115 protein-coding genes, 5 tRNA genes, 1 other RNA gene and 1 pseudogene (2 of these 122 only partly in view) are annotated in these 111,371 nt (G+C 69.1%); 84 read left to right on the top strand and 38 right to left on the bottom strand.

From position 1 onward, the window contains the following. A protein-coding gene (locus PP359_RS03685; protein ID WP_112931300.1) for a polyprenyl synthetase family protein crosses the window boundary here: on the bottom strand, window positions 1-314 show its beginning. Its footprint begins 763 nt before the window's first position; only the first 314 of its 1,077 coding nucleotides appear in the window; it begins with the start codon at window positions 312-314; its stop codon lies off the left edge, out of view. Further along, entirely contained in the window at window positions 311-859 is a 549-nt protein-coding gene (idi, locus tag PP359_RS03680) for an isopentenyl-diphosphate Delta-isomerase (RefSeq protein WP_112931301.1), read from the bottom strand. The genes PP359_RS03685 and idi overlap by 4 nt, the downstream gene beginning before the upstream one ends. A 73-nt stretch (window positions 860-932) precedes the next feature. Between idi and PP359_RS03675 the strand changes: the two genes are divergently transcribed. Next, window positions 933-1,400, top strand: a complete 468-nt coding sequence (locus PP359_RS03675) for a MarR family winged helix-turn-helix transcriptional regulator (protein WP_036318202.1) — start codon at window positions 933-935, stop codon at window positions 1,398-1,400. Between the two features lie 81 nt (window positions 1,401-1,481). On the opposite strand, the gene PP359_RS03670 is transcribed toward PP359_RS03675, so the two are convergent. Next, window positions 1,482-1,558 (bottom strand) — tRNA-Met (locus tag PP359_RS03670). A 179-nt stretch (window positions 1,559-1,737) separates the two neighbouring features. On the opposite strand from PP359_RS03670, the gene PP359_RS03665 reads away from it, so the two are divergent. Then, window positions 1,738-2,541, top strand: a complete 804-nt coding sequence (locus tag PP359_RS03665; RefSeq protein WP_112931302.1) for a carbon-nitrogen hydrolase family protein — start codon at window positions 1,738-1,740, stop codon at window positions 2,539-2,541. On the opposite strand, the gene PP359_RS03660 is transcribed toward PP359_RS03665, so the two are convergent. After that, window positions 2,522-3,739, bottom strand: a complete 1,218-nt coding sequence (locus PP359_RS03660; protein ID WP_294982044.1) for an aminotransferase class I/II-fold pyridoxal phosphate-dependent enzyme — start codon at window positions 3,737-3,739, stop codon at window positions 2,522-2,524. The two genes, PP359_RS03665 and PP359_RS03660, sit on opposite strands and share 20 nt — an antisense overlap. A gap of 100 nt (window positions 3,740-3,839) precedes the next feature. Here PP359_RS03660 and PP359_RS03655 point away from each other — a divergent pair, with 100 nt between their 5' ends. Continuing rightward, window positions 3,840-5,420: a trypsin-like peptidase domain-containing protein gene (locus PP359_RS03655; RefSeq protein ID WP_036318198.1), complete on the top strand. Its 1,581-nt coding sequence runs from the start codon at window positions 3,840-3,842 to the stop codon at window positions 5,418-5,420. Between the two features lie 96 nt (window positions 5,421-5,516). On the opposite strand, the gene PP359_RS03650 is transcribed toward PP359_RS03655, so the two are convergent. From PP359_RS03650 to PP359_RS03640, 3 genes are read right to left on the bottom strand one after another with little or no spacing between them, the layout of a single operon-like run. Next, entirely contained in the window at window positions 5,517-6,806 is a 1,290-nt protein-coding gene (locus tag PP359_RS03650) for a maltokinase N-terminal cap-like domain-containing protein (protein ID WP_294982042.1), read from the bottom strand. A 21-nt stretch (window positions 6,807-6,827) separates the two neighbouring features. Further along, entirely contained in the window at window positions 6,828-7,067 is a 240-nt protein-coding gene (locus PP359_RS03645; RefSeq protein ID WP_051039532.1) for a hypothetical protein, read from the bottom strand. Window positions 7,068-7,115: 48 nt separating this feature from the next. Further along, complete coding sequence (locus PP359_RS03640) at window positions 7,116-8,048, bottom strand: hypothetical protein (protein WP_294982040.1); 933 nt, start codon at window positions 8,046-8,048, stop codon at window positions 7,116-7,118. A 102-nt stretch (window positions 8,049-8,150) separates the two neighbouring features. Between PP359_RS03640 and PP359_RS03635 the strand changes: the two genes are divergently transcribed. Genes PP359_RS03635 through PP359_RS03625 form a run of 3 tightly spaced genes read left to right on the top strand, consistent with a single transcriptional unit; the run spans window position 8,151 to window position 11,427 of the window. Further along, complete coding sequence (locus PP359_RS03635) at window positions 8,151-9,572, top strand: ABC transporter ATP-binding protein (protein ID WP_036318204.1); 1,422 nt, start codon at window positions 8,151-8,153, stop codon at window positions 9,570-9,572. Next, window positions 9,548-11,101 carry a hypothetical protein gene (locus tag PP359_RS03630; RefSeq protein ID WP_112931306.1) on the top strand — a complete coding sequence of 518 codons (1,554 nt, stop codon included), beginning with the start codon at window positions 9,548-9,550 and terminating at the stop codon, window positions 11,099-11,101. Before PP359_RS03635 ends, PP359_RS03630 begins: the two co-directional genes overlap by 25 nt. A 53-nt stretch (window positions 11,102-11,154) precedes the next feature. After that, a complete protein-coding gene (locus tag PP359_RS03625) occupies window positions 11,155-11,427 on the top strand; it encodes a DUF3039 domain-containing protein (protein ID WP_005055043.1) in 273 nt (90 codons plus the stop codon). A gap of 10 nt (window positions 11,428-11,437) precedes the next feature. Here PP359_RS03625 and PP359_RS03620 read toward each other — a convergent pair whose 3' ends face one another. Then, on the bottom strand, window positions 11,438-12,772 hold the full coding sequence (locus PP359_RS03620) for a nicotinate phosphoribosyltransferase (protein ID WP_294944765.1): 1,335 nt from the start codon (window positions 12,770-12,772) through the stop codon (window positions 11,438-11,440). A gap of 66 nt (window positions 12,773-12,838) precedes the next feature. Here PP359_RS03620 and murI point away from each other — a divergent pair, with 66 nt between their 5' ends. The 5 genes from murI (at window position 12,839) to PP359_RS03595 (ending at window position 16,894) form a co-directional block, all read left to right on the top strand. Further along, complete coding sequence (gene murI / locus PP359_RS03615; RefSeq protein ID WP_039415710.1) at window positions 12,839-13,675, top strand: glutamate racemase; 837 nt, start codon at window positions 12,839-12,841, stop codon at window positions 13,673-13,675. Continuing rightward, entirely contained in the window at window positions 13,672-14,409 is a 738-nt protein-coding gene (gene rph / locus PP359_RS03610; RefSeq protein WP_112931308.1) for a ribonuclease PH, read from the top strand. The genes murI and rph overlap by 4 nt, the downstream gene beginning before the upstream one ends. Continuing rightward, window positions 14,406-15,050, top strand: coding sequence for an RdgB/HAM1 family non-canonical purine NTP pyrophosphatase (gene rdgB / locus PP359_RS03605; RefSeq protein ID WP_112931309.1), 645 nt, complete (start codon window positions 14,406-14,408; stop codon window positions 15,048-15,050). The genes rph and rdgB overlap by 4 nt, the downstream gene beginning before the upstream one ends. A 66-nt stretch (window positions 15,051-15,116) precedes the next feature. Beyond that, on the top strand, window positions 15,117-16,034 hold the full coding sequence (locus PP359_RS03600) for a cation diffusion facilitator family transporter (protein ID WP_112931310.1): 918 nt from the start codon (window positions 15,117-15,119) through the stop codon (window positions 16,032-16,034). Window positions 16,035-16,090: 56 nt separating this feature from the next. Then, window positions 16,091-16,894 (top strand): spermidine/putrescine ABC transporter permease, encoded by an 804-nt coding sequence (locus tag PP359_RS03595; protein WP_239498578.1) that lies wholly within the window; start codon window positions 16,091-16,093, stop codon window positions 16,892-16,894. Between the two features lie 3 nt (window positions 16,895-16,897). Here PP359_RS03595 and PP359_RS03590 read toward each other — a convergent pair whose 3' ends face one another. After that, the gene (locus PP359_RS03590) at window positions 16,898-19,330 is read right to left on the bottom strand and encodes an ATP-dependent DNA ligase (protein ID WP_499249913.1); all 2,433 of its coding nucleotides are present in this window, start codon (window positions 19,328-19,330) and stop codon (window positions 16,898-16,900) included. A 59-nt stretch (window positions 19,331-19,389) separates the two neighbouring features. On the opposite strand from PP359_RS03590, the gene ku reads away from it, so the two are divergent. Continuing rightward, complete coding sequence (gene ku / locus PP359_RS03585) at window positions 19,390-20,238, top strand: non-homologous end joining protein Ku (RefSeq protein ID WP_499249912.1); 849 nt, start codon at window positions 19,390-19,392, stop codon at window positions 20,236-20,238. Between the two features lies 1 nt (window position 20,239). Here ku and PP359_RS03580 read toward each other — a convergent pair whose 3' ends face one another. Continuing rightward, window positions 20,240-20,965 carry a DedA family protein gene (locus PP359_RS03580; protein ID WP_135949070.1) on the bottom strand — a complete coding sequence of 242 codons (726 nt, stop codon included), beginning with the start codon at window positions 20,963-20,965 and terminating at the stop codon, window positions 20,240-20,242. 159 nt (window positions 20,966-21,124) lie between these two features. On the opposite strand from PP359_RS03580, the gene PP359_RS03575 reads away from it, so the two are divergent. Further along, window positions 21,125-21,316: an Arc family DNA-binding protein gene (locus PP359_RS03575; protein ID WP_005055065.1), complete on the top strand. Its 192-nt coding sequence runs from the start codon at window positions 21,125-21,127 to the stop codon at window positions 21,314-21,316. Next, window positions 21,313-22,005 (top strand): hypothetical protein, encoded by a 693-nt coding sequence (locus PP359_RS03570; protein WP_135949071.1) that lies wholly within the window; start codon window positions 21,313-21,315, stop codon window positions 22,003-22,005. The genes PP359_RS03575 and PP359_RS03570 overlap by 4 nt, the downstream gene beginning before the upstream one ends. Window positions 22,006-22,040: 35 nt before the next feature. Here the strand turns inward: PP359_RS03570 and PP359_RS03565 are convergent. Then, window positions 22,041-22,122: transfer RNA gene (locus PP359_RS03565), tRNA-Leu, on the bottom strand. Between the two features lie 12 nt (window positions 22,123-22,134). Next, window positions 22,135-22,962 carry a formate/nitrite transporter family protein gene (locus PP359_RS03560; RefSeq protein WP_135949072.1) on the bottom strand — a complete coding sequence of 276 codons (828 nt, stop codon included), beginning with the start codon at window positions 22,960-22,962 and terminating at the stop codon, window positions 22,135-22,137. A 170-nt stretch (window positions 22,963-23,132) separates the two neighbouring features. Here PP359_RS03560 and PP359_RS03555 point away from each other — a divergent pair, with 170 nt between their 5' ends. Both PP359_RS03555 and PP359_RS03550 read left to right on the top strand, forming a co-directional pair. Continuing rightward, window positions 23,133-23,354 (top strand): hypothetical protein, encoded by a 222-nt coding sequence (locus tag PP359_RS03555; RefSeq protein WP_061683635.1) that lies wholly within the window; start codon window positions 23,133-23,135, stop codon window positions 23,352-23,354. 43 nt (window positions 23,355-23,397) lie between these two features. Continuing rightward, window positions 23,398-23,826 (top strand): SRPBCC family protein, encoded by a 429-nt coding sequence (locus PP359_RS03550; protein ID WP_244295625.1) that lies wholly within the window; start codon window positions 23,398-23,400, stop codon window positions 23,824-23,826. Here the strand turns inward: PP359_RS03550 and PP359_RS03545 are convergent. Beyond that, window positions 23,823-24,062, bottom strand: a complete 240-nt coding sequence (locus PP359_RS03545) for a transposase (protein ID WP_167487139.1) — start codon at window positions 24,060-24,062, stop codon at window positions 23,823-23,825. The genes PP359_RS03550 and PP359_RS03545 overlap by 4 nt on opposite strands. Between PP359_RS03545 and PP359_RS03540 the strand changes: the two genes are divergently transcribed. The 7 genes from PP359_RS03540 to PP359_RS03510 all read left to right on the top strand — a co-directional run bounded on the left by PP359_RS03540 (window position 24,049) and on the right by PP359_RS03510 (window position 28,816). Further along, complete coding sequence (locus PP359_RS03540; protein WP_499249911.1) at window positions 24,049-25,239, top strand: TadA family conjugal transfer-associated ATPase; 1,191 nt, start codon at window positions 24,049-24,051, stop codon at window positions 25,237-25,239. The genes PP359_RS03545 and PP359_RS03540 overlap by 14 nt on opposite strands. Beyond that, window positions 25,236-26,093 (top strand): type II secretion system F family protein, encoded by an 858-nt coding sequence (locus PP359_RS03535; RefSeq protein WP_499249910.1) that lies wholly within the window; start codon window positions 25,236-25,238, stop codon window positions 26,091-26,093. Before PP359_RS03540 ends, PP359_RS03535 begins: the two co-directional genes overlap by 4 nt. Further along, complete coding sequence (locus PP359_RS03530; RefSeq protein ID WP_499249909.1) at window positions 26,090-27,016, top strand: type II secretion system F family protein; 927 nt, start codon at window positions 26,090-26,092, stop codon at window positions 27,014-27,016. Before PP359_RS03535 ends, PP359_RS03530 begins: the two co-directional genes overlap by 4 nt. Before the next feature lie 334 nt (window positions 27,017-27,350). Next, a complete protein-coding gene (locus PP359_RS03525) occupies window positions 27,351-27,530 on the top strand; it encodes a hypothetical protein (RefSeq protein WP_039415682.1) in 180 nt (59 codons plus the stop codon). A gap of 14 nt (window positions 27,531-27,544) precedes the next feature. Then, a complete protein-coding gene (locus tag PP359_RS03520) occupies window positions 27,545-27,934 on the top strand; it encodes a TadE/TadG family type IV pilus assembly protein (RefSeq protein WP_135949077.1) in 390 nt (129 codons plus the stop codon). A gap of 22 nt (window positions 27,935-27,956) precedes the next feature. Further along, a complete protein-coding gene (locus PP359_RS03515; protein ID WP_499249908.1) occupies window positions 27,957-28,394 on the top strand; it encodes a hypothetical protein in 438 nt (145 codons plus the stop codon). Then, window positions 28,391-28,816 (top strand): pilus assembly protein TadG-related protein, encoded by a 426-nt coding sequence (locus PP359_RS03510; protein WP_499249907.1) that lies wholly within the window; start codon window positions 28,391-28,393, stop codon window positions 28,814-28,816. Before PP359_RS03515 ends, PP359_RS03510 begins: the two co-directional genes overlap by 4 nt. Before the next feature lie 41 nt (window positions 28,817-28,857). On the opposite strand, the pseudogene PP359_RS03505 reads toward PP359_RS03510, so the two are convergent. Then, window positions 28,858-29,469, bottom strand: a pseudogene (locus tag PP359_RS03505) (DUF6226 family protein); the annotation flags it as partial. 35 nt (window positions 29,470-29,504) lie between these two features. Next, window positions 29,505-30,803 carry an MFS transporter gene (locus PP359_RS03500; RefSeq protein WP_499249906.1) on the bottom strand — a complete coding sequence of 433 codons (1,299 nt, stop codon included), beginning with the start codon at window positions 30,801-30,803 and terminating at the stop codon, window positions 29,505-29,507. Window positions 30,804-30,828: 25 nt separating this feature from the next. Between PP359_RS03500 and prfB the strand changes: the two genes are divergently transcribed. Further along, the gene (gene prfB / locus PP359_RS03495; RefSeq protein ID WP_499249905.1) at window positions 30,829-31,941 is read left to right on the top strand and encodes a peptide chain release factor 2; all 1,113 of its coding nucleotides are present in this window, start codon (window positions 30,829-30,831) and stop codon (window positions 31,939-31,941) included. Here the strand turns inward: prfB and PP359_RS03490 are convergent, their stop codons facing one another. Then, window positions 31,942-32,232: an alpha/beta fold hydrolase gene (locus tag PP359_RS03490; protein ID WP_499249904.1), complete on the bottom strand. Its 291-nt coding sequence runs from the start codon at window positions 32,230-32,232 to the stop codon at window positions 31,942-31,944. A 77-nt stretch (window positions 32,233-32,309) separates the two neighbouring features. Here PP359_RS03490 and ftsE point away from each other — a divergent pair, with 77 nt between their 5' ends. From ftsE to smpB, 3 genes are all read left to right on the top strand, one after another. Then, window positions 32,310-33,425: a cell division ATP-binding protein FtsE gene (ftsE, locus tag PP359_RS03485; RefSeq protein WP_499249903.1), complete on the top strand. Its 1,116-nt coding sequence runs from the start codon at window positions 32,310-32,312 to the stop codon at window positions 33,423-33,425. Beyond that, window positions 33,422-34,336 (top strand): permease-like cell division protein FtsX, encoded by a 915-nt coding sequence (gene ftsX, locus PP359_RS03480; RefSeq protein WP_039415663.1) that lies wholly within the window; start codon window positions 33,422-33,424, stop codon window positions 34,334-34,336. The genes ftsE and ftsX overlap by 4 nt, the downstream gene beginning before the upstream one ends. Before the next feature lie 80 nt (window positions 34,337-34,416). After that, window positions 34,417-34,893 (top strand): SsrA-binding protein SmpB, encoded by a 477-nt coding sequence (smpB, locus tag PP359_RS03475; protein WP_039415660.1) that lies wholly within the window; start codon window positions 34,417-34,419, stop codon window positions 34,891-34,893. 124 nt (window positions 34,894-35,017) lie between these two features. On the opposite strand, the gene PP359_RS03470 is transcribed toward smpB, so the two are convergent. Next, window positions 35,018-35,683, bottom strand: coding sequence for an SIMPL domain-containing protein (locus tag PP359_RS03470; RefSeq protein WP_499249902.1), 666 nt, complete (start codon window positions 35,681-35,683; stop codon window positions 35,018-35,020). Between the two features lie 100 nt (window positions 35,684-35,783). On the opposite strand from PP359_RS03470, the gene ssrA reads away from it, so the two are divergent. After that, window positions 35,784-36,153: a transfer-messenger RNA gene (gene ssrA / locus PP359_RS03465) on the top strand. A gap of 68 nt (window positions 36,154-36,221) precedes the next feature. Here the strand turns inward: ssrA and PP359_RS03460 are convergent. The 3 genes from PP359_RS03460 to PP359_RS03450 all read right to left on the bottom strand — a co-directional run bounded on the left by PP359_RS03460 (window position 36,222) and on the right by PP359_RS03450 (window position 39,136). Next, window positions 36,222-37,472 carry a tyrosine-protein phosphatase gene (locus PP359_RS03460; RefSeq protein ID WP_499249901.1) on the bottom strand — a complete coding sequence of 417 codons (1,251 nt, stop codon included), beginning with the start codon at window positions 37,470-37,472 and terminating at the stop codon, window positions 36,222-36,224. Window positions 37,473-37,681: 209 nt separating this feature from the next. Continuing rightward, complete coding sequence (locus PP359_RS03455; RefSeq protein WP_112931329.1) at window positions 37,682-38,278, bottom strand: nitrate ABC transporter substrate-binding protein; 597 nt, start codon at window positions 38,276-38,278, stop codon at window positions 37,682-37,684. 18 nt (window positions 38,279-38,296) lie between these two features. Further along, a complete protein-coding gene (locus tag PP359_RS03450; RefSeq protein WP_499249900.1) occupies window positions 38,297-39,136 on the bottom strand; it encodes an inositol monophosphatase family protein in 840 nt (279 codons plus the stop codon). A 115-nt stretch (window positions 39,137-39,251) separates the two neighbouring features. Here PP359_RS03450 and PP359_RS03445 point away from each other — a divergent pair. Beyond that, window positions 39,252-39,327 (top strand) — tRNA-Lys (locus PP359_RS03445). Window positions 39,328-39,411: 84 nt separating this feature from the next. Here PP359_RS03445 and PP359_RS03440 read toward each other — a convergent pair. Both PP359_RS03440 and PP359_RS03435 read right to left on the bottom strand, forming a co-directional pair. Then, complete coding sequence (locus tag PP359_RS03440) at window positions 39,412-40,647, bottom strand: MFS transporter (protein WP_036318182.1); 1,236 nt, start codon at window positions 40,645-40,647, stop codon at window positions 39,412-39,414. Beyond that, window positions 40,644-41,075, bottom strand: coding sequence for a MarR family winged helix-turn-helix transcriptional regulator (locus PP359_RS03435; RefSeq protein ID WP_036318181.1), 432 nt, complete (start codon window positions 41,073-41,075; stop codon window positions 40,644-40,646). Before PP359_RS03435 ends, PP359_RS03440 begins: the two co-directional genes overlap by 4 nt. A gap of 152 nt (window positions 41,076-41,227) precedes the next feature. Here PP359_RS03435 and PP359_RS03430 point away from each other — a divergent pair, with 152 nt between their 5' ends. The 9 genes from PP359_RS03430 to PP359_RS03390 are packed head-to-tail and all read left to right on the top strand — an operon-like array spanning window position 41,228 to window position 49,908. Further along, complete coding sequence (locus PP359_RS03430; protein ID WP_112931332.1) at window positions 41,228-42,436, top strand: substrate-binding domain-containing protein; 1,209 nt, start codon at window positions 41,228-41,230, stop codon at window positions 42,434-42,436. A gap of 36 nt (window positions 42,437-42,472) precedes the next feature. Further along, window positions 42,473-43,261 carry an ABC transporter ATP-binding protein gene (locus PP359_RS03425; protein WP_036318846.1) on the top strand — a complete coding sequence of 263 codons (789 nt, stop codon included), beginning with the start codon at window positions 42,473-42,475 and terminating at the stop codon, window positions 43,259-43,261. Further along, window positions 43,258-43,968: an ABC transporter ATP-binding protein gene (locus tag PP359_RS03420; protein WP_036318848.1), complete on the top strand. Its 711-nt coding sequence runs from the start codon at window positions 43,258-43,260 to the stop codon at window positions 43,966-43,968. The genes PP359_RS03425 and PP359_RS03420 overlap by 4 nt, the downstream gene beginning before the upstream one ends. After that, entirely contained in the window at window positions 43,965-44,840 is an 876-nt protein-coding gene (locus tag PP359_RS03415; protein WP_135949090.1) for a branched-chain amino acid ABC transporter permease, read from the top strand. The genes PP359_RS03420 and PP359_RS03415 overlap by 4 nt, the downstream gene beginning before the upstream one ends. Further along, on the top strand, window positions 44,837-45,991 hold the full coding sequence (locus tag PP359_RS03410) for a branched-chain amino acid ABC transporter permease (RefSeq protein WP_295779090.1): 1,155 nt from the start codon (window positions 44,837-44,839) through the stop codon (window positions 45,989-45,991). The genes PP359_RS03415 and PP359_RS03410 overlap by 4 nt, the downstream gene beginning before the upstream one ends. A gap of 22 nt (window positions 45,992-46,013) precedes the next feature. Further along, window positions 46,014-47,588: a class I adenylate-forming enzyme family protein gene (locus PP359_RS03405; protein ID WP_295817034.1), complete on the top strand. Its 1,575-nt coding sequence runs from the start codon at window positions 46,014-46,016 to the stop codon at window positions 47,586-47,588. After that, entirely contained in the window at window positions 47,575-48,252 is a 678-nt protein-coding gene (locus tag PP359_RS03400; RefSeq protein ID WP_112931338.1) for a TetR/AcrR family transcriptional regulator, read from the top strand. The genes PP359_RS03405 and PP359_RS03400 overlap by 14 nt, the downstream gene beginning before the upstream one ends. Continuing rightward, window positions 48,245-48,997: a 3-hydroxybutyrate dehydrogenase gene (locus PP359_RS03395; RefSeq protein WP_135949093.1), complete on the top strand. Its 753-nt coding sequence runs from the start codon at window positions 48,245-48,247 to the stop codon at window positions 48,995-48,997. The genes PP359_RS03400 and PP359_RS03395 overlap by 8 nt, the downstream gene beginning before the upstream one ends. After that, window positions 48,994-49,908, top strand: coding sequence for an alpha/beta fold hydrolase (locus PP359_RS03390; protein ID WP_499249899.1), 915 nt, complete (start codon window positions 48,994-48,996; stop codon window positions 49,906-49,908). The genes PP359_RS03395 and PP359_RS03390 overlap by 4 nt, the downstream gene beginning before the upstream one ends. Window positions 49,909-49,920: 12 nt before the next feature. Here PP359_RS03390 and PP359_RS03385 read toward each other — a convergent pair whose 3' ends face one another. Continuing rightward, complete coding sequence (locus PP359_RS03385; RefSeq protein WP_295817028.1) at window positions 49,921-50,709, bottom strand: IclR family transcriptional regulator; 789 nt, start codon at window positions 50,707-50,709, stop codon at window positions 49,921-49,923. A 110-nt stretch (window positions 50,710-50,819) separates the two neighbouring features. Here PP359_RS03385 and PP359_RS03380 point away from each other — a divergent pair, with 110 nt between their 5' ends. From PP359_RS03380 to PP359_RS03370, 3 genes are read left to right on the top strand one after another with little or no spacing between them, the layout of a single operon-like run. Beyond that, the gene (locus tag PP359_RS03380) at window positions 50,820-51,617 is read left to right on the top strand and encodes a CoA transferase subunit A (protein WP_499250808.1); all 798 of its coding nucleotides are present in this window, start codon (window positions 50,820-50,822) and stop codon (window positions 51,615-51,617) included. A gap of 1 nt (window position 51,618) precedes the next feature. Further along, window positions 51,619-52,272, top strand: a complete 654-nt coding sequence (locus tag PP359_RS03375; protein WP_204359856.1) for a CoA transferase subunit B — start codon at window positions 51,619-51,621, stop codon at window positions 52,270-52,272. After that, complete coding sequence (locus PP359_RS03370; protein WP_112931342.1) at window positions 52,269-53,453, top strand: acetyl-CoA C-acyltransferase; 1,185 nt, start codon at window positions 52,269-52,271, stop codon at window positions 53,451-53,453. Before PP359_RS03375 ends, PP359_RS03370 begins: the two co-directional genes overlap by 4 nt. A gap of 28 nt (window positions 53,454-53,481) precedes the next feature. On the opposite strand, the gene PP359_RS03365 is transcribed toward PP359_RS03370, so the two are convergent. After that, window positions 53,482-54,108: a TetR/AcrR family transcriptional regulator gene (locus PP359_RS03365; protein WP_499249898.1), complete on the bottom strand. Its 627-nt coding sequence runs from the start codon at window positions 54,106-54,108 to the stop codon at window positions 53,482-53,484. 82 nt (window positions 54,109-54,190) lie between these two features. Here PP359_RS03365 and PP359_RS03360 point away from each other — a divergent pair, with 82 nt between their 5' ends. Further along, window positions 54,191-55,702 (top strand): MFS transporter, encoded by a 1,512-nt coding sequence (locus PP359_RS03360; protein ID WP_499249897.1) that lies wholly within the window; start codon window positions 54,191-54,193, stop codon window positions 55,700-55,702. A 68-nt stretch (window positions 55,703-55,770) separates the two neighbouring features. Continuing rightward, window positions 55,771-56,211: a GNAT family N-acetyltransferase gene (locus PP359_RS03355; RefSeq protein ID WP_499249896.1), complete on the top strand. Its 441-nt coding sequence runs from the start codon at window positions 55,771-55,773 to the stop codon at window positions 56,209-56,211. Between the two features lie 23 nt (window positions 56,212-56,234). On the opposite strand, the gene PP359_RS03350 is transcribed toward PP359_RS03355, so the two are convergent. Further along, complete coding sequence (locus PP359_RS03350) at window positions 56,235-56,489, bottom strand: hypothetical protein (RefSeq protein ID WP_112931346.1); 255 nt, start codon at window positions 56,487-56,489, stop codon at window positions 56,235-56,237. Between the two features lie 43 nt (window positions 56,490-56,532). Between PP359_RS03350 and otsA the strand changes: the two genes are divergently transcribed. The 10 genes from otsA (at window position 56,533) to serA (ending at window position 67,310) form a co-directional block, all read left to right on the top strand. Next, the gene (gene otsA / locus PP359_RS03345; RefSeq protein WP_499249895.1) at window positions 56,533-57,951 is read left to right on the top strand and encodes an alpha,alpha-trehalose-phosphate synthase (UDP-forming); all 1,419 of its coding nucleotides are present in this window, start codon (window positions 56,533-56,535) and stop codon (window positions 57,949-57,951) included. Next, window positions 57,948-58,727, top strand: a complete 780-nt coding sequence (gene otsB / locus PP359_RS03340) for a trehalose-phosphatase (RefSeq protein WP_499249894.1) — start codon at window positions 57,948-57,950, stop codon at window positions 58,725-58,727. Before otsA ends, otsB begins: the two co-directional genes overlap by 4 nt. A gap of 9 nt (window positions 58,728-58,736) precedes the next feature. Continuing rightward, window positions 58,737-60,443: a dihydroxy-acid dehydratase gene (gene ilvD / locus PP359_RS03335; RefSeq protein ID WP_112931348.1), complete on the top strand. Its 1,707-nt coding sequence runs from the start codon at window positions 58,737-58,739 to the stop codon at window positions 60,441-60,443. A gap of 59 nt (window positions 60,444-60,502) precedes the next feature. Then, complete coding sequence (locus PP359_RS03330; RefSeq protein ID WP_476151580.1) at window positions 60,503-62,302, top strand: acetolactate synthase large subunit; 1,800 nt, start codon at window positions 60,503-60,505, stop codon at window positions 62,300-62,302. 1 nt (window position 62,303) lies between these two features. Beyond that, complete coding sequence (ilvN, locus tag PP359_RS03325) at window positions 62,304-62,813, top strand: acetolactate synthase small subunit (RefSeq protein WP_036290481.1); 510 nt, start codon at window positions 62,304-62,306, stop codon at window positions 62,811-62,813. A 71-nt stretch (window positions 62,814-62,884) separates the two neighbouring features. Continuing rightward, on the top strand, window positions 62,885-63,910 hold the full coding sequence (gene ilvC / locus PP359_RS03320; protein ID WP_039415608.1) for a ketol-acid reductoisomerase: 1,026 nt from the start codon (window positions 62,885-62,887) through the stop codon (window positions 63,908-63,910). Between the two features lie 103 nt (window positions 63,911-64,013). Continuing rightward, window positions 64,014-64,739: a copper homeostasis protein CutC gene (locus PP359_RS03315; protein WP_036318367.1), complete on the top strand. Its 726-nt coding sequence runs from the start codon at window positions 64,014-64,016 to the stop codon at window positions 64,737-64,739. Beyond that, a complete protein-coding gene (locus PP359_RS03310) occupies window positions 64,736-65,251 on the top strand; it encodes a hypothetical protein (RefSeq protein ID WP_036318366.1) in 516 nt (171 codons plus the stop codon). Before PP359_RS03315 ends, PP359_RS03310 begins: the two co-directional genes overlap by 4 nt. Next, window positions 65,248-65,601: a hypothetical protein gene (locus PP359_RS03305; protein WP_036318365.1), complete on the top strand. Its 354-nt coding sequence runs from the start codon at window positions 65,248-65,250 to the stop codon at window positions 65,599-65,601. Before PP359_RS03310 ends, PP359_RS03305 begins: the two co-directional genes overlap by 4 nt. A gap of 104 nt (window positions 65,602-65,705) precedes the next feature. Next, window positions 65,706-67,310 (top strand): phosphoglycerate dehydrogenase, encoded by a 1,605-nt coding sequence (serA, locus tag PP359_RS03300; protein ID WP_499249893.1) that lies wholly within the window; start codon window positions 65,706-65,708, stop codon window positions 67,308-67,310. A 138-nt stretch (window positions 67,311-67,448) separates the two neighbouring features. Here serA and PP359_RS03295 read toward each other — a convergent pair whose 3' ends face one another. Beyond that, window positions 67,449-67,991, bottom strand: a complete 543-nt coding sequence (locus PP359_RS03295) for a TetR/AcrR family transcriptional regulator (protein ID WP_347417252.1) — start codon at window positions 67,989-67,991, stop codon at window positions 67,449-67,451. Between the two features lie 64 nt (window positions 67,992-68,055). Between PP359_RS03295 and PP359_RS03290 the strand changes: the two genes are divergently transcribed. From PP359_RS03290 to PP359_RS03270, 5 genes are all read left to right on the top strand, one after another. After that, the gene (locus PP359_RS03290) at window positions 68,056-69,606 is read left to right on the top strand and encodes an MFS transporter (protein ID WP_499249892.1); all 1,551 of its coding nucleotides are present in this window, start codon (window positions 68,056-68,058) and stop codon (window positions 69,604-69,606) included. A gap of 69 nt (window positions 69,607-69,675) precedes the next feature. Beyond that, window positions 69,676-70,728 carry a 3-isopropylmalate dehydrogenase gene (locus PP359_RS03285; protein ID WP_036318361.1) on the top strand — a complete coding sequence of 351 codons (1,053 nt, stop codon included), beginning with the start codon at window positions 69,676-69,678 and terminating at the stop codon, window positions 70,726-70,728. Window positions 70,729-70,777: 49 nt separating this feature from the next. Then, window positions 70,778-71,908, top strand: a complete 1,131-nt coding sequence (locus tag PP359_RS03280; protein ID WP_036318360.1) for a branched-chain amino acid aminotransferase — start codon at window positions 70,778-70,780, stop codon at window positions 71,906-71,908. Continuing rightward, window positions 71,905-72,672, top strand: a complete 768-nt coding sequence (locus PP359_RS03275) for a fumarylacetoacetate hydrolase family protein (protein WP_039415594.1) — start codon at window positions 71,905-71,907, stop codon at window positions 72,670-72,672. Before PP359_RS03280 ends, PP359_RS03275 begins: the two co-directional genes overlap by 4 nt. Next, window positions 72,669-73,904 carry an MFS transporter gene (locus PP359_RS03270; RefSeq protein ID WP_499249891.1) on the top strand — a complete coding sequence of 412 codons (1,236 nt, stop codon included), beginning with the start codon at window positions 72,669-72,671 and terminating at the stop codon, window positions 73,902-73,904. The genes PP359_RS03275 and PP359_RS03270 overlap by 4 nt, the downstream gene beginning before the upstream one ends. A 19-nt stretch (window positions 73,905-73,923) precedes the next feature. Here PP359_RS03270 and PP359_RS03265 read toward each other — a convergent pair whose 3' ends face one another. Beyond that, window positions 73,924-74,976 (bottom strand): aminotransferase class V-fold PLP-dependent enzyme, encoded by a 1,053-nt coding sequence (locus tag PP359_RS03265; RefSeq protein WP_499249890.1) that lies wholly within the window; start codon window positions 74,974-74,976, stop codon window positions 73,924-73,926. 78 nt (window positions 74,977-75,054) lie between these two features. Between PP359_RS03265 and PP359_RS03260 the strand changes: the two genes are divergently transcribed. Both PP359_RS03260 and gltX read left to right on the top strand, forming a co-directional pair. Continuing rightward, window positions 75,055-75,987, top strand: coding sequence for a LysR family transcriptional regulator (locus PP359_RS03260; RefSeq protein ID WP_499249889.1), 933 nt, complete (start codon window positions 75,055-75,057; stop codon window positions 75,985-75,987). A 94-nt stretch (window positions 75,988-76,081) separates the two neighbouring features. After that, on the top strand, window positions 76,082-77,596 hold the full coding sequence (gene gltX / locus PP359_RS03255; protein ID WP_499249888.1) for a glutamate--tRNA ligase: 1,515 nt from the start codon (window positions 76,082-76,084) through the stop codon (window positions 77,594-77,596). 18 nt (window positions 77,597-77,614) lie between these two features. Here the strand turns inward: gltX and PP359_RS03250 are convergent, their stop codons facing one another. Together PP359_RS03250 and PP359_RS03245 are read right to left on the bottom strand one after the other, a co-directional pair. Next, a complete protein-coding gene (locus PP359_RS03250; RefSeq protein ID WP_347417256.1) occupies window positions 77,615-79,714 on the bottom strand; it encodes an ArnT family glycosyltransferase in 2,100 nt (699 codons plus the stop codon). A 71-nt stretch (window positions 79,715-79,785) separates the two neighbouring features. Continuing rightward, complete coding sequence (locus PP359_RS03245) at window positions 79,786-80,310, bottom strand: hypothetical protein (protein WP_347417257.1); 525 nt, start codon at window positions 80,308-80,310, stop codon at window positions 79,786-79,788. 114 nt (window positions 80,311-80,424) lie between these two features. On the opposite strand from PP359_RS03245, the gene PP359_RS03240 reads away from it, so the two are divergent. From PP359_RS03240 to PP359_RS03215, 6 genes are all read left to right on the top strand, one after another. After that, window positions 80,425-80,496, top strand: a tRNA-Gln gene (locus tag PP359_RS03240). 122 nt (window positions 80,497-80,618) lie between these two features. Further along, window positions 80,619-81,233 carry a TetR/AcrR family transcriptional regulator gene (locus PP359_RS03235; RefSeq protein WP_347417258.1) on the top strand — a complete coding sequence of 205 codons (615 nt, stop codon included), beginning with the start codon at window positions 80,619-80,621 and terminating at the stop codon, window positions 81,231-81,233. Continuing rightward, a complete protein-coding gene (locus PP359_RS03230) occupies window positions 81,226-81,867 on the top strand; it encodes a zinc ribbon domain-containing protein (protein ID WP_039415578.1) in 642 nt (213 codons plus the stop codon). The genes PP359_RS03235 and PP359_RS03230 overlap by 8 nt, the downstream gene beginning before the upstream one ends. Window positions 81,868-81,906: 39 nt before the next feature. Further along, entirely contained in the window at window positions 81,907-82,134 is a 228-nt protein-coding gene (locus PP359_RS03225; protein ID WP_036318229.1) for a hypothetical protein, read from the top strand. Between the two features lie 41 nt (window positions 82,135-82,175). Then, window positions 82,176-83,189, top strand: a complete 1,014-nt coding sequence (locus PP359_RS03220; RefSeq protein ID WP_433718246.1) for an aldo/keto reductase — start codon at window positions 82,176-82,178, stop codon at window positions 83,187-83,189. 74 nt (window positions 83,190-83,263) lie between these two features. Then, window positions 83,264-85,201, top strand: coding sequence for an ArnT family glycosyltransferase (locus PP359_RS03215; protein WP_499250807.1), 1,938 nt, complete (start codon window positions 83,264-83,266; stop codon window positions 85,199-85,201). On the opposite strand, the gene PP359_RS03210 is transcribed toward PP359_RS03215, so the two are convergent. The 3 genes from PP359_RS03210 to PP359_RS03200 form a co-directional block, all read right to left on the bottom strand. Next, complete coding sequence (locus tag PP359_RS03210) at window positions 85,186-85,899, bottom strand: hypothetical protein (RefSeq protein ID WP_499249887.1); 714 nt, start codon at window positions 85,897-85,899, stop codon at window positions 85,186-85,188. The two genes, PP359_RS03215 and PP359_RS03210, sit on opposite strands and share 16 nt — an antisense overlap. Before the next feature lie 70 nt (window positions 85,900-85,969). Further along, window positions 85,970-87,505 (bottom strand): bifunctional phosphatase PAP2/diacylglycerol kinase family protein, encoded by a 1,536-nt coding sequence (locus PP359_RS03205; protein ID WP_039415869.1) that lies wholly within the window; start codon window positions 87,503-87,505, stop codon window positions 85,970-85,972. 11 nt (window positions 87,506-87,516) lie between these two features. Beyond that, a complete protein-coding gene (locus PP359_RS03200) occupies window positions 87,517-89,556 on the bottom strand; it encodes a DUF262 domain-containing protein (protein ID WP_499249886.1) in 2,040 nt (679 codons plus the stop codon). 135 nt (window positions 89,557-89,691) lie between these two features. Between PP359_RS03200 and PP359_RS03195 the strand changes: the two genes are divergently transcribed. The 5 genes from PP359_RS03195 (at window position 89,692) to PP359_RS03175 (ending at window position 94,725) form a co-directional block, all read left to right on the top strand. Then, window positions 89,692-90,465, top strand: coding sequence for a hypothetical protein (locus PP359_RS03195; protein ID WP_039415559.1), 774 nt, complete (start codon window positions 89,692-89,694; stop codon window positions 90,463-90,465). A gap of 144 nt (window positions 90,466-90,609) precedes the next feature. Next, complete coding sequence (locus PP359_RS03190) at window positions 90,610-91,392, top strand: DeoR/GlpR family DNA-binding transcription regulator (RefSeq protein ID WP_294944111.1); 783 nt, start codon at window positions 90,610-90,612, stop codon at window positions 91,390-91,392. Continuing rightward, on the top strand, window positions 91,389-92,336 hold the full coding sequence (locus PP359_RS03185) for a 1-phosphofructokinase family hexose kinase (protein ID WP_039415868.1): 948 nt from the start codon (window positions 91,389-91,391) through the stop codon (window positions 92,334-92,336). The genes PP359_RS03190 and PP359_RS03185 overlap by 4 nt, the downstream gene beginning before the upstream one ends. Before the next feature lie 38 nt (window positions 92,337-92,374). Next, entirely contained in the window at window positions 92,375-94,411 is a 2,037-nt protein-coding gene (locus PP359_RS03180; RefSeq protein ID WP_112931372.1) for a PTS fructose transporter subunit IIABC, read from the top strand. A 41-nt stretch (window positions 94,412-94,452) separates the two neighbouring features. Next, entirely contained in the window at window positions 94,453-94,725 is a 273-nt protein-coding gene (locus tag PP359_RS03175) for an HPr family phosphocarrier protein (RefSeq protein WP_036318222.1), read from the top strand. 71 nt (window positions 94,726-94,796) lie between these two features. On the opposite strand, the gene PP359_RS03170 is transcribed toward PP359_RS03175, so the two are convergent. Next, a complete protein-coding gene (locus PP359_RS03170) occupies window positions 94,797-95,435 on the bottom strand; it encodes an MBL fold metallo-hydrolase (protein ID WP_292681382.1) in 639 nt (212 codons plus the stop codon). Window positions 95,436-95,555: 120 nt separating this feature from the next. Here PP359_RS03170 and PP359_RS03165 point away from each other — a divergent pair. After that, a tRNA-Glu gene (locus tag PP359_RS03165) sits at window positions 95,556-95,631 on the top strand. 63 nt (window positions 95,632-95,694) lie between these two features. On the opposite strand, the gene PP359_RS03160 is transcribed toward PP359_RS03165, so the two are convergent. Together PP359_RS03160 and PP359_RS03155 are read right to left on the bottom strand one after the other, a co-directional pair. After that, on the bottom strand, window positions 95,695-96,807 hold the full coding sequence (locus PP359_RS03160; protein ID WP_294982082.1) for a DUF4349 domain-containing protein: 1,113 nt from the start codon (window positions 96,805-96,807) through the stop codon (window positions 95,695-95,697). After that, window positions 96,804-97,367, bottom strand: coding sequence for an RNA polymerase sigma factor (locus PP359_RS03155; RefSeq protein ID WP_347417261.1), 564 nt, complete (start codon window positions 97,365-97,367; stop codon window positions 96,804-96,806). Before PP359_RS03155 ends, PP359_RS03160 begins: the two co-directional genes overlap by 4 nt. A 221-nt stretch (window positions 97,368-97,588) precedes the next feature. Between PP359_RS03155 and PP359_RS03150 the strand changes: the two genes are divergently transcribed. From PP359_RS03150 to PP359_RS03120, 7 genes are all read left to right on the top strand, one after another. Continuing rightward, entirely contained in the window at window positions 97,589-98,587 is a 999-nt protein-coding gene (locus tag PP359_RS03150; protein ID WP_294944121.1) for a TerC family protein, read from the top strand. A 150-nt stretch (window positions 98,588-98,737) separates the two neighbouring features. Continuing rightward, window positions 98,738-100,183, top strand: a complete 1,446-nt coding sequence (leuC, locus tag PP359_RS03145; protein WP_039415531.1) for a 3-isopropylmalate dehydratase large subunit — start codon at window positions 98,738-98,740, stop codon at window positions 100,181-100,183. A 1-nt stretch (window position 100,184) separates the two neighbouring features. Beyond that, a complete protein-coding gene (gene leuD / locus PP359_RS03140; RefSeq protein ID WP_039415529.1) occupies window positions 100,185-100,781 on the top strand; it encodes a 3-isopropylmalate dehydratase small subunit in 597 nt (198 codons plus the stop codon). Between the two features lie 78 nt (window positions 100,782-100,859). Continuing rightward, window positions 100,860-102,218, top strand: coding sequence for a UDP-N-acetylglucosamine 1-carboxyvinyltransferase (gene murA, locus PP359_RS03135; RefSeq protein WP_499249885.1), 1,359 nt, complete (start codon window positions 100,860-100,862; stop codon window positions 102,216-102,218). Next, complete coding sequence (locus tag PP359_RS03130; protein ID WP_039415523.1) at window positions 102,215-103,003, top strand: lysophospholipid acyltransferase family protein; 789 nt, start codon at window positions 102,215-102,217, stop codon at window positions 103,001-103,003. The genes murA and PP359_RS03130 overlap by 4 nt, the downstream gene beginning before the upstream one ends. Beyond that, window positions 102,993-104,129: an NAD(P)H-dependent glycerol-3-phosphate dehydrogenase gene (locus PP359_RS03125; protein WP_112931379.1), complete on the top strand. Its 1,137-nt coding sequence runs from the start codon at window positions 102,993-102,995 to the stop codon at window positions 104,127-104,129. Before PP359_RS03130 ends, PP359_RS03125 begins: the two co-directional genes overlap by 11 nt. Continuing rightward, window positions 104,029-105,111 carry a D-alanine--D-alanine ligase family protein gene (locus tag PP359_RS03120; RefSeq protein ID WP_294944127.1) on the top strand — a complete coding sequence of 361 codons (1,083 nt, stop codon included), beginning with the start codon at window positions 104,029-104,031 and terminating at the stop codon, window positions 105,109-105,111. The genes PP359_RS03125 and PP359_RS03120 overlap by 101 nt, the downstream gene beginning before the upstream one ends. A gap of 18 nt (window positions 105,112-105,129) precedes the next feature. Here the strand turns inward: PP359_RS03120 and PP359_RS03115 are convergent, their stop codons facing one another. Then, window positions 105,130-105,609: a DUF3515 family protein gene (locus PP359_RS03115; protein WP_036318211.1), complete on the bottom strand. Its 480-nt coding sequence runs from the start codon at window positions 105,607-105,609 to the stop codon at window positions 105,130-105,132. 22 nt (window positions 105,610-105,631) lie between these two features. Between PP359_RS03115 and thiL the strand changes: the two genes are divergently transcribed. Further along, a complete protein-coding gene (gene thiL / locus PP359_RS03110; protein ID WP_499249884.1) occupies window positions 105,632-106,615 on the top strand; it encodes a thiamine-phosphate kinase in 984 nt (327 codons plus the stop codon). Between the two features lie 52 nt (window positions 106,616-106,667). Here the strand turns inward: thiL and rsmD are convergent, their stop codons facing one another. After that, window positions 106,668-107,228 carry a 16S rRNA (guanine(966)-N(2))-methyltransferase RsmD gene (rsmD, locus tag PP359_RS03105; RefSeq protein WP_499249883.1) on the bottom strand — a complete coding sequence of 187 codons (561 nt, stop codon included), beginning with the start codon at window positions 107,226-107,228 and terminating at the stop codon, window positions 106,668-106,670. 9 nt (window positions 107,229-107,237) lie between these two features. Then, window positions 107,238-107,831: a 1-acyl-sn-glycerol-3-phosphate acyltransferase gene (locus tag PP359_RS03100; protein ID WP_135949123.1), complete on the bottom strand. Its 594-nt coding sequence runs from the start codon at window positions 107,829-107,831 to the stop codon at window positions 107,238-107,240. Between the two features lie 93 nt (window positions 107,832-107,924). Between PP359_RS03100 and PP359_RS03095 the strand changes: the two genes are divergently transcribed. From PP359_RS03095 to rpmF, 4 genes are all read left to right on the top strand, one after another. Next, the gene (locus PP359_RS03095) at window positions 107,925-110,102 is read left to right on the top strand and encodes an ATP-dependent DNA helicase RecG (RefSeq protein ID WP_499249882.1); all 2,178 of its coding nucleotides are present in this window, start codon (window positions 107,925-107,927) and stop codon (window positions 110,100-110,102) included. 34 nt (window positions 110,103-110,136) lie between these two features. Beyond that, a complete protein-coding gene (gene coaD, locus PP359_RS03090) occupies window positions 110,137-110,634 on the top strand; it encodes a pantetheine-phosphate adenylyltransferase (protein WP_036285302.1) in 498 nt (165 codons plus the stop codon). Window positions 110,635-110,740: 106 nt separating this feature from the next. After that, the gene (locus PP359_RS03085) at window positions 110,741-111,235 is read left to right on the top strand and encodes a YceD family protein (protein ID WP_239640009.1); all 495 of its coding nucleotides are present in this window, start codon (window positions 110,741-110,743) and stop codon (window positions 111,233-111,235) included. 2 nt (window positions 111,236-111,237) lie between these two features. Then, window positions 111,238-111,371, top strand: the 5' portion of a protein-coding gene (gene rpmF, locus PP359_RS03080; protein WP_005050211.1) for a 50S ribosomal protein L32. Its footprint extends 76 nt past the window's final position; 134 of the gene's 210 nt are visible here — the first part of the coding sequence; it begins with the start codon at window positions 111,238-111,240; its stop codon lies off the right edge, out of view.

Below are 111,371 nucleotides of genomic sequence, written 5' to 3'. Positions count from 1 at the left end.
CGCTCCAGATCGCGATCGATGAGGTCGTCGTGCACGACGAAGGCGGTGTGCAGCAGTTCGAGGGCGGCGGCGACGTCCCAGACGGCCGCACCCGCCGTGTGGAGCGCGTCGGTCGATCCGCCGAATGCGCGATAGGCCGCGACGACCAGTGCCGGCCTCAGGCGTTTCCCGTCGGCGGCTGCCGCGGTCGTCGCGGCTGCAAGCGCACGGGCGCCATCGCCGAGGGGCGCGGCCCGCCGTTCGAGCCGCTCGAGGGCGCCATCGATCGCCGCGTCGATCCTTTGCCGCGCGTCGTCGTCGAGCAGCGTGATCACGAGGCTCTCCGAACGGTCGCTTCCTCGAAGACGCCGAGCTGTTCGGCCTGAAGCACCAGCCATGGGCTGAAGGCCCAGGGGGTCGCTCTCAACGAGACGGCCAGATCGGCCGGATCGACCCAGCGGGCCTCGGCGACCTCGAGGGGATTCAGCCGCGGCTCGTCGTCGACGATGGCGGTGTAGACCGGGCAGATCTCGTGCTCGACGATGCCGCTCGCGTCGACGGCGCGATAGCGGAAGAGCGGCAGCGCGAGCTGCACGTCGCGCAGTGTGAGACCGAGTTCTTGTTCCGCCCGGCGATGGACGGCGTCGATCACCGCCTCCGCGGGCCGGGGGTGGCCGCAGAACGAGTTGCTCCACACTCCCGGCCAGGTCTTCTTGTCGAGCGCTCGCCGGGTGACGAGGGTTTCGCCGCGCGAGTTGTACACGTGGCAGGAAAATGCCAGATGAAGGGCGGTATCGGTGCCGTGGACGCTCGCCTTCGGCGCCGTCCCGATCTCGTCCCCGTCGTCATCGAGCAGGACCACGTATTCTGTCGGGGACACGATCTTCTCCTTATTGCTAGTTTAGCTAGCGATTTTAAGGGATACTACCTTTCGAGTGAGGGGGGTGTCCAGCGTGACAGACCGGTGGATCCCAACGACGGAGCGCGACCAGCTCGTGCGCGAGGCGCTCGTCGCCGTGCGCTCCTTCAGCGATTCTATGGACCGCATGCACGGCGTGCTCCGCAGCGACATGGATATGAACGGCTCGGATTTGGCGGCCCTGCGCATGCTGATCGTCCGCGAGCAGCGAGGTGAGTGGGTGTCTCCGCACGAGATCGCACGACACCTCGCCATCTCCACCGCCTCGACGACGAAGCTTCTCGATCGCCTCGCCGAGCGGGGACACATCGAACGCCGTCCTCACCCGGCCGATCGGCGCGCCCGCATCGTCGTGCTCACCGACCGCGCCCGGAGCGAGTTCTATCGCCATCTCGGCGCGCGCATGGCGAAGATGCGCGATGTCATGGATGCCTACAGCGATGACGAGCTGCGTGCGATCGCCCGTTTCCTCGATGACATGGACGAGGCGATGGTCGACTGAATTCCGCCGCAGACGTAGAAACGAAGAAGGCGTCCCGATCGGGACGCCTTCTTCGTTGACCGGATGACACATCCGACCGATTGGTTGCGGGGACAGGATTTGAACCTGCGACCTCTGGGTTATGAGCCCAGCGAGCTACCGAGCTGCTCCACCCCGCGGCACAAGGAATAGCCTAACACGGGTTTTGCCCACCGGTGCACACCCGCCCGACGAGCCGGCGGTCGTTGCTCCGGGCACGGTGGTTCGGGAGGATGGGACGACCGCGTCACGCACACGCCCATCGCGACGGGATCGATATCGGGGCGCCCCAGTGATCACTCCCGAGAGGACACAACCGATGAGAACGGATGCCGTCGGCATCGCCGTCGCACAGTTCGCGCCCACGGCGGACAAGGCCGACAATCTGCGCGTCATCGACGAGCTGGCCGGTGTGGCCGCGGATCGCGGGGCCGAGGTCGTGCTCTTCCCCGAATACTCGAGCTACTTCGTCGACCCGTTCGATGCGACGCTCGCCGCCAACGCGGAGCACCTGGACGGGGCATTCGTCGCGGGACTGACGGCGATCGCTTCGCGTCGCGGTGTCGTGGTTGTCGCGGGGATGGTCGAACACGGTGCGACCCCGCGCGTGCGCAACACCGTTGTCGCCGTGGACGCGACCGGACTTCAGGCGGTGTCACGCAAGCTTCATCTCTACGACGCGTTCGGGCAGCGAGAGTCCGACTGGGTCGAGCCGGCGCCTGTCAACGCTCCGGAAACCTTCGAGGTGGGAGGGCTGACCATGGCGCTGATGACCTGCTACGACCTTCGCTTTCCGGAGGTGGGGCGCGTGCTCGCCGACGCGGGCGCTCACGTGATCCTGGTAGCGGCGGAGTGGGTCAGAGGGCCGCTCAAGGAACAGCACTGGCGAACGCTTCTGCATGCGCGTGCCATCGAGAACACCCTCTACGTGGCAGGCGCCGATCATCCGCCCCCGCTCGGCGTCGGCGCCTCGATCGTCGTCGATCCTCAGGGCGTGGAGATCGCCGGGGTGGGAACCGCGACCGACGTGGCCGTCGGTTTTGCGTATGCCGGGGCCATCGACCGTGTCCGACGCGTCAACCCGGCGCTGCAGTTGCGGCGGTTCAGGGTCGAGCCGCGCTGATCAGCGCCAGTCGGCGGCTTGCCTCGGCGATGACGTCCGTCCGTTTGCAGGCAGCGAAGCGCACCAGCGTGGCATAGTCGGAGCGGTGTTCGGGAGCGACGAATGCCGTGAGCGGAATTGCCACGACACCGGCGCGTGCCGGCAGTTCGCGGCAGAAGTGTGCCGCGTCAGTTCCGGGTTCCATCAGTGCCGCGGCATCCGCCACCGTGAAGTAGGAGCCGGCCGGCGTCGACACCGTGAACCCCGCGGCACGCAGTCCCTCGGCGAGTCGGTCGCGTTTCCGCCCCAGTGTGGCCGCGATCTGGGTGAAGACGGCGTCGGGAAGTCCGAGACCGACGGCGACGGCGTCCTGGAACGGCGTCGTACTGACGTAGGTGAGGAACTGCTTGACCGCCAGGACGGCGTCGATCAGGTCGGCGGGACCGGTGATCCACCCGATCTTCCATCCCGTGGTGGAGAACGTCTTGCCCGCTGAGGAGATCGACAGGGTGCGCTCTGCGGCTGCGGGATCTGTCGCGATCGGAACATGGGCGCCGTCGAAGACGAGGTGTTCGTAGACCTCGTCCGTGACGATGAGAGCGTCGTGATGCTCTGCCAGCCGGACGATCTCGGCGCGCACGTCCGCGGAGAAGACGGCGCCGGTCGGATTGTGTGGATCGTTCACCAGAATGATCCGCGTGCGGTCGGTCACGGCGGCCGCAAGGAGGTCGAGGTCGGGCTGGAAGTCGGGCCATCGCAGCGGCACGGTGACCAGTCGCGCGCCGGTCAGCGCCACGATGGCCGCGTACGCGTCGTAGTAGGGCTCGAAGACGACGACCTCGTCCGCAGGAGAATCGATCAGCGCCAGCAATGTGGCGGCCAGCGCCTCGGTCGCTCCCGCGGTCGTCACGACCTCGCGGTCGGGATCAACGGTGAGCCCGTAGAAGCGCGCCTGATGCGCGGCGATCGCTTGGAGCAGGGCGGGGACGCCGCGACCAGGCGCGTACTGATTGCGTCCGTTCGCGATGGCCGCGCGGGCCGCCTCCAGAACCACGGCGGGGCCGTCCTCGTCGGGGAAACCCTGGCCGAGGTTGATCGCCCCCGATTGTGCGGCCAGCGCACTCATCTCCGTGAAGATCGTCGGGGCGGCGACTCCCGATGCGGACAGTAGTCCCGCGCCCTGTGCCGTGCGGCGCCACGTGCCCGGAATCTCTCGCATCGCGCTCAGGCTACATGCATAGGCTGGGCGAGGTGCGGGCATAAGCAACACACAGAATCGCGCGACATCCTGGTCAGGTCTTGGGAAGAAGGAAGCACACATGAGCGAGAACACCCCCACCAACAGCGAACCGCAGGATGGCGCCGCGCAGGGCATCGATGCCGCGCAGCAGCGTGAGACCGCGCCGGAGCGTCCGCCGCTGCCCGAGCAGTCGGCCACGCACGCGGCTCAGAATTCGCCGGCAGGCGCCGCGACCTCCGCGCCCGCCGGTACGCCGGAGCCGGGCACCGGCTACGCCGCGCAGGCGCCGTACACGGCCCCGACCCCGCCGACGGCTCACACGCCGAGCCCGCAGGCGCCCCACGCGTCCTACCCGGCCCCGTCGTACGGCAGCCCGGCCTTCGGTACCTCGGCGTTCGGCACTCAGGCCACGGCCGTCTACCCGGCTGCGACGACCGCAACGGAGCACGCGCCGTCGGCGAAGCTCGGTGCGGGCAAGATCGTCGGCATCATGGTCGCGGCGGCGCTCGTCGGTGGCGCGGCCGGAATCGGGGGAGCCGCGGCGGGCGCGTCGTTCTTCCCGCAGTCGCAGACCGTGGTCAGCGGAGCACCCTCCACGGTGACGGTGAACAACACGGCCTCGGTGAATCAGACGACGGCGATCGCCGCGAAGGTCGTCCCGAGCGTGGTCACGATCTCGGCGACCGCGGGCTCTTCGGGCGGCACCGGGTCCGGGGTGGTTCTCACCTCCGACGGCTACGTCGTGACGAACACACATGTCGTGACGCTCGACGGTCAGACCGCTGACGCGAAGCTGTCGGTCACCGCATCGGACGGCAAGGTGTACGCGGCGACCATCGTCGGCACCGACCCGACCTACGACCTCGCGGTGATCAAGCTCACTGATGCATCGGGGCTGACTCCGATCGAGTTCGGCGACTCGTCCAAGCTCAACGTCGGCGACGCGACGGTCGCCGTCGGAGCTCCGTTGGGCCTGTCGAACACGGTGACCACGGGGATCGTCAGCGCTCTCAACCGCTCGATCCAGATCGCCTCGTCGGCCGCGCCGAAGGGTGACTCACAGGATCAGACCCCCCAGCAGGGTGACGGCAACGGCTCGCCGTTCCAGTTCGACTTCGGCCAGGGGCAACAGCAGTCGACCGCGCAGAGCTCCATCTCCATCGCCGTGATCCAGACGGATGCCGCCATCAACCCCGGCAACTCCGGTGGTGCGCTCGTCGACGGCGAGGGCAAGCTGATCGGCATCAACGTCGCCATCGCCTCTGCTGGCGGCTCGAGCTCCAGCGGTCAGTCCGGGTCGATCGGTGTGGGCTTCTCGATCGAGTCCGACATCGTCAAGCGCATCACCGACGATCTGATCAAGAACGGCACCGCCACGCATGGTCTGCTGGGTGCAGGTGTCCGTGACGCCGCCACCCAGGAGGGCGCCACGACCGCCGGAGCCTACATCGCGGACGTGACTTCGGGCGGTGCCGCTGCTGCGGCGGGTCTGAAGAAGGGCGACGTCGTGACGTCGTTCAACGGAGTGCCGATCACCAATGCCACCGACCTGACGGCACAGGTGCGGGCGCTCGCTGCGGGATCGAAGGCGACGATCGTCTACGACCGCGGAGGGAAGACGAGTTCCGCCGAGGTCACGCTCGGCCAGCTCCAGCAGTAGCGTCGCTCCCCGCCCGCCGCAGCCGGGCGCCACCGAAGGCCACCGTGCGAGTTCCTCTCACGGTGGCCTTCGTCGTCGCGCGAGAGGGGAGCGGAGTCAGTCTGCGAGCAGACGCTCGATCGCCGAGAGCGGGATCGCGAGCCAGGCGGGCCGATGCCTGGCCTCGTAGATGGCCTCGTAGACCGCTTTGTCGAGTTCGAGCGCGTTGAGCAGGAGCTGGGCGGTCGCGCCTCCGGTGTCGGAGTATCCGTCGAGAAAGGCGGTACGTGCCGAGCGGGCCCAGGCGTCGGCGGCCTCGTCGACAGCGCCGTCGTGCTGCTGGGGCGCGCGCTGCAGTCGCAGCGATCCCGCGACGTAGTCGAACGAGCGCAGCATGCCGGCGATGTCGCGCAACGCGAGATCCGGTGCGCGTCGCTCGGCGATCGGTCGCATCGGTTCTCCCTCGAAGTCGAGCAGCATCCAGCCCCGCGTCGGCGAATGCAGAACCTGGCCGAGGTGGTAGTCGCCATGCACTCGCTGCAGGGCGGGCCAGGAGGAGGCCTCGGCGGCGGCGTAGATCCGGTCGATTGCCGCCGCGTGGGCGGCGAGCGCAGGCACTTCCACCGCCGCGATGGCACGTCGTCGCCGCCACGCCGCGCTGATGGCGCGCCGGGCGACCCCGTCCGCGCGCGGGGTGGGGAACAGGCGGGCGAGATCTCGATGGACCGCGGCGGTGACCTGACCGAGGGAGGCGGCTTCGGCGGTGAAGTCGGTGTTGACGGCCGCCGCGGCAAGAGCCACCCGCCAGGCGTCATCGACGTCGGGCAGGAACTCCTGCGCGAATGCCAGCGATCCCCGCTCTGAACCGCCGCCCGGCGCCATCGTCCAGCGGCCGTCGAGATGGCCCACGACGGGGGGAACGTGGCGGCTGCCGGCGGCTGCGAGGGCGGACTGGAGTTCGATGTCCGGGTTGATGCCCGGATGCAGGCGGCGGAACACCTTGCAGATCGTCGGCGCGGCGTCGCGTGGACGGTAGATGATCGAGGTGTTCGACTGCTCGCCGACCAGCACCTGCGACGGACCGTCCAGATCGCTGCGACCCAGTTCGGCGAGCAACGCCGAGGCGAAGGCGTGATCGTGCGGTCCGTCGATCAACGCACGACCCTCGTGGACCGCGATCGTCCACGGCTCCGTGACATCGGCGGGACGGGTCACGAGCGGAACCTGATAGACGATGGCGTCCTCGTCGTCGCCGTCGGCGACGATCAGGACCTGAACGGCCGCATCCGGGTCGCCGGTCGTCAGCTCGCGTTCGTCGAGAATCCGCAGGCGGGGTGAGCGTCCGGTCGGCGAGTACCACCGCTGCTGCGGCATCCACACAGCCAGGTGCCCCAGCGTCGTCTGCATGCGTCGAGGTTAGTCAGGGGGTCACGGGCTGTCGAGGTCGCCGGTCTGATCGTTGCCGTCGCGGTCGGCCTCGGTCGAGGACGATGACGTCGTGAGAAAGGTCTCGAGCGGAACCGAGATCGCGACGCCAGCAGCGCCGAACACACCGAGATCGTCGATCGGCGGCGGCAGCACTTCTGCCGGCTGCGGCTGTTCCCGCGGGTCTGCGGGCAGCCCGCCCCACTCGGACGGATCCTCGGGCCGACTCTGGAAGATACCCATGCGCCCATTGTGCGCGATGCGGCTGCGACGAGCGCTCGCCGCGCGGGATCACCCGGGTTCGCGGTCCCCGTCATCCGGTGTGAGGGGCCGACCGGACTTGCGCGCGCCGCGGCGCGGAACGAGACCGGCGACGGCCGTCACGGCCGATCGCCCGCGGTCGCCGATGGTGCTGCCGGTGCGCCGGACGAAGCCGAACGCGGTGCTCTCGAGACGTGTCGCGCCCGGCCGTGGCTCGAGCTCGGCGGGGTACTGCAGCGGCGCTCCTCCGAAAGCGCGCCGGGATCCGACCACGACGCGTCGCCCGAGCAGGTGATTGCCGGTGCCGCCCACGGCGGCACCGATACCGAAGGGGAGAGCCTTGCCGATGACGGATGCGCCGCCCTTGGCGGCGAACTGGCGGATGAAGGCCGACTTCAGCCTGTCCACGAGAGGACCCACGGCGGCGCGAGGCAGCGACTTCGTGATCAGTTCGCCCCAATACGTGGGGCGGGGCGTCCCCGTCCCGGCGAGCTGTCGACCGAGCTGCGCGACGAGATCGACACCCTCCTTGCCGAGCATGAGCGTCAGCACAAGGGCGCGCGCCCGGTCGGGGTTCTCGACACGGATGCCATGCAGCTCCGCCAACGACTGCGCGAACAGCGCGGTCGCTTCGAGGAAGCCCACCGTCTCGACACCGGACAGGGCCAGGGTCATGCCGGTGCCGATGCCGGGGACCACCGCGGTGGCTCCCACGGCCGCGCCGCCGGTGGTCACGGCCGCCAGGTAGCGGCGTTCGAGCATCCGCACGATGTCGCTGGTCGCTGCCTCGGGGTGGCGCAGGCGGATGCTGCGCAGGTGCGCGATGACGGCGGGGCGCTGCACCTGAAGAACCCGGTCCAGGGCACGGATGGTCCGAGGGTGCTCGGAGGACCCTTCCGGCGGCAGGCCTCCGGCCCACGGCGCGTCATCGGGGAGCGAATGGATGCGGGGGATCTGGACCATGTCGGCACGATCCTATGGACGGCCCCTGGAGAGCGGCTGAGCGTTGACGCGCGGGTGTGGACGATCGGGGCGATCGTCGGACCGGCTTGCTAGGTTTGACGGGTGAGCGCCCCCCATCCGACCCCCGCGGAAGACGACGGCGTGCACGATCTGCCGCCGCTGCCGTCGGTGCCCGCTGCCGAGGCGGCAGCTCAGCTCGATCGCCGCGAGGACGAACCGGCGGCGGCGCCCGCGGTGCCCCGACCGCGTCGTCCCGCGGCACAGCGCGGCGCCCCGCGCGTACCGCGGCCACGCAAGCCCAAGGCCACGCTCCCGCCGCCCCCCGACGTGCCGCCGGAGGTGGCTGCCGCACGATTCGAGGCGGCCCCGCCGCCACCGCCGTCGTCCATCGACGCGGGAGCCGAGATCTCGGAGAGTCCCGACCTCGAACCGGCGCTGCCGGAGGCCACCGCTGAGGGTGAGCGAGAGCCTGAGGTCGAGGTCGAGGTCGAGGTCGAGCCGGAGGCCGTGATCGAGGTCGAGCCCGAGGTCGTGATCGAGGTTGAGCCCGAGGCAGAGGCCGAGCCCGTGATCGAGCCCGATCAGACCGTTGCGGACGACGCCCAGGTCGCGCCCAAGGGTGCCCTCGAGGTCGAATCCGTCGCGGACGACGTTCCCGACCCGGACGCGGCGGCATCCGCGCTCGCGGAGATGCTGGCGGCGACGGGACCCGCCTCGACGGCCGATACCGATGAGTCCGTCGACGACGCCGGCGCGAACGTGCAGATCGAAGCGGTGCGTCTGAGCGGGGTCACGAAGACATTCGGCGCGACCGTCGCGGTCGACGCGATCGATCTGCGAATCCCGGCCGGCACTTTCTACGGGATCGTGGGCCCCAACGGTGCGGGCAAGACGACGACGCTCTCGATGATCGCGGGTCTGCTCCGCCCCGACAGCGGTGAGATCCGCATCGCGGGTGTCGACCTGGCATCCGCGCCTCGTCAGGCGAAACAGAAGATGGGCATCCTGCCCGACCGCCTGCGCACTTTCGACCGGCTGACCGGCAGGCAGCTGCTGCACTACTACGGAGTACTGCGCGGACTGCGCTCGGCCGTCGTGGAGAGTCGTACGGCGGAACTCGCGCGGGCGTTCGATCTCACCGACGCCCTGTCGCGGCCCGTGTCGGATTACTCGGCCGGTATGACGAAGAAGATCATGCTCGCCGGAGCCATGATCCATTCACCCCGCGTGCTCGTCCTGGATGAGCCGTTCGAGTCGGTCGACCCGGTCTCGTCGGCGGTCGTCCTCGACATCCTGTCCGCCTACGTCGCGCACGGCGGCACGGTCGTGCTGTCCAGTCACGGAATGGAGCTCGTCGAGCGTGTCTGCTCCGGACTCGCGGTGATCGTCGGGGGTCGTGTGCTCGCCGAGGGGACCGTCGATGAGGTGAGGGGAGAACTCACTCTCGAGCAGCGCTTCATCGAGCTGTCCGGCGGCATCAGCGACGCGGAGGGGCTCGAGTGGTTGCACACGTTCTCCGACTGAGGCTCGACCTCCTCGTCGGCGCCCTGCGCGCGGACCGACGCCAGATCGCGCGCACACTCGTGGGTGTCGCCGTGGTCGCGCTCGTCGTGGGCGCCGTGTGTGTCGCCGCATGGCGGCTGCGCTCGTCATCGGAGGACGCGGCATTCGCGGTGACGATGGTCGCGGCATCCGCTCTCACCCTCGGATTCTTCGTCACGGCCCTGGTGGGGGGCGTGGACGATCAGCTCGACCCGCGGCGATTCTCCGTCGTCGGAGCGTCGCCTCGCGCGACGGCCGGAGCGACGCTGCTGGCGAGCATGATCAGTGTGCCGGCGATCGCCCTGATTGTCGTCGCGGTGGCGTTGAGCGCGCTGTGGGCTGATCGTGGCGCTGCGGCGTGGGTGTGCATCGTCTCCGCCGTCCTCGGCGTGCTCACGTGCCTGCTGCTCGCGAAGATCGGCCTGGCCCTCGCGGGCATGGTGCGCGATCATCGCTCCAGAGAGCTGACGGGGGTGTTCCTCATCGCCCTGATCGTGGTCGTCGTTCCTGTCGTGGTCTTCCTCGCATCCCTGCAGTGGACCGACGGCGTACCGTCCGCTCTGGTCGCGGCCGTCGACCTTCTGGCGCTCACTCCTCTGGGCGCGCCATGGGCGCTGCCCGAACGCGCACTCAGCGGTGGCGCAGCGGGCCCGGCCGTTGTCGCGGCGCTGTCGGTCGCGGTGCTCGCGGCACTGTGGTTCTGGCTCGTCGACCGGTTGATGACGACCACCGAGCGCCCGGGGGTCGCGCGTCAGAAGCGCGGGCTGGGGTGGTTCGATCTGACGGGCGGCACAGCGGCCGGTGGCATTGCGGCACGCAGCATCGTCTATTGGTTCCGTGATCCGCGTTATCTGGTCAACATCATCATCGTGCCGATCGCGGCGGCCCTGACGATCATCCCGCTCGTGCTGGTCGGCGTGCCGATCGAGCTCGCGGTGCTGCTTCCGGCCCCACTGATCGCGCTCTTCTTGGGCTGGTTGCCGCACAACGACCTCGCCTACGACTCGACGGCTCTCTGGATGCACATCGCGGGCGCTGTGCGCGGCGCGGCGGATCGGGCCGGACGTCTCGTGCCGATCACGGTCGTCGGCGCGGTCCTGCTGGCGGTGGCCGTGCCGGTGACGATCTCCCTGCACGGACGTTGGGCGATGCTCCCGGCGATGGCGGGCGTATGCGCCAGCCTGTTCCTGGGCGGGCTGGGGTTGTCCTCCCTCACCTCTGTCATCGCTCCCTACGCCGTCTCCCGACCCGGCGACAGCCCGTTCCAGCAGCCGCAGCGCACCGGCGGTGGACTCTCGCAGGCGGTGGTGATGTTCGGGGCGATGCTCCTGAGCGTTCCGACGCTGTGGTGCGCCTGGCTTGCGTTGACGGCGGACGAGAGCTGGGCGTGGATCGCGCTGTGGGCAGGTGCGGGGTCGGGCGCGGTGGTGCTGCTGATCGGGATCTTCGCCGGCGGAGCCGTGTTCGATCGCACCGGCGAGCGTCTCATGGAGTTCGCCGAGTCGACGTGACCCTGGGGACGAACCCGTCCACGGGTGCCTCGCCGCCGATAGAATCGGTCACCATGAGCCCCCTCGACAGTCCCGATGCACCCGGTGACGGCGGCGTCGCCACCCTTGATCGTGAGCTCGAAGAGCTTCTGCGCGAGGAGAACATCGAGCCCGGTGACCACGAGCGGTTCTCGCACTACGTCAAGAAGGACAAGATCCTCGAGTCCGCCCTCACGGGCAAACCGGTGCGTGCGCTGTGCGGCAAGAAGTGGACTCCCGGCCGTGACCCGGAGAAGTTCCCGGTGTGCCCCACGTGCAAGGAGATCTACGAGTCGCTCATGAGCTGAGCGGTCCCGCTCACGCGTCGATGTAGACGGTGGGCAGCGCCGGGTCGGACCTGCTCAGGGCGAGCCCCGTCACAGGGAGTTCCTCGCGAACGATCCCGTGATGCTCCCGCGCGCGCGCAACACCGCCCGCCCCCTCGAAGGCGGGGTCGGGCTCGCCCGCCTCGACCAGCGAGACCTGCAGGGCGCGGGCGTCGGGATGGTCCGCCGCCGTCTGGATCTCGTCGAATCCGTCGGAGACGGCGATGAGCTCGCTGGTTGCCGTGCCCCGGGAGAGGGTGCGGAACGCGGCCTTGCGACCGCCCTTGGACCCCTTGTCGGTGGAGGTCTTGGCCACCGCGACCCAACCACCCGCGGCATCCTGCCGAGCGACGAGTTTGTAGACCATCCCTGCCGTCGGCGCGCCGGAACCGGTCACCACGGATGTCCCGACGCCGTAAGCATCGACAGGGGATGCCGCGAGCGCTGCGAGGGCGAACTCGTCGAGGTCGCTCGTCACGGTGATGCGCGTTCCGGTCGCGCCGAGCTCGTCCAGCTGCGCGCGCACCTCCGCGGCGACGGTGGGCAGGTCGCCGGAGTCGATGCGCACCCCGCCGAGGCCGGTGCCGGCGACGCGAATCGCGGTCTCGACGCCGCGGCGGATGTCGTAGGTGTCGATGAGCAGCGTCGTGTCGGTGCCGTGTGCCGCGATCTGGCTGCGGAAGGCGTCCTCTTCGCTGTCGTGCAGCAGAGTCCACGCGTGGGCGGCGGTTCCCATCGTCGGGATGCCCCACTCCCGCCCTGCCTGCAGGTTGCTCGTCGCACCGAACCCGGCGATGTAGGCGGCGCGCGCGGCCGCGACGGCGGAACGCTCTCCGGCGCGGCGGGAGCCCATCTCGGCGAGGGGACGGTCCCCGGCGGCGATACTCATACGTGCGGCGGCGTTGGCCACCGCGGAGTCGTGGTTGAGGATGCTGAGGGCCAGCGTCTCGAGCACGACCGCTTCGGCGAAGGAGCCCTCGACGGTGAGTACCGGCGATCCCGGAAAGTACAGCTCGCCTTCGCGGTAGCCGCGGATGCTCCCGGTGAAACGGTAGTTCTCGAGGTAGCGCAGGGTCTCGGCTCCGACGACGCGGTTGTCGCGGAGGTAGCGCAGCTCGTCGTCGCCGAAGCGGAACGCCCGCAGCTCCTGCAACAGCCGTCCGGTGCCGGCGACGACGCCGAAGCGGCGCGCTCCCGGGAGGCGCCGTCCGAACAGCTCGAACACGCAGCGGCGGGCCGCTGTCCCGTCCCGCAGGGCCGCATCGATCATGGTCAGCTCGTAGCGATCGGTGAGGAGGGCGGACGACGGGGCCTCGGCGCGGGTCATGCCGTCACTCTAGCGATGGCGCTGGTGACGTCGCCGTCAGCGCAGCGGCGGGTAGGGTGGAGAACCGTGAATGACGCACCGATCGGGATCTTCGACTCCGGTGTGGGTGGACTCACGGTGGCGCGCGCGGTCTCGCAGTTGCTGCCGCGCGAGTCGGTGCTGTACATCGGCGACACCGCGCATTCGCCCTACGGCCCCAAGCCGATCGCGGATGTCCGCCGCTACAGCCTCGAGGTGCTCGACACCCTCGTGGATCAGGGCGTGAAGATGCTGGTGATCGCCTGCAACACGGCATCCGCGGCGGTGCTGCGCGACGCGCGGGAGCGCTACGACGTGCCTGTCGTCGAAGTGATCGGGCCGGCCGTTCGCACAGCGATCTCCACCACGCGCAACCGCCGTGTGGGCGTCATCGGCACGGTCGGCACGATCGGCTCAGGCGTCTACCAGGACATGCTCGGCGTCAACGAGGATCTGTCGGTGTTCACGCAGGCGTGCCCGCGGTTCGTCGAGTTCGTCGAGGCGGGTGTGACCGGGTCGGCGGAAGTGCTCACCGTCGCCGAGGAGTACCTCGCGCCGCTGCGCCATGCCGGTGTGGACACCCTCGTGCTGGGGTGCACGCACTACCCGTTCCTGGAGGGTGCGATCAGCTATGTCATGGGCTCGGACGTCTCGCTCGTCTCGAGCGACTCCGAGACGGCCAAGGACGTCTACCGCCAACTCGTCTCACGTGATCTTCTGGCGGGGCCGGATGCCGTCGCCACCCATGTCTACGAAGCGACCGGCGACTCCGCCGACGACTTCCTCCGTCTCGCCGATCGGCTGATGGGCCGTGGCGTGTCCAGCGTGCGCCTGGTGCAGACCGGCGCCATCGACCTCCCGCACCCCTGGAAGGGGACCCCATGACCGATTCCACCACCCGCGCCGACGGCCGCACTCCCGACCAGCTGCGCCCCGTCACGATCGAACGCGGCTGGTCCGCGCACGCCGAAGGCTCGGCGCTGATCTCCTTCGGCGGCACGAAGGTGCTGTGCACGGCATCCTTCACCGGCGGCGTGCCGCGCTGGCTCACCGGCAAGGGCAAGGGGTGGGTGACCGCGGAGTACGCGATGCTGCCGCGTGCGACGAACTCACGCAACGACCGGGAAGCCGTCAAGGGCAAGATCGGCGGACGCACCCACGAGATCTCCCGCCTGATCGGGCGCGCGCTGCGCGCCGTCGTCGACACCAAGGCGCTGGGCGAGAACACGATCGTCATCGACTGCGACGTGCTGCAGGCCGATGGCGGCACCCGCACCGCCGCCATCACGGGCGCCTACGTCGCCCTCGCCGACGCGATCGAGTGGGGGCGGGCCAAGGGGCTGGTCGGCAAGAATGCCAAGGTGCTGCTCGACTCGGTCGCGGCGGTGTCGGTGGGCATCATCGACGGCGAGCCCATGCTCGACCTCGCCTACGTCGAAGACGTGCGCGCCGAGACGGACATGAACGTCGTGGTCACCGGGCGCGGCCTGTTCGTCGAGGTGCAGGGGACGGCGGAAGGTGCGCCCTTCGACAAGCGCGAACTCGATGCTCTGCTCGAACTCGGCGTGGCGGGATGCGCCGATCTGCGCGACGCGCAGATCGAGGTGCTCGCGTCGTGACCGGTGTTGCGAACTCCTCCGCGGCGGGCGACGGCGTCCGCCGCATCGTGCTGGCGACCCACAATCCGCACAAGGTGGAGGAGTTCGGTGCCATCGTCGCGCGCGTGCGCCCCGATCTCGAGGTGATCGGTTATGACGGCCCCGAGCCCGTCGAGGACGGCGTGACCTTCGCGGCGAACGCCCTCATCAAGGCGCGAGCCGCCGCGGCGCACACCGGGTTGCCGGCGCTCGCGGACGACTCCGGCGTGTGCGTGGACGTGCTCGGCGGTGCCCCCGGTGTGTTCTCCGCGTACTGGGCCGGGCACCGTAAGGACGCGCGGGCCAACCTGGAACTGTTGCTCGATCAGCTCTCCGACATCGCCGACCCGCATCGCACCGCTCAGTTCGTCTCGACCATCGCTCTGGTCGTTCCGGGGCCAGGCGGTGTCGTCCGTGAGGAAACGGTGGAAGGCGTCTGGCCGGGAAGACTCGCGACCGCTCCGTCGGGTACGGGCGGGTTCGGCTACGACCCGATCTTCCTGCCCGACGACCAGGGCGGGCGATCGGCCGCTGACCTGTCGCCGGCGGAGAAGAACGCCGCGTCGCACCGGGCTCGCGCCTTCGTCGCGCTGGCTCCGCTGCTGAGCACGCTGGAGCGATAACCGCTTTCATTCCCGACTAGGCGAAAGCTGCCGCGTGAAGGCTGAGCGCGGCCTAGCCTCGTTCCTATGCACGATCACGCACCGACCGGCATCCGTGGCGCGAGCAATCGCCGCCTGCTCACGATCTCGCTCTGTCTCACCGCAACCGTCATGCTGGTGCAGGTCATCGGCGCCCTCCTGACCGGGTCGCTCGCGTTGCTGGCCGACGCGGCGCACATGTTCACGGACTCGTCCGCACTCGTGGTCGCACTGATCGCCTCGACCGTGGCCGCGCGTCCTGCGAACGACCGCAACACCTACGGCTACCAGCGCGCGGAGGTGTTCGGCGCGCTGGTCAACGCGGTGATCCTGATCGCGCTGATGGTGTGGATCGCCGTCGAGGCGGTGCAGCGACTGCTCGCTCCGTCGGAGGTCGAGGTGGCCGGAGCGCTGATGCTGCTCGTCGCCGCCGTCGGCCTCGTTGCCAACGCCGTGTCGATGTACCTTCTCAGCGCCGCGCAGCGCCGCAGCATCAACGTGCGCGGCGCGTACATCGAGGTGCTCGGAGATCTCATCGGCTCGGCGCTGGTGATCGTCGCCGCCGTCGTCATCTGGACGACGGGATGGATGCCGGCCGACGCGCTGGCGTCGCTGCTCATCGCGGTGATGATCCTGCCACGCGCGATCGGACTGCTGCGCGAGGTGTTCTCGGTGCTGGGGGAGCGCGCGCCGCGGGGGACCGAGGTCGCGGAGATCCGCGATCACATCCTCGGCGAGGACGGCGTCGTCGACGTGCACGACGTGCACGTGTGGCAGCTCACCCGCGGCGCTCCGGTCTTCACCGCGCACGTCGTCGTCAGCGACGATCTGCTTGCCGGGGGATCGGCGGGAACGGGCGCGTTGCTGTCCCGTCTGCAGGGGTGCCTGTCCCGACACTTCGACGTGGAGCACTCGACCTTCCAGTTCGAGCCCGCCGGTCATCGGGAGCACGAGGCGCACGTCTGACACGCGGAACGGCTGCCAGCGACGCATCGCGTCGACGATATGTCACGATGCAGAGCATGGATGCCGCCACACGCGAGGAGTTCGCGACGCTGCGCCGACGCGCGTACGGGCCGGATGCCGACATCGACGACGACCCGGCGGCGCTCGCGCGGCTTCGCGAACTCGAGCAGCGTCAGGACCGCGGTTTTGCCGCCGAGCAGTCGGCACGGATGGCGGAGGCCGAGCGCCCGGCCGAACCGCCGGTGCCGCGACCGGAGAGCGCCGTGCCGGAGACGCCTGCGCCCGCCGGGGACGCGGCCGCTGTCGGCGTTGCTGAGCCGCACGGGGCGGGGCAGCACTATCTCTCGTCGCCGACCCCTCCGCCGATCGGCCGTGCGCTGCTCATCGGGTGGGCTGCGTCGATCGTGGTCGTCGCGATCGTCGTGGGCGCGCTCGTGTTCGCACTGGCGTCCCTGCGACCGGTGTCGGCGGTCACCGGTGCCCGTCAGGTCGCGAGCCTGGACCAGCCGACGGCGGACGTGCCGATGGTGCTGCCGTGGGCGCGCAACGGCGACCGGGGCACCACCTACAGCTTCGCTGGTCTGCTCATCGTCGTGTCCTCCGGCGAGAACCGCGGTTTCGAGGGGGAGTGCGTCACCGTGCTCCAAGACGCGCCGGACGTCGCGGGCTCCCAGATCGGCAATAGCGCGTGCAGCGCGAGCCCCTTTCACCCGGCGGTGTCCATCCACGTCGACCGCGGCAGCTCGGAAGAACTGACGGCAGCCTTCCCCGTCGGCACGGTGCTTCAGTTTGAGTGGGACGGCACCGCCGTAGCTGTCTTCGCCGCGGACCCGCCTGCGCCGACCAGTGCGCCGGCGTGAGGGCTACTCCTCGCGGCGAACGTCCATCGGCTGCTTGTCGGCGCGGAGTCCTCGCCACCGTGCGTGACGGAGCGTGCCGTTGGGCGTGAACTCGGCGTACTGGACCTCGCCGACGAGTTCCGGGCGCAGCCAGAGGGCGTCGGAGGCGTCTGCGGCGGGCACGCCGACGAACGGGTTGGTGTCGGCGCGCAACGGCCGCATCCGCTCCTCGAGTCGGGCGAGCTCGCGGTCGGTGAACCCCGAGCCCACGCGGCCGACATAGCGCAGGCCCCCGGCATCCGGGATGCCGAGCAGCAACGATCCGATGCCGCCGCGTCGTTCGCCCTTTCCGGGGCGGATGCCGCCGATCACGACCTCCTGCGTCGCCGTCAGCTTGACCTTGAGCCATCGTTCGGAGCGGATGCCGCGTCGATATGGCGACTGCGGATCCTTCACGACGACACCTTCCAACCGCAGGTCGGCGGCAGCCGTCAACGCGTCGGCGATGTCATCGGTGACGGGCGGCACGACGAGCGGTGATGCGGCGTCTGCCGTCACCGACTCGAGCAGTTCTCGTCTTTCGCGGAGGGGTCGCTCTGCGATGTCGTCGTCGCCGATGCACAGCAGGTCGAAGACGAAGTAGTGCACGGGTGTGGCGGTGGCTTCGCGGGCGATGTCGCGGGCGCCCGTGAGATGCATCCGCGACTGCAGTCGCGTGAAGCTCGGGTGCCCGGCGGCATCGAGCGCGACGATCTCGCCGTCGAACACGGCGGGCAGCGCGCCGAGCCCGAGGTCTGCGGCGGTGAGCTCGGGATAGCGCTCCGTGATGTCGACGCCGCTGCGTGCACGCAGCCGCATCCGCTCGCCATCCCATGTTGCGACGGCCCGGATGCCGTCCCACTTGAACTCGACCCACGGGAGGCCGCCCCAGCGTCGGGCCGCGGAGGTGGCCAGCGCGGGTGTCGACGACACGGCGAGCATCGGCGCCGCGCTGTCGCTAGACGAGCGAGACGGCATGCGGTGACCGGCGCCGGCAGCGGCCACGGCGGACGTCGCCGCATCCTTCCCCGCCGGCTTCGTGCGGTGCAGTAGCCACTGCGACTTCTCGCCGGCGCCCGACGTGCGGATCAGGGCGAGGCGCACGCGTCCGAGCGGTCCGCCGGGACGGCCCGTGAGGGTCGCGATGACCTCGTCATCCCGCCACTTCTCCACGGTGAAGGTGCCGGAATCCCACACGGTCATGGCACCCGCCCCGTACTCGCCGGCGGGAATCTCGCCGGCGAACGTCAGGTACTCGATCGGGTGCGGTTCGGTCATCACCGCCAGGTGGTTGCGGTCGGGAGAATCGGGGATGCCGCGAGGCACCGCCCAGCTCACGAGCACGCCGTCGCGCTCGAGCCTGAGGTCCCAATGCAGCCGCGACGCGTGGTGCTCCTGAATCACGAACCGCCATGTTTGCGTCGAGCCGCCATGATTCGGCGCGTCAGAACGTGGCGGCTCGGCGGAAGAATGGCGGCTCGGCGGGAAGGGCTCGGGCGTGGCGGAGGGGGTGCGCTTGGCCACGTACGCGGCGAGCGGATCGGGGGCGGCGGGGGCGAGGGGGGCGAGCAGGTCGCCGTCGGCGGCGGCGCGGGTGAGCACCTCGTCGATCAGCAGGTGGCGCAACTCGGGGTCGTCGAGCTCGGCCCAGTTGCGCGGAGCCGCGACGGTCGGTCGGGCGCGCCCGCGGAGCGAATACGGGGCGATGGTGGTCTTCGCCGCGTTGTTCTGCGACCAGTCGACGAACACCTTGCCGGGACGGGCGGCCTTACTCATCGCGCTCACGACGAGATCGGGATCGTCCGCTTCCAGGGCGCGTGCCAGTTCGCGGGCGAACACCGAGATCTCGTCGCTGGATCGAGTCGTGTCCAGCGCGGCATACAGGTGAATACCCTTGGATCCGCTCGTCACCGGCGACGGCTCCATGCCCATGTCCGACAGGATGCCGCGGGCCCGTCGTGCCACCTCCGCGCATTCGGCGAGCCCGACGCCGGGGCCCGGGTCGAGGTCGAGCACGAGGCGGTCGGGGTATCCGCGCCCGCCGTGGTCGAAGCGCCACTGCGGCGTGTGGAGTTCGAGGCTCGCGACCTGCGCGAGGTAGACGAGTCCGGCGACGTCGGCGACCAGCGGGTAGTCCTTCGCTCCGCCGGAATGGTCGATCGGGTGTCGCGGCATCCAATCGGGCGCGCCGGCTTCGAGGTCTTTCGCGAAGAAGGGCGCCTCGCCGGTGCCTTCCGGCCAGCGCAGCCTGGTGACCGGCCTGCCGGCAAGGTGCGGCAGCATCACGGGAGCGATGCGCGAGTAGTAGTCGATCACCTCCGCCTTCGTGGTGCCCGTGTCGGGATAGAGCACTTTGTCGAGGTTGCTCAGACGCAGGCGACGCCCGCCGACGTCGACCACCTGCGCTGACTGTGCCATGGCGCCAGGCTAGCGTCCAGCCCCTGGCGTCGGCCGCCGCGAGCCGGTTGGATGGCCCCATGAGAGCGATCTGGAAGGGCGCGTTGACGTTCGGCCTCGTCAACGTGCCGGTGAAGGTGTACTCGGCGATCGAGGACCACGACGTGCCGCTGCACCAGGTGCACGCGGCCGACGGCGGGCGCATCCGGTATCAGCGCATCTGCGAGCTCGACGGCGAGGTCGTGCCCTACGCCGACATCGACAAGGCATACGACGACGGCGAGCGCACCGTGGTGCTCACGGCGGAGGACCTCGCCGCACTGCCGTCAGAGCGCAGCCGCGAGATCGAGGTGGTCGAGTTCGTCCCCAGCGACCAGATCGATCTGCTGACGCTCGACCGGCCGTACTATCTCGAGCCCGACTCGTCGTCGCCCAAGGCGTACGTGCTGCTGCGCAAGACCCTGGAACGCACCGATCGGACGGCCGTCGTGCGTTTCTCACTGCGGCAGAAGACGAGACTGGCCGCCCTGCGCGTGCGCGGCGATGTGCTCGTCCTGCAGACGCTGCTGTGGGCCGACGAAGTACGCGAGGCGACCTTTGCCGCTCTCGACGAGCCGGTGAAGATCTCCGACAAGGAACTGGAGCTGTCGGCATCCCTCGTGGAGAGCTTCTCGGCCGACTTCGATCCCGACCAGTTCGTCGACGAATACCAGCAGGAGCTGCGCACCCTCATCGACGCCAAGCTGGAGAAGGGCGATGCCCTCGACACGTCCGAGACCTTCGGCGAGAAGGGTGAGAAGGATGCCGGCGGCGAGGTCATCGACCTGATGGCGGCGCTGAAGGCCAGCGTGGAGCGCAGCCGCGCGGCGCGGGCCGAGAAAGAGAAGGTGGCCTCGCCCGAGAAGGACAAGGCCACCAAAGCATCCTGAGTCAGGCCGCGGGCGTGCCGTCTTCGAGGGGCTCGACCGTCTCGGCCGGCGTGCCGGACTGCTGCTCGTGCTTCACCTTGCGGCGCTCGGAGAAGTAGTGCCAGACGGTCACCAGTGCGGTGCCGCCGACAGCCGCGAGCAGGATGAGGTCGATGTAGTGCTCGACGAAGGTGGCCACCGGCGGGATGAAGCCGATCAGGTACCCGAACATCGTCAGGCCGAAGCCCCAGAGGATGGCGCCGATCAGGTTGTACAGCGAGTACTTGCGCCACGGCATGTGACCGACACCGGCGGCCACCGGGGCGAAGGTGCGGACGATCGGCACGAAGCGGGCGAGGATGACCGTGAGGCCGCCGTACCGCTCGAAGAACGCGTTGGTGCGCTCCACGTTCTTGCGGCTGAACAAGCCGGATTCCTTGCGCTCGAAGACGGCGGGTCCGCCCTTGTGCCCGATGAAATACCCGACCTCACCGCCGATGAACGCCGCGAGGCCGATGAGCAATGCCACCCACCACACGCTGATGCCGAAGATGCCGTGCGGCGTGGTCGCCGTCGAGTGCGACAGCAGGCCCGAGATCACGAGGAGTGTGTCACCCGGAAGGAGGAAGCCGACCAGCAGACCGGTCTCGGCGAAGACGATGAAGCACACCACCAGCAGAGCCCACGGGCCCGCGTTCTGGATGATGGCTGCGGGGTCGAGCCAGGGGATGAGGGCGAGAGCGTGCACAGACTTCCCGTCGGTAGATCGGCGGTGGAGGGCCCGCTCCGAGAGGTGAGCGGTCGCGGTCAGTCTACCGGGGCGGTTCCCGAGTGATTGCGGTGAATCGGCTGATCAATCCAGGCGCGGATCGTTGAGCGGTAGCGGCTAGATTGCTAGCATGCTGTCATGCCCCTCGACCCCATCGCCGGTCGCGCCGACAAGGCGCAGTTCAACGTCTACTTGCCACGTGCGCTCATCACGCAGGTCAAACACCGGGCAATCGATGAAGGGCTGAGCCTCAGCAGCTTCGTCGAGCGGGTGCTACAGGCCTCTCTCGACACTCCATCCTCGACCCGTCAGAAGGAGGATCTCTCATGATCGTCACTCGTCCCGTGCAGTACACCTCCGACGTTGCCGGATACCGGCGCCTGTTCGCGGCGCTGGGGCTGGTCGCTCTCGTGGAGGAGGCGGACTGGTCGGTCTACGCAGCGGGAGACGGGCGCGTCGCGCTGCACCGCGTGGAGCCGGGTGACCCGCTGGACGGCCTCGCCGCGTTGGGTTTCGAGTCCGACGACCTGGATGCCGCGGCCAACGCCTTCGGTGATGCGGCCCGGCGCTTCGTCGCGGACAACGGCGCATCGGGCGTCGCGATCGCCGGCGAGCTCGAGCTCGTGGTGCTCGAGCTCGCCCCGGGGGAGCGGCACGGAACGCAGGGCTTGCGCGCGCTCGGCCTGTGGGTGAGTGCGCATGTGGATGCCGCGGCATCCGTGCTGGAGCGTCTGGGACTGCGCGCCGAGGTGCGCAGCGACAGCGGCCGGTGGGTGCAGCTCGTGGCGGATGCCGGGCTTGCGGCCGTGCACGACGGCGATGTACCTGCGGCGCAGGTGTCGTTCGAGTACGAGGGTGATGTGGACGAGCTGGCCGCGCGGGTGCGCGCGGAGGGAGTGGACGCGCACGTCGTGGACGAGTCGTATGGGCGGACGCTTCTGATCCCGCGACCGGACGGCGGCGAGCCGATCTGGATCAATGAACGCCAGAGCGACCTTTACGGCTACACCGCGCTCTGATCGGGCGTCGGTGCGCCCCTCCGTCCATGCTTCTGTGCGGAAGGTGGGACTTGAACCCACACGCCCGAAGGCACAGGAACCTAAATCCTGCGTGTCTGCCGATTTCACCACTCCCGCGCAGGAGTCAGTCTATCCGGCGGCGTCGGCCGTCTCGGGGGCGTGGGTGTCGGTGAGGGCCGCAACGCGGGGGCGACCGCCGACGATCCAGTAGCCGAGTCCGACGACGATGCCGCCGCCGACGAGGTTGCCGAGCCCCACCCAGAGCATGTTGTTCGCGAACAGGGCCCAGGTGAAGTGGGGGTCGCCACTGAACAGGCCGATGCCGTAGGTGGTCATGTTCGCGACGACGTGCTCGAAGCCGGAACTGATGAAGGCGAGGATCGCGGCGAAGATCAGCAGGATCTTGGCGACGTCGGAGCGCACGCGCGCGCACATCCAGATCGCGAGGCACACGAGCACGTTGCAGAGGATGCCGCGGACGAACAGCTGCAGCGGACCCTCCTCGGCCTTGGCAGCGAGCATGTCGGCGATCATCTTGCCGGCGGGTGCGTTGGAATGCAGGACACCGGACGCGACGATGAGGGCGGCGAAGACGAGGGCGCCGACGAGGTTGGCGACGAAGGTGGCCGCCATGGTGCCGATCGCGCGCCACCACCCGACTGCGCCCATCAGGGCGCCCTGGGGGAGGATCATCATCGCGCTGGTGAGAAGGTCGGCGCCAGCGAAGACGACGAGGGTCAGGGCGACGCCGAACACGAGGCCGGCGACAAGTTTTGCGAGGCCGTCGCCCGCGGCGATGAGTGGTCCGGCGGTGGCGACCATCAGCACGACGCCGATGCCGATGTAGGCGCCGGCGAGCATGCCGGACACGGCGAAGCGGCCGGGTGAGCGCAGTCCCTCGGCCTTGTGGACCGCGGCATCCGCCTGCACCTGCAGGGTCTCGGGAATCGTGAGCACGACGGCAGTCTACGAAGAGTGGTCGGACCACAATGGGCGGTTGGGCTGTGGAAAATCGAGCACTGAGATGTGAACGGGTAGGTTCGCAACGGAGCATGCAGCGCCTCTCGCGCCGACAGCAGTGCACCTTCCTCGTGTGTCGACCAGCCAGCCCAGGGAGATGAGTATCGATGATGATGCAGGACAAGCATGAGGGCCGGCCTGGCTGGTTCGCCACCATCGCGCGGCCCGGCCCGCACCTCTTCGCCACAGCCCTCACGTTCGGAATGATCGTGATGGGCGTGGGGCTGAGCATCGCGGTTCCGGATGCCGCTCCCGCCGTCACCGTCGGCATCGCTATGCCTGCGTTGGCGTGGTGGTCCTGGATGATGCGCGCTTCCCGGTCGAGCTAGGGCGTGTTGCTAAAGGCCTCGATTGGATCGATAGCTTGGCTGTATGCCTCGTGATTCGGTGACGGTGGCGGCGGACCTTGATGCGTCCGTCGAGGTTGTCTGGCGACTCCTGACGGCTGGACGAGGTGCATGGTGGCCTGAGATGCGCTTCGAGGCGGCCGTTGGCTCGCCGCTCGTCGAGACCTGGGTCGAGGAAGGCCGTCAGGTATGCGCGACGGGGAGCGTCACGCGCTGTGACGAGCCGCATGTGCTCGGATTCAGTTGGACCGAACAGGGCTGGGAGCACCCTCTCGACGTCGTGATCGAGCTGGTAGCGCACGGGCAGGCAACCTCGGTCACCCTCACCGAGTCAGGATTCTGCCGTGCTCGAACTCCGCACTCGTTGCCTGCGGAACACGAAGAGGGGTGGCGATACCACTTGGCGCGATTGAAGCGGATGAGCGAGGGTGAAGCAGTCGACTTCGATGCTTAGAGAACGCCGGTGGTGAGCCAGTGGAGTGTCGCGGCGAGGCAGAGGCCGGCGTGGTAGTCGCGGGCGGTCTTGTCTGAGCGCATCGCGATCCCGCGCCACTGCTTGAGCTCGTTGAAGCACCGCTCAACGACGTTGCTGCCGCGGCAGAGAGCTGTCGCCGGACAGGCGTCGGGCTGTGGATATCTCTCACCGGCGGTGCGCCGACGATGCCACGATGCCGAGGTGAGCCCCTCCACGTACACGCCCGACGCGCCGCTCGTGTCGGCGGGGGCCTCGGCGAGTGTTGTGCAGGCGATCGCGGAACGTGTGCGCGACCGGCTTCGTGAGGAACAGGCCGATCCGCTCCGCCACCCCGATCGCGCCCACCAGGCGGCCGTGGCGGAGGTGCGCCGTCACAACGACTTCGCCCTCGCTCGGGGTCTCGAGTTCGTCGACGACGAGGCCGCCGCCGTCCGCGACGTGCTCGCCCGGGTGACGGGCTACGGCCCGTTGCAGGCGCTGCTGGACGACCCCGAGGTCGAGGAGATCTGGATCAACGGTCCTGGCGCGGTCTTCGCGGCGCGCGCGGGGCGCAGCGAACGCGTTCTGATGAGCATCAGCGATGAAGCGGTACGCGATCTCGTCGAGAAGATGCTGCACGCCACCGGGCGGCGAGTCGATCTCAGCCAACCGTTCGTGGACGCGTCGCTTCCGGACGGAAGCCGACTTCACGTCGTCATCCCCGACATCACGCGCTCACACCTCGCCGTCAACATCCGCAAGTTCCTGCCCGCGCGGCGGACGCTGGACGACCTCGTCGGAGCCGGGGCGTTGCCCGCGCAGGTCGCCGACATGCTGCGCGACGCCATGGTGGAGGGGCGAAACGTCCTGGTGTCCGGAGCCACGCACGCGGGCAAGACGACGATGCTGGCGGCCCTCATCGGCGCCTGCCGACCAGAGCAGAGGATCATCACGGTCGAGGAGACCTTCGAACTCGCCGTCACCGCCCCCGACGTCGTCGCTCTGCAGGGGCGCCAGCCGAGTCTGGAGGGGACGGGCGCGGTGAGTCTGCGTCGCCTCGTGAAGGAGGCGCTGCGCATGCGCCCCGATCGCCTGATCGTCGGGGAGGTCCGTGACGCGGAGGCGCTCGATCTCCTCCTCGCCCTGCACACCGGCGTTCCCGGCGCGGCGACGATCCATGCCAACAGCGCCGACGATGCGCTATCGCGGCTCGCCACTCTGCCGTTGCTGGCCGGACGGAACATCGACGCCGCCTTCGTCCAGCCTGCGATTGCGACCGGCGTCCACCTTGTCGTGCATTGCCGTCGCGGGCCGAGCGGCGAACGGTTCATCGAGGAAGTGATCGAGACGACCGGACGCATTTATGAGGGCGTCATCGACACCCGCGTGGTCTACCGACGGGGCCGCTCATGACGGTCGTCTGGGGTGCGGCGCTTGCGGCCGGCATTCTTCTCGTCCTGTCACCCTGGCTGTGGCCGGTGCGCGAGCGGGACGAGTCACCGCGCCGAGACGGACGTGTGTCGCGGATGCTCGATGAGGCCGGCTTCGCACACGCCTCCACCATGCGTCCGGTGTTGATCGCCGTCGTCCTCTGCGCACTGTTCTGCGCCATCAGCTGGCTGGTGACCGGACTCGGCGCGGTGGCGGTGGTCGCGGCGCTGGCCGGGGCGGCAGCGCCGTTCGCCTGGCTCCGCGGGCGTGCGCGGCGGCTTCGGAGGTCGCGCCGCGCGTTGTGGTCCGACGTGTGCGACCTCTTGATCTCCTCCGCCCGTGCGGGTGTGTCGCTTCCGGATGCCGTGGCGGCTCTCGCGACGAGTGGTCCGCCTCCGCTGCGAGCTGCGTTCGAGCGCTTCCGCTTCGACATGGCGGCGTCCGGACACTTCGACTCCAGCGCGCTGCGCCTCAAGGCAGCCCTCGCCGATCCGGTGGCCGACCGCATCATCGAGACTCTCCGGATGGCGCGGCAGGTCGGCGGAACCGAGCTGACCGCCGTGCTCCGCGCGCTCTCGGCATCCGTGCGTGCCGACGCCACCCTTCGCGCCGAGGTGGAGGCGAGACAGTCCTGGGTGCGCGGAGCGGCGATCGTCGGGGTCGTGGCGCCGTGGATCGTTCTCGGCCTGCTGGCACTTCGCCCCGAGGGTGCCAGCGCCTACGCGAGCCCTGCCGGCGTCGCGGTGATCCTCGTCGGCGCGGTCGTCTCAGTCGGCGCGTACCGACTCACGATTCGCATCGGCCGCTTGCCGGAAGCACGGCGGTGGTTCGCATGAGCGTTCTGAGCCTCGCTGCATCCGCCGTCGTCCTCGGTGTCGCGCTCGGCACGGGATTGCTGTTGGTCGTCGGGCGACTCCCGCGCTGGGCGGCGCCCTCGCTCTCGCGTCGCGTCGCGCCGTATCTGCGCGACATCGCCGATCCGCGCGGCATCACTCCGCTCCCGCCCGCGGCGGTGACGTCGTCGTGGCGGCTTCTGCGGGACCGCCTGGCCTCCTCCTGGGTGGCACTCGGAGGAGGAGGAAGTGTCGCGCGTCGCCTGCGTCAGGCGGGGTGGCGTCAGGATGTCGTGACCTTTCGTGCCAGGCAGCTCGGATGGGCTGTGGGTGGGCTCGGAGCGGGTGGACTTCTCGTCGTCGCACTGACCCTTCTGGGGCGTGGCGGGCCGACGCTCGCCGTGCTGCCTCCGCTGTTCGCCGCGGCCGGAGTTCTCGGCTGCGACTACCGCCTGACGAGAGCGGCGCGCCAGCGGATCGCGCGCGTCGAGGAGGAGCTTCCGACCGTGCTGGAGTTCCTTTCGCTGTGCCTGGCTGCCGGGGAAGGTTTTCGTGACGCGCTGCGTCGCGTGGGCGAGGTCGGCTCCGGCGTTCTGACCGGTGAGCTCCGTGCGGCAGTGCTCGCGAGCGGCACCGGCTCGAGCCTGCCGGATGCGCTGCTCTCGGTGTCGAAGAGCCTCGACGTTCCGGCACTCGCGCGAGCAATTGAGCATCTGGTGGCGGCGATGGACCGTGGAGCGCCCCTCGCGCACGTTCTGCAAGAGCAGGCCGTCGATGCGCGAGAGGACGCTAAACGGGGGCTGTTGGAACTGGCGGGGCGCAAGGAGATCTTGATGCTTCTGCCGCTCGTGTTCTTGATCCTGCCGCTTTCGGTTCTCTTCGCGATCTTCCCCGGCATCGTCATGCTGCGGCTCGGCGTCGGTTGATGTCGGCGGAACTCGTCGGACATCCTCGACCACAGATCCGACGGATGTCGTGCAGCGCCGCCGAAAGTCATAAGCGGAGCCGTAGCGGCCTCTGCGGCACCTATCGGCCCGTGCAACATTCCACGGTGCCGTTCACGCACCGCGAGGCGTGCACGTCCGTAGCCCCGGGCGGCACGCTCAGCATTCAACGGCGTTCCCACTCTGACGGCGCGGTGGAGCTGGACCTACTGCTGAGCCGTATCGGCCGTCGCCGCGAGGAGCGATGGATCATTCCTCGTTCCCATTGCTGTGGATAACTCCCGCGTGAGAGGGCGCATCCGAGCACACTCGACGCATGGACAGTTCACAGCGATCCGCTCTCCGCGAGTTCGTCGACGACGAAACGGGTGACGTTCCGGGCTGGGTGCTCGTCACATTGATGACCGCCGGACTCGTCGTCGCGATCTGGACTCTCGCCGGCCCCGCGTTGGCTGCGCTGTTCGAGCAGGCGCTGAGCCGCGTCTCCGGTCTCTGATCCCGGGAGCCGGCGTGGAGAGCCTCCGCCACGATCAGCGCGGCTCGAGCACCGTTGAGTTCGTGCTCGTCGGAACGCTTCTGACTCTCTTGACCCTCGGTGTGCTGCAGCTGGCGCTCGCCGTGTACATCCGCAACGTCGTCCACGATGCGGCGGTGGAGGGCGCCTACTTCGGCGCGCTCGCCGACACGGATGCCGACGCTGGCGCCGCCCGCACGGCCCAACTGATCGCGACGGCGGTGGGTGACGGCATCGGCGCGCGGGTGAGTGCGTCGGACACCGACACGGCGCGCGGACCGGAAGTGGAGGTCCGCGTGGTGGCGACGCTCCCGCTGGTGGGACTGCTCGGAGTGCCCTCCGGAATGGAGGTGAGCGCCCGTGCCCCGCGTGAGAGTTTCGACTGACCCACCGCGAGCGATTCGGGGTGTGACGCTCAGAGACGACAGCGGCTCGGCATCCCTGGAGTTCATCACCGTCGGGCTCATCCTGCTCGTGCCCCTCGTCTACCTCATCGTCGCGCTCGGCAGCATCCAATCCCAGGCGCTGGGGGCCGAAACAGCTGCACGGCAGCTCGCTCGCACGATCGCCTCGTCGTCCGACCTCGCGACGGCCGACGCCCGCACCCAGCGCGTCGTCGATGCCATCGTCGCCGAATACGGCATCGACCGCTCAACCCTCGACATTCGCGTGCAGTGCGACACGTCCGGTCCGTGCCCCGCGGCCGGTGCGATGCTCTCGGTCACCGTGACGGCAGAGGTGCCGTTGCCGCTCGTCCCGCCGGTGCTCGGTCTCGACCAGGCGGCGCGCGTGCCGGTCACCGCGACCGGGGTGCAGAAGGTCTCCCGCTATTGGGTCGAGCCGTGAGGGCGTTCGCGTCGCGACGTCACGATGACGACGACGGCAGCGTGCTGATCCTGGCACTCGGCTACTTCGTCATCGCGGTCGTGCTGGTACTCGTCTGTGTCGACGCGACGAGTCTCTACCTCACACAGAAGCGCCTGGATGCTGCCGCCGATGCGGCCGCGCTCGCCGGGGCGGACGGCTTCACCCTCACGGTCGACGCTTCGGGCCCGGCGGCACAGTTGACGGATGCCGGTGTCTACGATCAGGCCGAGGAGCTGCTCGCGGCCACCCAGACGGCCGAGCTGGTCGCGGCATCCACCCCCGACGGCGTCTCGGCACGCGTCACGGTCGCGACGACCTGGCGCCCGCCCGTGCTGACGCTGTTCGTCCCGGACGGCTGGCCGCTGGAGTCCACCGCGACCAGCCGTACCACGTTGCGATAAGAGCTACTCTGCCCCTGCGTGCCGTGGCCCCGCCACCCGGACGGCAGACTCCGCAGAATGGGCTCCGCCGCCGCAAGGCGTTCCGCAGGCACGGCGACCGTGTTCGACGAGCCTCCCGACGAGCCGGTCGGGTATCGCACCTGGTACCACGCTGCCGCTTCTGCGTCGCGCCGCCCGACGCTTTCGCTGTAGTTGCCGCTGACGACGGCGAAGACATGCTCCTCGAGCTCGTCGGCCTCGCGCTGCCATGAGGTGTCGCACGCGTCGCAACCGCACAACGGGAAGGGGAAGTCGTGCAGCAGGCCCGCGTGCAGGAGCAGGCCCGGGAAAGCCGTGAACACGAACGTCAGCCCAGCGCAGTCCGGCTCGCGCGGGCGCACCCTGACGGCCCGCGGCACCTCCCAGCTCGGTGGCGCGAGAAGGTCGGCGACGACATGTGGGCCGTCGTCGATCTCCACGTCGTACGTGAGCCGCAGGTGACCGATGAGCGCCGCCGCGACCGTGTGCAGCGGCGCGTAGCGTTCCGGATGCACGGTGACCGAGTACGCCTCGGTCGGCGGAGAGCCCTCCCACCGGTTTCCGTAATCGATGACCTGCCCGGCGGCGTCGACGAACACCTGCGGTGCGATCGACGGACGGGTGTACTGGCTCATCCCGTCATCCTGCCGCAGCCGTGATCGGCGCGCACTCACCGCGTGCGCGGCACGAACCTCGGCACCCAGCGGATGAACCCGGCCGCCCCCGCGAGGCCGATCACGCCGATGACGCCGGTGGCGACCGAGAGGGAGACCACCGCGGCGACGGCAGAGACGAGCAGGGGAGCGATCGCACCCCCGGCATCCGTCAGCGTCCGCCACGACCCGAGGAAGGCCGCCGGGTCGTCCTGCGGCGCGACGTCGGCGCCGAGCGTGAGCAGGATGCCGCTGGAAAGACCATTGCCGACGCCCAGAACCGCCGCGAACAGGGCGAACCACATCGCCGCCTGCGACAGGTCGTGCGTGAACGCGAGCGCGAGGAAACCCGACCCCATCAGCACCATCGCGGGAAGCGCGGCCCAGAGGCGGCCGAAGCGGTCCATCACCTGGCCGCTCGCGTAGAAGAGGGCGAAGTCGATCGCGCCGGAGATGCCGACGACGAGCGCGATCGTCTGCGCGTCGAGCCCGATCGACACGCCCCACAGCGGAAGTACCACCTGACGCGCCGACCGCACCGCCGAGAGGGATGCCGCCGCCAGCCCCAACCGCGACAGCACGCCGCGGAAGCGCCACATCGTGCGGAAGACGCCCACGCGTTCGGGCACGGGGATCGACCCGGTGACAGGCTCACCGGTGTCTTCGGCGAGCCTCGAGTCGCCGGAGGAGCGCGTGACGCGGGGGACCGGCACGGCGTCCTCCGGATCGGGACCGAACACGAGCAGTGCGATCGTGGCGAGCAGGCACACGCCGAAGAACCAGACCGTCGAGTGCTCATCGCCGAAGATCGCGATGAGGGCGGCGGCGAGGAAGGGCCCGACGAACATGCCGAGGCGGAACGTGCCGCCCAGCAGCGACAGCGCCCGCGCCCGGTAAGCGATCGGCACCCGCGTCGTCATGAACGAGTGCCGCGCCAGACCGAACGCGGCCGCGCAGAATCCGATGAGGAACACCGCGGCGGCCAGCACCGGCAGGCTCGGTGCGAACAGCATCCCGGCCACGCCGCCGAGTGCGAGCACCCCGCCGATGATCATCGTCATCCGCTCGCCGATGCGGCTCACGGCCCAGCCCGCCGGAATGTTGCCGCACAGCTGCCCGACAACGAGAGCCGAGGCCACGAGCGCCGCGGTCGGAACGTCGGCACCCAACTGCGCCGCGATCACCGGGAAGAGCGGAACCACCGCGCCCTCGCCGAGGGCGAAGAGCACGGTCGGACCGTAGATCATGGGCGCCAGGCGCCAGAGCATCGGTCCCATGCCGGGCGCGGACGCGGGATCGGGCATGCGGGAGCTCACCCGATCCACGTTAGTCTGGAGTGTCATGCTTGATTTCGATCCCTCCGCCGACATCCAGGCCCTGCGTTCCACCTTCTCCGACATCCAGGCGGTGGTCGACGTCGACGGTCTGCGCGCGGAGATCGCGCGCCTGTCCGACGAAGCCGGAGCCCCCGACCTCTGGGACGACGTCGAGAAGGCGCAGAAGGTCACCAGCGCCCTCAGTCACCGTCAGGCCGACCTCAAGCGCGTCACCGACGTCGAGCAGCGCCTCGACGACCTCGACGTTCTCGTCGAGCTGGCCCACGAGATGGACGACGAAGACACGGCTGCCGAGGCGCGCCGCGAGATCGCCGCGCTGCAGGACGTCATCGGCCAGCTCGAGGTGCAGACCCTCCTTGACGGCGAGTACGACGACCGCCCCGCGGTCGTCACCATTCGCTCCGGCGCGGGCGGCGACGACGCCACCGACTTCGCCGAGATGCTCCTGCGCATGTACCTGCGCTGGGCGGAACGGCACAAGTACTCCGTCAAGGTCATGGACACCTCCTACGCGGAGGGCGCGGGCATCAAGTCGGCCACGTTCGAGGTCGACGCCCCCTATGCCTACGGCACGCTGTCGGTCGAAGCCGGCACGCATCGACTGGCGCGCATCAGCCCGTTCGGCGGCGCCGACAAGCGCCAGACGTCGTTCGCGGCGGTCGAGGTCATTCCGGCGCTGGAAGAGGCCGTCGAGGTCGAGGTGCCCGAGAGCGACATCCGCGTCGACGTGTTCCGCTCGTCGGGTCCCGGTGGTCAGTCGGTCAACACGACTGACTCCGCCGTGCGCATCACCCACCTGCCGACGGGCCTCGTCGTCTCGATGCAGAACGAGAAGAGCCAGATCCAGAACCGCGCCGCCGCCATGCGCGTGCTCCAGACGCGCCTCCTCCTGCTCAAGCGCGAGGAAGAAGCGGCGAAGAAGAAGGAGCTCGCCGGTACCATCACGGCCAGCTGGGGCGACCAGATGCGCTCGTACTTCCTCTACGGTCAGCAGCTCGTGAAAGACCTCCGCACCGGCTACGAGGTCGGCAACCCCGCCGTCGTCTTCGATGGCGACCTCGACGGCCTCATCGCCGCCGGCATCCGGTGGCGCAAGCGCAAGGACGACGACGACTGATCAGTCGCGGCCCAGCCATCTCGTGATGGCGTCGCGGAACCCGGTGGGCTGTTCGACCCAGGGGTAGTGCCCGCAGGCGGCGAGCCAGACGAGCGCGAGCCGAGTGCCGGCCGAGTGCGCCAGCACGGAGGCCGCGGGCAGGTGGAGCGCGTCGAGCAGAGGGACGACGTCGTCGGCATCCGTCCACCATCCGCGTGACAGGCCGCCGCTGCGGGTCGTGCCGCGTGGGTGCAGCACGACGACGCGCGCGCTCTCGCCGATGCCGGCGATCGAGCATGCGCACCCGGCCACGCTATCGGGAGTGCAGTCGACACGCGGCGAGTGTCGCACCCGGCATCCGCAGAGGGGCGACGTAGGCTCATCGAGTCATGATCCGGTTCGAGCACGTCACCAAGAAGTACCGAGGGACCAGCAAGCCGGCGCTGAGCGACGTCGACTTCGAGGTGCAGCGCGGGGAGTTCGTCTTCCTCGTGGGCGCCTCCGGCTCGGGAAAGTCCTCCTGTCTGCGCCTGATCCTGCGGGAGGACGGTCCCAGCGAGGGGCGCGTCGTCGTGCTCGGTCGCGACCTCAAGACCCTCTCGACACGCAAGGTTCCGTACTTCCGTCGGCACATCGGGTCGGTCTTCCAGGACTTCCGGCTGCTGCCCAACAAGACGGTGTTCCAGAACGTCGCCTTCACGCTGCAGGTCATCGGCGCATCCCGCGCCTTCATCCAGCAGGCCGTGCCCGAAGCGCTCGCTCTCGTCGGCTTGGACGGAAAGCAGAAGCGCCTGCCGCACGAGCTGTCGGGTGGCGAGCAGCAGCGCGTCGCGATCGCGCGGGCGATCGTCAACCGGCCGCAGATCCTGCTCGCCGACGAGCCCACCGGAAACCTCGACCCGGCGACCTCCATCGACATCATGCAGCTGCTCGCCCGCATCAACGCCGGTGGCACGACGGTGGTCATGGCCACCCACGAGGCCGGCTTCGTCGATCAGATGAAGCGCCGCGTCATCGAGCTGCGCGGCGGTGTGATGGTGCGCGACGACCGCCACGGCGGCTACGGCGACACGTCATCGCTGCCCTCGCTGCAACCGCAGATGGAACGCGGCGCGGCAGCAACGGCCGCGCTGACCGCGGTGCTCGAACTGCAGCGCGAGATCGCGGAAGCTCCCGTCGAGCCCGTCCCCGCCCCGCCGGACGCTTCGACGGCGCCGGATGCCGTGGCATCCCCGCCCCTGACACGCCCGGCCGCTCCCGCGCCTGCAGCCACGACGCCTGCCGACCGGTCGGCGGACGCGTCGCCGCGACCGGCCATGCAGCGCCCCGCGCCGCTGCCGGCGACGACGGAGCCGGTGCCGCTCACGCGTCCGATCACCATCGCCGCCCCCGAGGTCGACCTCGGCGAGCTGGGCGTGGGTGACATCGACCTCGGCAAACTCGGGGTCGCCGACCGCCGCGGCCGCGAAGCCGACGAGAACGACGAAGTGGGACCCACCTCATGAGGATGCAGCTGATTCTCGGCGAGGCGCTCACCGGGCTGCGTCGCAACGCGTCGATGGTGATCTCCGTCGTGCTCGTGACGTTCGTCTCGCTGACGTTCGTCGGTGCCGCGATGCTGATGCAGATGCAGATCGGCAAGATGCGCGACTACTGGTCCGAGCGTGCGCAGGTCTCGGTGATCATGTGCCGCGAGGATTCCACGGCCACGACGTGTGCCGACGGCGCCGCGACGCAAGAGCAGATCGATCAGGTCTCGCAACGACTGTCGAGCTCCGCGCTGGGCGGAGTCGTTCGGGATGTGCGGTTCGAGTCGTCCGATGAGGCGTACCAGAACCTGCTGAAGCTCTACGGCGACGAGTACAAGGACTATGTGACGCCAGCGCAGCTGGGTGACACCTACTTCGTCGGGCTCATCGATCCTGAGAAGGCCGACGTCATCACTGAGGCGTTCAACGGGATGGCCGGTGTGGAGGAGGTGAAGAACCAGCTGCAGTATCTCGAGCCGCTGTTCTCCGCCCTCACGATCGCCACCTACATCGCCGTCGGAATCGCCGTGCTGATGCTGATCGCGGCCGTGCTCTTGATCGCGACCACCATCCGGCTGTCCGCGTACGCACGACGGCGGGAGGTGGGCATCATGCGACTGGTCGGCGCCTCGAACCGCTTCATCCAGACGCCGTTCGTGCTCGAAGGCGTCTTCGCGGCGTTCATCGGATCGCTCATGGCGGGCGCCGCGATCGTCGTGGGCGTGCACTTCGGTGTGGGGGAGTACCTGAAGGGCCGCGTGAGCTTCATCACCGATTGGATCGACATGGGGGATGCCGCCATCGTCATCCCGGTCATCATCGTCATCGGCCTGGTGCTGGCGGCGTTGTCGGCGAGCTTCGCGATCCGCCGGTGGCTGCGGGCGTGAGATAGACTGACGGGCTGCCGTGTCCGCGGCATCCCGTCGTTCGTCGGCGGAACAACGCCATCCACCACAGAGGATCAACCATGCCCAGGGAACGCGGGGAGAAGGTCGTCGCGACCAACCGTCGCGCGCACCACGACTACACCATCGAGAAGACGTACGAAGCGGGCCTCGTGCTCACGGGTACCGAGGTGAAGTCGCTGCGTCAGGGCCGGGCCAACCTGTCGGACGGATACGCCTACATCGACGGGGGCCAGGCCTACCTCGATGCCGTGCACATCCCGGAGTACTCGCAGGGGCACTGGACCAATCACGCCTCCAAGCGCACACGCAAGCTGCTGCTGCACAAGGACGAGATCGTCAAGCTGTCGCACGCCGTCAGCGCCGGCGGGTACACGTTGGTTCCGTTGAAGCTCTACTTCTCCGACGGGCGAGCGAAGGTCGAGATCGCGATCGCCAAGGGCAAGCGCGAGTACGAGAAGCGGCAGACGATCCGCGAGCGCGAAGACAAGCGCGAGGCCGAGCGGGCGATGCGCAGCCGCAACCTCCGCGGCGAGTAGAACGCACGATACCCGCAGAATGTGACGAACTCCGCAGCCGACAGCGTGGCCGGATGCGGAGGAGGTGTGATTCTGCGGAGTCGGAGGGATGCCGTGCGCCGCAGGCGGTGCGGACTGACGAGACCTAGCGTGCGATGAAGCGGGCCTCGACTCCCGCCGACACGACGATCTCGTCGGGCCGGAACTCGACGGCGGCGGCCCGATCGAAGTCGGCCATGGCGGCGGCCTTCGCCATCACCCGCGGCGCGGGACCGGGGGAGGATGCCGCGCCCAGCAGCCCCAGGTCGGCGATCTCGACCGGGACGACCTCGCGCCGTCCGATCGCCGCGGCATAGGCGGAGGCCCGCTCGACCGCGACGGCGACGGCGTCCGTGGCGACGTCGCGCTCGACACGCGCGCGCGTCTCGGGCGTGAGCTGCCACTCCACAGGTCCCACCTGCAGCCCGTCGGTTCCGGCGATCTCATTGACCCAGTCCGACAGGGCAACCGTGTCGGTGAAGGTCGCGGTCAGCTCCACCGACGCGTGATGGACGAGGTCCAGCTGGCGGCCTTCGTTGTTCCACGGCCGGTCGGCCCACACCGACATGCGTTGACTCGACCAGTCCGAGATCGTGCCCGCCGTTGCGAGCGTGGCGAGGTGGGTGCGGACCGGCTCCGAGAGGCCGGCGACCCGCGAGACGACGGCGGCGCGCTCGGGTCCGTCGGCGGATGCCGTCACGTGCGCGACGGCGCGCTCGGGCAGCACTCGGGTGTGGCTCTCGCCGCGGACGGTGATCGTGACCTCGCTCATGGGGTAAACTGTAATGCTCGGGTGCCGACGGCAACCGAGAGACAACTCCACAGCGTGACAGTGGCTCATTCGCCGCACGGCACGTCGCCGTGACGCACACGGGGCTGATCGGTTTCGACAGCGTCTGTGAATCTGCGAGAAGCGGGCCGAGGATGCAGGGTTATCTCGTTAACGATCTCTGCGAACCTATAAGTGCCGAATCCAAGCGCACTGACTTCGCCCTCGCTGCCTAAGCGAGCCCGATAGTCCGTCAGACCGTGTGTGACCCCGCCACGGACCCTGGCGTCATCTAGGGGTCTTGCTGCGTGACGGCGCCTGGACGTCACGCGGGACTCTTCCCAGGCTGGGCTCGTCGACTTAGGTGTCTGTGACAAAGGTCGGAGCCGAGCAGAACGTCTTCACAGACTGCGCCCGGAGAAGACGCAGTATCCCAGCGTTGGACGGGGGTTCGATTCCCCCCAGCTCCACGACGCCACTGTCACCGGCGAAGGCCCCGGCATCCGATCATGGATGCCGGGGCCTTCGCCGTCTGCGGGTGTCAGTCCGCCGTGCGCTTCGTGCGACGGCGCGCGAGCAGGATGCCTCCGGCCAGCACCAGTGCCGCGCCGATGCCGCCGACGAGCAGCGCGGCGGTGTCGTCGCCACCGGTCTCCGGCAGCGTCGCCCTCGTCGTTGCGGTCGCCGCGACCGCGACGGGCGTCAAGGTGCCGCTCGCTGCCGCGGGCAGGGCCGCGTTCACGACGTAGCGGTCGACGGTGGTGCCGTCCTGTGCGGTGACGGTGACCGTGACGGTGCGGCCCGCGATGCTGACGGCCGCTGCGGCATTCGGGTTCGTGGTGGTCACCGTCACGTCCCCGGCAGCGATCGCGGTCTGCGGGTCGGTGATGGTCGCGCCGGCCGTGCTGATCGCGGCATCCAGGGGGACGGAGACGCCGTCGACGGTGATCGACGAGGCGGACGCGTCGTTCGAGACGAGCAGGTTCGTGCGCAGCGCGGCGACGTCCTGCTCGGTGAGGCCGATGGTCTTGCGCAGGTACGTGTCGACACCGCCGTACTTCGAGGTCACATCTGCCTCGAACGTCCCCTGCAGCAGTTGGGGGGTCGCCCAGGTCACGCCCAGCTGCGTGTTCGACAGCAGGTAGTCGTGCAGGATGTCGGACGCGCTCACGCCGAGGATGTTGTACAGGAGGTCCATCACGGTCCCGGTGCGGTCCATGCCGTGCGAGCAGTGGATGAGGACGGTGCCGGTGGTGTCCTGGGCGATGAGGTGGAGGATCTGCGCGTAGGCCGTGATCATGGGGCCGCGATCATTCGGGCCGTTGTAGCCCTTGTCGACCAGGTCGTGGTACATCACGGTGTCGTCGGGGTAGTTGCCGTCGGCGCCGAACATGGAGATGTTCACCGACTTCGCGCCGGGGACCGGCACGTCGGGCTTCGCGGCGATCTGCGTGGCCGTGCGCAGGTCGATGACGAGGTTCACATGGTACTTCGTCGCCAGGGTCGTGGCGCCGTCGCTGGTGATCTTGTCGAGCGACTCGGTGCGCAGTAAGCGCGGTGCGTTGACCACCTGGCCGCCCAGCCCGGTGAACGATCCGAGTTCGCGGCCGTTGACGAGGCCGGGGACGTCGGTGATGGCGTGGTCCTTCGCCGTCAGCGGGGGCTGGCTGGCGGCGTCGGCGGCGCTGGCGCTGGTGGCGCCGAAGCCGATGGAGCAGACGACGGCGGCGGCGGCGAGGGTGGTTGCGCCGAGTCGGTCGATGAATCCGCGTCGGGTGCGGTGCGAGATCACGATTTTCCTTACAGTCGAGAGGGAGAAGTCATCCGCCTTCGCCCGCACCGATCAGGTAGCGGGGAAGGGGCGGCGGTCACCCAGACTGCGGGCCGTGCGCGGCGCGCACGGCAACGGGGCGTGAATCGCGACTGACGTCGGCTGATGGATCTCGTGAGCGTCGGTTGTGGACGCGCTGAGAGGGGTGCTCCCGAGGAGCGGTCGGCGCGTCAGCCGGCGGTGACCGGCATGAGCAGCAAGTTCTGCTTCGTGTCCGATACAGCGACCCAGCCGTCGCCGAACTGGTACGTCATGCCGTATCCCTTGTCATCCACGGTGATCACGCGCGACGGGTCCTGCGTGATGTAGAAGCCCGAATCGGCCGGCTCGCGGCGCCAGCCCTCCTTCTCGAGCTGTGCGGCCACCGTCTCGGCGTCGGCGGTGCTGATGGGTGCCCAGCCGAACTCGATGAGGTTGCCCGATGCGACCGAGTAGTTCGCCCAGGTGCAGATCAGTCCACCGTCGATCGGTGCGCTCGGCGGCTGGGTCTCGAACGTGAAGGGCGTCTGCTTGGCTGTCCATCCCTTGCTCTTGAACTCGGCGAGGGTGTCGGAGACGATCATGCTGTCGCAGGTCACGGCGCCGCCCGTCGTCGGCGAGGCGTCCGGCGTCGGCCCGGGCAGCGCCTCGGTCGACGTGGGTGACACGGCGTTGCCGGTGGGGGTCGGATCGGCCGAGGGGGCGGCTGACGTGCAACCGCTCAGCAGAAGAGCCGTTGCGAGGGCGACGGTGGACAGCGCGAGGGGCGCGAAGCGTGCACGTGTCATCGGCGGGGGTCCGATCGGTCAGGAGATGGCGGGCGAAGCGCCGAGGAGGGAGAGGAAGTCGCGATGAAGACGTCCGTTGGTCGCGAGCGACGAGCGCGACGACAGCGAGTCGGCTCCGTCGATGTCGGTGAACCTGCCGCCGGCTTCGTGGACGATCGGCACGAGGGCGGCGATGTCGTACTCCTTGACGCCGAACTCCGCCACGAACTCGAGTCGCCCCTCAGCGAGGAGCATGTACGGCCAGGTGTCGCCATAGCCGCGGTCGCGCCAGACTGCGCGGCTGAGGCGCAGCAGATCGTCGGCGCGGCCGACCTCGTCCCATTGCGCGAGCGACTGGAAGCTCACGCTGGCCTCGGCGACCGCGTCGACGTTCGACACACCGAGGCGACGCGTGCCGCCGTCCGGAGTGTTGGTCCAGGCGCCGTGACCGGATGCCGCCCACCAGCGCCGCCCGAGGGCCGGCTGGCTGGCCACCCCGACGCGGGGCACGCCGTCGATGGCGAGGGCGATGAGGGTCGTCCACATCGGGATGCCCTTGAGGTAGTTGGCAGTGCCGTCGATCGGATCGATGATCCACTGCCGGGCCGCATCACCCGACGTGCCGTACTCCTCGCCCAGGATGCCGTCGCCGGCGCGTTCGGCGGACAACAGCTCCCGCAGCACACGCTCGGTGGCGAGATCGGCCTCCGTCACGTGGGAGGCATCGGCCTTGACTCGGACGTCGAGATCGGTGGCATCGAAGCGTGACATCGTCACGGCATCCGCCGCATCGGCGAGGCGCAGCGCGAGCCGGAGATCTTCGGTCAAATCGCCGTCGAAGGGCGTGCTCCAGGCGGACGCGGGGGCGGGGGAGGTCACACCATCAAGGATAGGGGTCACGCGGGGCCTCGATTCGCGGTGTGACGTTCGGGATGGTAACGTTGTCCCTCGGTTCGCCAGTGATCTTCTCGAGAGATTCGGCGGCCGACGGAACGCACCTCTAGCTCAATCGGCAGAGCAACTGACTCTTAATCAGTGGGTTCTGGGTTCGAGTCCCAGGGGGTGCACCAAAGCGAAGGCCCGGACCGTGAGTGATCACGGTCCGGGCCTTCGTCGTTGCTGCCGGCCTCGCCGCACGCAGGCCGGAGGACGGCCTACGCCGCGTCGCCCACGAGCACCGCGGCGGCCTCCTCCGCGGCATCCGCATCGTGTGCGTCGATGCGCGCGAGCGCCCGTCGCCCGATCAGGATCGTCGCGGCCGACACCAACACGGAGATGCCGGCGAACACGAACGGTACGGAGGCGTTGAACGCGTGCCACAGAGCGGCGGCGATCGGGGGAGCGGCCGCCCCGCCGAGGAAGCGGACGGCGGAGTACGCCGACGATGCCACCGATCGAGGCAGGTCGGTCGCCTCCATCACCGACTCCGTGAGGATCGTGTTCATGAGACCCAGCAGCAGACCGCCGACGATGATGCAGATCACCAGTCCCGCGGCGGATCCCACCACGACCGCGGCCGCGAACAGGTCGATCGCGAGCAGGGGAAGCACGATGAGCATCGCCGTACTGCGCGACAGTCGGCGCAGCAGGATCGGGGCGATCCACACGCTCGTGATCGCGAGGGCCACGCCCCAGCCGAAGAAGGTCAGGCCGATGCCCATCGCACCGAAGCCGAGCGGAAACGGCGAGAAGGCCAACAGGACGAAGAAGCCGATGTTGTAGAAGAGGGCCGCGATCGCGAGCACCGCCAACGCGGGCTGGCGAAGCGCCTGGAAGGGGGCGGACAGCTTCACCGGCGTCCGCTTCTCCTCGCCGCCCCGCAGCAGAACGAGCACCGCCACGAAGGCGATCGCCATCAGCGCCACGACGCCGAAGAACGGCCCGCGCCAGCTGAGCTCGCCCAGGATGCCGCCGAGCAGCGGGCCGATCGCGATGCCCAGTCCGAGGGCTGCCTCGTAGAGGATGATCGCCGCCGCGCTGCCGCCGGAGGCTGCACCCACGATCGTGGCCAGTGCGGTGGAGATGAACAGGGCATTGCCGAGGCCCCACCCGGCGCGGAAGCCGATGACCGCATCGACGCTTCCCGACACGGCGCACAGCAGTGCGAACACGACGATGAGGCCGAGGCCGATGAGGAGGGTCGCCTTCGTGCCGATGCGGGAGGAGATCCAGCTCGTCACGAGCATCGCGAGTCCGGTGACGACGAGATAGCTCGTGAAGAGCAGCTCGGTCTCCACGGGGCTCGCCTGCAGCGACTCCGCGATGGCGGGCAGGATCGGATCGACCAGGCCGATTCCCATGAAGGCGATGACGCACGCGAAGGCGACCGCCCAGACCTGCGCCGGCTGGCGCCAGATGCTGACCTTGTGGGACGTGGAGGCGTTGTTCATCGAGCCACCTCCGCGACGCGAGTGCGCGCGTTGACGATGTCTGCGGCGCGGCGGATGGTGCGCCACTCATCCTCGTCCAGGTCGGCGAAGCGCGGCGCGAGCGCGGAGCTCAGAACGCCCAGCCACTCCTCGAGGGCCGTCATCCCGGCATCCGTCGCCGAGACGAGGGTCGCGCGCGAGTCGTCGGGATCGACGGTTCGCTCGAGGAGCCCGGCGTCGGCCATCTGTGCGACCAGCCGTGTCATACCGGGCTGCGTGACGCGCGAAAGCGTCGCCAGGTCGCCGATGCGCAGCGGGCCGTGGTCGCGCAGGAGCACGAGCGTGCGCCATTGGGCGGAGGGGGCTTCGGTGCGGGTGTCCAGCGCGGCCACCCGTGTCAGGGCGTGCGCGCCGAGCAGCAGTCGCAGAATGTCGTCGGAATGATGCATACCACGAGTATATACCGCTGGTATGCAAAAGGGGTTATGGGATCGTGACCGTCCCGTCGGGGGTGAGGTTTGACAACGCGCCGTCGCCTGAAGATGATTGCAGTACCTGAATCAGTTCTCAGGTATTCCTTCCAATGGTGAAAGGTACGCACATGCGGGTTACGAAGAAGTTGCTCCACGCGAGTTTTGTGGCCGTCGTCGCGACGACGGCTCTCGCACTGTCGGCGTGCGCGCCGCAGGACGCGACGACCAGTGGAGCGGCGACCGCCGGTGGCGGACCCGCGGACGTCACTGTCGGGGTGGTGACGAGCGAGACGGGCCCGCTCGCCAGCTACGGCAAGCAGTATCTCGACGGTTTCAAAGCAGGTCTCGACTACGCCACCGACGGCTCCAATGAGGTGAACGGCACCAAGATCACCGTCGACTACCGCGACGACGCGGGCGACCCCGACACGGCCGTCGGCGTGGCGAAGGAGCTCATCGGACAAGGGGTGAACATCCTGGCCGGCAGCGCCTCTTCGGGTGTCGCCGCCGCGGTCGCCGAGCAGGCGGGGCAGAACAAGGTCCTCTTCATCTCGGGACCGGCCGCTGCGGATGCACTCACCGGTGTCAACCCCTACACGTTCCGCAGCGGTCGTCAGTCCGCGCAGGACGTCGCCACGGCGGGCACCTTCCTCGGCGACCTCCAGGGCAAGACCGTCACGGTGTTCGCCCAGAACAACGCCTTCGGCAAGGGCAACGAGGCCGCCGTGACGGCGATCCTCGGGGCGAAGGGAGCCACGGTGAACAGCGTGCTGGTCGCCGAGGACGTCACCGAGTTCACGCCGTTCGCCCAGCAGGTGCTGGCGGCCAAGCCTGACCTCGTGTTCGTCGCCTGGGCAGGTGCCACATCGGGCGCCATGTGGCAGTCCATGAGCCAGCAGGGCGTGTTGGACGCCGTGCCGGTGGTCACGGGGCTCGGCGACTCGGCGACGTTCGGGGCGTATGGAGCCGCTTCCGAGAAGATCAAGTTCCTGAACTACTACTTCCCCGGGGCGCCGGACAACGAGGTGAACACCAAGATGATCGACGCCGTCACCAAGGCGGGTGGGACGCCCGACCTCTTCACTCCCGACGGCTTCAACGCGGCGCTGATGGTCGTGCAGGCCGTCAAGGCAGGAAAGGGCGACGTCGAGGCCATGGTCAAGAGCCTCGAGAACTACACCTTCCAGGGCCCGAAGGGCTCGCTCACCGTACGCGCCGGCGACCACGCCCTGATCCAGGACATGTATCAGGTCAAGCTCGTCGCGAACGGCGGCAGCTTCACGCCCGAGCTCGTCGACACCGTGCCGGCAGACCAGGTCGCCCCGGCGAAGAAGTAGTCGGCGAGACGGCATCCGAAAGCGAGGCGAAGCCGCATGAGCACCCCCGTCCCGTCCGCACTCCTGATCGACGGCCTCGGCCTGCAGATCGGCGGAGCGACCATCCTGAAAGACGTCGACCTGGATGTCGCGCCCGGCAGCATCGTCGGCGTGATCGGGCCGAACGGCGCCGGAAAGACCACGCTGTTCAATGTGATCTCCGGCGTCGCACGGCCGACCGCAGGTCGCATCGTGATGGACGGTGTCGACATCACCCGCGCGTCGATCGCACAGCGAGCGCGGACGGGGCTGGGGCGCACCTTTCAGACCTCCAGCCTCTTTCCGCGACTCAGCGTCCTCGAGAACGTGCGTCTTGCCGCCCAGGTCGGTCTCGGTGGCAGCTTCTCTCTGCTGCGCTTTCCCCGCAGGACGGATGCCGCGACCGAGCTCGCCCTGGATCAGCTCGTCAAGGTCGGGCTGACCCACAAACTCGACACGGCGGCCGGCGACATCTCCCACGGCGACAAGCGCAAGCTGGAGATCGCCGTGCTGCTCGCCACCGAGGCGAAGATCGTGCTGCTCGACGAGCCGATGGCGGGGGTCGCCTCCGGCGACGTCGCGGGACTCGTGGACACGATCCGCGAGATGCAGGAAGCGACCGGGTGCACGGTGTTGATGGTCGAACACCACATCGACGTGCTCATGGGCTTCGTCCAGAAGGTCGCCGTCATGTACTCCGGGTCGATCATCGCCTTCGACTCGCCCGCGCAGATCATGGAGAACCCTCTCGTGCAGAGCGCCTACCTCGGCCGAGGTCTGCATCCGGCGGGAGAGTCGGCCGCATGAGCGCACCGATCCTCACCGTGACGCACCTGTCGGCATCCATCGCGGGTCAGCAGGTCGTCGAAGACGTCTCGTTCGAGGTGCCGGCAACGGGCATCACGGCCGTCCTCGGCCGTAACGGGGTCGGCAAGACCTCGACCATGCGCGGGGTCCTCGGTCTCATCTCTCGTCGGGGTCGGGTCGTGCTCGCGGGTGAGCGGATCGACGCCCTTCCCACCCATCGCATCGTCCAGCGCGGCGTCGGCTATGTCCCCGAAGACCGCGAGGTGTTCGCCGGCCTGACCGTCGCCGAGAATCTGGCCCTCGCGGAGCGCGACCGAAAGCCGCGCCGTGATTTCGTCGCCGAGCTCTTTCCCGACCTCATGGCCCGGCGATCACAGCTCGCCGGCACGCTCTCCGGCGGACAGCAGCAGATGGTGTCGGTTGCGCGAGCGCTACTCAATGAGAACCGCATCCTCTTGGTCGACGAGCCCACCAAGGGACTCGCTCCGAAGATCGTCGACGACGTCGCGCGAGCCCTGCAGGAGGCTGCCAAGATCGTGCCCATCCTGCTCGTAGAACAGAATCTCGACGTCGTACGGACCCTGGCCGACGATGCGATCGTGATCGCCGGAGGACGCGTGGTCCACACCGGCAGCGCGCGCCAGATCCTCGACGATGACGCGCTGACCACGCGACTGCTGGGCGTCAGCGCGGAGGTGCACTCATGAGCAGCATCGTCCTCATCCTTCTCACCGGTGTCGGCCTCGGAGCACTTTACTTCCTCGTCGCATCGGGGCTGAGCCTGATCTACGGGCTCATGCACGTGCTCAACTTCGCGCACGGCGCCTTCCTCACCCTCAGTGCATTCATCGGGTGGCAGGTGGCGCAGGCGCTGGGAACGGCATCGTGGGGATCGTTCCTCGTCTCGATCCTCGTCGGCGCCATCGTCGGTGCGGTGTTCGCGACGCTCACCGAGCTGGTGCTCATCCGACCGCTCTACGAACGCCACATCGAGCAGGTTCTCGTGACCGTCGGACTCTCCTTCGCGGCCGTCGCCCTGTTCGAGGGCATCTGGGGAACGGATGCCGTCAACATCGCCGGTCCCGCCTGGCTGAAGGAGACCACGGACGTCCTCGGAGCGCGCATCCCCAACACCTATTGGGTGCTGATGATCGCCGCTGCGCTCGTGCTCGTCGCACTCGTGCTGTTCTTGAAGAAGACGCGATACGGAATGATCATCCGCGCCGGTGTCGAGAACCGCGCCATGGTGACCGCGCTCGGCATCGACGTGCGCCGCAGCTTCACACTCGTGTTCGCGATCGGCGGTGCGGCGGCCGGCATCGGCGGGGTGCTCGCCATGCACTACACGACGTTCGTGTCGGCTCACCTCGGCGCGACGCTGCTCATCTTCGCCTTCATCGTGACCGTCATCGGCGGCCTCGGCTCGCTCACGGGGGCCGCAATCGCGTCGGTGCTCGTCGCGGTGCTGCAGCAGTTCGCCAACGTCTACCTCAGCGGCACGGGCGACTTCATCGTGGTCGTGCTGCTGGCCGTCGTGCTCCTGGTGCGACCCACCGGGCTCATGGGGAGGAAAGCATGACCGTCACCACCGGAGTTCCCACCCTCGTGCCGGGCCGCACCGGGGCCTTCATCCCCTTCGTCGTCGGTGCCGTCCTCGTCGTCGTCATGGCCGTGTTGCCGCTGCTGAACATCTCGATCCCCGGCATCCTGCCGGGGGCGACGTACACACCGGGCTCGCTCGCTCTGCTTTCGCTCTGCATGGTCTTCGCCGCGCTCGCCCTCTCGTACAACCTGCTGCTGGGCACCTCCGGGATGCTGTCCTTCGGCCACGCCTTGTACTTCGGTGTCGGCGCGTACGGACTCGGGCTCGCGCTGAAGTTCTTCGGGGTGCCGCTGTGGCCCGGTGCTCTCATCGCTCTCGTCGGTGGGCTCGTCATCGCCGCATTCACGGGCGCCATTTCGATGCGCGTCTCCGGCATCCCCTTCGCGATGGTGACACTGGCATTCGCGCAGGCCGGGTCGGTGCTGGTGCGTCGCAATCAGGACATCACCGGTGGTGAGGAGGGACTGCGGCTGCCCGTCGACCAGGTGCCCTCGTGGCTGGTGGGTGTGTCGAACACCCGCAATCTGTACTGGCTGACTCTCGTCGTGCTGGTGGTGGTGTACCTGGTGGTGCTCTGGGTGGACCGCTCGCGGCTCGGACATCTCGCACAAGCGGCACGCGAGAACGAACTGCGCGTCCAGGTGCTGGGGTTGCGGCCGTACACCGCGAAGCTTCTCGTCTTCGTCCTCGCCGCTCTCTGCGCCTCGCTCGCCGGCATCGCCTACATGCTGCTGCAATCGGGAACCCAGCCCAGCACCGTCGGCGCCGATCTCACGATCACCGTGCTCGTGATGGTGGTTCTCGGTGGCGTCGGGTTCCGGTGGGGTGCCATCGTGGGGGGTGTGCTCTACACGATCCTCGATCAGCGGTTGACGGTTCTCGCACGCTCGCCGTGGATCCAGGATCTCCCCGACGCGCTGCGCATCCCGCTGTCGGAGCCGCTGTTCCTGCTCGGGGTGCTGTTCATCCTGGTGGTCATGTTCCTGCCGGGCGGCATCGCGGGCACGATCGACACCGCGGTCCGCCGACGTCGTGGTGAGCGCACCCGTTCGCAGTTGCGTCAGATCGACGATGCGGACGAGACCACGGGCGGCGCGCGGGGCGTGGATGCCGAGGTGCGGGCATGAGGTCACGGGTGGAGGGGCTCGCGTGAGGGGCGAGTCGGACGGAGCGCACACGATCGGTCGCTGGCTGCGTGACCGGGCCGTCTCTGCCGCCGGCCGCACGGCGATCGACGACCGCGGTGTCCGGATCGGCTACGGCGACCTGGAGGCCCGCGCACACGAGCTCGCGCTGTCGCTGCGGCGTGCGGGATACGGACCCGGAGATCGTCTGGCGACCATCACCGGCAACTCGATCGATCACGTCGTGGTGTTCTTCGCATGCGCGAAGGCGGGAGTGGCGATGGTTCCCCTGTCGTGGCGCCTGTCATCGCGCGAACTCGCCGAGATGCTGCGCCATGCGGAACCGGCACTCGTGGCCATCGAGGACGAGTATCTCGCCATCGCCACCGATGCCTTCGCACGTCTGTCCTCATCGCCACCGATCACCCTGCTGGGCACCACCGGCATCGAATCGGCGGTGCCGGCCCGAGCGGGCGCCGGACGATCATCGGCGCCAGCCACGGCCGGCCGCGCTGTGCGCGACGACGACCCTCTCCTCGTCATCTACACCTCCGGCAGCGAGGCGGCGCCCAAAGGCGTCGTGCTCACGCATGCGAACTGCTTCTGGAACAACCTCGCTCTCGCCGGAGTGGCCCAGCTCACCGCCGATGACGTCGTGCTCGCCGTGCTGCCGCAGTTCCACGTCGCCGCGTGGAACTGTCAGCCGCTCCTCGCCTGGTGGGTCGGCGCCACCGTCGTCCTGGAGCGTTCCTTCCAGCCTCGACGGGCGCTGCAGCTGATCCGAGAACGCGGCGTGACGGCGATGATGGGAGTTCCCACGCAGTACCGGATGCTGGCCGATGATCCCGATTTCACGGCGCGTGGTGTCGGGAGCGTTCGGCAGGCCCTGGTGGGCGGTGCGACGATCCCGCCGACTCTGGCCCAGCGGTGGGCGGATGCCGGGGTACCGCTGAGCCAGGGGTACGGCTTGACCGAGGCGGCGCCGAACGTGCTGTGCCTGCCGGCATCCGAAGCGCGTGAGAACCCCGGAGCGGTGGGGCGCCCGTATCCGCACGTCGACGTGCGGATCGTCGATCCCGAGAGCGAGCTCGTTCTCGACGGGGAGGCGACAGGTGAGTTGTGGGTGCGGGGACCGAGCGTGTTCGCGGGATACCTCCACGACGAGGAGGCGACCTCCCGAGTCCGATCGGGGGCGTGGTTGCGCACCGGTGACATCGTGCACCGCGACGCCGAAGGCATCTTCCGCATCGTCGACAGGATGAAGGACATCTTCATCTCCGGCGGCGAGAACGTCGCGCCCGCGGAGGTCGAGCGCGCGCTCCTGCTGCATCCCGGCGTCGCCGATGCGGCCGTGGTCGGTGTTCCCGATGATGTGTGGGGCGAGCGCGGTGTCGCTTTCATCGTGAGAGAAGACGGCGCCGCGCTGGGTGCCGACGAGGTGCTCGCCCACGCGCGGTCGGAGCTCGCGGGTTTCAAGGTCCCCGTGCGCGTCGTCTTCGTCGATGACCTGCCACGGTCCACGATCGAGAAACTGGCTCGTGCGCGATTGCGCGCGTGGGCCGCCGACCTGGTGAGAGGAAGTGCTCATGAGCACAGTTGAGCAGTTCGAGCCCGAAGCGGCTTTCTCCGCAGCCGGCAAACCCTTGACCAAGCGCGGCGAAGCCACACGTCGCAAACTCCTCGAGGCCGCAGAGGAGGTCTTCGCCGACCTCGGCTATCACGAGGCGTCGATCGTGAAGATCACCGAGCGCGCGGGAGTCGGACTGGGGACGTTCTATCTCTACTTCGACAGCAAGCAGCAGATCTTCGAGGAGCTCGTCGTCGACCTCAACCGTCGCGTGCGTCACGCGATGGCGCAGGCGATGGCCGACACCGACAACCGCATCGACGCGGAGCGTGCCGGCTTCGAAGGCTTCTTCCGGTTCACGGCGGCCCATCCCGCCCTGTACCGCGTGGTGCGTGAGGCCGAGTTCGTCTCTCCCGAGATGCTGCGTCTGCACTACACCCGCATCGTGGAGGGCTACGAAGCCGGTCTGCGCGCCGCCCAGGCGTCGGGCGATGTCGACACCGCCCTGGATCCCGAGGTCACGGCGTGGGCCCTCATGGGGGCCGGGGAACTCATCGGCATGCGCTTCCTGCTGTGGGAGCGCGATGAGGAAGGCCGTCCGCCGGCCGCGATCGGCGACGAGATCATCGACGGCATGATGCGCTTCATCCGCAACGCGCTCGCGGTGCGCACCGAGAAGGGATCAAGGCATGAGTGAACAGGAACTCTCGGGTCGTCGCGCGGTGATCACTGGCGGTGCCAGTGGTATCGGGCTTGCCTGCGCGGAAGAGTTCGCGCGCCGTGGCGCACACGTCGTGATCGCGGACTTCAACGGTGAAGCCGCCCAGCGCGCTGCCGACCGCGTGGGGGGAGAGGCCTGGGTCGTGGACCTGTCCGACACGGTCGCGCTCGACGAGCTGTCGCTGCACGCCGACATCCTCCTCAACAACGCGGGCGTGCAGACGGTCGCGCCCCTGGAGACGTTCTCGCCGGAGCGGTTCCGTTTCATGCAGCGACTCATGGTCGAATCGCCCTTCCTCCTCATCCGCGCCGTTCTGCCCGGGATGTACGAGCGGGGCTGGGGGCGGATCATCAACATCTCCAGCGCCCACGGTCTGCGCGCGAGCGCCTACAAGTCGGCGTACGTGACGGCGAAGCACGCGCTGGAAGGGCTGTCGAAGGTCACGGCGCTGGAGGGCGGCGCTCATGGGGTGACCAGCAACTGCATCAACCCGGCCTACGTGCGCACGCCACTGGTCGAGAAGCAGATCGCCGACCAGGCGCGCGTCCACGGCATCGGCGAGGACGAGGTGGTCGAGAAGGTCATGCTCACCGAGTCGGTGATCAAACGCCTGATCGAGCCGCACGAGGTCGCCTCACTGGCCGCGTGGCTCGCCGGCGACGACGCCGGCATGGTCACGGGCGCCAGCTACACGATGGACGGCGGGTGGACGGCACGATGAGCACCCGTACCGCGCGCGCCGTCGACGTGGACGTTCCCGGGGGGCGGCTGAGGGTGGGGGTGTGGGATGCCGAGTCTGGTGCCCCCACGATCCTCGCCGTCCATGGAGTGACGTCGTCGCACCTCGCGTGGGAGCTGCTGGCCGCGGCGCTGCCGGGAGTGCGGATCGTCGCGCCCGACCTGCGCGGACGCGGACGAAGCAACCGGCTGACGGGACCCGCCGGCATGGCTGTTCACGCCGATGACCTCGCCCTCGTCTGTCGCGCACTCGAGGTCGTGCCCGATCTGGTGGTCGCGCACTCGATGGGCGCGTTCGTCGCGGTGGTCTTCGCAGATCGGCATCCGGAGCTCGCTCGACGACTCCTCCTCGTCGACGGAGGCCTCCCGCTGGCCGCGCCGGAGGGGCTCTCGCCGGACGAGCTCGTCGCTGCCATCCTCGGCCCGACGGCCGAGCGGCTGTCGAAGAGGTTCGCCACCGTCGACGCGTACCTCTCGTTCTGGCGAGGACACCCCGCATTCGCGGACGACTGGTCGAGCGAGCTGGAACACTACCTGGCTTACGATCTCGAGCCCGAGCCGGACGGTTCGTATCGACCGGCGACGAGCTATGCGACGACGCTCGAGGACACCGTCGACATGAACACGCGCTCGACGGTTGCGGATGCGCTCGGCGCTCTCACGACGCCCTCGACACTGGTGACGGTGCCGCGCGGCCTGCAGGACGAGCCCCCCGGACTCTATCCACCGGCGCACCTGGCGGCGCAACTGCGGGCCTACCCTTCGGTGGCGCACGTCGCGTGGCCCGAGTTCAATCACTACACGGTGGTGCTCTCGCGCGCCGGAGCAGACAGGTTGGCGGCGCTCGTGGAGGAGCAGCTCGGGGCTTCCGTTCCGCGGCTTCCGGCCGCCTAGCTTCTGTTGCGCTCAGCGGGCACCCGCGGCCACGCGGGTCGTCAGTTGGTGTGCGTGGGCGAGCAGTGTCCGGCCGAGCTCCGGGATGCGCTCCGGCGTGAAGCGGAACTCCACGCCCGTCAGGCTCAGTGCCCATTGCGGATGGCCGGAGCGCGTGAACACGGCGGCTCCCAGACCGAAGCTGCCTTCGACGATGAGGCCCGGATTGAGGGCGTAGCCGCGCGCCTGCGTCTCGCGCAGCCGCGCCCGCAGACGTGGTTCGGCGTGCGGGGCGCCGTGGCGCTCGCCGAGGTCGGGATGGCGATCGAAGTAGGCGTCCACATCGTGAGGAGGAAGAAAGGCCAGGATGGCCAGCCCGGCCGAGGCGACGCCGAGGGGGAAGCGCACGCCCTCCGACAGCACGAACGAGCGGATGGGGAAGGCGCCGTCCTCGCGGATGAGACAGACCGTCTCGTCGCCGCGGCGCACGGACAGGAACGCGCTCTCCTCCGTGCGGACCGCCAGCGACCGCACGATGTCGCGCGCGATCGCCGTGATGTCGTACCGGGATGCCGCGACTGTTCCCATGAGATAGAGCTCGGGCCCGGGCACCCAGGCCCCCGACTTCTCGTCCTGATCGACGAGACCTTCGTGACGCAGCGCGGACAGCAAACGGTGCACCGTGGGTCGGGTGAGATCCGCCCGGCGCGCGATCTCGGCGACCGACACGCCGTCTGCGCCCGCGGACGTCACCAATCGCAACAGAGCTGCTGCGCGGGCGACGGACTGGGCGCCGGGTACGGTGCGTCGCGAGGTGTCCATGATGTGGACAGTAGGCGACGCGGCATCCACATGGCAAGCGGCGAGGTGCGGACCGCGCCGACGGGGCGGAGGATGGGAGGGCACACGCGATGACAAAGGAGTGATTCGTGATCGACAAGACCTATCCGTCCGCGGCCGACGCCGTGGCCGACATTCCGGACGGCGCGTCGCTCGCCGTCGGCGGGTTCGGCCTGTCCGGCAACCCCATCGCACTCATCCAGGCATTGCTCGCTCAGGGCACGAGCGAACTGTCGGTGGTGTCCAACAACTGCGGTGTCGACGACTGGGGGCTCGGTGTACTCCTGAATGCCAAGCGCATCCGCAAGATGACCTCGTCGTACGTCGGCGAGAACAAGGAGTTCGAGCGCCAGTTCCTCTCCGGCGAGCTCGAGCTCGAGCTCACCCCGCAGGGGACTCTCGCGGAGAAGCTGCGTGCCGGCGGCGCCGGGATCGCGGCGTTTTATACGCAGACGGGGGTCGGTACGCAGGTGGCCGAAGGGGGACTGCCTCGCGCCTACGACGGCGCGGGGGGTGTGGCTGTCGCGTCGCCGCAGAAAGACGTCCGCGCCTTCGATGTGACGGGTGAGAAGCGCGACTACGTGCTCGAAGAGGCGATCGTGACCGATTTCGCGCTCGTCCACGCCGCCAAGGGCGACACGCACGGCAATCTCGTCTTCCACCGCGCGGCACGCAACTTCAATCCGCTCGCCGCGATGGCGGGCCGCGTCTGCATCGCGCAAGTCGAAGAGCTCGTCGCGCCGGGCGACCTCGACCCGGACAGCATCCACCTGCCGGGCATCTACGTGCATCGCATCGTCGAGGTGGGCAGCGACATCGAGAAGCGGATCGAACGGCGCACCGTCACCGTGTCGGACGCGGCCGCACGGACATTTCCCGAAGGAGCCTGACATGGCATTGACCCGCAACGAGATGGCCGCCCGCGCGGCCGCCGAACTCACGGACGGCTCGTACGTGAACCTCGGCATCGGTCTGCCGACCCTGGTGCCGAACTTCGTGCCCGACGGCGTCACCGTCGTGCTGCAGTCCGAGAACGGCATCCTGGGCGTCGGCCCGTACCCCACCGAGGAGCAGGTCGATCCCGACCTGATCAACGCGGGCAAGGAGACCGTGACCGTGCTTCCGGGCGCCTCGTTCTTCGACTCCGCGCTGAGCTTCGGAATGATCCGCGGTGGCAAGATCGACGCCGCGATCCTCGGAGCGATGCAGGTCTCGGCGTCGGGCGACCTTGCGAACTGGATGATCCCGGGAAAGATGGTGAAGGGTCCCGGCGGCGCCATGGACCTGGTGCACGGTGCCGCCCGTGTGATCGTGCTGATGGAACACGTCGCCCGTGACGGCTCGGCCAAGATCGTCCATCAGTGCACGTTGCCGCTGACCGGGCGCGGAGTGGTGGACCGCATCATCACCGACCTGGCCGTCATCGACGTCACCGACCGAGGACTCGTTCTCGTCGAGACCGCTCCGGGCGTCAGCGTCGACGAGGTCCTCGCCGCCACGGAACCCCCTCTGATCATCGCCGAGAAGCTCAAGGAGATCGCATGAGCACCGCCGACATCGTCATCGTCGCTGCCGCCCGCACCCCGCAGGGGCGACTCAAAGGCCAGCTGGCCGCTTTCACCGCCCCGCAGCTGGGTGGCCTCGCGATCGCGGGGGCGCTGGCGGCGGGCGCGATCCCTGCGGATGCCGTCGACGCGGTCATCATGGGGCAGGTGCTGCCCGCGGGATCGGGACAGAACCCCGCGCGCCAGGCCGCGCTGGCCGGCGGGATCGGATGGGACGTCCCGGCATCCGGTGTCAACAAGGTGTGCCTGTCGGGGCTCACGGCCATCATCGACGCGAAGCGGATGATCGCGTCGGGCGATGCGACCGTGGTCGTGGCCGGCGGTATGGAGTCGATGACGCGCGCCCCGCACCTGCTCATGGGCTCGCGCGACGGATGGAGCTACGGCTCGGTGGAGGTGCTGGACCACATGGCCTACGACGGCCTCACCGACGCCTACGACCGCGAGAGCATGGGCGCATCGACGGAGCGCCTCAACCCGCGATACGAGGTGACGCGTGAGCAGCAGGACCATGTCGCTGCCCTCTCGCACCAGCGCGCGGCAGCGGCACGGGATGCCGGCGTCTTCGACGCGGAGATCGTGCCCGTGGAGGTCCCGCAGCGCCGCGGAGCGGCGGTCACCGTGACGAGCGACGAGGGCATCCGTGCAGACACGACCGAACTGACCCTGGCGGGGCTTCGCCCCGCGTTCTCCGCCGACGGCTCCATCACCGCCGGCAACGCCTCGCAGATCTCCGACGGTGCTGCTGCCGTCGTCCTGACGACGCGCGCGCACGCAGATGAGAACGGGTGGCCGGTGCTGGCCGTCGTCGGAGCCGCGGGTCAGGTCGCGGGCCCGGACAACTCCCTGCACGCGCAGCCGGCGCGAGCGATCGCTCAGGCTCTGCAGCGGCAGCACCTTGCGGCATCCGATCTCGATCTCGTCGAGATCAACGAAGCGTTCGGGGCGGTCGTCGCACACTCGCAGCGCGAGCTGGGAATCGGCGAGGACGTCGTGAATGTGCACGGGGGAGGCATCGCCCTGGGTCATCCGATCGGAGCGTCCGGCGCACGTCTGGTCGTGCACGCCGTGCACGAGCTCGTTCGCCGAGGCTCGGGAACCGCGGCCGTCGGTCTCTGCGGCGGCGGTGGTCAAGGGGAGGCGCTGATCCTGACGCGCTGAGCCGCGCCGATCGGGTAGCGCGCTGGGGTCAGCCCTCGCGCAGACCGAGCGCGGGCAGGAGCACGTCGTCGACGAGGGAGATGACGAAGTCGCGGTCGACGGGTCTGCCGAGCATGAGAGTGCGGTAGGCGGTCATCGACGGGATCACCTGCGAGAGCAGCGCGAGGTCGACGTCGCGGGCGACCTCGCCGCGATCGATGGCGCGTTGGATCAGCACACGCAGCGCGGCCGCCCTCGGCTCGACGATGGCGGCGCGCGCGGCATCCGCGAACTCGGGGGACTCCGACATCAGCGAGACCATTCCCGCCATGATGCGCAGTTTCCGCTCCCCGTCCTTCATGACGGGAGCCTTGATGTTCGCGACCAGGTCGCCGCGCAGCGATCCCGTGTCCGGAAGATCGGCGTGGGAAGAGCTCTTCATGCAGGCGACGGCGTCGATGACCAGCTCCGCCTTGGAGGGCCACCGTCGGTAGAGCGTGGCCTTGCCCGCACGCGCACGTGCGGCGACCATATCGACGGTCATGCGCTCGTACCCCTTCTCGGCGAGGATGTCGAGAGCAGCGGCGAGGATCTCGGGGTCGCGGGAGTGATCGCGCTTGCGACCCGGCTTGGGGGTGGGATCGACGTCCTCATCGGCGAGGGTGGTATCCGTCATGGGAAACAGTCTAGTTCAGGAACCGGCATGTTCAGGAACTGGTTGGTTTCGGAACTCGCAAGTGTCGTATAAAGTCTCCCGCATGACCTCACCCTCACCCGAAGCCGCTGCGGCGGCGCCCTCCGGCCGGCGCTGGCTGACACTCGGTGTCGTCGCGCTGGCACAGCTGATGGTCGTCCTGGACGCGACCGTCGTGAACATCGCGCTGCCGGCGGCGCAGGCCGATCTGCAGTTCTCGGTCGGCGACCGGCAGTGGATCATCACCGCGTACTCGTTGGCCTTCGGCTCACTCCTGCTGCTCGGCGGCCGTCTGTCGGATCTCATCGGACGCAAGCGCGCCTTCATCATCGGACTCGTCGGGTTCGCGCTCGCATCGGCGCTCGGCGGGATGGCGGGGTCCTTCGGGCTGCTCGTCGTCGCTCGCGCACTGCAGGGCGCGTTCGGTGCACTGCTGGCTCCCACCGCACTCGCCGTGCTGACGACGACCTTCACCGACCCCAAGGAGCGGGGTCGTGCCTTCGGCGTCTTCGGCGCGATCGCGGGCGCCGGCGGCGCCATCGGCCTCCTGCTCGGCGGCATCCTGACCGAGGACCTCAGCTGGCGCTGGAACCTCTACATCAACGACGTCATCGCGGTCGTCGCCGTCATCGGGGCGATCTTCTTCGTGCACACGGTCGCCCGCACCGGTCCCCGTCCGAAGCTCGACGTGCCGGGCACGATCCTCGTCTCCGGAGCCCTGTTCTCTCTCGTGTTCGGCTTCTCACGGGCCGAGACCGACGGCTGGGGCGCGCCCATCACCTGGGGGACGCTCACTACCGCGGGCGTTCTGCTCATCGCCTTCGTGCTGTGGCAGCAGCGCGCCGAACATCCTCTGCTGCCGCTGCGGATCGTCCGCGATCGCAACCGGGCGTCGGCGTACAGCTCGATCCTCATCGCCGGTGCGGGGATGTTCGGGATCTTCCTGTTCGTCACCTACTACCTGCAGACCACGCTGGGGTACTCGCCGATCCAGACCGGTCTGTCGTTCCTGCCGATGATCGCCATGCTCGTGCTCAGCGCGCAGCTGTCGACCAACATCTTCCTGCCGCGCTTCGGCCCGAAGGTCATGGTGCCGATCGGTATGACACTCGCGGCCGTGGGCATGGTGCTGCTGACGCGGCTCGACGCGTCCAGCCAGTACCTCGTCGACCTCCTGCCTGCGCTGATGCTGCTCGGGCTCGGCATGGGGTCGATCATGCCCCCGTCGATCCAGACCGCGACGCTCGGTGTCGATCGCGAATTCGCCGGTGTCGCGTCGGCGATGGTCAACACCTCGCAGCAGGTCGGCGGCTCGATCGGCACGGCATTGCTGAACACCCTCGCAGCGACGGCGGCCGCCGACTTCGTCGCGGCGCACGCTCCGGCCACGCCGCAGGTTCTGGCCGATGCCGCTCTGCACAGCTACGCGACGGCGTACTGGTGGGGGGCCGGCGCATTCGCACTCGGCGCGGTGGTGGCCGCCCTCGGATTCCGGCGCAAAGCGTTCGTTCGCCGGGCCGCGGATGCCGCGACCACCTCGATCGACACCGCGGGCGAGCCCGTGCTCGCCCACTGAGCGAGGTCCTCGCCGCGCGACCGCATCAGCCGGTCGGGCGGCGAGGCCGTGCGCGGTAGCCTCGGTGCATGGTGACGATCACTGCGCTGAGCGCGACCGACCGCGAGGAATGGGCTGACCTGTGGTCCGGCTACCTGACGTTCTACGAAAGCGATCTCGCCGAAGAGGTGACCGACGACGTCTACCGTCGTCTCGTCGCCGGGGTCGAGCTGCACGGGGCCATTGCGCGCGATGACGAGGGCCGCGCGGTCGGCATCGTCCATTGGCTGTTCCACCCGTCCACGTGGGCGACCGGTCCGTACTGCTATCTCGAGGATCTCTTCGTGTCACCGGACGCCCGCGGCGGCGGTATCGGCGGCGCACTTATCGCTCACGTGCGCGCGCAGGCCGACGCCGCCGGCGCGGTCAAGATCTACTGGCTGACGCAGAAGGCCAATGCGACGGCGCGCGCTCTCTACGACCGGGTCGCAACCGACACCGGTTTCGTGCATTACGAGATCGGGCTCTGAACGCGCGTCTCAGCTCTCGAGGCTCACCGTTGCAGGCGCTTCGCCAGCAGCTTCTCCTCGCTCCCGCGCACGGGGGAGTCGGTGGAGATGATCCGTCCGCGGGAGGCGCGATAGGTGTCCACGATCGTGCCGATGGACAGGGCCAGAGTGATTCCCCAGCTCAGCCACGCGAGCGCCTGACGCCACGTGAACGGCACGTCGCCACGGAGGCCGCGCAGCAGCGCGAGGCCGCTGGTCACGGCGGAGATGATCCCGGTCCCGAACAGGTACTTGCGCATGCGACCACGTTAGCCTGGAAGAACGCCTGCCGAGAGGAGCCGCGTGAGCGACCCGAAGTCCGAGGCCGACATGATCGTCGTGTCCAACCGCCTGCCCGTCGACCATGATCCGAGCGTCGAGGGTGGGTGGCGTCGTTCGCCGGGCGGCTTGGTCGCCGCTCTCGAACCGGTGCTGCAGCGCACCGGCGGGGCGTGGGTGGGCTGGCCCGGCACCGCCGACCTCGAGATCGATCCCTTCGAACTGGAGGGAATGTCGCTCGTGCCCGTCGCATTGTCCGCCGAGGACGTGGCGCTGTATTACGAGGGATTCTCCAACGACACGATCTGGCCGCTCTACCACGACGTGATCTCGCCGCCGGCCTACCACCGTGAATGGTGGGAAGCCTACGTCCGCGTCAACCGCCGTTTCGCCGAGGCGGTGGCGTCGACCGCCGCGGACGGCGCGGTCGTCTGGGTGCAGGACTATCAACTGCAGTTGGTGCCGCGGATGCTGCGCGAGCTGCGGCCCGATCTGGTGATCGGCTACTTCCACCACATTCCGTTCCCGGCATACGGCATCTACGCTCAGCTTCCCTGGCGCAAGCAGGTGCTGGAGGGACTTCTGGGGGCCGATGTCATCGGGTTCCAGCGGGTGCAGGATGCCGGCAACTTCGCCACGGCCGTGCGCCGCCAGCTGGGGTTCGAGACGAAGGCGGGTGCGATCCGGGTCCCCGAGCCCGACGGCGCGGTTCGCACCGCCGTCGCCAAGGCATACCCCATCTCGATCGACGCCGACCTGTACGACGAGCTGGCTCGCCGCCCGGAGGTGCAGGCCCGGGCCGCCGAGATTCGGGAGAGCCTCGGCAACCCGAAGACGATCCTCTTCGGCGTCGACCGTCTCGACTACACCAAAGGCATCGGTCACCGCCTGAAGGCGTATGGAGAGCTTCTCGAGGACCACCGCCTCGATGTCGAGGACGTCACGCTCGTGCAGGTGGCGAGCCCGAGCAGGGAGCGCGTCGCGGCCTACATGCAGCTGCGTGACGAGATCGAGCTCACGGTCGGCCGCATCAACGGCGACCACGACACCGTCGGGCACACGGCCATCCGCTACCTGCATCACTCGTATCCTCGGGAGGAGATGGTCGCGCTGTACCTCGCGGCGGACGTGATGCTCGTGACCGCCCTTCGCGACGGGATGAACCTGGTGGCGAAGGAGTATGTCGCCAGCCGCGTCGACGGACGCGGCGTGCTCGTACTCAGCGAGTTCACCGGCGCCGCCGACGAGATGTCGCAGGCGGTGAAAGTCAATCCGCACGACATCGAGGGACTGAAGGACGCCATCATGACGGCGATCGAGATGTCACCCTCCGAACAGGGGCGCCGCATGCGCGCCCTCCGCCGCCGCGTGCGTGACCACGACGTCGCCGACTGGTCGCGGCGTTTCCTCAGCGATCTCGATGCGGTGAGGGCGACGTCGTGAGCGTCGACGACGCTCTGGCACGCCTGGCGGTCACGGATCGTCTTCTGGTGGCCCTGGATTTCGACGGCACCCTGGCGCCGTTGATCGACGAGCCGATGGCGGCGCGCATGAGTGCGCCCGCGCGGGCCGCCGTCGACGCGCTCGCTCGCGTTCCCGCGACGACCGTCGCCCTCGTGTCCGGGCGCACGCTGCGCGATCTGCGGATCATCGCCGAGCACGACGATGACTCGCCGCTGCTGCTGGCGGGTTCGCACGGCGCGGAGCAATGGCCGCCGTCCGGCTCCGAAGACGCGTCGACGGTCGACGTTGCGCTCCTGGCGCTGCGCGACCGGCTGTGCGCTCGAGCCGAGGCGATCGCGGCCGGCGTCCCGGGCGCCTGGATCGAGCCGAAGGAGTTCGGGTTCGCGCTGCACACGCGTCTCGCGACGGATTCTGGGGGCGCACGCTCGGCGCACGATGGTATCGCTCGCCTGATGGAGGCCGAGGCGCCCACGTGGCGCCGTCGCGACGGGCACGACATCCTCGAGTACGCCTTCCGGGCGGAGGGCAAAGACGGCGCGGTGGCGCGCCTGCGGGCGCAGACGGAAGCGACCGCGGTCCTGTTCGCGGGCGACGACGTCACCGATGAGGACGCTCTGCGCAGTCTCGAGCCCGGCGACGTCGGCGTGCGCGTCGGGCCGGGGGAGACGGCGGCACGTGTCCGTGTGGCCGGCATCCCCGAACTGGCGGCGTTGTTGACGCGTCTCGCGCACGATCGGGACACCCTGCGGGAATAGACTTCGAGGATGCCGGACAGCGATCCCACCATCGACATCAAGCCGCGCAGTCGTGTCGTCACGGACGGCATCGAGGCGACGACCTCCCGCGGCATGCTGCGTGCCGTCGGCATGGGCGATGAGGACTGGGACAAGCCCCAGATCGGCATCGCCTCCAGCTGGAACGAGATCACGCCGTGCAATCTGAGCCTGGACCGGCTCGCGCAGGGCGCCAAGGAGGGCGTCCACGCCGGCGGCGGGTACCCGCTGCAGTTCGGCACCATCTCCGTGTCCGACGGCATCTCCATGGGCCACGAGGGGATGCATTTCTCGCTGGTGTCCCGTGAGGTCATCGCCGACTCCGTGGAGACCGTGGTCATGGCCGAGCGGCTCGACGGCACCGTCCTGCTCGCCGGCTGCGACAAGTCGATCCCCGGCATGCTCATGGCCTCGGCGCGTCTCGATCTCTCCAGTGTGTTCCTCTACGCGGGTTCCATCGCGCCCGGCTGGGTGAAGCTCTCGGACGGCACGGAGAAGGACGTCACGATCATCGACTCCTTCGAGGCGGTGGGCGCGTGCCTCGCGGGGAAGATGAGCGAAGCGGACCTCAAGCGCATCGAGTGCGCGATCGCGCCCGGCGAGGGGGCGTGCGGCGGCATGTACACCGCGAACACGATGGCCTCCGTCGCCGAGGCGCTGGGGTTGAGCCTTCCCGGCTCCGCCGCACCGCCGTCGGCGGACCGTCGCCGCGACTACTACGCCCACCGCTCCGGCGAAGCGGTCGTGAACCTGCTGCGTCAGGGCATCACGACGCGCGACATCCTCACCAAAGAGGCGTTCGAGAACGCCATCGCACTGGCCATGGCCCTCGGCGGCTCGACCAACGTCGTGCTGCACCTGCTCGCCATCGCCCGCGAAGCCGAGGTGGAGCTCAGCCTGCACGACTTCAACCGCATCGGCGACAAGGTCCCGCATGTGGCGGACATGAAGCCGTTCGGGAAGTTCGTCATGAACGACGTCGACCGCCACGGCGGCATTCCCGTCATCATGAAAGCGATGCTCGACGAGGGTCTGCTGCACGGCGACGCACTCACGGTCACCGGCAAGACCCTCGCGGAGAACCTCGCCGAGCTCGATCCCGACCCGATCGACGGCACCGTCATCCACACCTTCGACGACCCCATTCATGCCACGGGCGGCATCACGATCCTCCACGGCTCGCTGGCCCCGGAAGGGGCGGTCGTGAAGACCGCGGGCTTCGACGCGTCGGTGTTCGAGGGCCCTGCACGGGTGTTCGAGCGGGAGCGCGCCGCGATGGACGCCCTGGAGGCGGGCGAGATCGCCGCCGGCAGCGTCATCGTCATCCGCTACGAAGGCCCGAAGGGCGGCCCCGGCATGCGCGAGATGCTCGCCATCACGGCGGCGATCAAGGGCGCAGGGCTCGGAAAAGATGTACTACTCTTGACGGACGGCAGATTCTCAGGCGGCACAACCGGCCTGTGCATCGGCCACATAGCACCCGAAGCGGTGGACGCAGGTCCTATCGCCTTCGTGCGCGATGGTGATCTGATACGGGTCGATATCGCGGCTCGCACTCTCGACCTACTCGTCGACGACGCAGAGCTGAACTCCCGCCGTGACGGCTGGGAGCCGCTTCCCCCGCGCTACACCCGTGGCGTTCTGGCCAAGTACTCGAAACTCGTGCGCTCCGCAGCGGAGGGCGCGACGACCGGCTGAGGCCGTGACACCAGGGCGGGAAGCCGCCCTCACACGCATCTGACACCCGAGGTACCACTATGTCTCTCGACACCGCGGCCGTGCCGCGACCACCTGCCCGCGGAGCTGCCGCTCCTGTGATGACCGGCGCCCAGGCCGTCGTCCGATCCCTGGACATGCTCGGGGTCACGGACGTCTTCGGTCTGCCCGGCGGCGCCATCATGCCGGTGTACGACCCCCTGATGGACGATGAGGCGGTGCGCCACATCCTCGTCCGTCACGAGCAGGGCGCCGGCCACGCGGCGGAGGGATATGCCGCCGCATCCGGACGCACGGGCGTGGCGATCGCGACGTCCGGTCCGGGCGCGACCAACCTGGTCACCGCCATCGCCGACGCCTACATGGATTCGGTCCCGCTGGTCTGCATCACCGGCCAGGTGTTCAGCCATCTCATGGGCACCGACGCCTTCCAGGAGGCGGACATCGTCGGCATCACCATGCCGATCACGAAGCACTCGTTCCTGGTCAAGACCGCCGAGGAGATTCCCGCCGCGATCGCGGCGGCGTTCGAGATCGCCTCGACGGGCCGGCCCGGACCCGTCCTCGTCGACATCACGAAGGATGCGCAGCAGGCCTCGGCACCGTTCGTGTGGCCCCCGAAGATCGAGCTGCCCGGATATCGCCCCGTGACGAAGGCCCACGGCAAGCAGATCCAGGCGGCTGCGCAGTTGATCGCGCATGCGAAGAAGCCCGTGCTGTACGTCGGTGGCGGCGTCATCCGCGCCCGTGCCGCGGCGGAGCTGCGCGTGTTCGCCGAAGCGACCGGCGCCCCCGTCGTCACGACGCTGATGGCGCGCGGAGCGTTCCCCGACTCGCACCCGCAGAACCTCGGCATGCCCGGGATGCACGGCACGGTGCCCGCGGTGCTCGCCCTGCAGGAGTCCGATCTGATCGTCGCCCTGGGCGCGCGCTTCGACGACCGCGTCACCGGAAAGGCCGACGAGTTCGCGCCGAACGCGCAGGTCGTCCACGTCGACATCGACCCGGCGGAGATCTCGAAGATTCGCACGGCCGACGTGCCGATCGTGGGGGATCTGAAGGAGGTGCTCGTCGACCTGGATGCCGCCTTCCAGAGCGCCCGCGCCGATCACACGCCCGACATCGCGGAGTGGTGGTCGTACCTGGATGGTCTGGTCACCGAGTTCCCGCTGGGCTACGCCGAGCCGGAGGACGGCCTCCTTGCTCCGCAGTACGTCATCAAGCGCATCGGCGAGCTCACCGGGCCCGAGGCCGTCTACGCCGCCGGCGTCGGACAGCATCAGATGTGGGCGGCGCAGTTCATCGGCTACGAGCGCCCCAACGCGTGGCTCAACTCCGGCGGTGCCGGAACGATGGGCTACTCGGTACCGGCCGCGATGGGCGCCAAGGTCGCCGAGCCCGACCGCGTCGTGTGGGCGATCGACGGCGACGGCTGCTTCCAGATGACGAATCAGGAACTGGCCACGTGCGTGCTGAACGACATCCCGATCAAGGTCGCGATCATCAACAACTCGAGCCTCGGCATGGTGCGCCAGTGGCAGACGCTGTTCTTCTCGGGACGTCACTCCAACACCGATCTCAACACGGGTCACGGGACGGTGCGCGTGCCCGATTTCGTGAAGCTCGCGGAGGCCTATGGCTGCCTCGGCATCCGTGTGGAGAAGCTCGAAGAGGTGGATGCCGCCATCACGCTGGCACTCGAGACGAACGATCGACCGGTCGTGATCGACTTCGTCGTGTCGGCCGACGCGATGGTGTGGCCGATGGTCCCGCAGGGCGTCAGCAACAGCTTCGTCCAGTACGCCCGCGATCATGCGCCCAGCTTCGACGGGGAGGACTGAGATGAGCCGTCATGTCCTGAGTCTTCTGGTCGAGAACAAGCCGGGTCTGCTGACCCGGGTGGCCGGCCTGTTCGCCCGCCGCGGCTTCAACATCGAGTCGCTCGCGGTGGGCGTCACCGAGGTGCCCGGCCTGTCGCGTATCACGGTCGTCGTCGACGTCGAGGAGCTCCCGCTGGAGCAGGTGACCAAGCAGCTGAACAAGCTGATCAACGTCATCAAGATCGTCGAACTGGAGCCGGCGGCGTCCGTACAGCGCGAACACATGCTGATCAAGGTGCGCGCCGACAACCAGACGCGCTCCAACGTGATCGAGGTCGTGAACCTCTTCCGTGCGTCCGTGGTCGACTATGCGACGGACGCCCTCGTCGTCGAGGTCACGGGTGATCGCGGCAAGATCGACGCGATCCTTCGCGCCCTCGAGCCGTTCGGCATCAAGGAGCTCGCCCAGTCGGGCCTGTTGGCCATCGGCCGCGGCGGCAAGTCCATCACCGAACGCGTCCTGCGCGGCTGATTCCCTCACGGGCGCCTCGACTCGCTGCGCCCGCTCAATGACCGGAAAGAAATCAAGGAGAAACACACACCATGGCTGAGATCTTCTACGACTCCGACGCCGACCTGTCCGTCATCCAGAACAAGAAGGTCGCGATCGTCGGCTACGGCTCGCAGGGACACGCGCATGCGCAGAACCTCCGCGACTCGGGCGTCGAGGTCGTCATCGCGCTCAAGGACGGCTCGAAGTCGATCGCGAAGGCCCAGGAGGACGGCTTCGAGGTGAAGAACGTCGCCGATGCCACCGCATGGGCCGACCTGATCATGATCCTCGCGCCCGACCAGCACCAGCGCGGCATCTACAGCGAGAGCATCCTGCCGAACCTGTCGGCCGGCAAGACCCTGGCCTTCGCCCACGGCTTCAACATCCGCTTCGGCTACATCGACGCCCCCGAGGGTGTCGACGTGATCCTCGTCGCCCCGAAGGCGCCGGGGCACACCGTGCGTCGCGAGTTCGTCGCCGGCCGCGGCATCCCGGACATCATCGCCGTCGAGCGCGACGCCTCTGGCCACGCCTGGGAGACCGCGCTGTCGTACGCGAAGGCGATCGGCGGCACGCGCGCCGGCGTCATCAAGACCACGTTCACCGAAGAGACCGAGACCGACCTGTTCGGTGAGCAGGCCGTGCTCTGCGGTGGCGTGTCCCAGCTCGTCCAGTACGGCTTCGAGACGCTGACCGAGGCCGGCTACCAGCCGCAGATCGCGTACTTCGAGGTGCTGCACGAGCTCAAGCTCATCGTCGACCTCATGTGGGAGGGCGGAATCGCCAAGCAGCGCTGGTCGGTTTCCGACACCGCCGAGTACGGCGACTACGTCTCGGGCCCGCGTGTCATCGACCCGCGCGTCAAGGAGAACATGCAGGGCGTTCTGGCCGACATCCAGTCCGGCGCTTTCGCCGAGCGCTTCATCGGTGACCAGGACGCCGGTGCGCCCGAGTTCCAGGAGCTGCGTGCGAAGGCCGCCGCCCACCCGATCGAGGCCGTGGGCAAGGACCTGCGCGCCCTGTTCGCGTGGAAGCAGCAGGACGCCGACTACACCGAGGGCTCCGCCGCGCGCTGACCTCGTCCAGACCTCGGCACACCCGCCGAGAAGGCTTGCGAAAGCCACACCGGCCCGGCCCCCACACAAGGGGGCCGGGCCTTTCGCTTGCTAGCGTGACAGGATGACCGTCGCGTTGGAGATCGCCGTTCAGGATGTCGCGGGCGCCCGCGCCGCCATCGACGCAGGAGCGGACCGGCTCGAGCTCTGCCAGGCGCTGGCTGTCGGTGGGCTCACGCCGTCGATCGCGCTGGTGGAGATGACGGTCGCCGCTGTCGGCGGGGAACGCGTGAACGTGCTCGTGCGTCCCCGCGCGGGAGGATTCGTCTACGACGACGACGAGATCGCCCTCGTCGCTGCCGACATCCACGCGGTGAGGGCCGCCGGGGCGGCGGGTGTCGTCGTCGGCGCACTGACTCGCGACGGGCACCTCGACGCGGCGGCGCTGCGCAGGTGGAGAGACGCCGCCGGCGACGGCACGCTCGTCTTCCACCGGGCGATCGACGCGGCAGACTCGCCGCTCGCCGTTCTCGATGGGCTCGCCGCGGCCGGTGTCGACCGTGTGCTGAGCTCGGGCGGGGCCGCGCGATCGGTCGACGGCACGGAGGTGCTGCGACGTCTGGTCTCGGCGGGCACCGGTGTCGAGATCATGGCCGGCGGCAGCATCCGCGTGGGCGACATCGCGCGTATCGCGGACGCGGGCGTCGACGCCGTGCATCTGTCCGCCCGGGCCGTCACCGGTCTCGACGTCCCGTCGGGGCCCGGGGGAGGAACGGGCGGCCACGACGTCACCGACCCGGTCGTGGTGGCGGCAGCTGCGGCCGCGGTGCGCAGTACGCTTTCGGAGTGAGCACGCCACGTGATGACGACGCCCTGACCTGGGACGGCGACGACGATCCCACTCTCGACGTGGGACACCGTCCCACCGTCGAGTCGACGCCCGAGCCGGCGCCCGAGCCGGAACCGGCCGTGCTTCCCGACGGATTCACCGCCGTCGGCAAGGGCAGCGCCACCGTCGGCCACATCGACGCGGACGGCACCGTCACGATGCCCGATGAGCCGACGCAGATGTCGAACGCGATGCTCGTGACGCTCGGCATCCTCGCCGGTGCCTACCTGCTCTTCGCGATCGGCTGGATCATCGGCGGCCTGCGCCTGCAGGGCACGGCGGAGTTCCTGGTCAGCCCGGTGGGATACGCGGCGGCCCTGTGGCTGGCCGTCGCAGCGGCGCCGGTCTGGTTCCTCACGGTGTTCCTCCTGACGCGCGCCGCGAAGGCGTGGGTACGCGTGCTGCTGTTGGTCGGCGGGCTCGCGCTGCTCGTGCCGTGGCCGTTCATCCTCGTCGGGGCGGTGGGACGATGACCACGAGTGCTCCCACCCCGCCGCGGGCGCGTGTGCTGCCCACCTGGCTGATCGTCGCCATCTCGGTCGTGTTCGGCCTGTTCTATGCCTATTTCGTGTGGAACGCCGTCGGCTTCCTCTCGCAGGCGGCCTCCGGTGCCCAGCCGCTGAACGCCTACGGCTGGTTCGTACTGCTGCTGTCGGTTCTGTTCCCGCTGATCGCGTTCGGTGTCGCCTTCGCCGTCGGCTGGCGGCGGACGTGGTGGGAGTTCGCGCTCGTCCTCATGGCCGGTCTCTGCGTCGTCGCGGTGTTCTGGCTGAACATCCTGACGTACACGGTCGGACCGTCCGGCTCCTCGATGCTCGGCTGAGGGATCGCTTTTCCCCGGTCGTCACACGGTCGGGGGCGGTGCGGTGCGACCGGTAGGCTGGCATCCTTCCACCCGCTCCGATCCTGCGCAAAGGTCCTGCCGCTGTGTCCAAGCCTGTCGTCCTCATCGCCGAAGAACTCTCACCCGCCACGATCGACGCCCTGGGGCCGGACTTCGATGTCCGTCAGGTCGACGGCACCGACCGTCCCGCGCTCCTGTCGGCGCTGGCCGACGCCCACGCCATCCTGATCCGGTCGGCGACGAAGGTGGATGCCGAGGCGATCGCCGCGGCTCCCGTGCTCAAGGTCGTCGCGCGCGCCGGCGTCGGACTGGACAACGTCGACATCAAAGCCGCCACGGCGGCCGGCGTCATGGTCGTCAACGCGCCGACCTCCAACATCATCTCGGCGGCCGAGTTGACGATCGGGCACATCCTCAGCCTTGCCCGGCACATCCCGGCCGCACATGCCTCGCTCGCCGCCGGTGCGTGGAAGCGCAGCTCCTTCACGGGCACGGAACTCTTCGAGAAGACGGTCGGCATCATCGGCCTCGGCCGCATCGGCGCCCTCATCGCCGCGCGTCTGCAGGCATTCGGCGTGAGTGTCGTGGCGTACGACCCGTACGTCACGCCGACGCGCGCACAGCAGCTCGGTGTGACGCTGCTGAGCTTGGACGACCTGCTCGCGCAGAGCGACTTCGTCACGATCCACATGCCGAAGACGCCCGAGACGACGGGCATGATCGGCGCGGCGCAGTTCGCGCTGATGAAGCCGACCGCGTACGTGGTGAATGTCGCGCGTGGCGGGCTCATCGACGAGGAGGCGCTGTACACAGCGCTGACCACGGGCGAGATCGCCGGCGCCGGCCTCGACGTGTTCACGAGCGAGCCGCCGAAGGCCGACGGCACCGCGTTCCCGCTGCTGTCGCTGCCGAACGTCGTCGTCACCCCGCATCTGGGTGCCTCGACCGATGAAGCGCAGGAGAAGGCCGGAATCTCGGTGGCCCGTTCGGTCAAGCTCGCCCTCGAAGGCGACCTCGTGCCCGACGCCGTCAACGTCGCCGGCGGCGTCATCGACCCGTTCGTGCGTCCCGGCATCGCCCTCGTCGAGCAGCTCGGACAGGTCTTCTCGGGCCTTGCGACCAGCGCCCTCACGAGCCTCGACATCGAGGTGCGCGGCGAGCTCGCTGCGTACGACGTGAGCGTGTACCGCCTCGCGGCGCTGAAGGGCATCTTCACGAAGATCGTCAGCGAGAACGTGTCGTACGTGAATGCGCCGCTGTTCGCCGAGCAGCGCGGCATCGAGACGCGCTTGATCGTCGAGGCGGACAGCCCGCTGTACCGCAACATCACGATCCTGCGCGGCACCCTTTCGGACGGCACCGTTCTCGAAGTGGCCGGAACGCTTGCCGGCACGCGGATGGTCCCGAAGATCGTCGGCATCAACGGCTACGAGATCGAGGTGCCGATCGACAAGCACCACATCCTCATGCGCTATGCGGACCGCCCGGGCATCGTCGCGATCTACGGGCAGAAGCTCGGTGAGGCGGGGATCAACATCGCCGGTCTGTTCGTCGCTCAGCCCGACGCCTCGGGTCGCGCTCTCTCGGTGCTCACGGTCGATCAGCCCGTGCCGGACGCGATCCTCGACGACACCCGCGAGGCCATCGGCGCCGACCTCTTCCGTCAGCTGGAGATCGTCGAAGCCTGATCCCGCGCCCGCGGGTGTTCGCCGTGCCACGACATCCCGCCGTCGAGCCGCCATGACCTCTCCGAGCCGCTATGGTTTGGCGCGCAGCACCATAGCGGCTCGGTGAGAACGTGGCGGCTCGGCAGGATGCGTGCGGGGTCAGCGGACCGCGCGCTCGACGAGAGCGACGAGGGCGTCCAGCGCGTCGCCGCGGGGGACCGGCCCCGGGATCGATCCGCCCGACAGTGCGTTGTTGAAGTACAGGCCGTCGCCCACGAGCATCACGAGATCGAGCGCGGCGCCGTCGGGAGCGTACGGACGCAGGGCGTCCGCCCACTTCTCCCTGACCTCGCGCAGTGCTTCCGCGGCTTGGCCGTTGCCGCCCTGAGCCAGGCGGGAGGTGGCGAGGATGACGCGGTCGATCGGGTCGTTCGACATGACCGATGAATGCAGATAGTGGGCGATGGGGCCGCCCGGGTAGGTCGACATCGCCGCGACGTCCTCGTCGACGAGGGTCTGGAGGCGTTCGATGAGACCTGCCTCGAGCATCTCCTTCGAGGCGAAGTGGTAGAGCAGGCCGCCTTTGGAGACACCCGCGGCCCGCGCCGTCGCATCGATCGTCGCCGCTCGCTCGCCCTCGTCGACGAGGATCGCCTCGAAGGCGTCGAGCACCTTCTCGCGGGCCAGGGGAGGGCGACTCATGGTCTCGATCGTATCCAGCGAGCGGCATCCATGTCTGTTACTATACCGGCTGGACGGTTTACAAATGATGACACTGACTGAAGAGATCACCCTGGCCGAGTCGAACGGGAAGCGCGTGGGATGGCGCGGCTGGCTCGCACTGATCGTGCTGATGCTGCCGGTTCTGCTCGTCTCTGTGGACAACACGGTGCTGAGCTTTGCCCTGCCCGACATCGCCCTGAGCCTGAACCCCTCCAGCGCCCAGCAGCTGTGGATCATCGACGCCTATCCGCTGGTGCTCGCGGGGCTGCTGGTGACGATGGGCACGCTCGGCGACCGCTTCGGGCGTCGACGGATGCTGCTGATCGGCGCGACCGGCTTTGCCGCGGTGTCGGTGCTGGCCGCCTTCGCGCCCAGCGCCGCCTGGCTCATCGCCGCACGTGCCGGTATGGGCGTGTTCGGCGCGATGCTGATGCCGTCGACCCTGTCGCTGCTGCGCAGCATCTTCGCCGACCGCGACCAGCGCCGCATGGCGATCGCGGTATGGGCGTCGATGTTCTCCGCGGGGGCGGCCCTGGGGCCGATCGTCGGCGGGATCTTGCTCGAGCACTTCGCGTGGGGCTCGGTCTTCCTCATGTCGGTGCCGGTTCTCGTGCCGCTGCTGATCCTGGCGCCGCTGCTGGTGCCCGAGAGCCGTGATCCGCGCCCTGGACGCATCGACCCGATCAGCATCGCTCTGTCGATGTTGACGATGGTGCCGATCGTCTACGCGATCAAGGAGGTCGCGGTGCACGGCTTCGGCGTGCTCCCGGTGGTGCTGACGATCGCCGGGCTCGGCTTCGGTGTCGTGTTCGTTCGCCGTCAGCTCGCTTCCGCGCAGCCGATGCTCGACATGCGGCTGTTCGCCCGTGGCACCTTCAGCGGCGCGCTGCTGGTGAACCTGCTCAGCGTCGTCTCTCTCGTGGGCTTCCTGTACTTCGTCGCGCAGCATCTGCAGCTCATCGTCGGTCTGTCGCCGATGGAGGCGGGATTCGCGCTCGTTCCCGGCATGGCGGCGATGATCGTCGCCGGACTGCTCGTCGTGCCGATCGCCCGCCGCGTCTCGGCGCGCGTGATCGTTCCGATCGCACTGTCGTTCTCGGTCATCGCCTACCTGCTCGTTCCCGGCGCGGTCGGAGACGGCGCCCTGGCGCTGCTGATCGCCGCCTTCGTGCTGCTGGGCATCGGCATCGGTGCCGCCGAGACGGTGTCGAACGAGCTCATTCTCGCCAGTGCGCCGCCGGCGAAGGCCGGCGCGGCCAGCGCCGTGTCGGAGACGGCCTACGAGCTGGGCGCCGTCTTGGGCACGGCGGTGCTCGGCGGCATCCTGACAGCCGCGTATCGCACGGGCATCGTGCTCCCTGCGGGTGTCGAGGGTGCCACGGCGGATGCCGCGCGCGAGACCCTGGCAGGGGCGATGACCGTCGCGGGCGCCCTGGACGGTGCCACCGCCGATGCGCTGCGCACGGCGGCGGCTCACGCTTTCGACGCGGGTGTCGGCATCACCGCGGTGATCGGAGCCGTGCTCGTCGCCATCGCAGCGGTCATCGCGGCCACTACGCTGAAGGGGTCGCGCAGCGCCCACGTCGAGCACTGATCCGTCCTCACGGACGTCCGCACCGACGGCGCCGCGCATGCCCGAGTACGAGCTGTGTCGAGGAGTTCCATGTCGCGTGTGATCAAGCTGGCCGTCATCCCCGGTGACGGCATCGGTCCGGAGGTCGTCGCAGAGGCGGAGAAGGTGCTCGACGCCGTGACCGCGGCATCCGAGGTCACCTTCGACAAGACGCGCTTCTCCCTCGGGGCGGCGCGCTACCTCGAGACGGGAGACACGCTCACGGACCATGATCTGGCCGCCATCGCCGCACACGACGCGATCCTGCTCGGTGCCGTCGGGGGCGTACCGGGCGATCCGCGTCTGAAGGACGCGAACATCGAGCGTGGGCTGCTGTTGAAGCTGCGGTTCTCGCTAGATCACTACGTCAATCTGCGTCCTTCGAAGCTGTATGCGGGAGCGCCGGGGCCGCTTGCCGATCCCGGTGAGATCGACTTCGTCGTGGTCCGGGAGGGCACGGAGGGACCCTACGTCGGTAACGGCGGTTCCATCCGCACCGGGACACCGCACGAGGTGGCCAACGAGACGTCGGTCAACACGGCCTTCGGCATCGAGCGCGTCGTCCGGTACGCGTTCGCTCATGCCGAGCGCCGCCGCAAGAAGGTGACCCTCGTGCACAAGACGAACGTCCTGGTGCACGCCGGCGGGATGTGGAAGCGGATCGTGGATGCCGTGGCATCGGAGCACCCCGAGGTGACCGTAGACTATGTGCACATCGACGCGGCCACCATCTATCTGGTCACGAACCCGGGCCGCTTCGACGTGATCGTCACCGACAACCTCTTCGGCGACATCCTCACCGACTTGGCCGGCGCCGTCACCGGAGGCATCGGCCTCGCCGCTTCGGGGAACATCAACCCCGACGGCGCGTTCCCCTCGATGTTCGAGCCCGTGCACGGCTCGGCGCCGGACATCGCGGGACAGCAGAAGGCCGACCCCACGGCCGCGATCCTCTCCGTCGCCCTCATGCTCGATCATCTCGGGCTCGCCGACGAAGCCGCGCGCGTCACCCGCGCCGTCGAGGAGGACATCGCCCACAGGGGCTCCGCACCCCGCGCCACCGCTCAGGTCGGCGACGCCATCGCCGCCGCGGTGCAGGCGTAGCCTGGAACCGCCGCACGTACGCCGACCGCTCACACCCTCAGGACACGACATGAGCCTCATCTACGAACCCGACGCCGGACTCGCCCCTCTGGAGTTCGCGGTCACCCGCAACCTCGCAGCGAAGTCCGCTGCGGAGCGCGAGCAGCTGCTCGCCGATCCTGCCTTCGGAACGACCTTCACGGACCACATGGTCGACATCTGCTGGTCGGTGCGCGGCGGGTGGCACCGTCCCCGCGTTCAGCCCTACGGCCCGCTGTCGCTCGACCCCGCTGCCGCCGTGCTGCATTACGGGCAGGAGATCTTCGAGGGCATCAAGGCCTACCGGCATGCCGACGGTTCCGTGTGGACCTTCCGTCCCGATCAGAACGGTCGTCGCCTGCAGCGCAGCGCACGACGCCTGGCGCTTCCCGAGCTGCCGGTGGAGTACTTCATCGAGTCCTTGAAGGCGCTCATCGCCGTCGACGGCGCCTGGGTGCCCTCCGGCGCCGACCAGAGCCTCTACCTGCGCCCGTTCATGTTCGCCAAGGAGGCGTTCTTGGGTGTGCGTCCGGCGAACAAGGTCGGTTACTACGTGATCGCCTCACCGGTCGGCGCGTACTTCAAGGGCGGCGCCAAGCCGGTGTCGATCTGGCTCAGTGAGGACTATGCGCGCGCGGGCAAGGGCGGCACGGGCGCGGCGAAGACGGGCGGCAACTACGCCGCCAGCCTGCTGCCGCAGGCGGAGGCGTACGAGCAGGGCTGCGACCAGGTCGTCTTCCTCGACCAGGATCGCAACGTGGAAGAGCTGGGCGGGATGAACGTCGTGTTCGTCTACAAGGACGGCACGATCGTGACGCCGCAGTCGGACTCGATCCTCGAAGGCATCACACGCGACTCGATCCTGCAGCTCGCTGCCGACCGCGGCCACAAGATCGAGGGCCGCGCGGTCTCGATCGACGAGTGGCGTTCGGGTGTCGCCTCCGGCGAGATCGTCGAGGTGTTCGCATGTGGCACCGCCGCCGTCGTCGCTCCGATCGGTGTGCTGAAGGGGCGCGACTTCGTCGACGAGCAGCCCCTCGGCCCGCTCGCCCAGTCGCTGCGCGACGAGCTCACCGACATCCAGTACGGGCGTCGCGACGACACGCACGGCTGGCTGGTGCGTCTCGACGAGCCGGTGACCGATGCGGAGCCGGCCGCGTGAGGATCGTCCGTTTCAGCCACAACGAGGCGATCCGCTTCGGCATCGTCGACGAGACCGAGCTGGTCGTCTTGGCGGGTGATCCGTTGTTCGCGGGTTTCGAGACGACGGGGGAGCGGGTTCCGCTCGGTGAGGTCGCGCTGCTCGCTCCTGTCATCCCGCGCTCGAAGATCGTCTGCGTCGGCAAGAACTACCGCGACCACGCCGCCGAGATGGGCGGCGAGGCTCCGGCCGCGCCGCTGCTGTTCCTGAAGCCGAACACCGCGGTGATCGGACCGGGAGATGCGATCGTGCGGCCTTCGCAGTCCGAGCGCACCGATTTCGAGGGCGAGCTCGCGATCGTGATCGGCCGTGTGGCCAAGAATGTCCCGGCATCCGCTGCGCTCGATTACGTGTTCGGGTACACGATCGGCAACGACGTGACCGCGCGTGATCTGCAGAAGTCGGATGGGCAGTGGGCGCGCGCCAAGGGGTTCGACACGTTCTGCCCGCTCGGTCCGGCGATCGAGACGGAGTTCGACCTCGAGGGCGGCGCGCGCATCGTGACGCGGGTGGACGGCGACGTGCGCCAGGATGGCCCGATCTCCGACATGGTGCACTCGGTGCCGGAGATCATCGCCTACGCCTCGGCCGCGTTCACGCTGCTGCCGGGGGATGTGATCCTCACCGGTACGCCGGCCGGCATCGGGCCGTTCGACGCGGGCCAGACCATCGAGATCGAGATCACGGGCCTGGGCACGCTGCGCAACACCGCGCGAAACGCGTGAGCGCCCTGGCGCCGGCGATGGACCTTGTCGCCGTCGCGCGTATCCAGCGGCGCACCGTCACCGTCCTCGCCGCCGGACAGGTGCTGGGCGGCATCGCCTTCGGCGCAACGGTCTCGCTCGGCGCGCTGCTCGCGGCCGATCTGTCGGGCCAGGAGGCGCTGTCGGGGCTGGCGACGGCATCCGTGACGCTCGGAGCATCGTTGTGCGCCATCCCGCTCGCGCGGATGGCGGCACGGCGCGGGCGACGGGTGGCGCTGACGCTCGGCAACCTCTTCGCGCTGATCGGCATCGGGATCGTCATCACGGCGGCCGCCGTGCGCAGCTTCCCGCTGCTGATCGTGGGTGTGGTGCTCATCGGCGCCGGCAACGCGGGCAATCTGCAGTCGCGCTTCGCCGCGACCGACCTCGCTCCCGCCCCGCGGCGCGGACGCGACCTCGGCACCGTCGTCTGGGCGACGACCGTCGGGGGTGTGGTGGGCCCGCTGCTTCTGACACCGGGAGAGGTCGTCGGCGCCGCGCTGCGGATGCCACCGCTCACGGGCTCGTACGCGTTCTCGATCGTGGCGCAGCTGATCGCTTTTGCGCTCTACGTGGCGGCGCTGCGACCCGACCCGCTCCTGCTCGCACAGCGCCTGGCGCGCAGCGGCGAGGCGCAGCGTGAGCGCATCGACGATGTCGACCGGCCGGTCGCCGCGCGTTATGCGGTCTTCGCGGTGGCCGGGTCGCACGTGGTGATGGCGTCGGTGATGGCGATGACGCCGATCCATCTGGCGCACCTGGCACCCGAGCACGTCACGCTCGTGGTCGGAACCACGATCGCGCTGCACGTGTTCGGCATGTATGGCTTGTCGCCGGTGTTCGGGGTGCTGGCCGACCGATGGGGACGCATCGCGACGATCCTCCTGGGTCAGGCGCTCCTGGCGGTGTCGCTGATCGTGGCGGCGACCATGCCCGATTCGCAATGGGCGGTGGTGGTCGCGCTGTTCCTGCTGGGAGCGGGGTGGAGCGCTGCGACCGTGTCGGGCGCAGCTCTGCTCACCGAGAGCTCTCCGACGAGCCTGCGGCCGCGACGGCAGGGGCTCAGCGACACGATCATGACCTTCAGCGCCGCTGTCGGCGCCGTGCTCGCGGGCGTCGTCCTCAGTCAGATCGGCTATGGCGGACTCGCGCTGGTCGCACTCGTGCTCGTCGTCGCGGTCACGGTGCTCTCGCCCTACGCGCGTCGCGGGTGAGGAGCGCCGCGAGGAGGTGTCAGCCGCGGAGGGCTGCGACGGCCCGGTCCACGTCGGTCTCGTCGTTGAACACGTGGAAGGCGACGCGCGCGCGCCCGTTGCGGCCGGATGCCGTGATGCCGGCGGCCTGCAGACGCGCGAGGTCGTCTCCGCCCGGGTCGACCCAGGTGACGATCGCCGTCGGGATGTCCGGTTGCTCCAGCTCCAGCGCCCGACGAAGGCGGGACGCGAGACCCGTGGCGTGAGCGTGGACGGCCGCGATGTCGGCCTGCGCGAATGTCCGCAGCGCGGGCTCGGCGCCGACGAATGCCTGCCAGGCGGGGGAGACGTCGAAGCGTCGCGCGCAGGCGGCGAGATCCGCGTCACCGCCGTAGCACGACGTCCAGGGATCGTCGCCGGCATACCACCCGGCCTGTGCGGGCGCGAGCGTGCGCGCGTAGTCCGCGCTCACCGACATGAAGGCGACGCCGCGCGGGCAGCACAGCCACTTGTAGGCGTGACAGAGCAGCGCATCGAATCGCCCGGCGTCGACCGGCATCCAGCCCACGGCCTGCGTGGCATCGCATACCGTGCGTGCACCGACCGCCGCTGCCGCGGTGCAGATGGCGTCGACGTCGGCGACGTGACCGCACGCGGACTGCACCAGGGAGAACGCGACGAGCGTCGTACTGGACGTGATCGCGTCGGCCAGGCGCGACAGCGGAGCGGTGCGGACGCGGATGCCGCGGCCTGCGTGCACGAACGGCAGGACGAGCGAGGAGAACTCGTGTTCCGGTACCAGGACCGTCGAACCCGCGGGGAGCGCCGCCGCGAGAAGTGCAACCTGAACCGACGTCTGGGAGCCGATCGCGACGCGCTCGGGGGCGACACCCACGAGCGACGCGAAGTGTGCTCGCGACTGCTCCACAGCGCGACTGTAGCTCGCGATGTCGGGGCGTCCGGCGAGGTCCGCGGCGACCGCGTGCCGCGTCGCGTCCATCGGCAGCCCCACCGTGCACGCGGCCAGGTAGCCGTCGGCGGAGCCGAACTCGGCGCGCACCGAGGCGAGGGGGTCGTGGACAGCGGTGATCATGGTTTCAGCTTCGCGCGTCGCGACGTATGCGTCTACGGCAGGTATTGCATGAGAAGCATGCCATGCGATGATGTGTACGTGAAGGAGATCGCCCCGGAACTGGACGTCCAGAGCCTGCGTACCGTGCGCGCGATCGCCGACACCGGCTCGATCACAGCGGCCGCCGCCGCTCTGGGATACAGTCAGCCCGCCATCAGCCAGCAGCTGCGGCGTGTGGAGAACCGGCTGGGGGTTGCGCTGATCGAGCGCGTCGGTCGCGGCGTGCGGCTGACGGAGGCCGGCCGTGTGCTCGCCCGTCATGCGCCGGCCGTGACGCACGCCTTCGACGCCGCCGCCGAAGAACTGGCACAGCTGAGGGGGCTGCGCACCGGTGTCGTCCGCCTTGTCGCCTTCCCCTCGGCTTCGCCCGTGCTCGTTCCCCGTCTGCTGGCGTCCCTCTCGGCATCCCACCCCGGACTCACGCTCACCTATGTGGAGGCGGAGCCACCGGAGGCGGTGGAAGCGATTCGCGAAGACCGCGCCGACATCGCGCTGACGTTCAGCTACCCGGGCGACCGCGACGACCCGCACGGATCGAGCGCCCGGGGGCTCACCGTACGCAGCGCGGGTCGCGACGACCTGCTGCTCGTGTTGCCCGGAGGCCATGCGGGTGTGGCGGACGTCGCGGCACTCGCCGACGCGACGTGGATCGCCGGTTGCCCACGCTGTCGCGGCCATCTGCTGGAGCTCTGCGGTCGCGCGGGGTTCGAACCGCGCATCGGGTTCGAGACCGACAATGCCGTCGCGGTCGAAGGACTCGTGGCGCAGGGGTTGGGCGTGGCGACGTTGCCGCGGATGGCGGTCGAGTCGTTCCCGCTGCTGCCCGGCGTGCAGACCGCTCCGCTGCCGCCGGCCGAGTCGCGCGGACTCCACGTCGTCACGGCACGCGACGCCGAGCGGGTCCCGTCGGTGAGCACCGTGCTCGAGGTGCTCGGGCGGGAACTCGCTGCGGTGCAATCCGCATCATCCTGACCCGCGGCGTGATCGCCGGACCGCGCCGCGCGCTCGTCGTCGCGACGCGGGGCTGACGATTCGCTGCGCCCGCCCGCCGCCTAGACTGGAGGCGATGTCTGCCGCGATCCATCCCCGTACCACCACCGCTTCCGGAACCGACGTCCGCGTACGGTTCTGCCCGTCGCCGACCGGCCTTCCGCACGTCGGCATGGTGCGCACGGCGCTCTACAACTGGGCGTACGCGCGACACACCGGCGGCAAGCTCATCTTCCGCGTCGAAGACACCGACGCCGCTCGCGACAGCGAGGAGAGCTACCGTCAGCTCGTCGACGCGCTCACCTGGCTGAAGATCGACTGGGACGAGGGCGTCGAGAAGGGCGGCCCGCACGAGCCGTACCGCCAGTCGCAGCGCCGCGACATCTACGCGGGCGTCCTCGAGACCCTGATCGCCTCGGGTGCCGTCTACGAGTCGTACTCGACGGCGGAGGAGATCGATGCGCGCAACGAGGCCGCAGGGCGAGCGAAGCAGCTGGGCTACGACAACTTCGACCGTGACCTCACCGAAGACCAGAAGGCCGCTTTCCGCGCCGAGGGCCGCGAGCCCGCGTGGCGCCTGCGCGTGCCCGATGAGGACCTGACGTACGTCGACCTCATCCGCGGCGAGGTGACGTTCCCTGCCGGCTCCTTCCCCGACTTCGTCGTCGTGCGCGCCGGTGGCCAGGCGCTTTACACCTTCACCAATCCGGTGGACGACGCGCTCATGGGCATCACCCACGTGATCCGCGGCGAGGACCTCATGCCCTCGACGGCGCGTCAGCTCGCCCTCTACGGTGCGCTCATCGAGGCCGGTGTGACCGACTTCATGCCCCGATTCGGTCATATGCCGCTCGTCCTCGGCGAGACCGGCAACAAGAAGCTCTCCAAGCGCGACCCGCAGGCCGACCTGTTCCTGCATCGTGAGCGGGGCTTCATCCACGAGGGGCTGCTGAACTACCTCGCGCTGCTCGGCTGGTCGATCGCCGCCGATCGCGACGTCTTCTCGCTCGAGGAGTTCATCGCGGCGTTCGACATCGTCGACGTGAACCCCAATCCCGCCCGTTTCGACCAGAAGAAGGCCGAGTCGATCAACGGTGACCACATCCGAATGCTCGCCGCCGAGGACTTTGCCGCCCGGCTCGTTCCGTATCTGCGTGCCGCGGGTCTGATCGAGAATCCGCCCACCGCCGTGCAGCAGGCGACACTGGATGCCGCCGCGCCTCTCGTGCAGGAGCGCATGCAGCTGCTCGGTGAGGCGCCCGGGCTGCTGGGCTTCCTGTTCCGCGACGATGTCGTGTACGAAGACGATGCGCTGAAGGGTCTGCCCGCCAATGCGGGAGAGGTACTCGTGGCATCCGTGGGAGCACTGGAGCTGGTACCCGAGCACGGATTCACCGCTGCGGCGGTGCAGGATGCGCTGTCGGCGGCGCTGATCGACGGTCTGGGGCTGAAGCCGCGAGTCGCCTACGGCCCACTCCGGGTTGCCGTCAGCGGACGACGCGTATCGCCGCCGCTGTTCGAATCGATGGAGCTGCTCGGCAAGTCCGCATCGGTGCGCCGCCTCGGCGCACTCGTTCAGCACCTCGGCTGAGACAGCTGTCGCAGCCCATCAGGCGCCGCAGGAGTAGAGGCCTGACATCGGGGCGTCCATGACTTCGGTGCAGTTCGCCACGACCCACGTGCGTATCTGACCGGCCGCGGTGCTCGCGGTGTCGGTGCCGCCGAGCCCGCCCGACGGGCCTCCGCCACCGCCAAAGCCACCGTTGCCGGCGATCACGTACCGCAGCTTCCCGTCGGCGACGAGCGTCTGGAATGCCGCGAGCGTCGGTGCCGGATCACGCTCGTCGAAGCCGCCGATGGGCAGGAACGACCCGCCGTCCGAGGCCAGGATGAGCGAGGCTGCGCTCTGCGCCCCGAAGGTCGCGGCGAGGTACGCGGTGCCCTGTTGGTGCTCCGTCAGCCAGGCCACGGTAGCGGCGGCGCCTGTGCCCGCCTCGCCGGACGAAGCGGCGAAACCGCCGGAGTTGCGAGTGCCCGTGCCCTGCCCGCTGGAACGTTCGCGTGCTCCGTCGGTTGAGGCTCCGGTCTGTCCGCCAGACCGCGAGAACCCGTCCCCGCGATGCCCCGCCCCGAGCGGCCCCAAGGCACCGCTCCCGGATCCGGAGGCCCCCGAGCCGGGTCCGCCGAGGCCTGTTGCTCCCGGTGCGCCGCCGCGGGTACCGGGTCCGAACCCTCCGAAGCCGCCGACACCGCCGATGCCGGACACACTGGCGACGCCGGCCGCGGTCGGGTTGGTCGAGTTGGGCGACCACATCGTCACGACGGCCCAGCTCGCCGGCGTCAGCAGCATGGCGATCGCAGCGACGACGGCAGTGAGCAGCCGCGGGTGTGCCCGACGGTGGTCCACCACGACGGCTGCCACCGCGGCGACGGCGACGAGAACCTGTGCCACCGCCATCGGCAGTGAGAATGCGGCTCCGCGGTCGGAGGCGACACTCAGGCTGATGATCAGCGCCGTCGTGGCCGCGACAGCCGGGAGTGCGATCTGCGCCCACAGGATGCGGCGTCGCCGCGCCCAGGCGAACGCGGCGCCGGTCAGCAGCGCCATCGGGATGGCCATCGAGGCGGTGTAGAACTGGTGCATTCCGGCCACGAGCGAGAACATTCCGGCGAACGTGACGAACCACACGGCCCCGAACACCAGCAACGGCAGGCGGAAACGAAGGACCGCGAGGATCACGATGGCGAGGATCGCGGTCGGGATCAACCACCCGATCTGATCGGCCAGTGAACCGTTCAGCAGCCGCACGGCAGAGGGGGTTCCCGAGAACGGCGGAGTGAATGAGCGGTAGGCCGCGCTGTCGGCGGTCGTGGAGCCGAACCTGCCGAGTCCGTTGTAGCCGAACACCATCTCCCACGGATTGTTCGTCAACGTGCTGCCGATATAGGGGCGGTCGGATGCCGGAACGAGCGAGACCGCGATGATCCAGCCCAACGACAGCACGAGGCTGAGCGCTGCGGACACGGCGACGTGCCAGACCCGGCGCCACCACGGCTGTCGGGTGCAGAGATAGGCGACGGCGAGTGCAGGCCAGACCGCCCACGCCTCGAGCATGTAGGTCTGGAAGCCGGCGGCGATGAACACGCCCGCCAGTACCAACCATCCGAAGCTGGCCCGGCGCAACGCGTGCGTCGCTGCCCACGCCGTCAAGGCGAGGGCGAGCACGAAGAACGTCTCTGGCTGGTTGGAGCGCGCGACCGCGACCAGGATGGGCGTCGTGGCGACGACCGCCCCGGCGACGAGGCCCGAGGTGATGCCCGCCCATCGCCGTGCGGTGATCGCGGTCACCACGGCCGCGACCGCCGCGGCCAGCGCGTTCGGAATGATGACCGCGGCGGGGGAGAAGCCGAAGAGGCGTACGGCGAGGGCGGGGATCCAGAACGAACCGGGGATCTTGTCCAGGGTGATCGTTCCGGCCGGGTCGAACGAGCCGAAGAAGAAGTTCGGCCAGCTGCGGCTCATCGACAGCGCGATCGACGCGTAGTAGTCGGACATCGAACCCCCGACGCCCCAGGCTGTGAGGATCGCGGCCGCGACTGCCATGACGAGGAGGGACCAGTGCCACGGCGTGCCCATCCGCCGCCGGGTCGTCGCGGCGGTGTGGACGGGCGAGAAGGCGGCGGCGGGGGAGGCGGGGAGCGCGGTCACAACGGTCACCGTAGGACCGCTTCACCAGCGGCGTCGTTGTGCGGCCTATGAAATCGCCCGGATCGCGCCCGTCAGTCCGACGCCCACGTCGCCCAGATGACGTTCTGGCCGTCGATCTGTTGGGGACCGGCCCCCACCGCGTACCGGGCTGAGCTGGCGTCCTCACCGTCGAGCCACCAGATGTAGGCGCCGTAGCCGGAACTCTGCTGGTACCCCGCGGCCGTCAGCGTGGCGCCGATCTGCGCGATGGCGGCGTCCGCGTCGCCGACGAAGATCGCTCCCTTGCGCTTCGTTCCGCCGTAGTCGTCCTCGACGTAGCAGGCCGGCGAGGCGCCGGGCTTTCCCGCTTCCGGAAAGACGAACCGGGTGGGGTCGGCGGGAGAGGGATTCAGGTAGCCGTTGGCGTCCATGAACGAGATCATCGCGTCGGTGCAGCCGAACAGCTGACCGCCGCCGACGGCCGCCGGTGTGCCGGCCTCGGCGGTGGGACCGGCGTCGTTCTCGGTGACGGACGGCGTCGATGCGGGCGAGGCCGCGCAACCGGCGAGCACGAGGACGGCGATGGCCGTCGCGGGCAGGAGCAACGGGGATTTCACACGGCTCAGTGTCCGGCCTGCCCGGCGTCGGGGCAATGCGTGGTCCGGCTGGTTTGGACTCGGTCCGCGCGTGGGCTAAGCTAGACCCTCGGTACGACTTCGGTCGTCACCCCCTGGGGTATGGTGTAATTGGCAACACGGCTGATTCTGGTTCAGTTGTTCTTGGTTCGAGTCCAGGTACCCCAGCAAGACAGATAGCCCCGGAGATCGGCGTCACAGCGGTAACCGGGGCTCTTGCTTTTTCGGTCGGAGCGCGCTCGGCGTCCGTGTTATCGTGCGATAACACCCGTGCCCGAGAGGAAACCTGCATGGCGACCGGCCGACGTCCGCCCGCGCGCAACGAGGAACTCCTCGACGCGTCGGTGCGGGCATTCGCGCCGCGCGGCTACTTCGGTACGTCGACCGCCGAGGTCGCGAAGGCGATGGGTGTCTCGCAGCCCTACGTCATCCGCACCTTCGGGTCGAAACGAGAGCTCTTCCTGCGCACGCACGCACACGCCGCGGCGGCCATCCTCACGGCGTTCCGATCCGCATCGCGTGGTCGCGTCGCCGGCGACGGATTCGACGCCGAGCGCGTCGGCGCCGCGTATCGAGATCTCGTGCGCGCCCGTCCTGAAGCCGTCCTGGTGTGGGCTCACGCCTTCTCTGCGGCGACGGCGGAGCCCGCCATCGGCGACGAGTCCCGCCGGATGTTCCAGGAGGTCTATCGCGCGCTGCGCGAGCTGGGTGCCTCCGACATGCAGATGTGGGCGTTCATGGCCCGCGGCATGCTCATCAACACGCTCCTGCTCATGCAGGCCCCCCGTTTCGCCGCCGACTACGACTTCGCCCCCCTCATCGATCTGGTCTTCAGCTCGGCATCCGCTCCCGTCCCCTCCGATGCCCAGCGCATCCGACACGAACAGGAAACGTCACGTGAGTGATCTCGTCCCCTTCACCGACAACTTCAACGATCTGTCGAACGCCGACGGCTATCAGTTCGAGTTCCGTTGCGAGCGCTGCGGAAACGGCTACCGCTCGGCCTTCCGTCGCGACCCGCGTGCGGCCGGTCAGAAGCTGGCCCGGGGACTGGGCAACCTCTTCGGCGGATCGCTGTACGAGATCAGCTCCATGGCCGATCGCCTCCTGGACCGCGGCACGAACTCGCCCGCGAAAGACGAGGCGCTGCGCGCCGCAACGGCAGAGATCGCCCCGAGGTTTCATCAGTGCCGGGCGTGCAGCGACTGGGTGTGCGGTGACGTGTGCTGGAACGACGCCGTCGGACAGTGTGTACGGTGCTCCCCGATCGCGACGGAGGAACTGGCCCAGCTGCAGGCCGAGGCGCGCCGCCGGCAGATGCAGGAGCGACTCGAGACGGTCGACCTCCTGGGCGGAATGGATCTGAAGACGCAGGCGCAGCCGCGCTGCGCAGCGTGCGGTGCGCAGTCCCACGGAGGCAAGTTCTGCGGCGAGTGCGGGTCACCGCTCGCCGTCGTCGCGGCGTGCCGCGGCTGCGGTACCGACAACCCCGCCGGTGCCAAGTTCTGCGCGGAATGCGGCACGTCTCTGGCGGGCTGACCCCTCGCGCGCGGCAGTGACGCTCTCTATGCTCTGGGCATGACTGAACCCACGCAGAGCCAGCTCGAAGCCTCCGACAAGGTCGACAAGCGCACGATCGGCGGCGAGATCCGGTACTACCTCAAAGACATCAAGGCGCATTGGCCGGCCGTCGTCGAGCAACACCCGGATGCCGCGGGCCACGAGGCCTGGTGGACGGCGGACGGCACGTTCCACGCGACGCACGAGCAGCTGCGCCGCGACGCGATGATCGGCGGGATCGTCTGAATCGACCTCGTCCCCGCAGCGTGCGCCGATAGGCTCGAGGCATGGCTCCCGCACGCTCCGCCCTCCCACATCGCGCACTCGGCCGCACCGGCCGTGAGGTCTCGGTCATCGGTGTGGGTACGTGGCAGTTGGGCGCGGACTGGGGCGATGTCTCGGAGGAGGACGCGGCCGCCGTGCTCGCGGCATCCGTCGACGCCGGCGTCACCCTCTTCGACACCGCTGACGTCTACGGAGACGGTCGTTCAGAGCAGATCATCGGCCGCTTCCTCGCCGCACGGCCCGGGCACGGCGTCGTCGTCGCGACGAAGATGGGACGACGCGACGAGCAGCGTGCCGAGAACTACACGGCGGAGAACTTCAGGACGTGGATCGACCGCTCTCGCCGCAACCTCGGCGTCGACACCCTCGACCTCGTTCAGCTGCATTGCCCGCCGACCGCCGTGCTCGAGGACCAGCGCACCTTCGATGCTCTCGACCGCCTCGTCGACGCGGGCGCGATCGCTGCGTACGGCGCCTCGGTCGAGACGGTCGACCAGGGGCTGTCCGTCCTCCGCCGCCCCGGATTGACGAATGTGCAGATCATCATCAATCCGTTCCGGCTGAAGCCACTGGATGAGTTCTTGCCCGCCGCGGTCGACGCAGGCGTGGCCGTCTTCGCCCGCGTACCGCTGGCAAGCGGGCTGCTGTCGGGCCGCTACACCACTGCCACGACCTTCTCCGCCGCCGATCACCGTTCGTACAATCGCGAGGGTCAGGCGTTCGATCGGGGAGAGACGTTCTCGGGCGTCGACTTCGAGACCGGGGTGGCAGCAGCAGCGGAGCTCGCGGGCGCGCTGCCCGAGGGCGTGAGTCTGCCCGCTGCCTCGCTCGCGTGGATCGTGGCGCAGCCCGGCGTCACGGCCGTGATCCCCGGCGCGCGGACGCCGTCGCAGGCCGCAGCGAACGCCGCCGCAGCCTCGTCTTTGGACGCACCCGAGGCGTACGCCGCGTTCGACGCGGCGGTGCACGATGTCTACGACCGTCGTCTGCGCCACGCCATCCACGCCCAGTGGTGAAATCCGCTCATAGGCTTCGCTCAGCCGTCGCCGAGCCGATGCCGAAGCTCCGCGCCTAGCGTCGGCCCGTGCCGATGACACCCGCCCTCTCGCGGTGGTGGCGAGAGCCCTGGTGGGCGCGCGTCACGCTTGCCGCGATTCTCTTGGCTTTCGCCGTGCTCACGACATGGAACCTGGCGCGCGGGGGTGACTTCTCGTTCTACGAGGCGTCGGCGCGGTCGATGTCGCAGTCGTGGCAGGCGCTGCTGTTCGGCGCGTTCGATCCGGCTGCCACCGTCACTCTCGACAAGCTGAGCGGTTTCGCCGTGCCGCAGGCGCTGAGCGTGCGACTGTTCGGGATGTCGACGTCGGCGCTGGCGCTTCCGCAAGTGATCGAGGGGCTCGTCACGATCTTCGTCTGCGCGGTGATCGGTCTGCGCTGGCGCGGTCGCGTCGTCGGGTTGATCGCTGCGGGAGCCGCGGCATCCACGCCGATCTTCGTGTCGATGTTCGGCCATCCCATGGAAGACGGCCTGCTGACGATGTCGCTGGCCGTTGCGCTGCTCTGGTGGCAGCGTGCGGCGCTGACGAGACGCCTCTGGCCGCTGGTGTGGGCCGGCGTGTTCATCGGCATCGGCTTCCAGGCCAAGATGATGCAGGCATGGTTCATCGTGCCCGCGTTGGTGATCGGTACGGCCATCGTCGGCGAGGGGCGATGGCTCCGCCGTCTCGCCCGCGTCAGCGTGCTTCTCGCGAGCACGGTGGTGACGTCGCTGTCGTGGATGATCGCCATGGAATTGGTTCCGGCGGGGTCGCGACCCTTCGTGGACGGCTCCACCGACGACGACGTCTTCGCCATGGTGTTCGGATACAACGGCATCGATCGGCTGTTTCCCAACGCCATCGCCGGCGCTGTGCGGAGCGGATCGGGTACCGGCGCTGCCGGCGCCGCAGCGTCGGCGACGAAGCTCATCGATCCCGCGTATGTCGGTGAGATCGGCTGGCTCTACCCTGCGGCGATGTTCGGCATCGTTCTGGGTGTCGCTGTCGCGGTACGCGCCTGGCGGCGACGGGGAGCCACCGCTCCTCCCTCCGTCAGATGGGGCGCGGGGCCGGCGACATTCGTGGTGCTCGTCGTGTGGCTCGCGACCGGCGCCGCGATCCTCTCCGCGGCGCGCATGCCTCACACGGCATATCTGTCGGCGATCGGCATCCAGCTCGCCCTCCTGGCCGCGCTCGGAATCAGCGAGGCGGTTCGGCTCCGCGCCGACGCCAGCGGGTGGGCGCGCGCGGCGCTGCCCATTCTGGTCACGCTGCAGCTTGCGTGGTTCATCGCGCTGTCCGCGCTGTCACGGATGCCGCGATCTCTGACGCTCGCCATGATGATCGTGGCTGGCGTGACGTGCGCACTGGTGGTCGCCGCGGCGCTGTCGCCGAGCGTGCGCCGACGTCTCGGTCGCGGCATCGTGGTGGCCTCGGCGGTCGCCGTTCTGGCGGGACCCGCGATCTTTTCTGCGCAAGTCGTCGATGCCTCACGCGACGGGAGCGGGGGAGACGCCTACGTGGGGGTGAAGCCGTCGGCCACGACGGGGTCGGCGTCTCAGGCGTTCGTGCCGTCACCGCCGCAGCTCTGGGGAGGCTCCCCGGGAATCACGCCCCCGTTGGTCGAACTGGTCACGGCGGCGCGGGCTGCCGGCGGCGGTGTGGACGGCGCCCCGCTGTTCCTGACGGACTCTTGGAGCATCGCCGCTCCCGTCATCGACGCGACCGGGACCGAAGTACTCACCGACGGTGGATACTCCGGTCAAGCCGTGGTGTTCACGGCGGCAGAGGTCCGCGCGCGTATCGCGTCCGGCGTGCACCTGATCGTCGTGAAGGATCACGCCCCGAAGACCGATCCGGTGGCGGTCGCCGTGCACGCGGCGTCGTGTCACGCGCTGCGCTCCTGGCCGTCGACGGCGGGCGGCGGGCAGGGGAAGACCTCGACGTCGAAGGAGAGCGTGCTCGGATTCACCCTCTACGCGTGCTCGTGAGGCGGCGACGGGGTCAGCAGAACGGCGAGGCGCTTCTTGGCGCGGTTCTCCCGCACGATCCACGCGACGTCGGGATCGTCGAGCGCGAGGGCGTGGAACGCGGCCAACCCCGGGGCGGGGTCGGAGGCGACCGCGACACTCCAGCCGTACCCGAGCGTCTGGCGCAGGGTACGAACGTCCGGATCACGTCGCCTGTCGGCGGACAGCGAGCGGAGGCTCTCGGTGGCTGTCGCGCAGACGGCGACGGCCCGAGCGGCCTCGCGCGGCGACGTCAACAGCCGTGGCTCGCAGATCGCCGCGACGGCGGCGCGCTGAACGAGCGGATGGGCGTCGCGCGCCCACATCGTGGCCACCTCGGCCATCGCGTTCGGCTCCACCTCGCCCCACAGCTGAAGTCCGATGGCGACGCCTTCACGAACACGCCACCGTCCGTCGCACGCCAGGTCGCGTGCACGTGCCTGCTCCTGGAGATCCGCGGCGCGGCGGGCGATTGCCGCGGCGGCGCACATCGTTGCGAACTCGCTTCCGGATCGCAGCAGGGCATCGATCTCCCGAGCCCCCGCGATCGCGGCCGCAGCCGCGACGAGGCGGAGGTTGGCGCGGGGACCGGGGAGCCCGGATGCCGCCTCGACCACCGGCGCCCACTCCTCGGCATCGAGCTTCCGCAGTCGTGCCGGCCAGTCGACAGGCGCTTCCATGACGCGAGCGTAGCGCCGCGCCGGCGGCTGCGAGCCCCCGTGAGCCGTGTCAATGGTGACGATCGCGCCGTCAGCGGGCGGAGGCTGCCGGAGCGATCACGGTGAGGGCGCGGGGGAGCACACGAGCACGGAGGCGATCGACCTCTTCGCCGAGCTCGCCGTCGCGGGCGATGCGATACGGGCCCCCCAGCAGCTCGAGGTCGAACTCGGCATCCGAGAACTCCTGGTAGCGACGGTTGCGGGAGATCCGTCCGGTGAACAGATCGACGAAGATCCGCGCGCGGGAGCCGAGACGCGAGACGCCGAGCACGCGGAGATCCAGTCGCGCATCGTCGAGCGTGGCCCGGTGCACCGGAGCGAACCCCCGCGGCTCGTACCTTCCGTTGCCCAGGAAGAGAAGACTGAAGCGGGCGTCGACCGTTTCACCGTCGAGGTCACGTACCCGGACCCGGACGGCCCGAGCGGCCCCCAGTGTCGTGACGGCGGCGACGACCGCGGCCAGCGGCTTGCCGATGCGGTGTTCGTAGCGTTCACGGATCGTCACGAAATCGGTGTACGCGCCGACGCTGGCCGTGTTCACGAAAATCTTGCCGTTCACCTCCCCGAGGTCGACTTTCGCGACCGTGCCCGCCCGGATCGCCGCGATCGCCGTCGACAGCGGGTACATGCCGAGGTCTTTGGCGAAGTGATTGAACGTGCCTGCCGGCAGTACGGCGAGCGGGATGCCGCGTTCGCGGGCGGCGTCCGCGGCTTGTTGCACCGTGCCGTCCCCGCCGGCGACGGCGAGGACCTCGCAGTCGGCTGCCGTCGCGCGGATGACTTCTGCATAGTCGTCGCCGGCGCCGAGCTCGACGACCCGCAGGCGGGGGAGGGCGCGGCGCACGGCGGGAAGTATGCGCCCCGCACGCCCGGAACCCGAGCGCGGGTTGATCACCAGCGCGATCCCGGCACCGTCCGGGCGCGGAGTGCCGGCGTGCACAGCGAGCGCGTCCTGCAGGGGGTTGACGCGCTCGACCGGCACGGCGCGAGTGGTCAGCCAGGCGATCGCCTCGCCGAGGGCGAAGCCTGCCGCCACATCCGACGGGTAGTGAGCTCCGGTGGCGACACGGGAAAACCCGACCAGCCCCGCGAGCGCACGCAAGGGAACGGTCAACGCGGGCATCTCGGCAGACGCGGCCGCGGCGAAGGCCATGGCGCTGGCCGAGTGACCGCTGGGAAACGAGGTGGAGTCGGGAATGCGCCGGGCCAGCCGCCTCGTCGGCACCTGCGTGATGGACGGTCGAGGGCGGCGGTGCAGGCGCTTGGAGACCTGGTTCGCGAGAAGACTCGTCACCCCGATGGCCGCCAGTCCCCGCGCCGCGGCGCGCCGGCCGCGCCCACGAGCGAGGAGAGTGAGCAGACCTGCGACGGCCATCCACAGCACCGAGCGGTCGGCGGCACGTGTGAGCGCCGGCATCGTCGTGTCCAGGAGCGGGCTGCGCGTGCGCGCCACCGCCGCGAAGGTCGCGACGTCGAGGGCGTCGACCTGTCGCCGGACGTCGCGCCAGCGGCGTGCCGTGCCCCGCGCAGTGCGGGAGCGGCGAGGCGTCGTCGATCGGCGAGGCATGAGGGCTCCGATCACTTCATCGCATTGCCGATGTAGGAGTACTTGACGAACACCTCCGAGGCCCATCCGGCCTCGTCGAGCACGCCCTGCACCGCGGTGAGCATGTACTTCGAGTCCCACCCCATGTAGAGGTAGCGACCCTCGCCCAGCTCGTCCCACTGGCCGTTCCACGCCATTGCCGGATAGACGGGACCGCCCCGTCGCGCGCTGAAATCGATGACGCTCTGGCGCGAGTCGGCCCACAGCCGTTTGAAGATGCGGTTGAAGAGGTAGCGGATGTCCGGCACCTCCCAGTGCTCGCCGCGGAACTCGACGTAGTCGAACTCGCGTTGCCATCCCCGCGGCCAACCGCGCCGCTTCACGGCGTCGAGGATGGGCGTGAGATTGTCGTCGTCGATGCTGACGACGGCGGGGCGGCGCCATACCTGCAGGAACAGCTCGGTCAACGCCTGCGTGCGGGCGGCGATGGCAGCCGTACTCCACGAGCCGGTCTCGGCGATCGCCCGGGTGATGTCGACGGCGCTCTCGTCGTACACCGCGCGTTTCTGCGGGAACGAGGCGTCGAACGCCCGCTCGAAGAGCGAATCCTCCAGCAGTGTGAGGTTGCCGAGCGTGGGCGCCAGCGCACGGAAGCTGTTCTGCTCGTCGTCGGAGAGGTCGGCCCAGCGGCGGATGCCGTCGGGCGTCCAGTCGTCGGAAGGCGCGGCAGGGGCGATGTGCTCGAGGCCGATGCCGGGAACGTCGATGTCGCCCGCCAGTCGCTTCAGCACATAGGCGGGGTACGGCAGCGCCGTGTACTTCAGGCCCACCCGGGTGCGTTCGTCCGACGGCGTGATGCGGGCGATCGCGTGCACCAGGGCGTCGCGGGACAGCGTGGCGGCCCGACACAGGCGCGCGACCAGGCGGTCGGTGGTCACACCGACGACGGTGCGACGGAGCAGAAGCGACTGCACGTGCTCCAGCGAGACGAGCAGGTCGGCGGCGCTGAGGTCTCCCTCGCCGTGCTCGTGGAGCAGACGCAGCGCCAGGGGGTACATCCCCCGGCCGAAGGTATTGAGGTAGGTCAGCTGACGTGCGATGACGGGATCGTCGGCCCGGGACGGGTCGAGGAGGATCCGGTAGATGCCCGCATACCGGCGCCACTGTCCGGCGCGCTCCCGCAGCGTCGCGAGGTCCAAGCGGGGGAACTGGGCACGGAACGTGTCGTAGACGCCCCGCTCGCCGGCGACGGTGACCTCCCGCCCGGTGAGCATGACCAGGTAGTGTCGCCAGAAATCGCCGATCTGCTCGCCGGTGTCGTGCTCGATCGGCATCCAGTACTCGTCTTCGATCTCACCTTGCTCGGCGTGCGAGAGCCCCATCAGGACGTAGTTGTGGATGAGTTCGTGATCGCGCAGCGGCTCGCCGGTCGAGTTGAGACTCTCGAAGGTCTGCTGGGCGTTCGCGTCGGCGCCCAGCGTGATCGAGACGTGCTCGAGGCGCTGCAGACCGCGCCAGATGTCAGCAGCCTCGTCGGGTCGGATCTGGCTGCGGAAGAACGCGTAGTTGTCGTCGAACCGGGACTCGCGCATCTGCTCACCCGCCTCTCGGCGACCGAGCACGACGCTCTCGAAGACATCGGCCCACGCGCGGTGCGGACGCAGCTTGGTGCGGGTCGGATCCTCGCTGCGCACGAGGACGCGCTCGAGCTCGGCGGCGAGGTCGGGGTCGTCGTCTCGCAGCGTGTGATGCAGGGCGGCCACGAGGAGCATCAGAGTGGTGATGCGCTGCTGTCCGTCGATGAGCACCAGATGCGCGTCGTCGTCAGAGGTGCTCGACGCCGTCGACAGGATCGAACCGATGAAGTGCGTCTGTCCGGCGCCGGCATCCGCAACGGCGCGCACGTCCGCCAGCAGCTGCTCGCACCCGCCGATATCCCATCGATACTGGCGTTGGTAGACCGGGACCACGATGGTCGTCTCGGATGCCGAGAGCCAGCCGATCGTCGACACAGCGGTGGCCGAGACGTGTGTCGCTGCGACCGAGGAGGCGAGATGCGTAGGGCTGTTCATGCTGTTCGTGTCGCCTCCGCGCTCGCTCTCGATGACCGCCGTCGAGTCTAATCGCGTTCACATCGCCGCTCTGTAGGCTTGCCTCAGTCGGGCCTGTAAAAACTTCGCTTGTCCGGCAGAAAGGTTGAATCCGTCATGGGTTACATCAAGAGCGCGGCTCTCGAGGAGACCGGATACGTCGTCCTCGACCGCTACAACAAAGAGATCGATCCCAAGGAGTGGCTCGACGTCGAATACGTCGACTGGAAGTCCTCGGGCGACACCCGTTTCGCACCGTTGGCCTCCGCCAAGGGCGAGATCGAGTGCAACGGCTTCTGGAACCACAAGCCGCCGCGCACCGACAAGGACGGGGTCTGGATCGACTCGCAGACAGCGATCGCGCCGACGCTGACCGCGCGTGCGCAGGAGCCGGGAGCGAACGTCGGTCGTTGCCGCATCATCGAGCTGCAGCCGAACACCTATGCGGACTGCCTCTACAACCTGCACCAGGACGACAACAACCGCCTGAACCCCGATGGCACGGGCTGGGTGGTGCGTGGCTTCTTCAACCTCACGGATGACACCACGAGCTACTTCGTCCTGCGTGAGAATCGCACCGATCCGAGCGAAGAGACGCGTATCGCGCTGCCCGCCGGCGCGCAGCTCATCGTCGACACGCAGCGACTGTGGCACGCCGCCGCCCACTACGGCACGGAGCCCCGGTACTGCCTCATCACCTCGTGGGAGTCGGGCCCCGAACTGGACGCGTACATCGCCAAGTACAACGGCGTGAACAAGGTGGACAGCTACCCCGTCGACCAGGAGACCCTCGACGCCGGTCAGATCGAGCAGGAGCGTCGCATCGCCGCACGCGCCGCCGCTCTGGCCGCCCGTGGTCAGCAGGAAGTCACGGTGATGAGCGAGGCCTGAGCCTCCGCACCGCTCCGCGCACCGCGCGCAGAAGGGCCCCGGTCTTCGGATCGGGGCCCTTCTGCGCGTCATGTGGTTTTTCCCGGCAGGGGTGTTGATGCATCTGTGTTTGTGTTGTAACGTGTGGCTATTCAAGGAGGAACCGTGTACGCAACGGAGCGACAGCAGCTCATCGAGCAGCTGATCACCACTGAGGGTCGGGTCGTCGTCGTCGATCTGGCTCGCCGCTTCGGCGTGACGACCGAGACGGTGCGCCGCGATCTCGATCAGCTCGAGTCGTCGGGTCTCGTGCGCCGCGTGCACGGGGGAGCCGTCGCCCGCACCCGCGTCAGTACCGCGGAGACATCCTTCATCGAGCGCACGCAGCGACGCACCGACGCGAAGCTCGCCATCGCCGCACGCGCCCTGGATGCCATCGGCACCCAGGGCGACGGTTCGGTCTACATCGATGCCGGCACCACCACGGCCGCTCTGGCGGGTCTGCTGGCTCAGCGCAGCACGAGTTCGCACCCGCTCGAGGTGGTCACGCACTCCATGACGGTCGCACACCTGCTCGCGGGCGCGTCGGCGCTGAATCTCACCGCGATCGGCGGTCGTGTCCGCGGATTGACGGCCGCCGCGGTGGGCGCGCAGACGGTCGACGCGATCTCGCGCCTTCGTCCCGACCTCGCCTTCATCGGAACGAACGGACTGTCGGCGTCCTTCGGACTCAGCACCCCCGACCCGGACGAGGCCGCCGTCAAGCGCGCCGTCATCGCATCGGCGCGTCGCATCGTGGTGCTCGCGGACGCGGAGAAGTTCGACGGCGAGCTCCTCGTCTCGTTCGGTCGCCTCGCCGATCTCGACATCCTCGTCACCGACGCCGAGCCCCCTGCCGACCTCGTCGCCGCCCTCGGCGACGCCGATGTGGAGGTGTGGATCGCATGATCGTCACCCTGACCGCCAATCCGTCTCTCGATCGCACCGTGACGCTGGCCGACGCCCTCCGCGCGGGCGAAGTGCAGTCTGCGCTCTCGGTCCGCGAGGATGCCGGGGGCAAGGGCATCAATGTCACCCGTGTGCTGGCCGGCTCCGGTGTCGCCACGCGCGCCGTCCTCCCGTTGGACGCCGACGACCCGTTCGCGGCTGTTCTGCGCTCCGCGCATGTGCCGGTGCTCGCCGTGCCGCTGCCGGGGGTGGCCCGCGCCAACCTGACGCTCACCGACCGCGAGGGTGTCACGACCAAGATCAACCTTCCGGGGGTGACGCGCACCGCCGAAGACGCGGCGACGCTCATCGACGCGACCGTGCGCGCGTCGGCCGGCGCCGACTGGCTCGTGCTGGCCGGATCGCTTCCCCCCGGCCTTGCCGAGGACTTCTACGTGGAGGTGATCGGCGCCGTCCGCGCGGCCGGGGCGTCTGCTCCCCGCGTCGCGGTCGACACGTCGGGAGCCGCGTTGCGCGCCGTCGTGGAGCGCGGGCTGCCCGACCTCATCAAACCCAACGACGAGGAGCTGGTGGAGCTGGCCGGCGTCGCTCTCGATGCGGATCTTCCCCTGCCCGAGGCCGTCCTCGCCGTCGCACGCGAGCTCGTCCCTGCCCGCGTCGGTGCCGCCTTCGTCACGCTCGGCGGCGACGGCGCCGTGCTCGTCGACGCCGACGGAGCTTGGTTCGGCACCCCTCCGCCCACGCGCGTGCGCAGCACCGTGGGTGCGGGCGACAGCTCGTTGGCCGGTTTCCTGCTCGCCGACGTCGCCGGGGCTGCTCCGGACGAGCGGGTGCGCAGCGGCATCCGCTACGGATCGGCGGCGGCCGCGCTGCCGGGCACACAGGCCCCCACCCCGACCGATCTCCTCCCCGGCGACGTGCCGGTGCGGAGCCTCGCTCTCTGAAAACCCACCCTGAACCCAAACGACCACTGGAGGTCACCGTGTCAGAGATCATCACGCCGGCGCTCGTCAGCCTTGACGAGTCGCTCGGCACCGACAAGCGGGCCGTCATCGACGCCCTCGCCGCCCGCGTAGCGGCTGCGGGACGGGCGTCCGATGCCGCAGCCCTCGCCGCCGACGCCTGGAAGCGCGAGCTGACGGACGAGACCGGCCTCCCGGGCGGCATCGCGATCCCGCACGCGAAGAGCGCAGCGGTGCGCGAGGCGACGCTCGCGTTCGCGCGTCTGAAGCCCGGTATCGACTTCGGCGCCGACGACGGCCCGGCCGACCTCGTCTTCCTCATCGCGGCTCCCGACACCGCGGCCGAGGAGCACCTGGCGGTGCTGTCGCAACTGGCCCGCAGCTTCATGCGCGAGGACTTCACCGCCGGGCTGCGCTCCGCGGCGACCCCTGAAGCGGTGGTCGACCTCGTGACGGCAGCCGTGTCGGGCACCGGTGCTCCCGCCGCGGCGACGCCGGCTCCGGCGGCTGCGGCCGACAGCGCTCACCTGATCGACGGCCGGCCGGCGCGTATCGTCGCCGTCACCGCTTGTGCCACCGGCATCGCACACACGTTCATGGCCGCCGACGCGCTCACCGCGCAGGGCGGCAAGGACGGGGTCGATCTGATCGTCGAGCCGCAGGGCTCCAGCGGCTACAAGGCTCTCGACCCGAAGATCATCGAAGCGGCCGATGCCGTCATCTTCGCCGTCGACGTCGACGTGCGCGAGCCCCAGCGCTTCGCGGGCAAGCCCGTCGTGCGCGCCAGCGTCAAGCGCGGCATCGAGGCGCCGGCGCAGCTGGTGGCCGAGGCGATCGCCGCCGCCAAGAACCCGAACGCGACGCGCGTCAGCGGGTCGGCAGCCGCCGCATCCACCTCGACGTCCGGTGCGGGGGAGTCGTACGGCGCGAGCATCAAGCGTGCCCTGCTCACCGGTGTCAGCTACATGATCCCGTTCGTCGCGGGCGGCGGTCTGCTCATCGCGCTCGGCTTCCTGCTCGGCGGCTATACGATCGCATTCGACGCCGACAAGATCCTCGGTGCGTCGACGCTGTGGAACCTCGGCGACACATCGCTGATCGTCTACCTCGGCGCGGTGCTGTTCAAGATCGGTGCGCTCTCGTTCGGCTTCCTCGTGCCGGCACTGGCCGGCTACATCGCGTACGGCATGGCCGACCGCCCCGGTATCGCACCCGGTTTCGTGGCGGGTGCCGTCGCGGGCTTCATGGGCGCCGGCTTCCTCGGCGGTATCGTCGGCGGTCTGCTCGCCGGTGTCGCCGCACGTTGGCTGAACGGTCTGGACGTGCCGCGCTGGCTGCGTGGCCTGATGCCCGTCGTGATCATCCCGCTGCTGGGTTCGATCTTCGCCTCCGGGCTCATGCTGCTGGTCCTCGGTGGACCGATCGCGTGGCTGACCAAGGCGCTCAACGACTGGCTGTCCGGCCTCACCGGAGCCGGTGTGATCATCCTCGGCATCATCCTCGGCCTCATGATGTGCTTCGACCTCGGCGGCCCCGTGAACAAGGTGGCCTACGCGTTCGCGACGGGCAACCTGGCCGCGGGCATCGCCGGTGACGAGCGCTACCTGCAGATCATGGCCGCCGTCATGGCCGCCGGCATGGTGCCGCCGCTCGCGATGGCCCTCGCCTCGACCGTCATCGATCGCAAGCTCTTCACCGAGCCGGAGCGAGAGAACGGCAAGGCGGCGTGGCTGCTCGGCGCGGCGTTCATCTCCGAGGGTGCGATCCCGTTCGCTGCGGCGGACATCTTCCGGGTCATCCCGTCGATGATGCTCGGCGGCGCGGTCACCGGTGCCCTCTCGATGGCCTTCGCCGTCACGAGCAAGGCACCCCACGGCGGCGTCTTCGTCTTCTTCGCGATCGACAACTTCTGGCTGTGGCTCGTCGCCATCGCGGCCGGTACCGTCGTCGCCGCGTTCTCGGTCGTCGCCCTCAAGCGCTTCGCGCGCCGCGGGTCGGCCGTCGACGAGGGTATCTCCGGCGCTGCCGCGGTTTCTCCCGAAGCCGTCAGCGCCTAGGCTCGAAGACAGAAGAATACGACCGATCCAAGGAGGATCCCATGGCAGAACGCCAGGCCACCGTCGCCAGCAGCTCGGGACTGCACGCGCGCCCCGCGAAGCTCTTCGTGCAGGCGGTTCAGCAGACCGGCGTCCCCGTGACGATCGCGGTCGAGGGCGGTCCTGACCTCAACGCCGGCAGCATCCTCACGCTGATGGGTCTCGGCGCCACACAGGGCACCGTCGTCACGCTCAAGGCTGAGGGCGAGGGCGCGGATGCCGCGCTCGACACGCTCGTCGCGTTCCTCGAGACCGACCACGACGCCGAGGCCTGATCGGCCCACACGAACGGATGCCGCGCCCGCTGGAGTGACCAGCGGGCGCGGCATCCGGCGTTCACGGTGGGTCAGAGATCGATGGCATCGCCCGGATCGAGTGGGCTGAACCGTCCGCCGCCCTGCTCCGTCGCCCACTGCAGCCTTCCGCGATGCATGTCCAGCCCGATGGGCGAGAGCGTCATGTCGTGCGTCGCGAAGGCGTGCTCCGGACGGACGGCGAGGACGAAGTCGATCGCCTCTCCGATCTTCAGCCAGGGAGCGCCCACGGGGGCCGCCAGCAGCCGTACGTCGACGCCGTCGGGCGCCGAGAACGAATCGCCGGGATAGTAGAACTCGTCGTCGACCAGGACGCCGACATTGTCGATGACCGGAATCGACTCATGGATGACGGCATGCCGCCCGCCGAAGAAGCGCAGCGAGAACGGACCGACGCTCACGCTGTCGCCGGGCGCGACGACGGTGATGTCGAAGTCCGCCGCCGCATCGGCGACGCCTTGGGGGCCGTAGATCGGCACGTCGGGGGAGTGCTCGCGGATTGCGCCCAGGTGCTCCGGGGTCCAGTGGTCCTGGTGCTGATGGGTGAGAACCACGCCCACGGTGCCGGCGAGATCCTGCAGCGGGAGCGTGAAGCTTCCCGGGTCGATGATCAACTGACTGCCGTCGCGCTCGAGGCGGAGGCAGGCGTGTTCGTGTTTGGTGACGCGCATGCCGTCAGTCAACGCCTCTCGAGCGACGCGGGCAAGCCCGCGGTGCGTCCTGGTCTCGATTTGGCGAGGCGTTGATCGTCATGGCATAATCGAACGGTTGCTTACGCAGCGAAAAAGTACGGCCCCATCGTATAGCGGCCTAGTACGCCGCCCTCTCACGGCGGTAACGCGGGTTCGAATCCCGCTGGGGTCACCACGACAGAAGCCCGGTCCAGACGGACCGGGCTTCTGTGCGTCACCGCCGTCGTCGTGGAACCGATCACCCCTCCGCGGAAGCGTTCCGTCGGCTGTGACGGCGTCGACGCGCTCGCACGACGAGCACCACGACGGCCGTGACGACGAGCCCCACGCCGAGCCACGGGAGCAGGAAACCGACCGCGACGACCAGGGCGTTGAGCGTGGCGATGAGTCCGTTCCACCCGGCCGCGACGCCATCGCCGAAGCCGGCCGGGTCGGCGGTCACGGCGGGGGACGGCTCCACGAGCGAGACCGTGAGCGTCGACATCGCGACCTGCGACTCGGTCCAGGTCAACTGCTGACGCAGGGAGTCGAGCTCCGATTGGCGTTCGGAGAGGGCGGACTCAGCGGCGATGAGATCGGCCGTCGAGCTCGACTGCTTCATGAGGTCGGTCAGGCGCGCGACCGAGGTCTCCAGCGCGCTGACACGAGCTCGAAGATCGAGGGTCTCGGTCGTCACGTCCCGCCGGTCGGTCTGCGATGCGGTGACGGTGCCGAGTGTGGACAGTCCTGTCACGACCTGTGACAGCGCATCGGCGGGAACCCGAACGGTGATCCACGCGGTCGCCGGAGCGGGCATCATCTTGCCCGTGTCGGACAGCGGAACGGCCGGTTGCCCGGGCGAGGTCCCCGTGCTCTGAGATTCGACGTATCCGCCGGCGTCAGCTGCCGCCGTCGCGATCGCCTGGGCCGCGGACGCCGCGTCCTGCACGTCCACGGTGGCGGACGCGCTCACGGCGATCTGCCGTTCTGCGGTGGCTATCGCGACGGCACCATCGGAGGCTGCTCCGCCGCCGGAGGGGTCTGCGCCGCTCATCCCCTCGGTGCGGGTATCCGGAGCGGTGGCGATCGCGCTGCCGGCGTCCAGAGAGACGGATGTCACAGACGACGCGCCCGAGGAACCGGAGAGTGCGTGCAGCACGGACGGTGCGATGATCGCGGCGACCGCGACCAGCGCCGCTGCGGCGGTACCGCCCATCCAGAGACGTCCGCGGCGCACGGCGCGCACTCGGTCTCTCTCCGCCTTCTGCCACTGCGCGCTGCGTTCCTCGGCGATCTGGGCGAACAGCCGCTGCTCGATGACGTCCACGCGGTCGTCGGCGAGCTCGGGCAGTGCGTTGTCTTCCGTGGTCATGACCCCTCCGAGGTGATGGTGGTGCGCAGCGAGCTGCGGATGCGGGAGAGGCGATTTCGGACCGCACCGTGACTGATGCCGAGTCGGTCGGCGGCCTCGCGATAGCCGTAGCCCTCGGCTGCGCACAGGCGGAAGATCTCCTGATCCACGTGGCCGAGTGCCGACAGCTCCGCCGCGATCCGATCGGCGAGGTCGGCGTCGATCACCGCGCGCTCGACATCGACCGCCGCAGGAAGGGTCTCGTCGACTCCTGCCGTCAGATGCTCGCGGTCGCGCTTCTGACGCCGGACGCGGTTCGCGGCCTGAAAGCGGCAGATGGTGACGAGCCACGGGAGAAGGGATTCGCTCTCCAGCTGCAGCGCGCCGATCTTGCGCCACGCCACAAGGAAGGTCTCCTGTGTGACGTCCTCCGCATCCGCCGCCGTGCCCACCAGTGCGTGCGCCACGGCGTAGACGGCGCGCACGTAGGAGCGATAGAGCGTACGGAAGGCGAGGTCGCTGCCCGCGGCCGCGGCCGCGACCAGCTCCGCGTCGGTGCGCAGGCCGGAGTGGTCGGTCATGGTGTCCTCATCGTCTCTCACTGGGTGAGTGTCCGCGAGCGGCGAATCGTCTCAGAGAACTCGGCGTCATCGAAGCCGGTATTGTTGTCGCAGCGAGAGGGAGTATCCCGTTCTCGCGCGTCCGTCACCACGGGCCCGACGTCGGGTTCCCGGGCGCGCGCCGCAGCACCGCTGACGGGGGAGAGACTTTCGACGTTTCGTCATCCCCTCGAAAGGCCTGCATGGACCTCCCCGTCTGGTTCGAGATCGGTTCGCTGATCGTTCTGGTGCTGATCCTCGTCGCCGATCTCGCCCTCATCGCACAGCGGCCGCACATTCCGACGCCGAAGGAGTCGAGCCTCTGGGTCGTCTTCTACGTCACGCTCGCGCTGATCTTCGCGGGACTGATGTGGCTGTTCGCCGGCGGGGAGTACGCCGGCCAGTTCGTCGCCGGCTGGCTCACCGAGTACAGCCTGTCGATCGACAACCTCTTCGTCTTCGTGCTCATCATGAGCCAGTTCTCCGTGCCGCGGCGCTACCAGCAGAAGGTGCTGATGGTGGGCATCATCATCGCGCTGGTCCTCCGCGGACTGTTCATCCTGGCCGGGGCCGCCATCATCGAGCAGTTCAGCTGGGTGTTCTACATCTTCGGCGCCTTCCTCATCTACACCGCGTGGAAGCAGGCGTTCCCGGGCGGCGACCACGACGAGGAGATCAAGAAGGAGTCCGTCGTCGTGCGGCTGCTGCGTCGGACGATCGACATCAGCGACGACTACGACGGCCCGAAGGTGCGCACCGTCGTCGACGGCAAGCGCATGTTCACCCCGATGATCATCGTGTTCGTCGCGATCGGCATGACCGACCTGCTGTTCGCGCTCGACTCGATCCCCGCGATCTTCGGCATCACGCAGAGCCCCTTCATCGTCTTCACGGCGAACATCTTCGCGCTGATGGGCCTGCGCCAGCTCTACTTCCTGCTCGGCGACCTTCTCGACCGTCTGAAGTACCTGCACTACGGCATCGCCTTCATCCTCGCCTTCATCGGTGTCAAGCTCATCGCGCACGCGATGCACGAGAACGAACTGCCGTTCATCAACGGCGGCGAGAACATCGCGTGGGCGCCCGACATCTCGACGTGGATGTCGCTCGGCGTCATCGTCGTCTCGATGGTCGTCGCCACGGGGGCGAGTCTCATCGCGGCGCGGAGGGAAGGGCGCGACGTCACGCTCGACGAGCGGTGACGATCCGGCGCCGATCGCCGCGGTGGTAGTCTGAGCCGGTGCGGATCGCTCGCCTTCTCCTTAGCCGCCGCGACGAGACCTCGTTCTGAGCCCTCTCTCGTCGCGGAGTCCGTCGCGGGCTTGATCCCCTTATCTGGAGAACGAGACAGCATGAGCACAACGATTCCCGACCGCCCGCGGACCCTCGCCGAGAAGGTCTGGGACGACCACCTCGTGGTGAAGGGCGAAGACGGCCAGCCCGACCTGATCTACATCGACCTGCACCTCGTGCACGAAGTGACCAGCCCGCAGGCGTTCGACGGCCTCCGCGCCGAGGGGCGTCCGGTGCGCCGGCTCGACCTGACGATCGCGACCGAGGACCACAACACTCCCACGCTCGAGATCGACAAGCCGATCGCCGATCTCACCAGCCGCACGCAGATCGAGACCCTGCGCCGAAACGCCGAGGAGTTCGGCGTACGGCTGCACTCCCTCGGCGACAAGGAGCAGGGCATCGTGCACGTCGTCGGCCCCCAACTGGGTCTGACCATGCCGGGGATCACGGTCGTCTGCGGCGACAGTCACACCTCGACGCACGGTGCTTTCGGCGCCATGGCCTTCGGTATCGGCACCAGCGAGGTCGAGCACGTGCTCGCCACGCAGACCCTCCCGCTGAAACCGTTCAAGACGATGGCGATCACGGTCGAGGGCGATCTCAAGCCGGGCGTCACGGCCAAGGACATCATCCTCGCCATCATCGCGAAGATCGGCGCCAACGGCGGCCAGGGCTACGTGCTCGAGTTCCGTGGCAGCGCCATCCGGTCGCTGTCGATGGAGGGCCGGATGACGATGTGCAACATGTCGATCGAGGCGGGAGCCCGCGCCGGCATGATCGCCCCCGACGAGACCACGTTCGCGTACGTCAAGGACAAGCCCCACGCACCGCAGGGTCAGGACTGGGACGACGCCGTCGCCTACTGGCGCACGCTTCCGAGCGACGAGGGTGCGGTCTACGACGCCGAGGTCTTCCTCGACGCGAACGAGCTCGAGCCCTTCGTCACGTGGGGCACCAACCCGGGCCAGGGCGTCTCGCTGAGCGACGTCGTGCCCGACCCGGCATCCTTCGCGGACGCCAACGAGCGTGCCGCCGCCGAGCGGGCTCTCGAGTACATGGACCTGCAGGCCGGAACGCCGCTGAAGGACGTGACGGTGGATGCCGTCTTCATGGGCTCGTGCACGAACAGCCGGATCGAAGACCTGCGCGCCTTCGCCTCGGTCATCGAAGGCCGCCAGAAGGCAGACAACGTCCGTGTGATGGTCGTCCCCGGCTCGGCGCGAGTGCGTCTGGAGGCCGAAGCGGAGGGACTCGACAAGGTCTTCACCGCCTTCGGCGCGGAATGGCGTTTCGCCGGCTGCTCGATGTGCCTCGGGATGAACCCCGATCAGTTGGCCCCGGGGGAGCGGTGCGCATCGACGAGCAACCGCAACTTCGAGGGACGCCAGGGCAAGGGAGGACGCACTCATCTGGTGTCGCCCCTGGTCGCCGCCGCGACGGCGGTGCTGGGCCGGCTGGCCAGCCCGTCCGATCTGCCCGCCGTCGAGAAGGTCGAGGCCTGACATGGAGAAGTTCACGACGCACACGGGTATCGCGGCCGCGTTGACGCGCTCGGCGGTCGACACCGACCAGATCATCCCCGCGGTCTATCTCAAGCGGGTCACCAAGACCGGCTTCGAAGACGCCCTGTTCGCCAACTGGCGACAGGACCCCGATTTCGTCCTCAACCAGCCGGCGTTCGCGCGTGCCTCGGTGCTCGTGGCGGGACCCGACTTCGGCACCGGTTCGAGTCGTGAACACGCCGTGTGGGCGCTGCGCGACTACGGCTTCCAGGTGGTGCTGAGCCCGAAGTTCGCCGACATCTTCCGTGGCAACGCGGGCAAGCAAGGCCTGGTCACGGGGGTGATCTCCGAGACCGACGTGGAGGCCATCTGGGCCCGGATCGCCGCAGAGCCGGGCATCGAGATGACGGTCGACCTGGTCGAGCGCACCGCCACGATCGGCGGGCTCCGGGTCTCGTTCGACATCGACGATTACACTAGGTGGAGGCTCCTCGAAGGTCTGGACGACATCGGACTGACCCTGCGCAATGAGGACAAGATCGCGCAGTTCGAGGCGCGCCGCGAGGCGTGGCGCCCGCGGACGCTCCCCGTTCGCTAGGCCGGATGGCGCCCCGAACCGGGGCGAACATCTGTCTTTCGCATCCCCGTCCTCGACACACACTGTGAGGTCCGATCCATGAACACCCTTCTGAGCGCTTCGGCGTCCACACCCGCCGGAGGCGAGGTTTCGGTCCTCGAGATCCGCGGCGGACGACCCCTGAGGGGGCGCGTCGAGGTCAAGGGCGCGAAGAACCTCGCAACGAAGGCGATGGTGGCGGCGTTGCTCGGTGAGACCGAGAGCGTGCTGCACGATGTCCCCGACATCAGCGACGTGAAGGTCGTCCGCTCTCTGCTCGAGGTGCACGGCGTCACTGTCACCGATGACGGAGAAGGCGTGCTGCGGCTGGACCCGCGCGGTGCGGTCTCCGCGCACATGGAAGAGATCGACGCACACGCCGGTGCGTCCCGCATTCCGATCCTCTTCTGCGGCCCGCTGCTGCACCTGCTCGGCCAGGCCTTCATCCCGGACCTCGGCGGATGCCGCATCGGAGACCGTCCGATCGACTTCCACCTGGATGCGCTGCGTGCCTTCGGCGCCACGGTCGACAAGCTGCCCAGCGGCATCCGGCTGTCTGCTCCGAACGGACTCACGGGCGCGAACATCGCCCTGCCGTACCCCAGCGTGGGCGCCACCGAGCAGGTCCTGCTGACCGCGGTGCGCGCGAAGGGCACGACCGAACTGCGCAATGCCGCGATCGAGCCCGAGATCATGGACCTGATCGCCGTGCTGCAGAAGATGGGCGCGATCATCTCGTACGAGCCCAACCGCGTGATCTTCATCGAGGGTGTCGACACCCTCCGCGGCTACGACCATCGGAGCATCTTCGACCGCAACGAGGCCGCATCGTGGGCGTGCGCGGCACTGGCCACCGATGGCGACATCTTCGTCGGCGGTGCCAAGCAGCAAGAGATGCTCACGTTCCTCAACGTCTTCCGCAAGGTCGGCGGCGACTTCGACATCCATGAGGACGGCATCCGCTTCCGTCGTGGGGGAGCGTTGAAGCCCGTCGTCGTCGAGACCGACGTGCACCCCGGGTTCATGACCGACTGGCAGCAGCCTCTCATCGTCGCCCTCACACAGGCCGAAGGGGTTTCCACGGTGCACGAGACCGTCTACGAGAACCGGCTCGGCTTCACGCAGGCTTTGAACAAGATGGGAGCCGACATCGTCGTGCATCCCGAGGGCATCGCCAGTCCCGATCGCCGCGTGGCGCGCCGCGCGCTGGAGCAGGCTGCGGTGATCACCGGCCCGACGCCGCTGCACGGCGCCGATGTGGTCGTTCCGGACCTCCGCGGCGGCTACAGCTATGTGATCGCGGCGTTGGCGGCGCAGGGGCGTTCGCGCGTGGCGGGCGTCGACATCATTCGTCGCGGATACGAGAAGTTCCTCGAGAAGCTCACGATCCTCGGCGCCGACTTCGACGTCGTCGGATGACGGGCACGGCGCGCCCGGCGCCGCGGCGCCGGGCCTCTCCGGAGAAGACGCGTCCGTCGGTCTTCTGGCCGCTCGCGGCCATCATCGTGCCGGCGGTCGGCTGGTTCGCGAAGATCGAGATCAGCGGTGCGGAGCACCTTCCGGCGGAAGGCCCCTACGTGCTGGCCCCGAATCACTACAGCGAGTTCGATCCGCTGATCATCGCTGTGGGCACGTGGCGTATGGGCCGCGCACCGCGGTTCATGGCGAAGGAGAGCCTGTTCCGCGTTCCCGTGCTCGGGGCGGCCTTGCGCGCGACCGGCATGGTCCCGGTCGCCCGGGCCTCGTCGTCGGCCGCGGCGAAGCAGACCCTTCAGCAGTCGGAGGATCTGGTGACCCATGGCCGCGGCGTCATCGTCTACCCGGAGGGCTCGCTCACGCGTGACCCCGACATGTGGCCCATGCGCGGCAAGACCGGCGCGGTGCGCCTCGCGCTGGCCGCCGGTGAGCCGATTCCCGTCATCCCGGCCGCGACGTGGGGCGTGCAGCAGATCCTCCCGCGGTACGGCAAGCTCCGCTTCTGGCCGCCGCGCCGTCGCGTTCGCCTTGCCCTCGGCCCGGCGACCGACCTCTCGGCCTTCACCGGCCCCGGCGCGACGGGGTCTGCGAACCTCATCGCCGCCACCGACGCCGTGATGGCGGACATCGCTGCGCTGTTGGGCACCTTGCGCGATGAACAGCCGCCGAGCGAACGGTGGAACCCGTCTGCGCACGGGCAGAACGAGACGGGCCGCCTTGACGCGTAGGGGCGAGTCGGCGTTGCCGCGGGTCGCGGTGATCGGCTCGGGCAGCTGGGGAACCACGTTCGGCAAGGTACTCGCCGATGGCGGTGCTCACGTGGTGATGTGGGCTCGCCGCGCGGAGCTGGCCCAGGAGATCCAGGAAGGGCACCGCAACAGCGAGTACCTGCCCGGCATCAACCTGCCGCGCACGATGTCGGCGACCACGCACCTCTCGGAGGCGCTGGAGGGTGCGTCGCAGGTCTACCTCGCGATCTCGAGCCAGGCCCTCCGGCAGAATCTGAAGGCGGTGCGCCCTCTGGTGCGCGACACCGACGCCCCGATCGTGTCGTTGATGAAGGGCGTCGAAAAGCGCAGCGGACGGCGGATGAGCGAGGTGATCGCCGAGGAGCTGCACTGCGACGCGGGCCGCATCGCGGTCGCGTCCGGGCCGAACCTCGCCCTGGAGATCGCCCGCGAGCAGCCGACGGCAGCGGTCATCTCCTCCACCAGTCGCGAGACCGCCGAAGCCGTCGCACGTCGCGCTCGCAACGGCTACTTCCGCACGTTCGTGAACACGGACGTCATCGGCACGGAGTTCGGCGGCGTGCTGAAGAACCTCATCGCCGTCGCCATCGGGATCGTCGATGGCGTCGGGTACGGCGAGAACACGAAGGCGTCGATCATCACACGCGGTCTCGTGGAGATGACCGACTTCGCCGTGGCCCAAGGAGCACAGCCCGAGACGTTGCAGGGGCTCGCCGGTCTCGGCGACCTCATCGCGACCTGTCAGTCCCCCTTGAGCCGCAACAACACCGCCGGGCGACTCCTCGGCCAGGGCTACAGCTTCCAGGACGTCGTCAAGCAGATGAACCAGACCGCCGAAGGGCTCGCCTCGGTGGCGCCGGTGCTGCAGCTGGCGCGCGCCTCCGGTGTGCAGATGCCCATCGTGGAACAGGTCAAGATGGTTCTGGACGGCACCATGAATCCCCGCGACATCGCGCCGCATCTCACCACCGACGACGACAAGCCCACGGGCGAGAGGACCCAGAATGGACAAAGCGGTAGTGGCGGTGCTCTTCGGAGGGCGCTCCAGCGAGCACGCGATCAGTTCCGCGACGGCGGGCGGCGTGCTTCAGGCGATCGACCGTGACCGCTTCGAGGTCATTCCGGTAGGTATCACTCGCGAGGGGGCGTTCGTCCTCGAAGACGACGATCCCGACAAGTTCGCGCTCGATCCCGAGCGCCTGCCCGAAGTCGTCGACAACGGCACCCGCATCCTGTGGCCGGACTCCATCCGCTCCCGCGAGCTGCGCGTTCAGGATGCCGACGGCATTCGATCCCTCGGCGACGTCGACGTCGTCTTCCCGATCCTGCACGGCCGCTTCGGCGAGGACGGCACGATCCAGGGCTTCCTCGAGCTGCTCGATCTGCCCTACGTCGGCGCTGGGCTGCTGATGTCGGCGATCGGCATGGACAAGCACACCACCAAGAGCGTTCTGAAGGCTGCCGGCGTTCCCGTCGTTCCCTGGGTCACCGTCACCGAGGCGGCGCTGGCGCGTGACAGCGACCTGTGGCACCGGCGCATCCGCGCGCTCGGGCTGCCGGCGTTCGTCAAGCCGGCCCGCGCCGGGTCGAGCGTCGGCGTGTCGAAGGTGTCCGAGTGGAGCGAGCTGGATGCCGCTCTGGCGACCGCCTTCGCCGAAGACGGCACGGTGCTGGTCGAGCAGGCGGTTGTCGGCCGCGAGGTCGAATGCGGCGTGCTTGCCGGTCGAGACGGCGATGCCCCGCGTGTCAGCGTCGCCGGTGAGATCGTGATCACGGGACGGGACTTCTACGACTTCGAGGCGAAGTACCTCGATGCCGCCGGCATCGAGCTCGTCTGCCCCGCCCAGCTGCAGGGTGGTGAGCTCACCGAGATGCAGCGCGTCGCTGCCCGTGCGTTCGAGGCGCTGGGCGGCGAGGGTCTGGCTCGAGTCGACTTCTTCTTCACCGGAACCGAGTTCTTCGTCAACGAGGTGAACACGATGCCGGGGTTCACGCCCATCTCGATGTTTCCGAAGTGCTGGATCGCGACGGGAATGAGCTACCGCGACCTCATCAGCGAGCTGATCGATCTCGCGCGCGTGCGCTGACGACCGGCACGGGTCCTCTTAGGAGGACGGGCGGGCGATGCAGCTGCGGCCATCCGTGGGCAGCTGCTGTACGGCGGAGGACAGTGCGCTGAGCACGTCGCGTCCGCTGACGACGTCGTAGTCGAGGTACACCTGCACCGCGGGGGTACGACCGAACGTGGTGAACCGGTACTTCGGCGCCTCGGAATCATCCATCAGCCAGTCGATGCCGTCGACGGTCTGGCAGACGAGCGTCGACGGTCCAGGCGCGTCGAGCCCGCACGTCAGCAGGACGCTGGCGGGGCTGCCCCACGCACCCGTGGCCTGGGCGTCGGTCCATCGGCGCGGCTGGCCGTCGACGGTGGCCGGCAGACGAGAGGTCACCGCCGCACATGCCGGGTCGTTGGCTCCCTTCGCCGGTGTCATCGAGACGGTGGAGCTGCAGCCGGCGGTACCGAGGGCGATGCCGAGCGCCACGGCCACGCTCAGAGGGGCGACGATCAGGCGCGAGCGGGACATCACTCCAGGCTACCGTGGAGCGGTGAGCACACCGATCGCCCCGACCATCCGCGACCTGGGGGAGCGGCAGCTCTTGTCGCGCATCTTCGCCGTCCTCGACGGCTCGTCGCGCGCGCTCGTCGGGCCCGGCGACGATGCCGCGGTGCTGGCGGCTCCGGACGGCCGCGTCGTGGTATCGACCGACACGCTCGTGCACGGCCCCGATTTCCGGCTCGCGTGGTCGAGCGGGGAAGACCTGGGCTGGAAGGCCGCCGCGGTCAACCTCTCCGACATCGCCGCGATGGGCGCCCGCCCGATCGCGCTGGTGGTGGCTCTCACGCTTCCCGATGACACGCCGGTCGCGTTCGTCGAGGCTCTCGCGCGCGGACTGCGGGCGGCGTGCGACGCACTCGCGCCGGGATGCGCGGTGGAGGGCGGGGATCTCGCGGCATCCGACACCCTGACGATCGCGGTCACGGTGCTCGGAGCGCTGGATGGCGTCGAGCCGGTGCGGCGGTGCGGGGCGCGGCCCGGTGACGTCGTCGCGGTGACGGGGCACCTGGGGGCGGCCGGGCGCGGTCTGGCCCTGCTGTTCGATCGCTTCCGCGATGCCGAGGGCCGCCCTCGCGCCGTCGATCCGTCGGTCCTCACCGACCGTGAGCGCGCCGATCTCGCTGCCCAGCTGCGTCCGCGCCCGCCGCTCGCGCTCGGTCCTCTGGCCGCGCGGTCGGGCGCGACCGCGATGATGGACGTGTCCGACGGACTTCTGCTGGATGCGACGCGTATGGCGGAAGCGTCCGGCGTGCGGATCGATCTGAGCCCGGAGCTGGACGAGATGGCGCTTCGCGGCGGGGAGGATCACGAGCTGCTCGCCACGTTCCCGTCCGGAGCCGCCCTGCCGGAGGGTTTTTGGCGTGTCGGCACCGTGATCGCCGACGCGACGCCACACGTCACCGTCGGAGGTGCGTCGTCAGCCGGCGTCGGCGGGTGGGATCCGCACCGGGACTGGGACGCGGCCCGCGGCTGATGCGGCCGAGGCGCCGCGCACCCCGGCGACGGCGCGGTCGACCGCCGTCGTCTCAGGACTGCGGGCGCACCCACCACAGCGTCGTGTCGCCGTAGCTCTTGTCGCGCTCGTACTGCAGCGCGACGGGCAGCGTGGGGGCGCCGGAGCGGGTCGCGCGCTCGACGACCACGAGCGCGTCGGGCGCCAGTCGCGGCGCGAGCAGTTCCAGCACGCGAGCGAGTTCGGTGTCGGCGAGGTCGTACGGCGGATCGATGAAGACGAGATCGAACGTGCCCGCGGCGGCCCGCAGGTACGCCTCGACGGAGCTGCGGTGCACCCGGATCGGCGTGCCCGGGAGCACCTTCGCGACGGTGCGAGCGTTGCGGTCGGCGACGGCCGCGGCGCGCGGTGCCTTCTCGACGAGATCGACGGATGCCGCGCCCCGGCTGGCTGCCTCGAGCCCGAGGGCGCCCGAACCGGCGAAAAGATCCAGCACGGCGGCTCCGTCGACGATGTCGGCCGCGTCCAGAGCGCCGAAGAGCGATTCACGCACGCGGTCGCTGGTCGGGCGCGTCCCGGCATCCGGGACACCGAGCGTGAGCGAACCGGCGGCTCCGGAGATGATGCGCGTCACGTGTTCACCCTAACCGTGGTCTGACGGACCCGCCGCGCCCGTCTCGTCGCGGAGCCGGGGCTCGGTGCGGCGCTCTGGCCGAAAGCCCGCCTTGTCGGCGTAGAAGGCACGGATGGCGTCCATGTCGCGGGTGACGTCACCCGTGAGAGCGAGCGTCGGCCCGAGCCCGGTCGTCATCGTTGTACGGTCGACGTAGCCGAGCGTCAGCGGCATGCCTGTCTCGCGGGCGATGCGGTAGAAGCCGTTCTTCCAGAACGCGTTGCCCCCGCGGGTGCCGTCGGGAGTGACCACGAGGCCGAAGACCTCCCCGGCGCGAATGCGGGCGACGATGTCCTCGACCACGCGGCCTGCGTCGGCACGGTCGACGGGGATGCCGCCGAGAGCGTTCATGACGGGTCGTCGCCAGCCGCGGAAGAGCGTGTCCTTGCCGAGCCAGTGGATGCGCATCCCCAGACGCCACGAGATGGCGAGCATGAACACGAAGTCCCAGTTGGACGTGTGCGGCGCGCCGATGAGTACGGTGGGGCGCTCCGGAGCGGGGGTCGTCGCCAGCCGCCACCGGCTGCACGACCAGAACACGCGGGCAACGGTGCGGCGGATCACGAGCCGACTCTACGGGTGTCTCCTGGACGATCCGTGCATGTCCGATCGCCCGGGGACGGCTACGGCGTCGGTGGGCCTCAATAGACTCGGAGCATGCCCGCGATCACGCTCGACACCGCTCTTGTCGATGCGCTGGGAGCTGCGACCGCGAAGCTGTTCGATCGGGCATTCGGCATGAGCACGGTGGCCGATCTCCTGACGCACTACCCGCGGCGATACGCCCGACGCGGCGAGCTCACGCCGATCGACTCTCTGCCGCTGGGCGAGCAGGTCACGATCGTCGCCGAAGTGCGCTCGGTATCGTCGCGACAGATGCGTCAACGGCGCGGTTCTCTTCTCGAGGTCGTGATCAGCGACGGCGCGGGAGCACTGACGCTCACGTTCTTCAACCAGGCGTGGCGCGCCAACGATCTCCAGGTGGGCCGTCAGGGGATGTTCTCGGGGAAGGTCGGCCAGTTCCAGGGGCACCAGCAGCTGGCTCATCCCGATTACACGCTCTTCGACGATGCCGACGCGGCGAGGTTGAACGCCCAGGCGCAGCAGCACACCCCGATTCCCATCTACCCGGCGACCAGCACGGTGGCGACATGGCAGGTGCAGAAGGCCGTCGCCACGGTGCTGGCTGCGTTGGCGCCGGTCTCCGACCCGCTGCCCGACTCCCTGCGCGCCGATGAGGGTCTGCTCGATGCGACCACGGCTCTGCGGCGGATCCACGCGCCCGAGAGCTTCGAGCAGATCGACGACGCGCGGCGCACGCTGCGCATGCACGAGGCGTTCATCCTGCAGACCGCGCTGCTCCAGCAGCGGCAGACCGTGCGGGCGATGGCCGCGACCTCGCGTCCGGCCGGCGCACTGTTGGACGACTTCGATTCGCGCCTGCCGTTCACCCGGACCCCCGACCAGGAGGCCGTCGGTGCGCAGATCGCCGCCGATCTGGAAGGTCCGTGGCCGATGAACCGTCTTGTTCAGGGAGAGGTCGGTTCGGGAAAGACGCTCGTGGCGCTGCGCGCCATGCTGCAGGTCGCGCAGTCCGGTGGGCAGTCTGCGCTGATCGCCCCCACCGAGGTGCTCGCGGCGCAGCACGTGCGCTCGATCGCGCGGATGCTGGGACCGCAGCTCGCTCCGGATCTGATGCCTACTCTGCTGACCGGGCAGCTGCCCGCCACCGAACGGCGCAAAGCGGCGTTGCGGGTGGCGTCGGGACAGGCGCGGATCGTCGTGGGAACGCATGCCCTGCTGAGCGCGTCGACGACGTTCGCCGACCTGGGGCTCGTCGTCGTCGACGAGCAGCACCGTTTCGGCGTCGAGCAGCGCGAGACGCTGCGAGCGAAGGGGACGGCGCCGCACGTGCTGGTGCTCACCGCGACACCCATTCCTCGCACGGTCGCGATGACCGTGTTCGGAGACCTGGACGTCTCCACCATCCGCACCCTTCCGAGCGGGAGAGCGGGCATCGCGACGCACGTCGCACCGCTCGCGGAGAAGCCCGGCTGGTTCGGACGCGTGTGGGAGCGCGCCGCCGAGGAGGTGGCCGCCGGACACCAGGTCTTCGTCGTCTGCGCCGCCATCGACGCCGAAGCCGTCGGTACCACGGCGAAGGATGCCGCGGAGGACGTTCCCGTCGATGTGGGCGCGCCCGAGGGCGAACAGCCGCGCACACGATGGGGTGTCGTCCAGGTCGCACAGATGCTCGACGGCATCCCCCTCTTCGACGGCCTGCGCGTCGAGATCCTTCACGGGAAGATGCCGGGGGAGCAGAAGGATGCCGTCATGCAGGCGTTCGCGGCCGGCCAGATCGACGTCCTCGTGGCGACCACGGTGGTGGAAGTCGGCGTCGACGTGCCCAATGCCTCGACGATGATCATCATGGAGGCCGATCGGTTCGGCGTCTCGCAGCTGCACCAGCTTCGCGGGCGGGTGGGTCGCGGTGCGGTCGCCGGCTTGTGTCTTCTCGTCACGGAGGCGCCGGAAGGGACGCCGGCCCGGTCTCGCGTGGAGGCGGTCGCCTCCACGACGGACGGCTTCCTGCTCGCCGAGATCGACCTCGAACTGCGCGGAGAGGGCGACGTGCTCGGAGATGCCCAGTCGGGGGCGCGCACCTCTCTGCGGCTTCTTCGGGTCGTCCAGGATGCCGATCTGATCGCGCGAGCCCGTGCGGCGGCGGCAGACGTGCTCTCCCGCGACCCGATGCTCGAAGAGCACCCCGGCCTCGTCGCAGCGATCGAGCGGCGCATCGGGCAACAGGAACGGGCGGCCCTGTCCAAGAGCTGATGGGGCTCGAAAGTGACGCCGCTAGGCTGGCGGCATGAACAACCGCATCGCGGTGGTCCCCGGTTCGTTCGATCCGCCGACCCTCGGACATCTCGACGTCATCCGCCGCGCCGCGGCCCTGTACGACGAGCTGCACGTGCTCGTCGTACACAACCCGGGCAAAGAGGCCATGCTGCCGATCGCACAGCGGCTGAGTCTGCTCGAGCAGTCGATCGGGGAGGAAGGCGTGGAAGGCAATGTCGTCGTCGCCTCCTGGAGCGTCGGGCTTCTGGTCGACTATGCCCAGGACGTCGACGCCGGCGTGCTCGTCAAGGGCATCCGGTCGCAGATCGACGTCGCCTACGAGACGCCGATGGCGATCGTCAACCGGCACCTGGCCGAGATCGAGACGGTGTTCCTGCTGCCCGACCCTGCGCACGCACTGGTGTCGAGTTCTCTCGTGCGACAAGTGGCCGCTTTGGGCGGCGATGTCTCGCCGTTCGTACCGGGGCCGGTCGCCCGCTTCCTCGATACAGGGGGACGGGCGGGCTGACCGCCGTCGATGCCCGCGGGGCGGCTAGCATTGCGTGGTGGTCAGAAAGCATGTGAGCGGTCCGTTCGTGTTCCCGGTGCGCGATATCTCGCATCGTGCGGGGGAGATGCGCGAGTTCGACATCGAGGTCCCCGCGCCGGCGAAATGGGGCGAGGGACTCGTGTCCGTTGCCGAGGGTGAGCCCATCGAGCTGGCCGTTCGTCTCGAGTCGGTCCACGAGGGCATTCTGGTGACCGCCGAGATCGACACCGAGTACTCCGGGGTCTGCGGCCGATGCCTCACCGACATCGCCCGGCCTGTCGAAGTCGAGTTTCAAGAGCTCTTCGGGTATCCTGGGACGGAAGCGATCGACTTCGAGGTTCAAGACGACCACGTGGATCTTGAAACTCCGGTCAGGGATGCGATCGTCCTCTCGCTTCCGTTCCAGCCGGTGTGCCAGCCGGACTGCCCGGGGCTCGACCCCATCACGGGTGAGAGGCTGGCCGCAGGAACCGTGCCGGAGATTCCGATCGACGAGCGCTGGGCCGCGCTGAAGGCCCTCACCCCAGACCCTGACGACGAGGCCTCGAGCCGCGTCGCCACCGACACAGAGAAGAGCTAGCCATGGCAGGTAACCCCCCGAAGCGGAAGGTCTCCCGCTCCAACACTCGTTCGCGTCGCGCACAGTGGAAGGCCGAGGCGCCCACGCTCGTCAAGACCGTCGAGAACGGCAAGGTCGTCTACAGCCGTCCCCACCA

The sequence above is a fragment of the Sphingomonas sp. BLCC-B65 genome (assembly GCF_028550675.1).
Taxonomy (GTDB): Bacteria; Actinomycetota; Actinomycetes; order Actinomycetales; family Microbacteriaceae; genus Microbacterium.
Note: the sequence above shows the minus strand (reverse complement) of the source record. Positions and strands in the feature narration are given on the sequence as shown.

Bases quoted from the DNA above. Each gene is read 5' to 3' on its own strand.
- PP359_RS03665 (WP_112931302.1), top strand. From the start codon at position 1,738: ATGAGAACGGATGCCGTCGGCATCGCCGTCGCACAGTTCGCGCCCACG.
- PP359_RS03660 (WP_294982044.1), bottom strand. From the start codon at position 3,739: ATGCGAGAGATTCCGGGCACGTGGCGCCGCACGGCACAGGGCGCGGGA.
- PP359_RS03655 (WP_036318198.1), top strand. From the start codon at position 3,840: ATGAGCGAGAACACCCCCACCAACAGCGAACCGCAGGATGGCGCCGCG.
- PP359_RS03650 (WP_294982042.1), bottom strand. From the start codon at position 6,806: ATGCAGACGACGCTGGGGCACCTGGCTGTGTGGATGCCGCAGCAGCGG.
- PP359_RS03645 (WP_051039532.1), bottom strand. From the start codon at position 7,067: ATGGGTATCTTCCAGAGTCGGCCCGAGGATCCGTCCGAGTGGGGCGGG.
- PP359_RS03640 (WP_294982040.1), bottom strand. From the start codon at position 8,048: ATGGTCCAGATCCCCCGCATCCATTCGCTCCCCGATGACGCGCCGTGG.
- PP359_RS03625 (WP_005055043.1), top strand. From the start codon at position 11,155: ATGAGCCCCCTCGACAGTCCCGATGCACCCGGTGACGGCGGCGTCGCC.
- PP359_RS03620 (WP_294944765.1), bottom strand. From the start codon at position 12,772: ATGACCCGCGCCGAGGCCCCGTCGTCCGCCCTCCTCACCGATCGCTAC.
- rph (WP_112931308.1), top strand. From the start codon at position 13,672: ATGACCGATTCCACCACCCGCGCCGACGGCCGCACTCCCGACCAGCTG.
- PP359_RS03600 (WP_112931310.1), top strand. From the start codon at position 15,117: ATGCACGATCACGCACCGACCGGCATCCGTGGCGCGAGCAATCGCCGC.
- PP359_RS03595 (WP_239498578.1), top strand. From the start codon at position 16,091: ATGGATGCCGCCACACGCGAGGAGTTCGCGACGCTGCGCCGACGCGCG.
- PP359_RS03590 (WP_499249913.1), bottom strand. From the start codon at position 19,330: ATGGCACAGTCAGCGCAGGTGGTCGACGTCGGCGGGCGTCGCCTGCGT.
- ku (WP_499249912.1), top strand. From the start codon at position 19,390: ATGAGAGCGATCTGGAAGGGCGCGTTGACGTTCGGCCTCGTCAACGTG.
- PP359_RS03575 (WP_005055065.1), top strand. From the start codon at position 21,125: ATGCCCCTCGACCCCATCGCCGGTCGCGCCGACAAGGCGCAGTTCAAC.
- PP359_RS03570 (WP_135949071.1), top strand. From the start codon at position 21,313: ATGATCGTCACTCGTCCCGTGCAGTACACCTCCGACGTTGCCGGATAC.
- PP359_RS03555 (WP_061683635.1), top strand. From the start codon at position 23,133: ATGATGATGCAGGACAAGCATGAGGGCCGGCCTGGCTGGTTCGCCACC.
- PP359_RS03550 (WP_244295625.1), top strand. From the start codon at position 23,398: ATGCCTCGTGATTCGGTGACGGTGGCGGCGGACCTTGATGCGTCCGTC.
- PP359_RS03535 (WP_499249910.1), top strand. From the start codon at position 25,236: ATGACGGTCGTCTGGGGTGCGGCGCTTGCGGCCGGCATTCTTCTCGTC.
- PP359_RS03530 (WP_499249909.1), top strand. From the start codon at position 26,090: ATGAGCGTTCTGAGCCTCGCTGCATCCGCCGTCGTCCTCGGTGTCGCG.
- PP359_RS03525 (WP_039415682.1), top strand. From the start codon at position 27,351: ATGGACAGTTCACAGCGATCCGCTCTCCGCGAGTTCGTCGACGACGAA.
- prfB (WP_499249905.1), top strand. From the start codon at position 30,829: ATGCTTGATTTCGATCCCTCCGCCGACATCCAGGCCCTGCGTTCCACC.
- ftsE (WP_499249903.1), top strand. From the start codon at position 32,310: ATGATCCGGTTCGAGCACGTCACCAAGAAGTACCGAGGGACCAGCAAG.
- ftsX (WP_039415663.1), top strand. From the start codon at position 33,422: ATGAGGATGCAGCTGATTCTCGGCGAGGCGCTCACCGGGCTGCGTCGC.
- smpB (WP_039415660.1), top strand. From the start codon at position 34,417: ATGCCCAGGGAACGCGGGGAGAAGGTCGTCGCGACCAACCGTCGCGCG.
- PP359_RS03470 (WP_499249902.1), bottom strand. From the start codon at position 35,683: ATGAGCGAGGTCACGATCACCGTCCGCGGCGAGAGCCACACCCGAGTG.
- PP359_RS03455 (WP_112931329.1), bottom strand. From the start codon at position 38,278: ATGACACGTGCACGCTTCGCGCCCCTCGCGCTGTCCACCGTCGCCCTC.
- PP359_RS03440 (WP_036318182.1), bottom strand. From the start codon at position 40,647: ATGAACAACGCCTCCACGTCCCACAAGGTCAGCATCTGGCGCCAGCCG.
- PP359_RS03435 (WP_036318181.1), bottom strand. From the start codon at position 41,075: ATGCATCATTCCGACGACATTCTGCGACTGCTGCTCGGCGCGCACGCC.
- PP359_RS03430 (WP_112931332.1), top strand. From the start codon at position 41,228: ATGCGGGTTACGAAGAAGTTGCTCCACGCGAGTTTTGTGGCCGTCGTC.
- PP359_RS03425 (WP_036318846.1), top strand. From the start codon at position 42,473: ATGAGCACCCCCGTCCCGTCCGCACTCCTGATCGACGGCCTCGGCCTG.
- PP359_RS03420 (WP_036318848.1), top strand. From the start codon at position 43,258: ATGAGCGCACCGATCCTCACCGTGACGCACCTGTCGGCATCCATCGCG.
- PP359_RS03415 (WP_135949090.1), top strand. From the start codon at position 43,965: ATGAGCAGCATCGTCCTCATCCTTCTCACCGGTGTCGGCCTCGGAGCA.
- PP359_RS03410 (WP_295779090.1), top strand. From the start codon at position 44,837: ATGACCGTCACCACCGGAGTTCCCACCCTCGTGCCGGGCCGCACCGGG.
- PP359_RS03400 (WP_112931338.1), top strand. From the start codon at position 47,575: ATGAGCACAGTTGAGCAGTTCGAGCCCGAAGCGGCTTTCTCCGCAGCC.
- PP359_RS03395 (WP_135949093.1), top strand. From the start codon at position 48,245: ATGAGTGAACAGGAACTCTCGGGTCGTCGCGCGGTGATCACTGGCGGT.
- PP359_RS03390 (WP_499249899.1), top strand. From the start codon at position 48,994: ATGAGCACCCGTACCGCGCGCGCCGTCGACGTGGACGTTCCCGGGGGG.
- PP359_RS03385 (WP_295817028.1), bottom strand. From the start codon at position 50,709: ATGGACACCTCGCGACGCACCGTACCCGGCGCCCAGTCCGTCGCCCGC.
- PP359_RS03375 (WP_204359856.1), top strand. From the start codon at position 51,619: ATGGCATTGACCCGCAACGAGATGGCCGCCCGCGCGGCCGCCGAACTC.
- PP359_RS03370 (WP_112931342.1), top strand. From the start codon at position 52,269: ATGAGCACCGCCGACATCGTCATCGTCGCTGCCGCCCGCACCCCGCAG.
- PP359_RS03365 (WP_499249898.1), bottom strand. From the start codon at position 54,108: ATGACGGATACCACCCTCGCCGATGAGGACGTCGATCCCACCCCCAAG.
- PP359_RS03360 (WP_499249897.1), top strand. From the start codon at position 54,191: ATGACCTCACCCTCACCCGAAGCCGCTGCGGCGGCGCCCTCCGGCCGG.
- PP359_RS03355 (WP_499249896.1), top strand. From the start codon at position 55,771: ATGGTGACGATCACTGCGCTGAGCGCGACCGACCGCGAGGAATGGGCT.
- PP359_RS03350 (WP_112931346.1), bottom strand. From the start codon at position 56,489: ATGCGCAAGTACCTGTTCGGGACCGGGATCATCTCCGCCGTGACCAGC.
- ilvD (WP_112931348.1), top strand. From the start codon at position 58,737: ATGCCGGACAGCGATCCCACCATCGACATCAAGCCGCGCAGTCGTGTC.
- PP359_RS03330 (WP_476151580.1), top strand. From the start codon at position 60,503: ATGTCTCTCGACACCGCGGCCGTGCCGCGACCACCTGCCCGCGGAGCT.
- ilvN (WP_036290481.1), top strand. From the start codon at position 62,304: ATGAGCCGTCATGTCCTGAGTCTTCTGGTCGAGAACAAGCCGGGTCTG.
- ilvC (WP_039415608.1), top strand. From the start codon at position 62,885: ATGGCTGAGATCTTCTACGACTCCGACGCCGACCTGTCCGTCATCCAG.
- PP359_RS03315 (WP_036318367.1), top strand. From the start codon at position 64,014: ATGACCGTCGCGTTGGAGATCGCCGTTCAGGATGTCGCGGGCGCCCGC.
- PP359_RS03305 (WP_036318365.1), top strand. From the start codon at position 65,248: ATGACCACGAGTGCTCCCACCCCGCCGCGGGCGCGTGTGCTGCCCACC.
- PP359_RS03295 (WP_347417252.1), bottom strand. From the start codon at position 67,991: ATGAGTCGCCCTCCCCTGGCCCGCGAGAAGGTGCTCGACGCCTTCGAG.
- PP359_RS03290 (WP_499249892.1), top strand. From the start codon at position 68,056: ATGATGACACTGACTGAAGAGATCACCCTGGCCGAGTCGAACGGGAAG.
- PP359_RS03285 (WP_036318361.1), top strand. From the start codon at position 69,676: ATGTCGCGTGTGATCAAGCTGGCCGTCATCCCCGGTGACGGCATCGGT.
- PP359_RS03280 (WP_036318360.1), top strand. From the start codon at position 70,778: ATGAGCCTCATCTACGAACCCGACGCCGGACTCGCCCCTCTGGAGTTC.
- PP359_RS03265 (WP_499249890.1), bottom strand. From the start codon at position 74,976: ATGATCACCGCTGTCCACGACCCCCTCGCCTCGGTGCGCGCCGAGTTC.
- gltX (WP_499249888.1), top strand. From the start codon at position 76,082: ATGTCTGCCGCGATCCATCCCCGTACCACCACCGCTTCCGGAACCGAC.
- PP359_RS03235 (WP_347417258.1), top strand. From the start codon at position 80,619: ATGGCGACCGGCCGACGTCCGCCCGCGCGCAACGAGGAACTCCTCGAC.
- PP359_RS03225 (WP_036318229.1), top strand. From the start codon at position 81,907: ATGACTGAACCCACGCAGAGCCAGCTCGAAGCCTCCGACAAGGTCGAC.
- PP359_RS03220 (WP_433718246.1), top strand. From the start codon at position 82,176: ATGGCTCCCGCACGCTCCGCCCTCCCACATCGCGCACTCGGCCGCACC.
- PP359_RS03215 (WP_499250807.1), top strand. From the start codon at position 83,264: ATGACACCCGCCCTCTCGCGGTGGTGGCGAGAGCCCTGGTGGGCGCGC.
- PP359_RS03210 (WP_499249887.1), bottom strand. From the start codon at position 85,899: ATGGAAGCGCCTGTCGACTGGCCGGCACGACTGCGGAAGCTCGATGCC.
- PP359_RS03205 (WP_039415869.1), bottom strand. From the start codon at position 87,505: ATGCCTCGCCGATCGACGACGCCTCGCCGCTCCCGCACTGCGCGGGGC.
- PP359_RS03200 (WP_499249886.1), bottom strand. From the start codon at position 89,556: ATGAACAGCCCTACGCATCTCGCCTCCTCGGTCGCAGCGACACACGTC.
- PP359_RS03195 (WP_039415559.1), top strand. From the start codon at position 89,692: ATGGGTTACATCAAGAGCGCGGCTCTCGAGGAGACCGGATACGTCGTC.
- PP359_RS03185 (WP_039415868.1), top strand. From the start codon at position 91,389: ATGATCGTCACCCTGACCGCCAATCCGTCTCTCGATCGCACCGTGACG.
- PP359_RS03175 (WP_036318222.1), top strand. From the start codon at position 94,453: ATGGCAGAACGCCAGGCCACCGTCGCCAGCAGCTCGGGACTGCACGCG.
- PP359_RS03170 (WP_292681382.1), bottom strand. From the start codon at position 95,435: ATGCGCGTCACCAAACACGAACACGCCTGCCTCCGCCTCGAGCGCGAC.
- PP359_RS03160 (WP_294982082.1), bottom strand. From the start codon at position 96,807: ATGACCACGGAAGACAACGCACTGCCCGAGCTCGCCGACGACCGCGTG.
- PP359_RS03155 (WP_347417261.1), bottom strand. From the start codon at position 97,367: ATGACCGACCACTCCGGCCTGCGCACCGACGCGGAGCTGGTCGCGGCC.
- PP359_RS03150 (WP_294944121.1), top strand. From the start codon at position 97,589: ATGGACCTCCCCGTCTGGTTCGAGATCGGTTCGCTGATCGTTCTGGTG.
- leuC (WP_039415531.1), top strand. From the start codon at position 98,738: ATGAGCACAACGATTCCCGACCGCCCGCGGACCCTCGCCGAGAAGGTC.
- leuD (WP_039415529.1), top strand. From the start codon at position 100,185: ATGGAGAAGTTCACGACGCACACGGGTATCGCGGCCGCGTTGACGCGC.
- murA (WP_499249885.1), top strand. From the start codon at position 100,860: ATGAACACCCTTCTGAGCGCTTCGGCGTCCACACCCGCCGGAGGCGAG.
- PP359_RS03130 (WP_039415523.1), top strand. From the start codon at position 102,215: ATGACGGGCACGGCGCGCCCGGCGCCGCGGCGCCGGGCCTCTCCGGAG.
- PP359_RS03120 (WP_294944127.1), top strand. From the start codon at position 104,029: ATGGACAAAGCGGTAGTGGCGGTGCTCTTCGGAGGGCGCTCCAGCGAG.
- PP359_RS03115 (WP_036318211.1), bottom strand. From the start codon at position 105,609: ATGTCCCGCTCGCGCCTGATCGTCGCCCCTCTGAGCGTGGCCGTGGCG.
- PP359_RS03095 (WP_499249882.1), top strand. From the start codon at position 107,925: ATGCCCGCGATCACGCTCGACACCGCTCTTGTCGATGCGCTGGGAGCT.
- coaD (WP_036285302.1), top strand. From the start codon at position 110,137: ATGAACAACCGCATCGCGGTGGTCCCCGGTTCGTTCGATCCGCCGACC.
- PP359_RS03085 (WP_239640009.1), top strand. From the start codon at position 110,741: ATGCGCGAGTTCGACATCGAGGTCCCCGCGCCGGCGAAATGGGGCGAG.